The organism is Idiomarina sp. Sol25 (assembly GCF_033052775.1).
Lineage (GTDB): Bacteria > Pseudomonadota > Gammaproteobacteria > Enterobacterales > Alteromonadaceae > Idiomarina.
The window spans coordinates 748,116-833,116 of the sequence record NZ_JAUPEW010000001.1 but is presented as its reverse complement, the minus strand read 5'-3'; the positions used below and the strand labels follow the sequence as shown (position 1 = coordinate 833,116).

Here is an 85,001-nt window from a genome sequence, read left to right as displayed (position 1 = left end):
GGCGGCTGGTTCGACTGGCTGACACCCTTTACTCTTTTCTGCGGTGTGGCGGTGGTTATCGGCTACATGATGCTGGGCGCGACCTGGCTGGTGATGAAAACCCGCGGCGACCTGCAGCGCCAAAGCTACCGAGCCGGCTGGTACACCACGATATTGCTGGTGGCCTGTATTGCCTTTGTGAGCCTTTACTTACCTTATGTCGACCCATTTATTGCCGAGCGCTGGTTCACTTACCCGGCCTCCGTTGGCCTGTGGGCTTTGCCAATATTGCTGGCGGTGATGACCATTGGTTTACTGCGCTCGCTGCATAGAAAACAGGAAGGACGCCCCTACCTATGGGGCCTGGGCATGTTCCTGCTGGCTTACACCGGCTTCGCGGTCAGCATATTCCCGTATCTGGTACCCCGCAGCATTACCCTGTGGGAAGCCGCAGCACCGGACAACAGCCTGAAGTTTCTGTTGGTCGGTGCAATGTTCCTGCTCCCCACGATCTTCGCTTACACAGGTTATACTTATTGGGTCTTCCGGGGTAAGGTCGACCCGGACAGTGGATATCACGATTAGCAGATATAAGTTCTTTCAGGAAAACTCTTCTTAAACTCATGGGCGGCCGGAAAGCCGTCCATTATTTTAATTGCTGCCAGGGAGAGTCAAGATTGCTCATTTTTCGCTTTCTCTTTGCGCGCTTCCCACCAGTGATAAAGCAATGAAATAAGTAGTGCTATGAGAAAATCTTTAAACTCTGTACTGTGTAGAGTGAACTCACCCACTTGAAATGACTTAATGATGGTTCCACCAACAAGGCCTGCGCCAATAATAACCAGCGCCAAGTATATGGTCGAAAGTATTTTATTATCTGTTTTCATATCTGCAACTCATAGCATTCTCAGTGTTTCTTAAACCATCCTCGCATGACAGCCAGTACGGAGTCATCAATACTGTCGCCATTTTCTTTTCGTAGGCCGTGGTCAAGTTCTTCAAAGTACTGATATTTTACATTCTCCGAACTGCTTAGATTTTCTATCATTATATGGGTTCTCTCTGGGTCTACTGAAGCGTCCTGTCCCGATTGAACAATGAGCAGAGGTGTTTTTCCGCGTTCGATGATGTTGATTTGCTTAAGGGTAAGCATTTCTTTCCACCACTTGTAGCCATGCTGGCTTGAATTAACGGTAAAGGGCTCATTTGATGTTTTTATTTGCTCTGCAAACTCGCGAAACTCGGCAAGTACCGATGCTGTAACCTCTGCGGGTGTCGATGCTTTTATATTGTGCTCAATATCGTCCTGAAACGAATTACCGCCACCATTAAATGCGATAGTGGCGGTAATGCCGGGGAACGCTTCGCGCAGCATGACGGCAATAACGGCTCCCTCGCTGCCACCCAGAACGTAAATCGATTGATAACCTTTGTTTAGGTGTTCCAGCACCTGTTTAGCGTCACTGACTCGTTGCGAAGGTGAATCATTGTCGATGTAGGTTTGCGGGCATTCGCTGGTTTCTGGTCTCAGCCCCCATTTTTCAATGAGCAGAACATCGGCGTCCGGTCGCACTTTGGGTAAAACTTCATTAACAGAATTGTTTGTTAATGCGCTCCGGCAATCAGAACCTTGCAATATAAGCAGTAGGTTATTTGCTGGCTTTGTTCTTGAACCAAGGTGATAGGTGATTTTAGAGTCAGCTGGTGACGGGCGTTGCAGTGCCTGTGTTTCAAACGTCAATTCTGATGCAGCTATTGAATAGCCGCTGAAAATTAAAGATATAAGAGTGAGAAATAGATTAAAGCTGCGCATGAATTAAATACCGGTTAATTTTCCATTACAAAGGAGATTATCCGCTAAACGACAACTTTTGGTAACATGCTTTCAAAGTATTTTAGTAACCATAAGCATTGGAATAAACCAACATGACCATAAAGCCGGGTATTTACGAACACTACAAAGGCGGACGTTACCGCGTCATTGATACCGCCCGTCATAGCGAAACTGAAGAGTGGATGGTGCTTTATCAGCCCCTGTATGGGGAACAGGAACTTTGGGTTCGCCCCTTTGACATGTTCGTGGAAGAGGTCAACATAGACGGGAATAACGTGCCCCGATTCTGTTTTATTGGCAATGAGTAAGGGAAGACAATGAACGAAACCGATAACAAACTCTTTTTAGTTTATGTGGGCGGCACGGCGCCTGGAGCGAACATTGAGTTGCATGACATTCGCTTTGTAGTAGGGCAGAGCATGGAAGAGACTTATCCGGCTATTCGAAAAGGGTGGTTCGGCACGCAAAAAGGACTGCACCTGGACAGCTTTGTCCATTTGCACCATGTGGATGGCTACCGTATTCATCTGACCTCTGAAGCGCCTGAAAAACCTGCGCAAAAACGCTTGTACTTCGTTAACTTCGGTGGTTATTTTCCGAATAAGCTGGCCGAGTATCATGACTTTACTGTGGTGGTCGCTGACTCGCCACAATCCGCAAAACAACTGGCTCGCGCACAAGTTTCCAAAGCCGGCTTAGCGGACGCTGAGCAGATTCATAAAGACGACTTACTGGCGGTGGACGACTGCTTGTGCGTTGATTTGGTAGATAACCACTATGTGACGCTTGAGTTTGACGGTGAACAACAGCCGTTGGTACCGGACTGGAAAGGGTATCAGCCACTGCCATAAATTGTCGATATAAGAAGTGAAATGATGTCCTGGTTCAGAACGCACTGGGAATAATATGTTGCGGTAGAAGGACTATTTGCGGGTTGTGTGTATTACTAACGCACAACCGGTACATAAAGCCTGTTTGTCACTACGCTGTCACCGTTAACAACAACCTGAAATAAGTCACCGTAGTCATCTTCTTCAAGTGTTTTGGGGGTTCCGCCTGCGGCTTTTATTAACTCCGAGACCGTGTTGCTGTTGAACCGCTAATAGCGCGGAAATAAGCAGTGAGGCGAAAGTCAGAATACCAAACCAGACCAGTATTCCGTCTACAGGGTTTGGCATTAAGCTTGTGCCGGCCAGTGCAAGACCGAGCAACATAAAGCCTACAATTTTATAGATCCGCTCAGCACGCTGGCTTAACGTCTTTAAATTAAATAGCTTGCGGTGGCGCGCTGTAACAATGCATAGGAGCCAAAAGCCCGCTAAACTAAGCAACCAAATAACAGCTGATATCATGATGTTACCTCAGTTTCCGCTGGTTTCTCTGCGTTATGAGACTGCAGCTGGATAAAACTAAAAGACAGGGCAACTCCGCATAACAACAGTATGAGACTTGTTTTCAGTAACTTGCGAGTAGCAATAATCCACATAACCAGACCGCAGTAGACGCCAAAGCTCAGTAGCATCATCCACATTAAGCTTGTGGCTTTATTCCAGCCAAAAGCCCATAAAAACAGTTCAGGCGTGAAGACTGTAACAATAAGTGTAAAGATAAACCCACCGACTGTTGCTAGCAGAACTCGATAACTTACGGACAGTTTAGACGGCGCATTTGCTATTTTATCTTTCAACATTATTTTGCGTCTCCTTTGAATTCCATTTGCGAACCAGATACCAGGTAAGCCCCAGAAATGCGGCTGCCGTTAAAATGAAACTGGTATCCATGCCAAATAAAGGCCAGTCGCGAGGGTACTGATAATTCAGAAGGTGCCGGTCGACAGTAATAAAGCTGATAAAGGGCAAGCTTAGGTAGGCAAGACCATTAAGCAGTGCGCCGTCTCGCCAGGTTTTTTTGGCGCCGCGAAGCAGCGGATAGCAGACCATTAACAACCAGCCAAAGAAGAACCAGGCAATTTCAAGTTCAGCCCGGTTATCGGCCGCTACTGGCAGTAACCGATTACTCAGAAAGTAGGTGGCAACGGCAAGGGGAAGGCCCATAATAAAACCTGCATTTAACCCGCTTACTAAGTAATGACCGAATGACAGGTTGCCACTGGCTTGCAGTTTCTTTTTGCGTTTTTCAAACCATAAAACTAAGCCTGTGGCTATCATTAAGGTGCCCATAATTCCTGAGAAGAAATACAGCCAACGCAGCTGAGTATCGGCAAAGCGACCGGCGTGTAGGCCTATCATGGTACGCCGTGTCAGCTCCGCACTATTCTCAACGCGCTGGACATGCAATTGCTCACCCGTTACGGCTGAATAAGTCAGCCTCGTATAGTCTGACATAAGCGATTGGGTACGCGCTTCGTAAAAAGTGACGGTGGCATTCGTATCTCCGGGATAATTCACTCGAACTAAACGAATGGGGTTACCCTTTATATCTTCCCGCGCTTTAAAATAAAGCTCCTGCAAGTTATTCAAATCTGCGCTTTCGCCACTAGCCTGTAGCTTAGAAGGCTGAGACTGTAAGGCGTCAAAAAACTCACTTCTGTCGCTATAGCTTAATGACACGGCCGAGGACATATACATCAGCATTAATGTCACTAAGCCGGTGTAGGTGATCATAATATGAAAAGGTAAAGCGAATACCGACGTAATAGTATGCCCGTCGAGCCAGCTGCGCGGACCTTTAGCTGGCTTAAAGGTGAAAAAGTTTTTGAAGATCTTTTTATGTATGACTACGCCGGTAATTATAGCTATCAGCATAAGCATGGCGCATAGGCCGACCAGCCAACGGGCAATATATACCGGCATATAGTGAAGATCGAAGTGAAAACGATAAAGGAAGTTGCCGCCGCGGGTTTCACGTTGCTCAATTTTTTTACCATCACCGTCGAGAACGGCGAACTCAAAACCACGGCCATTACTGGAGTTCGGGTCACGCCAGAATACTTTCGTGGTGGTGGAGCGCTCGTCGGGCAAAGTAATAGACCAGCCCGGCGAGTCAGCGGCTTGCTCTTCAAGGTAGTCTTGTGCTTGTGCAACTGCTTTTTCGGGCGTTGCATGTTGCTTTACATCGGGAAGCATCCATTGTGTAATCTCGAACTGAAAATAGGCTAATGTTCCGGTCAGAAAAACCGCAAACAGTATCCAGCCTACAACTAATCCAGCCCACGTATGGAGCCAGGTCATACTGTCTCTGAATCGTGCTTTCATGATGGTAAAAGTGTTTTTTTAGTTTTTGTCAGAGCAGTATTAAATCACAAAATACATATTAATGAAAATTATTATCATTTGTATTGTTACTGGTTGGCTTAACTTTGTCGCCAGATTCAGTCTTTTGCTCTCAAATTTTCACCGCGAGCGCTTTCTGTAAGGTAAACTGCGAAAAATTTTGAGAAGGGATAATTCCGTCAATGAAGACTTTCAAGCTCGCGTTTCTTTCTGTGGTTGTTTCAGGTGCTTTGTTTAACTCCGCGCAGGTAGCTGCGCACGATGGTATTGAACGAATATTAGTTTCAGGGCATCAGGCGAATTTGCTGGGGCAGGCCATGTCGGCTTCTGAAGGTGTGCTGGGGCAACCTGAAATAGAAATTCGGCCTATGTTGCGCACCGGCGAGTTAATGGAACTGATTCCGGGAATGAGTGCAACTCAGCACAGTGGCAGCGGCAAAGCGAACCAGTACTTTTTACGTGGCTTCAACCTCGACCACGGCACTGATTTCGCCACTTATATTGATGGTATGCCAGTTAATATGCCAACTCATGGACACGGTCACGGCTATACCGATATTAACTTTCTGATTCCTGAGCTGATTGAACAGGTGACCTATCAGAAAGGTTCTTATCACGGCGACGTGGGCGATTTTTCCAGTGCCGGCAGCGTGGGTTTTAGCACCCAGATGAAGCGGAAAAAAGGCCTTGCAAAAGTGAGCCTGGGTGAAGACGCTTACCAGCGAGTTTTGCTGGCTGACAGCGTTGCTCAGAACAGTACTAGTACAACTTTATACGGGCTTGAGTATCAGACTTATGATGGCCCCTGGACGGATATTGACGAGGACGTTGATAAAATTAATGCGGTCGTACGTCACAGCATCCGTACTTCTGAGGGCGTGCTTACCTTTGGAGCTATGGGTTACGAGAATGAGTGGAACAGTGCTGACCAAATTCCTTCCCGGGCGGTTAGTCAGGGCATTATTGATGAGCTGGGTTCTATTGATGACACTCTAGGCGGCAAAACTCACCGCTACAGCGTCAATGCCATTTACACAACGGCTGACTACGCGCTAACCGCCTATGTTATCGACTACGAGTTATCGTTATTCTCAAACTTTACGTATTACCTTGATGATCCTGTGCTGGGCGACCAGTTTGAGCAAGTTGATGACAGAAAAATTTACGGGGCATCAGGTAGTTGGCATCCGGACAATAATCTTACTCTGGGTTTTTCAACCCGCTACGACGATATTGGCGAAGTCGGTTTGCACAAGTCGCAACAACGGGAGCGACTGGGTACGGTAAGAAGCGACAGGGTAAAAGAATGGAGCACCGGCGTTTATGCCAGCTACGACTATCAGTGGACCAGCAGGCTGAGAACGAACCTGTCATTGCGCTATGACTACTTTGATTTTGACGTTAACTCCTTAGTTGATACCAATATCTATAACGTAGCTCTTACTCCGAACAACGGTGAAACTTCGGATGACCTCTGGTCTTTTAAAGGAAGTGCCAACTATTTATTAACTGACGACGCGGAGCTGTATTTGTCAGCGGGGCAGGGCTTTCATTCCAACGATGCACGAGGCACGGTGACAAGTGTTGACCCGAATAATGGCGACGCCGTTGATGCGGTTGATCCATTGGTCAGAACCTTTGGTTATGAAGTTGGTGTGCGCTGGCGACCTAGTGCGAAATTTAACAGTTCACTGGCACTGTGGTCATTAGAACAAGACAGCGAATTATTGTTTGTGGGAGACGCTGGTAATACAGAAGCCAGCCGTTCATCAAAACGGCAGGGCATCGAATTGGCTGCCTATTACAATTACAGTGACCAGCTAAGCTTTGATCTTGAATACGCTTATACCGATGCTGAATTTGATGACAGCAAGGTACTTGAACAGGAAATACCCGGTGCGATGGAAGACATTCTTCAACTGGGCGTTACAAAACGCTTTGATGATAACTGGTTTGCAACGGTTCGTCTGCGCTATTTGGGAGAGCGCCCCTTGGTTGAAGATAACTCAGAGCGTTCCGACAGCTCGACGGTTGTAAACTTTATGCTGGGTAAAAAGTGGAACGCATGGGCGATGAACTTACAGGTTCTTAATGTGTTTGACAGCAATGATCATGATATAGACTACTTTTATGCATCCCGGTTGCCGGGCGAGCCAGCAACCGGTGTGGAAGACTTGCATTATCACGTAATGGAGCCAAGAACCGTTCGCTTTGAACTGTCGTACGAGTTTTAAACCTTATTTTATATTTTCAATCAGCTGCGAAAGCGAGCTTACGGTAATGGTAGGCTCGATTCCCCAAGGGTCAAACTGAGCCTCTTTAGTCCGCTTTACCCAGGCGGTTTTCCAGCCAGCGGCGTTAGCCCCGATAATGTCAAAACTGTTACTGGAGATAAGCCAGGTGCTCTCGGCCTGACTGCCCGTTTTATCAAGAAAATGTTGATAGACTTCCGGGTCAGGCTTGAAGCTTTTAATGTCTTTGCAGCTTATAACGTCTTTAAAATAGCTGCTCAATTCGGCTTTCTCCAGTAACCCGGAAACGGCCTCCTGGCTGCCATTGGAAAAAGCAAAGCAACCCATACCCGATAAGCTCAACTTGCTAAGCGCCGTCCTGGCATCATCAAATGCAGGCAGACGCGTATAGGTATCAAGCAAGTCTTCTTTTTGCTCTTCATTTAAAGGCGAGCCGTATTCGTTGTTGGTAAATTCGAGGGCTTCTTTAGTGCAAACGGCAAAATCCTGATATTGCCGCATAAGTCCGCGACGAAACGAATATTCTAATTGCTTATCACGCCAACGACTGGAAAAACTCTCTGCTTTGTCTGTGCCAAGGTATGAACTTAAAGTTGAAACCACACCTTGCGCGTCGATAAGCGTGCCATAAACGTCAAAAGCCAAATTCGTCAAAACTACACTCCAGCTACTTAAAATACAGGTTCTTCTTCTACGAAAAAAACGATGATTTAGCTCGCTACTGGTTTTGCTAATACGAATTATTGTTATTTGTATTTACATTTGTAAACAGCATGGGTAGCATACGCAACCGCTTAACTCACAAAATTAAGGATAAACAGAAATGGACAAACTTGTACCCAGTTCACTGGCAATACTTATTGCATCGGCTCTAGGAAGTAGTGTCTTAGCAGACGAATACACGGTTCCTGACGATATTGAGCGTATTGTCGTAACAGCCGCTGGATTTGAGCAGAAAATTACCGAAGCACCTGCAAGTATTTCTGTTATCTCAAATGAAGAAATACGCTCGCGCTCGTTCACTTCATTGCTCGATGCGGTGAAGTATCAGGAAGGTATCGACATAGGAACCAGCCGCGACAAAACCGGCCAGGGCAGTATCAGCATGCGCGGTTTAACCGGCGACTACACCTTAATTCTGGTGGACGGTATACGACAAAACAATCATGGTGATATTTATCCGAATAATTTCGGTGGCAATGCCTTTAACCATATTCCTCCACTGGAAACCATTGACCGAATTGAAGTTATCCGTGGTCCGGCTTCCACCTTATATGGCGCCGATGCGCTTGGTGGTGTCATTAACGTCATTACTAAAAAACACACGGAAGACTGGTCAGGTGCTGTAACCTTCGGGCGTAGCATGCAAACTAACGACAACTTTGGTGATGATTTTACAACGGATTTCAGTGCCACAGGTCCGTTAATTAAGAATGTTTTAAGTCTGGGAGTCCGTGGAAGCCTGTATGACCAGCAAGCGTCTTCGCCAGAATTTGAGCCGGCAGTTGACCCAAATGGCACGGTACATGTTCGTCAGCTGGGTTTTGGCAGTGGCGGGCGTACTGTTGACAACAAAGACGAGCACTATGGGTTTTCATTGTCATACACGCCAGCAAAGAACCATCACATAAAGTTCGATTACGATGACTCACATCAGTCTTACGACAACACGCCTTCTTATGATGTAGAAAACGACACCATTACCTACCCCTTGGGCACAAAAGACAGTATTGAGTCTCTTTGGCAGACGCGTGGGGGAAATGTAAACCCTCGTGCAGGCTACGCGGCGGATCAGACTTTTGATCGAACCTGGTGGTCATTAGCACATGATGCTGACTGGTCGTTTGGTACCAGCATGATTTCTTTATCCTATGTAGACACACAAAATAATGGCAGAACCTTGCCGTTAAGCGTGGATGAGCGTTTATTGCTGCAGGAAATGTACGATGGCACGGGTGAATATGCTGGCTTGGACGAAGATGAGCGACGCTCAATTGCGGAGGAAACTTTTTTACCAAGACCTGCTCGCCAACTAGACAGCAGTCAATATACCGTTGATGCACGACTGGACATTCCTGTTTCAGGCTTTGCGGGGCATCATAACCTGGTTATTGGTGGTCAGCTTATTGATGGCGAACTGGAAGACGGTGTATTTGGTTTAGAGGAGGGAAATGCTGGCGCCATTCAAGAACAGAAAATGTACTCCCTGTTTGTAGAAGACAACTGGATGCCAATTGCTGATTTTACCCTGACCGGTGGTGTTCGTTACGACGACCATGATGTTTTTGGCAGCCAGGTATCGCCGCGTCTATACGCAGTTTATAACCTGAGCCCTGCATGGACGCTCAAAGGTGGCGTTAGCACCGGTTATAAAACGCCAAAAACTACCGACTTGTATGATGGTATCGTTGGGTTCGGTGGACAGGGAACTATGCCTTTTGCCGGTAACCCGGAGCTGGAGCCTGAAACCAGCATAAATTCTGAAATTGCACTTTACTGGAACTCAGACAACGGTGACCATAACTTTAACATCACTTACTTTAATACGCGCTTCGAGGATAAAATTGCTTATGGTGATGCAGTCGTTAGTTGTGAAAAAACTGGTGGTGAGCGTCCCTGCGTCAACTTAGGTGAATATAACAAACTGGGCTATGACACCTGGTATCAGCGTATCAATATTGACGAAGTGGATGTACAGGGCGTTGAAGTGGCTGGTCACTATACTATTAATGAGACGTGGTCAGTACGAGGTAACTACACTTGGACCGACAGCGAGCAGAAAAGCGGTAGCCAGATTGGTCAGCCTTTAACGAATACAGCTGAGCACATGGCCAATGTATGGCTGAACTGGAGCGCTTCAGATAACCTTGCCATCTATTTACAGGGGGAGTTCCGCTCAGATCGTTACCGCGGTTATGACAGTGTTACCGATAAACAACTGTACTTCGAAAACTACAGCTTGTTTAACCTGGGTGCTAACTACAAGTTAACCGAGTCGGTAGATTTGAATCTGCGCATCAATAATTTATTTGACCGAGATTTCACAACCTACTCAACAACTTATACGGACCTTAACGGTGATGGTGAATTTGAGTATGTCACCGGACGAGGCGCCGTTAGCGAAGTTGTTTTCACGGATGATTACAATGTGAAAGATAAAGCCAGAAACTTCTGGTTTGGTGTTACCGTTAGCTTCTAAGTTACCAACAGGTAAGGCCTTATTACTCAGAGCCTTACCTGTTTTTCTGCGGCTTTCACCGGCATTCATGTCGATAATCACGTTCTGGTACCCGCTGGAAGCATCACATCGTTTAAATTGAAAGCCACAGTCAGGAAAATTCTGTTACGTGCGATATTGAGTTATCAGTGTAAAGAACTTGTTAAGGTGCAAGGGCTGTGTTGAGCCAGGATTTAATACTGCTTATCATATGACTTTATTCATATTTGTTTATAAATTTTAAGGAAGCTTATGTTAGGGCGCCTATCATTCGTGGCTTTTTCGGCTCTGCTCGTTGTCGCTTGTTCAGAAAGTGGTCCTCCAACGACCTTATCCTTTAAACCGGAGGACGGTGAACAGCGGCGTTACCAACTGTACTCAGATACCAATATCAAAGTTGAGAGCAGTTACGGTAAACGTTCAGAAAGACTCAAAACTATGATGTTACTGGACTATGAAGTGTCCGATAAACCCGATGTCTACAGCATAAGCATGAAGCCTCAGTTTATGCGAATGGAATTTCCGCAAGGAGATTTTACGAGCTTTGAAGATGATAATCGCGGAAGTTCTGGTGATAGCATTCGGAAAATGATGGATGCCGGATTCACGGTTGATATTGATAAAGACACTAGCGCAATGGTGGATTTTATCATTCATGAGGAGCCGGAAAACTTTGGTAAGCAGGGGTTGGATCCTTTACAAGAAATATTAAACGACGAGTTCGGACGTCCGGGGTTTATTACTGGCTTAAAAGTTGAAAAAGGCGCGACGCAGTTAGTTGAATTAAAAAGTCCTTTACCTGAAATGACCTTTAAGGTTGAAGATTTTACCAACAGCACTGTGACACTGTCTGCTACTGGTGAGAATAATGAAGCGCGTGTTTTTGGTTATGTCATTTTAGATCGCGCGACCGGCTGGACTGAGCGCTTAACCATGATTATGGATATGCCGCTTCCCGAAGAATTGCCTGTATCCAACGGCTCAATGCGAATGGTAACTTCGATGTTTCCGGAAGACTGGTTGTACGGCCAGGATCTCGAGCACCTGCGTTACTTAGAACCTTTTGAAATAGACAATACAGATTTTAGTGAATTGAACCCAAATGATAGAGCCAGTGATGCTGAGGTGTTTGCGAATAATGCCGGGCAGTTAGAGTTATATAGCGGCCGGGTTTCTATGAGATATATTCACCCGGGGGTGAGTTTTGAACAAATGGGGTCAATGTCGATTAAAGTGAAAGAGCTTACAGCCAAGGATCATGACGGTAATCCGCTGGATATTGACTTGTACGAAAGCGCTATTTTCACCTACGCGGATATCAATAATGAGAAAACAGAGACGACAATACACGCGCTTCCTCTGGGGTGGACAGATGTCGTTGACAACCTTGGGCAAATGACATCAATAGAAGCGACTCTGGAACGCTACGAGACAAGTTATGAAATTGTTGACTTCCCGATAGGAAAAGAAGGCTCGAGCATTAATATGGAGGGGGCTGAAGCTATATTGGTACCGACCGAAGACGATAACGTTTTCGAATTAACATTAACGTCAACTAACGATGCTTACTTCGATAGTCAGGTAAATGGCGTTAGTGGTGCTGTATTGTCAACTTTTTCAAAAGATGAAAGCTCTCCGCAGTGGGTTTCCGATGCTGAAAGCCGGGCTTTGGCTATTACGAGAAGCGGCAGTTACTCAGTGAAGATGCAACTGACCTTTGAGAATGAGCTGCCTGAAACAATTGAGCTTAAATTTAACCATGTTACAGACAATAAAATTTCTGAGAAGAAAGTTATTTTTTATGATGAAGAAACGCTCAGAAGTGATACGACGATAGCGCCGGTTGATACCGTTCCTTTGTTCAAATCCGATGAGATGGAATTTTCGATTAACGATCAGGAGCTTAAATTCTCTACGTCTGCGCTGGATGAATTAGAGCCCACCAGTTTTGACCGCCCCCAGTTGTATTTAACTTTAAGTCCAGAACAGGCGGCTGTTTGTAAACTGAACGCAAAAGCCCGGAGTGAGGGCAATAAAAGTGAGTTGGTGATGAGAGAAAACGCTGATCCCAACAGACGTAATGTTGTTTCGCATTTAAAAATGCCGAAAAAAGTGGTCTATCAATTAATGACAGACGACGGTGTACAGCGTTTTTTCTATGATACTGACATTGCCTTAAAACTTCGTTGTGACGGCCAGCCGGAATGGCAGTCAGTCGATATCGCTTTAGGTGAAAAAAGCTGGATGATTCCGGTTGAATCTCTGCTGGGTGAAGATTGGGAAGAACAGCATCCAGAAGTGGCTATGAGTGAATTCTTAAGAAAGTATCGTTTTTTGAACGTCAACGGGAAGGCGTTAGCCGTCCTGCCACAGAACGATGAAGGCTATTCTGTCGACTACTTGAATACAGAGTTTAGCGACTTTGTGTCCGATGATGGTTTTTTACGTATTGGTGGGCGAGTAGAGAAAGTTGAGCAACTTATTGCTAAAGGTGCTCCGGTAAAAAAAGAATGGATTCACCAACTGCCCCCTATGCCCGATTTTGAATCTTTGCAGGAGGCTAACTAATGACTTTCAGTAAAGTACTTTTTGCCATAGCTTCCAGTTTCATCGTGTCTAATGCCTTTGCATTTTCTGCTGAGCAAAGTGGTCGGGATAACGAAGCGCCAAAAACAGTGGCTGAAGCCGAGAGACAAATAAAATGGCTGGACGATGAATTACAACCTACCGATGACAGAAGTGAAGCCAGGTATTTATTAGATAAAGTCGAAAAGACAGACGATGGTTTTCGTCTTTTTATTAACTACGTTGATGGCGGCCCCTATTATGAATCCGGTGCTGATTCCCTTAATTTTGCTGAGGCGATAGCGATCGGACCGTATAAAACCTACTTTGAATCTGGTGGTTTAAGGTCAGAAGGTTATCGGGATACGAGCGGTGAGCAGCAAGGTAAAGCCACTGTTTATGCGGAAAACGGCAGTAAAATACGAGAGATGACCTATAAAGACGGTGAGCTCAATGGACCTTATAGAAATTATGCATCGACTGGTTATTTGCTGACCGAGCAAACCATGAAAGATGGTGAACGTAATGGTTTAAAACGCCATTATTATGAAAATGGTCAGGTTAAGTATGAAGCGGAATACAAAGATGATGTGCAACAGGGAATAGGGAAACGCTGGGATTCCGACGGCAACCTGGTCAAGAAGTCGTCTTATGTCGATGATGTGCTTAATGGTTTATCGACTGACTACTTTGAAAATGGCTCAGTTAAACGAACACAAGAATATAAAAACCGTAAACGGATAGGTGAAACTAAGCTGTATTACGAAAATGGTGAATTAAGGCACTATGAAGAGCGCAACGACGATGGAAAACTGCTTACGTCCCGCAGTTATGATGAAAATGGTCAGTTAACCCGCTCACGGGAACATATTGAAACCTCAGAGCACGGTCTTGTTGATGAGCGTAAGCGGTACAATGATTCTGGACAATTAACCCGGTTAAGCCGCCAGGCGGTTGATAACAGCTGGCGGTTAAATGAGAGTTATGACGAAGATGGAAACGTGAGAGACCGTCGGGAGTTTAAAGGATACGATTTGCATGGCCTTTATATTTCCAGATATGGAAATGGTCTGGAAAAAGTCCGTTTCGTTGAAGGTAAGCGACATGGGCCCTATACAATAACCGATAAAGAGGGAAAGGTTACGACCTCCGGTGAATACGACCACGGTAAGAAAGTTGGTGAGTGGGTTTCAGAAGATAGTTACGGTGTGATAAACGAGCATTACGACGACGAGGGTAAGCTTGATGGTGTCCGTGAAGTTTATGGTGAAAATGGTGATTTGCGTTTACGCGAGCATTATAAAGATGACTTGTTAGATGGGACTTACCAGGAATACGCCGACGGTGAAATCGTTGTTGAAGGCGAGTATGTCGAGGGTAAACGCGAAGGAGAGTGGCAAGTTGCCCTCGGCTATGCGCCTTATGAAATATCCCGGGGAAGCTATGAAAACGGCGTTAAAGTAGGGGAGTGGCGTACTTATTCTCCACAAGGCTACTTGCGTGGTATTGAGTCATTCGACAATGAGGGCTACCTGGACGGTATTGTTGTCAATTTCACTGACCAAGGCGCATTATACAATATCAGCGAGTATAAAAGAGACCGGCGACATGGAAAAAGCTGGTCTTATACAGAATCGGGGCAGCCGTTTTCAATCTCGGTTTACGACGATGGAAGGTTGAAAGAACAACGCTTTGAGGATGAATTTGAACTGAGTGAATTCCCTTAATCGGACACTCATTAACCCCGATTAATGCGTGTTGGCAGAGTGAAAGCGGCTGCCAACACGTTAATATTTAAAAGTTAAACCTAATGTTAGTTATTTCCCTGAACACTCTGAATATTCTCGGCAGTAAGCTTCACAATACGCTGCCGCGCTTCAGGTGATGTCCAGGCGTTGTGAGGCGTGACAATCAGGTTTAATCCCTCGTCCATCGCATCCAGCAAGGGGTTGCCATCTTTTGGTGGTTCCTGAGGCAGAACATCAGCGGCAACACCACCAATTTCTCCCATTCGTAGCGCCTCGGTAACATCCTGCTCATTGATAACACCACCTCGGGCATTATTAATTATGAGAGCGTCTTTTTTACAAAGCTTGAGGTTATCTGCGTTAAGTGAGTTTTTGGTGTCATCTGTTAACGGACAATGAAAAGAGATAACGTCAGCCGAAGGTAGTAGCTCATTTAGCGTTGGACGCGGGTCATCTTTCTTTCCGGGGCGTGCTGAGAACTCAACCTTCATACCCAAAGCTTCCGCCTGAGTTTTCACTTCCTGGCCGAGCTCGCCAGAACCGACAATAACTAATTTTTTGCCGGCCAGTTGAATAATGGATGGGTCTAACAGGCAAAACATGGACGAATGCTGCCAGTCGCCGGCTGCAACACGTTTTTGCATAACGGGTTGCTTAGTGGCCAGCGAAAGCATCATCATCAAAGTGTGTTGAACCACGCTCTCTGTACCGTAAGCTTCAACATTTTTAACCGGAATACTCAGTTTTTTTGCTGCAGCCAAGTCAATATTGTTCATTCCGGTGGCTAACACGCAAATTAGCTTTAATTGCCCAGCCGACTCAATGGTCTGTTCATTAATGACGACTTTATTCGTTATAACAATTTCAGCATCGCTAATCCGCTCATTAACCTGCTCGGCCGTTGTTGAATCATATAAAACCAGCTCTTCGACGGACGTTTCAATGGCGGAAAGATCAATACCCTTGCCCAGGGTTTCTGCATCGAGTATGACAGCTTTCATTAATTACCCCTTAATGGCGTCTTTATTTGCACAGGAGTAAGCATCTTACCAGAAATTATAAAAACACATTTAGTTAGGATGAACTTCGTCTTTTAGTACCATTTAGAGTCATAAAATCAGTTCGTTATGGGAATAGTTTTACAAATATTGACTGGTATCGAAAAGACCGAAGCATTAAACTGACTACTTATTTTTAACTAATTTTTATGTTGATTGCAGTGTTCTATCAGAAAAACAACAAAGCCCTTATTGAATTGCTAAAGCACACTGAAACGCAGGCGCTTAACAGTCGCACCAGAGAAAATCTCGACGCGGTTATTGATGACTTGAAAGCTTTTTCCGGAAGTTATCAGTTTAATATGAAAGCTTACTGGATAGCTTTTGCCGTGTTCTTGTTGGCAACCGCCGCATTAACTTACTGGGACTGGTCTCAGTGGCAACGTTTTCAGCAAAGTACCTGGATTATTCTGGCTGTAGGTAGTGTTTTAACTTTGGTTGCCGGAATTACCGCTTTTTACCCGGGCAGGCTTATGGCCAAAGCGTCGCATGCTTTACTGCAACGTGATGGTTTACTGGATAATGACTTGTCGCCTGCTGTATTCGAGAGCAGAACCGCGTCAAATGAATTCCAGCAGCGCTTCAGTGACTTTAATCGGGGGAATTACAAACGTGAAATTCACGCGCTTTACGATGGAAGCTACAGCGGCAGTGAGTACTCTTTTAAGTACCAGTATTACCACTTTCATTATGTTGACGAACGTATCGTTACAGAGACATACACTGACAGTAGAGGCAATGTAAAAACCCGCAAAAAGAAAGTGTACGATCATTATGATCGTTACGGGCTTATTTTGCCTTTCGGCTTGTTACGCAATGTTGCTGTTGTAGGTTTTGGCCTTCCTGGGGCAAGAAAAGCAACCTATAAGCCAGCCTCCAACCGGTTTAACAAAGAGTTTAAAGTGGTAGCCGCCAGTGAATTAGAAGCTGCAAAAGCGATGAAACCAACCGTGGTTATCGCTTTTGAAGAGTTTTCTGAAGTACTATCGCAAATGAACTTCGAGGTGAATGACGCCGGCGATTTGTGTCTTTCGTTTTCAGACAAAGACCTTATTGCAACAACTAAAGACGCCAAGATATGCGACTATGAAACCTTTATTGAGGCCTTAGAAGGCGAACAGGAATTTGCAAAGTTAAAGGCATCGCTTGATTTTATCCACTATGTAATGACCAAACTGGACAGTAACTTTTAGGAGTAAAACAATGACAGGAACATGGATAGCTATTGGTATAGCCGCTGTTTTAGTAATAGCCGTTATTGCTATTTATAACGCTATTATTAGCCGTGCAAACGCAGTTGAAAGAGCATGGGCTAACGTTATTACACAAGAGCGTCAGAAAAATAAAATTATTCCGCACTTAGAAGATGTCGTGAAAGACTATAAAGAGTTTGAGCAGGGCACTTTAACCAAAGTGACCGAACTGCGTAGCGCTCTGCAGGGGCTGGATAGTGGTAAGGTCGATACGGCAAAACTTGAGCAGGCGGAAGCCAGAACTGGTGAGCTGCTTAAAAGCCTGAACGTTACTGTCGAGAACTACCCGGAACTGAAGGCTTCAGAAACTTATCAGAAATTGATGAGAGAAATTACCGACCAGCAGGAAAACATTGGTGCGGCAATTCGCATCTTTAATCAGAACGTAGAAGACTTTAACAACGGTATTGAAGTGTTTCCAAATTCATTGGTTAACGCCATGCTGAACCATAAAGAGAAAATAAAAACCTTCTCTGACTCTGAGGCTGAGGAAGGTTTTGAGTATAAGCCGAATATTTAATACTCTTGCTTCCCCCAAAGCCCGTTTAATGGCATAACGGGCGCTTAGCTCGAAAGAATAACCGTCGCTGGTTCACGCCAGTACGTCCTTTATAGAGCAGTTCAGTTTTAGTGTTGCCAGGTCATCGGCGCGTGTTTTTCCCAGAGTTAACAGCGCGACAGGTTGATTACTTTGGTAAGCCTGGCGGGCAAAGCGATAACCGGAAAAGACCATAAGTGAGGTACCAATAGCCAGCAGGGCGTTGCTGTCTTTTATAGCCTTTTGAGCTTCCTCAACCCTTGGGCGAGGCACGTTATCACCAAAGTAGACGACATCGGGTTTTAGAATACCACCACAGCTTTGGCAGGCGGCGACTTTGAATTGTTCAAAGTCAGCCTCAAGGTCAGCATCACCGTCCGGTGCGGCGGTTGCCTCTAAAGCGGCAAAGTCCGGGTTCAATTTAAGGCTGCGTTCATGCATCTCCAACCGTGGGGTTATTTCCCGACAGCTCATGCAGACCATATCGTTAGCGTATCCATGTAAATTAATGACACGAGTGGCTCCGGCTTTTTGGTGCAGGCCGTCGACATTCTGTGTAATAACGCAGTCAATAAGTCCCTGCTGCTGCAATTCGGCTATTGCGTAATGCGCTGAGTTAGGCTTCGCGTGATAAAGCACTGGCCAGCCAAATAAGCTCCGCGCCCAGTATCTTTTTCGTACCGCTTCGCTGCGCATGTAATCCTGATGCTGAACCGGAGGCGTTCGCTTCCATTCGCCTTTATTATCACGATAGTCGGGGATTCCCGAGTCTGTACTTATGCCAGCGCCGGTAATGACGGTTACGGGAGCATTGTCCCGTAAGAATGTCATTAGAGCCTTACGAGCCTCGGTAGGGTCAGTTATTATCATATTGATGGAAACGCGTATATCAGCTATTACTTTTTATAAGGTACCACTGTTGGGTATTAAGAAAAAAGAGTCATGTAAAAAATCCGAAAATCTCATCAGTGACTACACTAAAGCATGCTAGTTTTCAGGGCATTCGTTGTTTTGATGGAGTTAGAGTATGAAAAAGCTAGTTTTGAGTATGATGTTTTCTTCGTTAGCACTTGTTGGTTGTGAAAATATGACTAACACCCAGAAAGGCGCGTCTATTGGTGCTGTCACCGGTGCTTTGCTGGGTAAAGGCACGGGCGATCATGATAAAAGCCGTTATGTCTGGGGTGCGGCGGTAGGCGCGTTGGCCGGAGGTGCCATTGGTAACTACATGGATAAGCAGGAAGAAGCGTTTCGCGAAGAGCTGGCTGACAGTGGTGTGAAGGTAATACGTGACGGCGATAACCTTCGTTTGCAGTTACCTAGTAACATTACGTTTGCTACCGGCAGTGCAAATATTTCTCAAAGCTTCAATCCAGTACTCGATGATGTTGCGCGAGTACTGAAAAAGTATGAAAAAACTACCATGCTGATAGAAGGCCACACCGACAGTACAGGTTCTGCTGAATACAACCAGCAACTGTCATTAAATCGTGCTAAGGCCGTACGTAATAATTTAGTGGGTAACGGCGTGGACTCACGCAGGATCACAACCGAAGGCTATGGAGAAAGTATGCCTGTTGCTGATAACGATACCGAAAGCGGACGTCAGTTAAACCGTCGGGTAGAGTTACGTATTGTTCCTAATACTCAATAACGGGTTTTCGTCTTCGTTAGCCCTTGATTAATAAAGGGCTAACGTTGAAACTCCAGCAACTGGTTATTGGCTGGCAAAGTGTGCATCTTTTTCAGCTCAAAGCCTTGCTGATTGGCCAGCTCTGCAACCCATTGCCAATCACGTATTCCCATGTCGCTGTTACGCGATTGCAGCGACTGGTGAAAGCGGCGATTACTGTCGCTGGTAAAATGACCGTTATCGTTAAAAGGTCCGTAAATACATACATGCTCCACACTGCTAAGGTCGCCTCCCAAATGCTCAAAAAGCCTTTCAACCCCTTCTTCGGGCATAATATGGCAGGTGTTTGCGGTGAAAAGAGCGTTGAAAACTCCATTCGGCGCGTCTGCGAATACATTAAACTCAACCGGTAATGGCTGGTTAGTTACACCTTCCCGTTTTATCCGGGCCGTTACTCCCGGTAGGTACTCTGCTTGATCACTGGCTTGCCAATGAATATTAGGGAGTTGGCTGGCAAAGTACACGGCATGTTGTCCTGTACCACTACCTACTTCCAGAACACGAGTACAGTCTGAAAACGCCATTTTAAGAACCCGAAGTATCGGGTCTTTGTTGTTTTCACAGGCTTGCGAGAAAGGTAATTCCATATCACATCCAGGATTTTTTTAATGCTTCCACCTGATAAAGGCAGGAGTCTATGAGCTCTTCACCAATTCGAGCGTTAATAAAAGGTAGCGTTTGCACGCCTGAAGCCAGTACAAACTTTACTGAACATAACTGAAAACGGCGCATAAACCAGCTTTGCGAGAAGGTTGTTTGTTGAACTTTATGAATAGGGAAGCAGCGATAACTCACTCCAATAAGGCCCATTCTGAGATAAATAAAGTTATTGTCAATTGCATAGCCGCGGCGTTTCCAAGCCAGAATGATAAAGGCCGTAGACAGCACTAAAGCAGCAATTGAAGCTGTTGCCAGTTCTGTTTTTTCAAAATAAGTGAGCACGGAGGCAAGAGGGACAAACAGCCAAAAGGCGATGAGCGTGTTTCTAATAGCGAGTCGCTTGCTGACCGGGTTATAGCTTATTGTACTTAACTGATTATTGGGCCAGGTTTCCGTTGCCAAGTTATGTGCCTCTTCGAGAGTAACCGACGGCACAATAATTTTTCCACCCGAAGTTCCGGCCGACTGGCGTTCAAAGTTGGCATTGAGTTGCTCGAATTTCAAGTTAACTCTTTGTAGCAAACGGTCAAGCCAGTTTTGCTGTAAAGCAATCATTTGCAACCGCGACAACTTCATAACGACTTCGTGGCGGGTAAAAAATCCATTGCGACGAATATAACGATCGTCGCTGCGAGTTAACTTAAAGTCGTAGAAGGTAATTACAGAGCCTAAGACGGAAATTAATGCTATTAGAGCAATAATTACAAAAGCGATAGAAAAGAAAAATAGTATGTACTGCCAGAATGCGTATTGTGAAGAGGCCATAAGCGCATCAACATCCACCCCAAAGCTTTCTATGCGCTCGATAAACTGTTCTGAAAGTGAGTTAAAGAAAGGGGCTAAAGCACCTAGCACAATCCAAATACGGTTGCTGGCAAGACCATGAATAACTAAGTCTTGTAAGGAGCGTGAATTTAGAAGCTGTTCCTGATGAGTTTGAGGTTCGTGGTCATTTTCTGTCTGGGTGCCCTCGGTTTTATAAGCAAGTATTTTTTGCTTTAGAGATTCAGCTATGTTTTTGGGTAAAGCAATAATTTTTGCTTCGAGTTTATTGGAACCAGCGGTGTCCAGAAGCATACAGACATGATTTGCCGGGCGGTAAAAAATAGGCTGTTCAAAACGGACATTCTGTATGCGCTCGAAGGGAAGGTCGATATGCGTTTTCTGAAACACGCCGGAATGGATCTGAACTCGACCTTCACTCAACCGGTATTGATAGAAATAAAATTTGAGCAAAGCGGAGATGCCAACAAGGACTAACAGAGCGCCAAGTCCCGATACTATTATTATGGCATTTTCAGAAAACTGGTTGTAGCCAACAAAAATAGCCGGCAGTAAATAAAATAAATTGTTACCAATGGTTTTGATGAACTGAACAGCGAAATAAATAATCGCCACGGGTGATAGCTTCAGCCATTGGTTCTGGGAACTAGTCATTTGCTGCGACATCGCTATGGGTTAGTACGTAGGAACGGATTTCGCGAGCTTTTTCTTCTGGTAATCCCGGTATTGCGAAAGTGTGCATGGCACCGCCGGCGCTAAAAATCTCCAAACTGGCCAATCCAAAGTGGCGGTCAATGGGGCCATGTTTTAATTCAACATGCTGAATACGTAAAATGGGCTGACTGACTACTGACTGGAATATAACACCACTGCGATAGCTAAAGTCGTGCTCACGTATTGCATAACCTTTGTTTTTGTCAGCTAAGATGCCATAAGCCGAACTTAATAAGCCAAGCCCTCCGGCTGCTAACTGTATCTGAGGCAAATAAAGCTCGAGCAGCGTGGGAAGGTCAACCCAAGGTTGCCAATAAAGAATTAATAAGGCACTCACCACCATCAACCAAAAAACTAAGCGACACATTAAATTGACCTTAATATAGGTGTTACTTAGTGGTGTAAAGGACTGAGAATTGACTTGAGGAAGGTTTTCAGGTGTTACGACGTTATTGCTAAATGCATTTTCTGACATAGTTAGGATTCTTATTTTTGTTCTGCCGTAAAGTTATCAGTAATCTACTTTGCGTTCTAGTTTTAAGAGCATAAAAAAAGCGGCTGAAAAGCCGCTTTTTATCAGGGAATATTGAAAAAATATCAATCTTCTTCGCGAACCTGAATATCGTTTTCGATGTCTTTAACACCTTTCACTGTAGCCGCCAAGTTTTCTGCGGTATCGATATCGGCATCGTTTTCAACGAAACCTGACAATTGAACAATTCCGTTGTTCGTTTCAACATTGATATCCATGCTGTTCAGGTTATCGTCTTCGAAGATAACCGCTTTGACTTTAGTGGTGATGACCGCATCATCAACATATTCACCGGCATCTTCAGCTTTTTCCTCAGTGTAGCTTTTGGCTTCCTGAGCTTTGTCTTCAGTCTCTTGCATCGCCTTTTCAGCTTTTGATTCCGCTTTTTCGGTTTCAGCGTCACTGCAGCCCGAAAGAGTCAGCATTGAAATTGCGATTAAACTTGCTGGTAGTGCCATTTTAAAGTTTTTCATGGGTAACCTCCTGTTATTAAAAAATCATTACCACACCCACTATATCTGTAACTGTGAGACTTTACGGTCATCTTTACAGATGTTTTGCAAAACTGCTGGCACTTTGTACGCCAGCGATAAGTCTCAATACTTTAATGACCGTATTTGTGGCAGATTTTTTCTCGCCGGAAGACTCTGTCTGCTCTTTCGGTCTATCCGACATTTCTCCGATTAAAAAGCCTGCACCAACGGCAACACAAAGCGCCGTGGGAGAGGCCAATTTGTCATGAGTTGTTGAAATAACGTCCTGTGAACGAACCTTAACAGCTAATTTCCGAAGCTGAAGTTCTTTTTTCGTTTGCGCTATTTGATAATCAAGGCTTGATGCCATAAGCCCTCCACTTAGAGACTGCTACTGGTTTCTGAAAAAAGCAGATCGCGACTTCTGCGTTTTATATGTCTAATAATATAAAAAGTCGCTACCAGATGAGCGGCGGCAACAAAAACTAGTGCAGTTGTCAAAGACACTACACTACTGTTTACGACCGCTATTACAGCAGCTGTAACTAAAGCAGCCCAGGCTGTGAAAACTAAGCATGCTGCCAGCACCGCAAAGGCGACCATACGTACAAAGCTTTCCCCAGCTCTGCGGGTTTCCATACCCGCAAGCTGGAGCTGAGCTTTAACCACACCACGAACTTCGCTTTCCAGAGCCTGAACTTGTTTTAGCAGACTCTCCGTCTCGTTCGCATCAGCTTGCTTATGAACGGCCACTGAATAACCTACTTAATAAGTAACCGCTTGCAGCGGCGATGCCCAAAGATTTAATTGGGTTTTCCTTAACGTAGTCAGTTGCACTTGAGAGCCATTTTTCCTGAGTGGCTTTAATATCCTGCCCTTTTTCACCTAAGTTGTCCGAAGCGTCTTTTGCTGCATCTGCTACTTTATCGATGGTTTCGTGAGCTTTATTTGCCGACTTGTTTACTGCGTCTTCTGCTTTCGTTTGATTGTTACTCATAATACCCTCGGTTTTTAGTGAATTTCCCTATTAAGGAAAGACAAAAATTTGGACTAATGCAAGTTTTTTATACACCTTTACTAACTGTAAAGATGAACATTTTCTGACACTTAATAGTAAAAAACTAAAAAGCCCTTAAAAAAATCAGTGTTATTCCTGTTGTTGATTGGGATCAATAACGTCACTGTCAAGTTTGAATAAACTGTCAGCAAGAATTCAAACAGGGGAATAACCATGAGTTTATGGCAAGAATTTTTTAAAGATCCGGTCATCTTTTTTTCTTTTACAGGCTTAGCTATTGTTATTGGTATGTGTGTTTTTTACGCTATTTTCTTTTACTTAAAAATGGTTAAATCAGAGAACAAACGGAAATAGTGCCAGAAGAGGGTCTATGAAGTATATTTTCCAAGTTCGTATTAAAGAAGGTCATACGGCAGAGGAATACGCAGAAGCCTGGGTAAAAGCCAGTAAAATTATTCAGCAAGCGCCAGGAGCCCGAGGTACGGAGCTGCACCGCAAAGTCGGTGATGACAAAACGTTAATAGCCATAGCGTCGTGGGATAGCAAAGAAAAACGCGACGCTATGGAAGGGCAACATAACTCCGAGGTGGCTAATATTATTCGCAGTGCTGCCCCATTCTGTGAAATAACACCTTTAGGCGAATTTGAAGACCCTGAATGGGTGGTATTGCCGCCTAAAGGTTAGATTTTAGTTAGCCAGCCGTGTTTATCTTCCGCTTTGCCCCACTGAATATCGTTCAGTGCTTTACGTAATTTCAGGGTGGTAGCACCTGAGTTGCCGTTACCGACGGGGAACTCTTTTCCGTTATGAATCAATGTACCAACTGGGGCAAGTACCGCTGCGGTGCCGGATAATGCCGCTTCGCTATCGGGTTTTGAGGCACGTTCCAGCAATTCATCTACGCTAAGTTCGCGTTCAGACACCGTCATTCCCATATCGCGCGCAATGGTGAGAATAGAGTCTCGGGTTACGCCATGCAGAAAGCTAGTGTCCAATGCTTTGGTGATAATTTCATTGCCGTCAATAAGCAAGAAGTTGGCGGCACCAGTTTCCTGTACATCGCCATTAGGGCAGAACAACACTTGATCTGCATTCACGGATTCCCGCGCCTGAAGAATGGGCTGTAACGCACTGGCGTAATTGCCGCCACTTTTAACCATACCCATGTGAGCTGCGCAACGCGAACCGTCTTCTTCGAGCAACAAGCGTAGGGTTTTATCGTCGCCCGAAAAATAATCACCGACAGGCGATAACAATACATAAAGCATTGAGGAGCTGGTTGGCGAAGCGGCCTTGCCTATTGCCGCTTCAGTGCCAATGTGAGTAGGGCGTATGTACATTGACCCCGGTGGTTTTGGGACCTCGTCACTGAAGTGCTTCACAACATCTGTAATCATTTTTTGCAGCAAGCTGACATCAAATGCCGGTAATGAAAGCAGACGGCTGCTTTGTTGCATGCGCTTAATGTTGCTATCCATACGAAACAGATTGATAGAGCCATTGTCATGTCGAAACGCCTTTAACCCCTCAAAACACGTGCTGGCGTAATGCAGAACATGGGCTCCGGGGTGTAACTGTATTGCGTCAGAAGAGACTAATTCAGGCTTACTCCAACCTGAATTTTCGAAAGTTGCCATTGTCATTTGTGGCATGAATACGGTGCCAAAGGCTGCCATAGGGTTGTCCTGATCTAGAAAATAATGCGCAGTAATATAGCATAATTTTTAACATTCGTATGACTCTGCGGGATGTGCTGAAAGCTCTATAAAAATCCCCTCAGGATGAGCCGAACAGTGTTAGACTGTTACCACCATACGGACGTATACAGAGACTTTATTATGAATGAAGAACAGCAAGTAACTCAAAGCAAACATACCCAACAGTACAGTAATGACGGTAAAAATGTAGAAATCGATATTTATCGTACCGAAGACAGTGGCTGGATTCTGGAAATTGTTGATGAGAATAATAATTCAACACTTTGGGAAGACGCGTTTGAGAACGAAGATGATGCGCTTGCTGAAGCCCTCGATGCCCTGAAAGAAGAAGGTATAGATAACTTTATCCAGCCTGCTGAGTGATGTGGGTAACATTGTTTAATTCTGTCGGTTATAAAGAGAAAGATGATTCAGATTTCCCAACGAGTCGAGTTAGCAGATAGCGAAATTGAATGGCAATTTATCCGTTCCAGTGGAGCGGGTGGGCAGAACGTCAATAAAGTAGCAACTGCGGCTCAACTTATTTTTGATATCCAGGCCTCTTCGCTTCCCGACTTTTATAAATATCGATTACTGAAAAAATCTGATCATCGCATTACTCAAAGCGGGAAAGTGATTATAAAGTCTCAGGAAACTCGCAGTCAGGCACGTAATCGAGAATTGGCGCTTGAGCAACTGATTGATTTAATTCGCAGCGTATCGCAGATTCAGAAAAAACGTATTCCGACGAAACCCAGCCGCTCGGCTAAAGAAAGACGATTAACCACTAAAAAGCAGCAGGGACAGAAAAAAGCGCTTCGAAAAAAAGACTTCTAACCGTCGAAGTTCTGCAAAGAGCCAGAACAGTTTATTCTGGCACATTCAAGTATTAACTGTTTAAGCTCGCACTGACTGCAGTAATCACTACAACGAATGTCACTGGCTACTAACTTTTGCTCAAGCAGCAGCTTTTTAAGCTGCTCTTTACTCATTGAGAGTTGCAAGCGTTCAGGTTTGTTCATGCGCATAACCGGATTCCTCTAATTGTTGCATACAGTGCCCCAGGCAGCGAGAATGCTGACAACCAGTAATTAAGAGTTGATAGCAGTACCGACAAAGCTCTTGCAGTGGCTGAGTTGCAGCCTGACTAAGCCATGACGTCAGTTGCTCACCACTCTCTTGTTGAAACTCATATGCCTGTAGCTTTTGCTGGCGGCGAATATGGGTCGCAATTAACAAAATAGAACAGGTTGTGAAGCTTTGAATGGCATTACCCGACAGTACAGGTTCATTGAAGGCCTGTTTTGCGGATTCGCGTGCCTGGCTAAGGAATGTCGTTGCAGCGCGATAATCTTTTTGGTTGAGCAGTGAACTCGCTATTTTTAGCTTTTCCTGAGAGTTAAAGTACTCTTGATAGGCGTTCGTCATTATGCATCCTTTATTCTGGCTTTGATTAAATAAGCTAACGCAAATGATAATAGTTCGCAATAAGTTATTTGTAAACGATCGTATTTGCAAAATAAAACGTATCGGTAGCCGACAAAAATAAACTGGAGCTTTAATGAAAACCTACAAACAGCAAGATTTAGCAAAAATGAATGACCGCGACCGTGCGCGTTTTGTAAATTGTTTATCGGGGTTTAAAAGTGCCAATGTTATTGGCACCCGAGACCGGCATCAGCAAAATAATTTAGCCATGATAAGTTCTGTTGTTCACCTGGGTAGTAACCCGCCTCTGTTGGGTTTTGTTATGCGTCCGCAGTCGGTTACCCGGCATACCTGGGAAAACATTGAAGAGAGTGGTGTTTATACTATTAACCAAGTTAACGAAAGTTTTTTTCGTCAAGCGCATCAGACCTCGGCGCGGTACCCCAGAGAAACTTCAGAGTTCGAAGCCTGTGGTTTGACGCCCGAATTTGTCGATGGTTTTCATGCTCCTTATGTAGCAGAGAGTTCGCTCAGAATTGGTATGCAGCAGGTTGAAATTATTCCGATACAACATAACGACACGGCGCTAATTGTTGGGGAAGTTCGCTGGGTTGAAGTGAAAGAAGAGGCGGTGAAAAACGATGGTTTTATCGATATAGAATCGCTTGGAGCAATGACTATTTCGGGGCTTGATGGGTATCATAGCACTCAGCGGGCTGCGCGTTTGTCTTACGCGAAACCGGATGAGGAGCTTAATGAGTTAGATGCAGAAGGTAAGCCTAAAGACTAACAATGTTGGGTGTTCTGCGGCTGTGTTTTTTAGTGATCCAAAATAATAGCAGGCCGGCCAGCGACAGCGCGCACCCAACCCAACCGGTTCCTTGCCAGCCAAGCGGTGAAATAATAGCAAGCCCCCCCAGCCAGGCACCTAAAGCATTTGCCGCATTAAAAGCGGAATGGTTTAACGATGCAGCTAAAGTCTGGGCTTCTCCTGCAACATCCATTAAACGTACCTGCAGAGCCGGAACCAGCGCGGCAGAGCTACCGAGTAATAACACCATAGGCATCACGGTCCAGAGACTTTGAAGTGTTAAGGGAAAAATGGCCAGTACAATTGCCGACCAGAACAGGGAACCGCCAATGGTTAATTTCAAGTTTCTGTCGGCGGCCCAGCCGCCGACCAAACTACCGGCCAACGAACCCAGTCCGTAGATAAATAAAGCAACGGGTATCCAGTGAGAATCTAATCCGGTGGCATTTATTAGTGTTGGAGCTATGTAGCTTAATACCGCAAACATTCCGCCGAAACCAATGGCTCCTATGGCCAATGTCAGCCAGACCTGAGGGTTTTGTAATGCCTGCATTTCGCCACGGGCTGAAGTTTTCTTTTCATTCGGATGCTTGGGGACCACAATGAAAATCATAACAAAAGCCAGTAACCCTAAAGCAGCTACCGTGTGGTATACGGTGCGCCAGTCGATAAGTTGACCTAACCAGGTAGCTAACGGATTTCCGACCAGGATAGCCACGGTTAGCCCCATCATTACCATAGTTACTGCCATACCGCGTTGATTTTTACGTACCATATCGGCCGCAACCAGACAGGCAATCCCGAAGTAAGCACCGTGAGGCAGGCCAGTTAAAAACCGTAATACCTGAAGTAATGTGTAACTTTCAGCTGAAGCACTGGCGAAGTTGCCCAGAGAAAATACCAGTATCAGTGCCAGTAACATAGGTTTACGCGGTAGCCTGGCAAACAAAATGGTAATAAGCGGAGCTCCGATAACGACACCGAGCGCATAAAGACTGATTAAGTGACCTGTTTCCCGAGTGTCGGTATTAAAGTCTGCGGCGACGTCTGGCAGCAGTCCCATAATGACAAACTCACCAATGCCAATGGCAAAGCTTCCAATTGCCATTGCAAAAATGGCCAGTAGAACTTGTATTTTTGAGAACTGCATAGGGCGGATTTACTTCCAGTTGTAACGAAGGCCTGTTCGGAGTGCGCAGTTTAGCGAATGCTACAACTATTGCAATCTATCTCACTTTACTGTACAAATAAACAGTATATTTACACATCAGCAAAGGACCACACCATGGCTGTAGTAACCCAATATGTAGTTATTCGCGACGGAGCCGAGAAAATGACCTTCACTTCAAAAGCCGAAGCCGATGCGCACGATAAAATTCTGGATATGGCGGAAGCCCTGAATCCATTAATTAAAAGTAGCGAACTGTTCACTGATGAGCAACAGCTTGAGGATATGGCTCTGTTTTTAGCGAAAGAGCGTGAGAATGTACTCATTGCATTAGGGGCTAAAAAGCCCAAAAAACCTCGGCAGAAAAAGCAGAAGCGGCTAAGCCTACGGATAAAGAATCGACAAAAGCGGCTTAGTTATCGGTATTTCATTTGGTGCCGGTAAAGACTTTGCTAATATAGCCTCATTGTTTAAAGAGAATAGGATTAGAGTATGACGCAACAAACGATTTACCATATTGGAACACCGGGCACGCCCTGGGGAGCGACAGAAAAGGCTCAGTGGCTGGCCGAGCAAACCAAAAAACGCTCTTACTTCGATGATGTAGTTAGTAAGATTGAAACCTTTAAAAGCGATTTCGATGTAGACCAATACGGTGAACTTGCGTACGACAGCGCTACTTATCCTTTATTCGTGGTCAAAACAAAAAACTGGGATGATTCGAAGCCAACGGTTTTGGTTACCGGCGGAGTACATGGTTATGAAACCAGTGGTGTCCATGGTGCGCTGCGGTTTATTGAAACCAAAGCGAAAGATTACCAGCCACACTTCAACGTGGTGGTAGCGCCATGTTTGAGTCCCTGGGGCTATGAAACCATCAACCGCTGGAATCCGGCGGCCATTGATCCTAACCGCTCTTTTGTCGCTGATTCACCAGCCGGGGAATGTGCGCACATTATGAATTATGTTGCTGGCTTAGGCGTAGATATTCTGGCCCACATAGATTTACACGAAACAACGGATACTGATAACAGCGAGTTTCGTCCGGCCAAAGCGGCGATGGATGGAAAAGTGAATACGAACTGGAATATTCCGGATGGGTTCTATTTGGTTGGGAATTCTGAAAAGCCTTATCCTGATTTTCAGAAGGCGGTGCTAGATTCGGTGGAAGAGGTCACTCATATTGCCGATGCCGACGACGAAAATAAGCTGATAGGCGAGGATATTGCTCAGCGTGGCGTTATTTTATTGCCAACAGCAGAAATGGGATTGTGCATTAGCTTTAGCAAAGCAGAGTATGCGACGACTACAGAAGTGTACCCCGACAGCCCGAAAGCAACGCCAGAACAGTGTATTAACGCTCAGGTTGCTGCGGTAACCGGAGGACTGGACTTCTTAAAGTAAAGTCCGGTCCTACTGGTCTGCGGTAGAATTAACGTCGTGTGTCCGGGCGCTTCTGGCGAGGCGCACGACGAGAGTTTTGAGGACGCCCCGTACGAGGCTTCTGAATCGGCTCCGGCTTTATGCTGGGGTCTGGTTCAAAACCCGGAATAACTTCCTTAGGTATCTCATTTTTAGTCAGTTTTTCTATATCGCGCAGCAATTTATGCTCATCAACACAGACTAAAGACGCCGCTTCACCTTCACTTCCTGCACGGCCGGTACGGCCAATACGGTGTACGTAGTCTTCAGCAACCTGAGGCAGTTCAAAGTTGATAACGTGCGGTAATTCATCAATATCAATGCCTCGTGCAGCGATATCCGTTGCTACCAGAACCCGCAACTTACCGGCTTTAAATTGTGATAAAGCTTTCGTTCTTGCGCCCTGGCTTTTATTGCCGTGAATGGCCATAGCCGGTAAACCATCATCACTTAACTGTGTAGCCAATCTGTTGGCGCCGTGTTTTGTACGGGTGAAAATCAATACCTGTCGCCAGTTGCGGCTGCCGATTAAATAGCTTATTAACTCTCTTTTACGTTTTTTATCAACCGGGTAAACCCGCTGTTGTATAGTATCTGCTGCTGCATTCTGACGCGCAACTTCAACCAGTTTTGGCTGTTGCATAAATTGTTGCGCTAATGCTTTTATCTCGCTTGAGAAGGTTGCAGAAAACAACAGCGTCTGGCGCTTTTCAGGAATGAGCTTCATGACTTTTTTAATGTCATGAATAAAGCCCATATCCAGCATGCGGTCAGCTTCGTCCAGAATCAGTACGTCAATTTTACTTAAATCAACGGTTCCCTGACGGCTGTGATCCAGCAAACGCCCGGGTGTCGCAACAAGAATATCGACACCACGGCGCAAGGCATCAATTTGTGGATTAATACCCACGCCACCAAAAATCACCAGGGACTTAAGACCGGTATATTTTGCGTAGGTATTCAAATTGTCTTCAACCTGTGCCGCCAGCTCTCTGGTTGGCGTAAGGATCAAGGCCTTAATAACAGGCTTTCCGTCAGCTTTTGTTTGCGACAACCTGTGCAGCAAAGGGAGCGTAAAACCCGCCGTTTTACCGGTTCCCGTTTGTGCTGCGGCTAACAAGTCGTGGCCGGCCATAACGGTCGGAATGGCTTGCTGTTGAATTGGTGTTGGGGTGGTGTAACCGCATTCACTAACGGCTCGTAAAATATCGTCGCTCAATCCGAGTGACTGGAATGAGGATGGGTTTTGTTCTGTGGACATGAAGCTCCGGGAATTATGATAGTAGATGCCGCTCTAATGTGCGGCTTTTTCGCATTATATCACAAACGAGACTAAACCTTTATTTAGAAAAGAGCGTAGTAGTGTAAGTTTTTCTTGATTTGATGAAAAAGTGAGCGCATTATTCTCGCCGTTTTAGCCCTCATTCAGCTTCTTTAGAGGAAATTTCATGTTTTACCGTCCCTGGGTTAACTCGGCCAACCGAGTTTTCATTGGCGTCCTGATTGTTCAGTTCTTAATTACGCTCTTGATTGCCTTCACTACCAATGACTGGTTTTTACCCGTATTGCTTTCGTTACTTATTGTTGCTTTGCCTTTATTCTTAATTCGTATAGCCGGCCAAAGAAAGCTAACGCATCATGTTATTGCCGCGGCAGTTCAGCTAATAACGGCGGTTCATATCGATCAGACCATGGGTTTGGTCGAAATGCATTTTGAAATTTTTGTGGTGATGGCTTTTCTAATTTATTATCGCGATTGGACTATTGTGGTCACCAGCGTTGCTGTAGTTGCAGTGCACCATATCCTCTTCTTTATTCTACAATCTAGCGGTGCAGACGTTTATATTTTTGCTGAAGGCTACGTCACTCTCGGTATTTTAGCTATCCATGCGGGATTTGCCATAGCCGAAGGCGCCGTGCTTTGTGTGATCGCTAAACAGAGTGACTCTGAAGCTAACAGTGCTCAGGTTTTGCGTGACAGTATTGATAATATTGTTAAAGAGTCGGACACGTTAGATTTATCTGTAGAAATTCAGGGTGAAACGAGTGAAATTGTGGCTTTTCGAAAGCTTATCCAGCAATTTCGAAAAAATATCAGAAGCACCCGGAGTCTGGCGGAAGAAGTTCAGGGCGTTACAGGTAAACTTTCTCATCAAACGACAGAGTTAGTTGGTAGTCGAAAGCATACATCCCGCGAAGTGGATCGTATTGCGAGTGCCATTGAACAAATGACCGTAACGATAAGCCATATAGCCTCACAGACAGCGGAGGTGAAAACTTCAGCCGAAGAGTCTATAGGCGGTTCCGAGCATGCTGACAGCGTAGCTAGGACAGCAGCCGACGCTATTGGCTCATTGAAATCTAATGTTTTGGAAACCAATAAAAAGCTGAGCGCTTTGGACAGCCAGTGTCATCAAATTTCAGATGTTGTTGAGGCAATAAATAATATTGCTAAGCAGACGAACTTACTGGCGCTTAATGCCGCAATTGAAGCTGCCAGAGCCGGGGAAGAAGGCCGCGGGTTTGCCGTGGTTGCCGACGAAGTCAGGTCGTTGGCAGCTACAACGGCAAAAAACGCAGAGGAGATTAGTCTCATAAGTCAAAGCATAATAGCCGAGGTTGCCGAGGCGGTAAATTCAATGGAAGCTTGTGTTAAGCAAATTGATGATGCGGTGCGATATTCTGATGAGTCGGGAGAATCGATGAGAGAAGTTGCCGAGCGTATAAAAGAGGTTTCTCGACAGGTTATTGCAATTGCCTCTGCAACTGAACAACAGCGAAGCGCAAGTGAAGATATTTCGAAGTCTGCGCAAACAATGCGAGAATTGTCACAAGCAGAAACTCAATTGTTGCATAGCGGCCAGGAAAACTCCGATTCGTTAAAAGCGGCTTCAGCGGAATTAGACTTGGAAGTAGGGCGCTTCATTGTCACTCATGAATTCAGGTAAGGCTCGTTCCCGTTGGCTTATTGCCGTTGTTGTGGCCTGGTTTGGGCTTGTGCTTCTGGGGATCAGTTATTTACTTGAGCAGCGGTTGGTCTGGTTTGATGAAAAAGGTCAGTTACTGGAGCTTAGCAATAGCGAAAAGCTGGAACCGCAGCTAGTGGCTGAGCTCACGCGTCTGGGGTATTCCTTTTCCGGCAGCGTTTTTCACATTACCTCAGGGGATTGCTCTTGTAACTGGCGCTCGTCCGGGCATATGGCCAGCGTAAAAAGAAAGGTTGCGGAATCTGAAGGACAAAACTTGATTGTTGATATCGATCAATATCCAACCTTAAAGCGCTTCGTTCCGGCGACTCCAGCGATTATCATGTTCAATAAATCATCAAAGCTGATTTACATTGGTCCATACGCCGATGGTGCTTTTTGTACTACTGATAGTAGCTTTGTAGAAGAGCTGATACCTTCCGTTTCGGGCGAATCAGCGGCTCCTAAATGGGTTAATACCGTTGCAAAAGGGTGTTATTGCAAAGTTTAATGCTGCAGAACAGTGGAGCCACATAACAATGAAAGTAAAACAAACCGTTATTGAGTTCCTTGAAGTCATACCGGACGGCGCAATAGTTATTAGCTCTCAAGGGCTCATTGTTGGTGTTAACCAGGCTGCCGCGACAATGTTTCGCTATTCCTCGTCATCTATGCTTGAACTGCATCTTAATGAACTGTTACCTGAAGGGATGCGTGAAAAGCATGACCAGCACTTAAAAACGTTTTTTAAGTACCCGGGCAGGCGCTCTATGGGGGATGGTTTGATTTTCCCCGCAATTCGCCGGGATGGTTCAACTTTTTATGTCGATATCATGCTGAATCAACTGGATATCGAGAGCCAGTTGTATGGTATCGCCGTAGTGCGGGATTACACTCTGCAAAAAAAAGCAGAAGATAAAATTCGTCTCGAACTGGAGTTTGAAAAGCGTCAGGCTCTTACCGATCACTTAACCGGAATAATGAACCGGCGAGCGTTTACTGCGCAATTACAAGATGAGATAAACCAGTTGGAAACTCATGGTACGCCCTTTGCTGTGAGTTTTATCGATTTGGACGACTTTAAAGAAATAAACGATGAACATGGACATCACTTTGGTGACATCGTATTGCAAAAAATTGCCGAGTTAACTCGTTTACACAGTCGGCATACCGATTATGTTGCTCGTATTGGAGGTGACGAGTTCGCTACTATTCACCCTATGATTTCCGCTGAAGACGCCAGACTCATGATGCACCGTTTACGTTGCCAGTTAGTGAGTGGAATAGGGCATGCCGAGTTACCTGTCACGCTGTCTATCGGCCTTTGTCAATGCGATAAACCTTCAGAGCATTACACCATTGAAGGCATTATGGCCCGGGCAGACAAAGCCATGTATCAGGCAAAGAGCGAAGGTAAAAACGCGGTAGTGCTGACAAGTTAAGTGTAATGAAGACTAATTCACTTTGATTGTCGCCTAAGGTCTGCTCTAAAGAAGTTTAGGTGTAGCTTGCGAGTTTATTGTGCGTCTGCTGGTGAGGCCCTTTCGACAATTGCAGCACAATTAAGCCCTGTGGGTAATGTGCCGTAGTTAAGTCCGGTATTTGCTGCTAAACGGCTGGCACAAAACGCATCGGCAACGTCGGTGCTGGCATGTTGAACTAATAAAGCGGCTTGTAACCCAACGGCCATATTATCCGTTATAGAGCGTGCACGATACTGGAGCATATTCCTGTCCGTAAACTCACTTTTCAACCGCATAATAAACTGATCGAGTCGTTTATCTGCACCTTGTGCCCGCTGTAGTTCGGCAAAATAAACATCGAGAACTTCTGGTTGTTTTTCTATTGCTCTAAGAACATCCAGACATTGAATATTACCGCTGCCTTCCCATATGGCGTTGACCGGAGACTCCCGGAACAGTCTCGGCATAATGTGGTTTTCCATAACGCCACTACCGCCAATCACTTCCATAGCCTCATAAGCATGATTCGGTGTGCGTTTACAAATCCAGTATTTGCCTATAGGCGTGGCAATACGGGATAACAGCTTTTCATGCTCGTCGTCCTGGTTATCCATTGCTCGCGCTATGCGCATCATGTAAGTCATGGCGGCTTCGCTTTCAATGGCTAAGTCCGCCAGCAAATTTTGCATTAGCGGTTGTTCACTTAATTTAGTGCCAAAAGCTTCGCGGTGGCTGGCGTGGTGAATGGCCTGAACCACGGCTTGTCGCATGCCGGAGGAGGAACCAATCATGCAGTCATAGCGGGTAGTTGCCACCATTTCTATAATAGTACGAACGCCTTTGCCTTCTTGACCTACCATCCAGCCCAGCGCACCTCTTAACTCAGTTTCGCTGGAGGCATTGGCCGCGTTCCCCATTTTTTGTTTCAGCTGTTGAATCTGAATTGGATTCTTTGAGCCGTCTGGCCGCCAGCGCGGCACCAGAAAGCAGGATAACCCGCTGGTTGTTTGAGCAAGCACCAGAAAAGCATCGCACATTGGTGCTGACACAAACCATTTGTGACCAACCAATTCGTAAGCCTGGCCTGAACCTTTTTTGTCTATTGGGTAAGCGCGGGTGCTATTCAGCCGGACATCAGAACCCCCTTGTTTTTCGGTCATAGCCATACCAATGGTCACAGCACTTTTTTCGGTATGAGGAATGTTCCTGGGGTCGTAATGTCTGGCGGTAATTTTGGGTCCCCACTCTTTGAACAAATCGGGTTGGTGCCTTAGTGCGGGTATAGAGGCAAAGGTCATGGTAATAGGGCAGCCATGAGACGCTTCTACCTGAGTGTGCAGATAATATTTTGCTGCACGTGCAACATGAGCCCCTAATTTGGGTTCGCTCCAAGGGCTTGCATGTAGGCCATGCTCAATGGCTGTCGACATAAGCTGGTGATAGCTTGGGTGAAAATCGATGAGATCGATACGGTGCCCGTAACGATCGTGAGTTCTCAGTTCAGGCTGGTATTTGTTTGCCTGAAACCCCTGTTCGATACTGTTGGCTTTACCAGCCAGTTCTCCAAAGGCAATAAGATCGGAATAAGCCCAACTGGCACCTTCGCGCTCAACGGCTTTGCGTAATGCTTTATCAGCCAGGTAAAGATTATAGTTTTCCAGCGCCGGTGGCTGATTCTCAACCTGGTGGGTGCTGGCCATAAACTGATCGGCTCGGGGGTATTTCTGAGTCATGTTCTTGCTCCTTGTCTCAATTGAGTGAAGCAAGATTATTCATGATCGTCAATGTACCAATAGTTGTCTTTCGTCTATTTTTCTACGACAGTGAAGTGAGATACTTTGTTGTCGGTTTAAATAAGGACACGCAATGAGAGTCGTATTTTTAGGTGGTGCGGAAACGGTTACCGGTTCCAAATATTTAGTTGAAACAGAATCAACCCGAATTCTAATAGACTGCGGTCTTTTTCAAGGCTATAAGTGGTTGCGGCGGCGTAATTGGCAGCCTTTGCCAATGGGGATTAATCAGGTCGACGGTGTCGTATTGACTCATGCTCATCTTGATCATTCGGGGTTTGTTCCGGTGCTCTATAAAGAAGGGTTCCGGGGGCCTGTTTTCGCACATCATGCAACATCTGGTTTGTGCGATATCCTGTGGGCAGATAGCGGAAGAATTCAGGAAGAAGATGCGAAATACCTTGGCAAACATAAGTTAAGCCGCCATGAAAAACCAGAACCTTTGTATGATGAAGCAATGGCAAAATCAGCCATACGGCTGCTTCAGGGCGTTGAGTTTCATCAGCAATTTGAGATTGGCGATATTAAAGTGACTTTGCAGCCAGTTGGTCATATTCTGGGGGCTTCAAGCGTCGTTATTGAAGCCGAAGGTAAGCGTGTTGGCTTTTCCGGTGATATCGGACGTCCGCAGGATATTATGATGTATCCACCTGAACCTCTACCGGATTTGGACTTGCTACTGCTTGAGTCAACTTATGGCAATCGGCTTCATGCTAAAACCGAAAATGCGGAAGAGCAGTTGGCAGAAGTGGTTAACGAGACGGCTCAGTCCGGCGGTGTCTTGTTAATTCCGAGCTTTTCAGTCGGCAGAGCACAACTGCTGCAATATCTGTTAGTTAAATTGATGGATGAGGGGCGGGTACCTAAGCAACCTATTTATTTAGATTCTCCTATGGCTATTAACGTTTCAGGGCTTTACCAGCGTTTCCATAGTATTCACAAACTGACGGACTCAGATTGTTCCCGAACCTTTTCAAGAGTCGAGTACACACGTTCTGTCGATGAATCAAAAGCTATTGCGTCTCAGTCGGGGCCTCACATTATTATCGCAGGCAGCGGTATGGCGACAGGCGGAAGAATTCTGCACCACTTTAAACGCTGGTTGAGTGATCATCGTGCGACGGTTTTATTCAGCGGACACCAGGCCGGAGGGACTCGTGGTGCTAAAATGCTGCAGGGGGTGGAGTCGATAAAGCTGCATGGCCAATGGTTACCGGTAAAAGCTCGGGTCCGTTCTTTAGAAGGATTGTCAGGACATGCAGATTATCAAGAAATTGCTGGCTGGCTAGAACAATCCAGTTTAAAACCAAGTACTCCAATTCAATTGGTACATGGCGAGTTAGATGCACTGGAAACCTTCCGTGACTATTTAATGCAGAACACCACTTACAATGTCGATGTTGCTGATTACCAAGGGGTATATCACCTGTAACAGAGTCTGCTAAACTACCTTCACTCAGGATTATCAGATTAATAAGGAAGTCGCATGAAGTTTTTGAACGCTGTTTTATGTGGTAGTACGCTTTTATTTTTCAGTGTGTTTGCCCAGGCGCAGGACAGCGGCTATTACGGCGCTGCATCTCTAGCTCAGCTGAATGTTGATACCGAGCTTGAGGGCGCTCCGTCATTTACCCCTCATGTGATTAACCTGATGTTAGGCTACCGGTACAGCAACAGCCTTTCTGCAGAAGCACGCTACGGTTTCGGCGTACACAGCAGCAGTGATAACGGCATCAAATTTGAAACCGATTACACGGCCAGTATTTTGGCTAAACCTCGTTTATATTTGTCTCCTGATGTCGCTTTGTATCTTACCGGTGGCTTTTCGCGCGGGAAGTTTACGGTAGGGGGTGAAGATACAACGCTCAATAGTATCAGCTACGGCGGCGGGGTTCAGTACGATCATAACCCCAGAACAACTTACTTTATTGACTGGATAAAGTTGATTGATAAAGACGAATACACAATTAATGCATTAAACATAGGCGTAACCTACAGGTTTTGATGTAAATATCTGTTGTAACAGGCTGTCATTATCGGAACAGATTCGGTACATTACAAAAAAGTAACATTTAATTTGTTGACGTTGACTGAGCGGGCATTGATGCGTAATCCATTTTTATTAAAGCAGTATATAAATACGTTAGAGTCTGCTGCAATATGTGCACGCTTGTCGCCGGACGGTAATATTCGCTGGATGAGTGAATCTCTGCATAAATTGTTAGGGGTTCACTACCTAAAGCGCACAACCGCATTTTCTGAGTTTCTCCACATTGATAGCCGCAACGATGTAACTGGTGAGATAAACGAAGCTGCCGCTAATGGTGAAGTCTGGAATGGACGACTTTGCCTGACAAGTACCAATCGCAGGCGCTGGTGTCGCTGTATTGCAATTCCTTTATACGAAACGGATGGCCTTTTAGCTGAGCAAATATTGTTGTTTCAGGATATCTCACGAGAGATTCATCTGGATGAACTATTACAGGAAGCCCGCTTTGATCAGGTAACTGCTCTTCCTACCCGAATAGACTTGCTCAACGACCTTAAACAGGTAGGGGCTCAATGCCTGGCTGTACTGGATATCCGTAAGTTTCGAAGTTACGCCGACTTCTGCGGTTTAGAATTTGGTGATGCGTTACTGCGTGAATTTAGTGACTGGGCTTCGGCATTTTTGAAAACTAAACACATCAATATTTACCGTTTGCATGGCGATAAATTTGCGCTAATTCCAGATTTCAGAATGATCCCCAGTTTATTCGAGAGGCAATTACTTGGCTTTTACAAGGCTTTGTCATTACACAAGCTAAAAGTAGAAAATGGTGATGTCACTTTGGATGTTGCAATAGGCATGGGAGTGGGGCGTAAAAAACAGTTACAGCTTGCGGAAAGTGCTTTATCTAAAGCAAAAGCCATTTATTCCGGCTACAAGGTAGAAGTGGTTTATGAACGTGAGTTGCTGGACGAGAATAAAGTGAACTGGCTTCCAAAAATTCAGTCAGCGCTAGTTGATCATCGTTTTGTCAATTATTACCAGCCTATCCAAAGTACGAACAAAAGTCAGTCCAGCTACTACGAAGCGTTAGTCCGGTTAAGGGACGAAAATAAGGATTTAGCGCCGGGGCTTTTTTTAGACGAGGCAAAAACAACACGTTATTACTGTGAAATTACCCGATCTGTGATTGAACAGGCGGTGCTAACATCAGAGAGATACCAAGTCGCAATATCCGTGAATGTCTCCATTGAAGATATTTTGAATGAAGAGACGGTCAGTTTTATTCATTATGTGCTCTCAGAACATAAAAAAGCGCAGCTTATTTTCGAAATTACGGAAACCGAATCCACAGAAGATTTTACCAAGGTTCAGGCTTTTGCCCGAGATGTCAGACGTTTAGGCGGGCAAATCGCGATAGATGATTTTGGTGTCGGTTATTCAAACTTCTCGCGGCTGATAAGTCTTCGTCCGGATTATTTGAAGATTGATGGCAGCATAGTGCAAAACGTATTACATGACCCGACAAGCGCCAGTATTCTGAATGGCTTAATCAGTATTTGTAAAGAATTACATATTCCTATCGTGGCTGAATTTGTTGAGAACGAAGAGGTGAATACTTATCTTTGCGATCAGCAAATTGAGTATCTGCAGGGATACTATATTGGTAAACCATCCCCAGAATTAAATCGCGTATTAAATTAACCTCTCCGTTGATTTTTAAAAGACATAAGGCCATAAAGTCACTGTTATGAATGATTTCATTGAAACTTATGATAATGCGCTATCGAACGAACTATGCCAGCAACTCATTGATGTTTTTGAACAGTCTCCACACACGTTCGATGGCCGCACGGGTAGCGGGGTGGATACCACGAAAAAGGTTAGTACCGATTTATCGCTCAATGCTCATCCTGAATATCAGGAATTGTTGCTAAAAATCCAGCAGACAACAGCACGCCAGGCTCTGGAGTACTTTAAGAAATACCGGTTTGCTTTAATTGGGCCTGTCGCACTGACACTCCAGCACCCTAAAACGAAACAACCAGTTGCTTTGACTAATGATAACTTTGATGAAGTCGCAAAAGGCAACGAAATGGCAATTATGCAAAAGCTGTTTCGGGTTGGTGCAATACAAATGCAGCGTTATCGAAAAGGCAAAGGTAATTACAATTACTGGCATTGCGAAGCTTATCCACAAAAAGGCTCTACTGAACCACTGCACAGAGCTCTATTGTTTATGTATTACCTGAATGATGTGGATGATGGCGGAGAAACGGACTTTTATTATCAGGAGCGTTCGCTAAAGCCTAAAGCGGGTCAAATGGTGATAGCACCAGCGTATTTTACTCATACTCACAGGGGAAGAACGCCAGTTTCTAATGACAAATACATTCTTACCAGTTGGATCCTGCACAGTCGCGCAGAGCAATTATTTGGTGCATAAAAAAAGCCCCCAGCCTTTTCGGCCGGGGGCAGACATTATTATTTAATGTCGTCTTCACTTAGGATAGTTACTTCCCCAAGGTTAAGTTCACGGATCTTATCTTCAATCTCAGCTAAGTCGCCAACAATAACCCAGGTCATAGCGTCAGGTTTTAGAACCTTATCGGCACTTTCCTGGATATCGTCAAGGGTAATAGCGTTGATGCGCTGTCCATAAGCTTCCAGGTATTCAACGTCTTTGCCTTTATTGAAGGTACTGACCAAACCGCTAAGCAGGCTACCTTTAGTTTCATACGCACCAGGTAATTTAGCGGTTTTATTAGCCTTCACTTTGGCGAGTTCGTCTTCTGTAGCAGGCTTGTTGCCTTCGTATTGAGTAAACTCTTTTATGATTTCCTCAACCGACTCTTTGGTTTTGTCAGTTTGCACTGGTGCCAAAGCCATTAACAAGCCCGGACCTTCGTTATCCAGCCAAATTGAACGAGCACCGTAAGACCAGCCTTTATCTTCACGTAAGTTCATGTTCAGACGGCTGGTAAAGCTACCACCAAGAATAGTATTCATAACATCGATGGTGTCGGCGTTATCAAGTTGACCAGATGGTGCCAGCTGTCCGGCTATAATTAAAGACTGTGGATTCCCTGGTTTATCGATAAGGAAAACACGGTTGGTTTCAGAGGCCATTGAAGCATCAAGTGACTTCTCTGGCTTATCAGAAGCCGGAGCCTGCCAACTAGAGAACTGCTCTTCTAATAGTGACTGAGCTTGCTCAACGGTTGTATCACCGACGATAACCAATTTGGCGTTGTCGGGACGTAACCAGGTTTGCGCATGCTCGACCAAGTCTTCACGAGTTAAAGACTTTATAGACTCAACGGTACCTGAACCTGTTAACGGCTGACTATAAGCGTGCCCGTCACCGAACATCAAGCCAGGAAGAACACGTAGAGCCTGAGTTTGAGGGCGTGCTTCTTCTTTGCGAATGCCTTCTACCCAGTTTGAACGCTTGCGCTCAATTTCGTCTTCAGAGAAGGCTGGATTTTGCAGAACGTCATTCATTAACGCCAGACTTTCAGCGAAGTTAACGCTGAGTGTGTCCATGCTAATGCGTGAACTATCTAGGCTGGCCGACGCATTTAAGTTGGTTCCTAAAGACTCTAAACGCTTATTCAACTCCAGCGCACTCAGGTTTTCAGTACCTTCTTTTAGCATCGACATGGTGTAGCTTGCAGTACCGAGTTTACCGCCAGCATCTGAGGCATAACCACTATCAAACACCATGCTCATTTCAATGGTTGGGGTATCGCTACGTTGTGCCAAGTAAACTTCTAAGCCATTGGATAAAGTAAACTGTTCAACTTCTGGCAGCTCTAATTGTGGTAAGTCGCCGACATTGGGTAATTGTGAACGGTCTGCGTCGGTCTCTTGCGCAGTGTAGTTAGGTTGCGGAACGACATTAAGAACGAAGTCACCATGACTTAACCACTGTTCTGCAGCGTTTTGCAGATCGTTGGTTGAAGCTTGTTTGGTCCACTCCATTTCTTTTTCGTAAAAGCCCGGGTCATTATGATAGACCGCGCCAGAGGCGAGTATGTCAGATTTACCACCGAAACCACCGACTTTTTCAGCGCGACGAACAAAATCTGCCGTGGTGCTGAATTTAGTGCGTTGTAATTCTGCTGCTGTCGGGCCTTCTTGTATCAGGCGGGCAAGTTCTTCATCGATAATTTCTTCAATCTGTTCAAGTTCAACACCGGGCTTGGCGTCGGCCGTGATCATAAATTGACCGGCCAGTTTGCGACCGTACTGGAATGCACCCACAGAGCTAGCGATTTGTTCGTTATAAACTAGGCGCTCATAAAGTCGTGAGTTTTTGCCGTTAGCCAAAATATCGGCCAGAAGGTTGAGGTACTCAGAATCGGCAGTTCCCATCTGTGCGGTATTCCACACTTTATAAACTCGAGGAGCTGGAACGCGATCTTCCATCGTTGCACGTTTTTGCTCGTCGCGTTTGGCAACCCAGGCTTCCTGCTTCTGAAGAGGCTTGCCAGGTGCAATATCGGCAAAGTGTTTAGTGACCTTTTCTTTCGCGGTTTCAACATCTATATCGCCAGCCAAAACCAAGACTGCGTTGGCTGCGCCGTAGTAGTCCTCAAACCATTGGTGTACGTCGTCAAGAGAAGCGGCGTTTAAGTCTTCCATGGAGCCAATAATGGACCATGAGTAGGGATGTCCTTCTGGGAAGGTTTGTTCGGCGATATAACTCCAGGCTTTACCATAAGGCTGAGCTTCACCCTGACGTTTTTCGTTTTGTACAACGCCACGCTGTTCATCAAGTTTATCCTGAGTTACGGCACCTAAAAGATGACCCATACGGTCAGATTCCATCCAAAGTGCCATATCAAGTGCTGGCGTAGGGACGTTCTCAAAGTAATTAGTACGGTCATTGTTAGTGGTACCGTTCATTTCTGTAGCGCCTGCACGCTCAAAAGGACCGAAGTATTCGTCATCGTAGTTTTCAGTGCCATTGAACATTAAGTGCTCAAATAAGTGAGCAAAGCCCGTTTGCCCGGTTTTTTCGTCTTTAGAGCCAACGGCATACCAAACGTTTACCGCAACAATAGGCGCTTTGCGGTCTTCATGAACAACGACAGTTAAGCCGTTATCTAAGGTAAATGTCTCGTAGTTGACCTTTACTTCTGGAAATTGTGACTGGCTTACAGCCTCTTGGTTACTAGCCGACTGGGTTGACTGGCAGCCACCTAGAAGGGCTGTCGCAACCGCAACAGCGGTGATAGTTTTCATCATTTTCATAGTGGTTCCTGGATTATTTTTTTACTATAAGCAGGCTTACTATACGAGAGGGCAGACTGACACGCATGTTTAAGTTCAGGCTAAATTGTAACGAAGTTAAACAGATGAAAGATTATCGGTGAAAGTTATGACAATAAAGGTATCAGTCAAGTCTTTTAATTACACAGACAATCAAGGATAATTGCGCCGGTTTTCAGCAAATAGAAACGGAAGCTTGTGAGTAAAATAACAGTGATAGCGATAGCTGGCGCGTCAGCGTCGGGAAAAAGCCTGTTTGCCTCCACGGTGTATCAGGAGTTAGTGGCTGAATTAGGAACTGACGGCATTGCTATTCTGGCCGAAGACGCTTATTACCGTGACCAGAGTCATATGACCATGGAGCAACGGGTGCTAACTAACTATGATCAGCCTGCTGCTTTCGAACACGATTTGCTGATGCAACATTTGCGGCAGTTAAAAGCCGGTGAAGCGGTTGATATGCCGCAGTACAGCCATACTACACATACCCGCCTGGAAGAATCGATACGGGTTGCTCCGGCGAAAGTTGTAATGGTTGAAGGTATTTTGCTATTAACTGATGAAAAGTTACGTGAGCAGTTTGATATCTCGGTATTTATGGACACGCCTTTGGATATATGTCTGCTGCGCCGTATTAAGCGCGATATTGAAGAGCGTGGACGTACGTTGCAGTCGGTTACTGAGCAATATGAGCAGTATGTTCGTCCCGCATTCTTTGACTTTATATTCCCGTCTAAGCAGTTTGCCGATCTCGTTGTCACTCGCGGTGGTCAAAACGAAATCGCCATTGATATTATAAAAACAAAAATACGTCAGTTGCTGGCGGAATAAAATTGGTTCTTTTATGAATAGTATTCTCGGCGTTGCCGTCATCTTTCTCGTTGCCTATTTAGCGTCAACGGATCGTAAAGCCATACGCTGGCGAACGGTTCTCGGAGCATTCGGCATTCAAGTAGGGTTAGCATGTATTGTACTCTATACCACTATAGGGAAAGAGCTGCTACTGAGTTTTGCGGCCGGGATTTCCGAGGTCATTGGGTACACTCAGGCAGGCATCAACTTTTTATTTGGTGGATTGGCATCAGAAGAGTTTGGTCTTGTTTTTGCCATTCATGTTTTGTCGGTCATTGTTTTCTTCTCTTCTCTTATTTCCGTTTTGTACTATTTAGGCATTATGAAATGGATTATTCGCATTTTAGGCGGGGGGCTGCAAAAGCTGTTGGGTACGAGTCGGCCGGAATCGATGTCAGCAGCTGCCAATATTTTCGTGGGACAAACCGAGGCACCTATGATGGTCAGGCCATTTATCGGCACGATGACGCGCTCTGAGCTGTTTGCGGTTATGGTGGGCGGTATGGCCTCAGTATCTGGCTCTGTGCTTGCGGGGTTAGCCGAAGTTGGAATCGAGCTGAAGTATCTTATTGCGGCTAGCTTTATGGCTGCGCCCGGTGGATTCTTAATGGCTAAAATGATGATTCCTGAATCAGAAAAGCCACGTAACGATCTCAACGAAATTGAAGTAGAAGATAACTCTGCAAATGTCATTGACGCAGCAGCTCAAGGGGCTTCTAGTGGCCTGCAGTTAGCAATGAATGTTGGCGCCATGCTATTAGCCTTTGTTGCTTTGATCGCTTTAATTAATGGCGTTTTTGGCTGGGTCGGTGGTTGGTTTGGGTATTCTGAACTCACCTTACAGCAAATTTTTGGTTATGTATTTCAGCCGGTTGCCTACGTGCTAGGCGTAAGCTGGGATGAAGCGAATCTGGCGGGAAGCTTTATTGGCCAGAAGTTGGTTATTAACGAATTCGTTGCGTTCCTCGATTTTGTCAATTACAAAGATCAGCTAAGTGAAAACTCTCAGGTAATTATTACTTTCGTGCTTTGCGGATTTGCGAACTTTTCATCTATTGCCATTTTGCTTGGCGGGTTAGGCGGTATGGCGCCAAGTCGGCGCCATGACATTGCTCGTTTAGGCATGCGTGCTTTATTAGCAGCGACTTTAGCAAATATGATGAGTGCTGCAATTGCCGGTTTCTTTGTCTCTCTGACCTAATCAGTATACCTCAACACGCCCTGATACCGGGATCGCGTTTAACTGCGGTCCCGTATTACACCTTCCTGAATAGTTGACGCAACCAATACACCGTCACGTGTAAATATTTGCCCACGAACTAAACCACGCTGACCACTGGCGGAAGGACTGTCTATTGCGTAGAGCAGCCAGTCATCCATACGGAAATCGCGATGGAACCACATAGCATGATCAACAGTCGCAACCTGCATATGGGGTTGGGCAAAGCTGACGCCATGAGGTTGCAGTGCTGTTGGCAAAAAGTTGAAGTCTGACGCGTAAGCCAGCAAATATTTGTGCACGCGCTGATCGTCCGGCATGTTGCCGTTTGCTCTGAACCAGACATAACGGCGCGGTTCGTCTTTTTCAGGTTTGAATGGGTTATAAGGGGTAACAAAGCGCATCTCTATAGGCTTGTCGCAAATGAACTTTTTGCGCAGTGGAGCCGGTATCAGCTCTTCGTGTTCGCGATAAATATCCAAATCTGAAACTAAACCTTCAGGGCCAGGCACTTCAGGCATGGTGTCCTGATGCTCAAAGCCTTCTTCCTGTTGCTGGAAAGACGCCGTCATGTAGAAAATGGGTTTACCATATTGTATGGCTTTGACTCTGCGTGCTGAAAAGCTTTTACCGTCACGTATGGTTTCAACGTCATAAACAATGGGCTTTTTGGCGTCCCCCGGGCGTAAAAAGTAACTGTGAAACGAATGGCACACTCGTTCCTGAGGTAATGTTTCTTTAGCGGCCGAGAGTGCCTGTCCAATAACCTGACCACCAAAAACTGCGCCAAAGCCTAAATCTTGACTTTGCCCACGGTAAAGACCGTCCTCAATGCTTTCCAGGGTTAGCAGGTCGAGTAAATCATCGAGTACCTGACTCATCCAATATATCCTTATTTAATTCGCTAAGACTGATGTCTGATTGATCTTAAACACTTTTTACAGACTATGTAATATAAACACAATTTATAATAAAAATAGTTGCTTAACTGCGCACTTAATCAGCAGTTAATTGGAACAAACTTTTGATTTATGTTTTCATCAAAGCACATATTTGATGGCTGAAACGGTTCTGTTTGTCTATATTTACAAGACCGTTTAGTTCACAATGACGCTTTGGAAGCGAATGGGAGAGAATCGTATGTCAGGCAAAGACAGTCTGAAAACCTTAAGTTCGTTAGATGTTAAAGGGAAAACCTTTCATTATTTTAGCCTGCCTAAAGCAGAGGAAGCCTTAGGAGACATTTCTAAACTTCCTGCTTCAATGAAGGTTTTACTCGAAAACTTATTGCGTAATGAAGATGGCGAAACCGTCACGAAAGACGATTTGCAAGCCATGGTCGACTGGTCGAAAAAGAAGAAAATTGACCGCGAGATTCAGTACCGTCCTGCGCGGGTTCTGATGCAGGACTTCACCGGTGTTCCGGGCATTGTCGATTTAGCCGCAATGCGAGACGCTGTGGCGAAGGCCGGGCATGACCCTGAAGTCATTAACCCATTGTCCCCTGTCGATCTGGTTATTGACCACTCGGTAATGGTAGACAAATACGCAACCGAAGGTGCTTTTAAAGAGAACGTCCGCTTCGAGATGGAACGTAACAAAGAGCGTTACGAGTTCCTGAAGTGGGGGCAGGGTGCCTTTGAAAACTTCCGCGTAGTACCACCGGGTACCGGTATTTGTCACCAGGTGAACCTGGAGTACTTAGGTAAGAGTGTCTGGACGAAAGAAGAAGACGGCAAAACCTTTGCTTACCCTGACACTTTGGTTGGTACCGACTCGCACACCACTATGATCAACGGTATCGGCGTATTAGGCTGGGGCGTTGGCGGTATTGAAGCTGAAGCGGCAATGCTGGGGCAGCCGGTTTCCATGTTAATACCAGAAGTTGTCGGCTTCCGTATGACCGGCGCGCTGAAAGAAGGTGTAACCGCGACAGACTTAGTCTTAACCGTGACCCAAATGCTGCGCGAAAAAGGCGTAGTCGGTAAATTTGTTGAGTTTTACGGTCCGGGACTGGACAACTTACCCTTAGCTGACCGCGCAACGATTTCGAACATGTCGCCTGAATACGGCGCGACCTGTGGTTTCTTCCCGGTCGATGACGAAACCTTGCGTTATTTCCGTCTGTCAGGTCGTGATGAAGAAACCATTGAGTTGGTTGAGAAATACTCTAAAGCACAGGGTTTGTGGCGCGACAATGACAATGAACCGGAGTTCACTGACACGCTGGAGCTGGATTTAAGTACTGTAACGGCTTCATTGGCTGGTCCGAAACGTCCTCAGGACCGGGTGGATATGGAGCAGCTTGGCAGTAATTTCGACCTGATACTGGAAACTAACGGTAAATCGGGTGAGAAAGACAAAGAAGTCCAAGTGAAAGGTAAGGATTATTCCTTATCGCACGGTGATGTTGTTATTGCGGCTATTACGTCTTGTACGAATACATCAAACCCGAGTGTCATGATGGCGGCTGGTTTGGTTGCTAAGAAAGCCGTAGAGAAAGGTCTGACGCGTAAACCCTGGGTTAAATCCTCGCTGGCACCGGGCTCTAAAGTGGTTACTGACTACTTCGAAAAAGCCGGTTTAGATGAATACTTAGATAAGCTTGGTTTTAACTTAGTGGGCTACGGGTGTACCACTTGTATTGGTAATTCCGGTCCGCTGGATGATGAAATAACACAGGCCATTAATGAAGGTGGCTTGACGGTATCTTCTGTGTTGTCAGGCAACCGGAACTTTGAAGGCAGAGTGCATCCGGAAGTCCAGGCTAACTGGCTGGCGTCACCACCGCTAGTGGTTGCCTATGCGCTGTCAGGTACAACACGTACCGATTTGAGTAAAGATCCTTTAGGTAAAGATTCAGACGGTAATGATGTGTTCTTGAAGGACATCTGGCCTAGCAGTTCAGAAATTGCTGAAGCTGTGAAAATGGTTGATAACGAGATGTTCGGCAAAGAATATGGCGAAGTCTTCGAAGGTGATGAAGAATGGCAGTCAATTAGTGTTGCTGAAGGCAATACCTATAACTGGCAGGACGACTCTACCTACGTTAAAAATCCGCCGTTCTTTGAAGGTATTGATAAGCCATTGCAAGCACCGAGCGACATTAAAGACGCTAACGTGCTGGCGGTATTTGCTGACTCAATTACTACGGATCACATTTCACCGGCAGGCTCTATCAAACCGGATTCACCGGCAGGTAAGTATCTGCAGGAAAATGGCGTCGAAATTAAAGACTTTAACTCTTATGGTTCGCGTCGTGGTAACCACGAAGTCATGATGCGCGGTACTTTTGCCAATATTCGTATTAAAAACCAGATGCTGGATGATGTTGAAGGTGGTTACACCAAGTACATTCCAACGGGCGAGCAAATGGCCATTTACGATGCCGCCATGAAGTACATGGAAAATGACACGCCGTTGGTTGTATTAGCTGGTAAAGAGTACGGGACCGGTTCAAGCCGTGACTGGGCAGCCAAAGGTACAACGCTGTTAGGTGTTAAGGCCGTACTGGCTGAGAGCTATGAACGTATTCACCGTTCTAATCTGGTGGGTATGGGCGTTCTGCCGCTACAATTTGCTGAAGGTGAAGGTGTTAAAGAACACAAGCTGACCGGCGAAGAGCAGATATCGATTTTAGGTCTTGATGATAATCTCAAGCCTGGACAGATGCTGAAAGTTGTTGCTAAACGCAAAGACGGAAGCGAAGTTGAGTTTGAGGTTAAGTGCCGTATCGATACCGGCAATGAAATGAGCTACTACAAAAGTGGTGGTATCTTACATTACGTATTGCGCGGAATGCTTAAATAAGAGTCGCTACAGTGAATTGAAACCCGGCCATTGCGCCGGGTTTTTTTATATCATCAAGCCACGACCGCCGTCGACTTTAATGGATTCGCCCGTAATAAATGGGTTGTCACGTAAAAAGCGAACGGTTTCTATCATGGGCTCTAAACCACCTTCGACCCTCAATGGTGTCTCATCCATAACCTGCATCCGATGTTCTTTATCGTGCTCTGGTAAAAACAGAATAGGACCTGGCTGAATGGCGTTGACTCTTACTGACGGCGCTAAGCTTTTAGCAAAAGCCTGGGTCATGTTAGCGAGTCCGGCTTTCGCTGCGCAATAAGCGATGTAATCGGTAGACGGGCGGTCAGCGTATATGTCCGTAATATTAACGATCAGACCATTCTCTGAATGGCTTAATTGCCGTTGCAAGCCGCTTATGAGCAGGTATGGCGCCATCCCGTGTACCTGGAATACCGCAGCTAATGCGTTATTGTCGTTATCAACTGTCTCGTTGTCGAAAAAACAGGAAGCGTTGTTAACCAATAGATCGACAGAGTCCGTAGCGCTGCTAATAGTACGCACCATGGCCTGAATACTGTCTATGTTGGTGAAGTCGGCTTGTACGCCCTGAGCGCCTAGTGCTTCCAGTTCGTCAATACCGTCACGCGAGCTGTTGTAGTGAGCAAATAACTGGTACCCCTCAGTTAGCAGTGCTTTGGCCAGTTCAAAACCAAAGCGTCGTCCGGCGCCTGTAATAACTGCTGTTTTTTTCATGAGTTGAGTCCTAAGTCTGGTAATACAGAGGTTAAATATTCCGGTACCTGAGGGTTTTCTTCAAGCCTGCCCAGGATATCTATATCTATAGTGCGATCTTTAAAGCTTTTTTGAGGGTCAGAACGGTCGCGGCCCATAGCCTCTTCGATAGCATTAAACTCTTGCTTGAGTTCATTAGCAGACATAGGCGTGCGAATAATAAATAAAGCGTTCAAAAAGTCGTTATTCGTGTCCATATCGACTGGTGAAGTCGGTATGTTTCGTGAAAAACGTATATCGTCGGATAAAGCTTTAAGGGCCTTTTGTGCCTGAGGAAAATGTGTTTCAGGCTCTATGTTTGAACCAAGACTGCATAAATACTCTTGCATTGGATAACTGACCACTAAACGTAAATGATATGTTGTACTGACTACGGGCAAAAACAGTAAACAGATGACTATGTTAAACAGTTGAAATTAAAAAATTCTGCTGCTAGCCTGAGATTTCAACTAATGCTACTGAGCAGAAGTTTTAATGACAGCGCAGAAACACGGCTTTAACTATTGCTATATTTTGTTTGCTTTATGTTTGTTGGTAATGTTGCCAACAACTGCACATGCGAGCTCGTTAAAGCTGAGCGGTCCGGACTCCGTTGTAAAAGAAGGTTACTTCACTGTTTCTGTCAGCGGCCCGAACTTTGACGAGCTTAACAGAGTTACTATTGAAGTTGCCAGCAATTCAGAGTTTGCCAAGAGCACTCGTCAGTTTCCCACGTTAGGTGATTTCCAGGATATTTCACTTACCGGTTTTAGCAACGGAACTTATTATTTGCGCGCTCGAGCCGAAGGTCCTGATAACGAAATTCATACCAGCAATACTATTGAGATAACAGTACAACATTATCCGCTCTGGCAATCTCTGACTTTATTCTTCGTCGGCCTGGTTATTTTCATTACTCTGGTAGCAACCTTATTACTGCTTCATCGGCAATGGATTCACTCCAGACAAGAGCGCCATGACTGAGTTCGCACTGGATACGGGTACCGGCATCACGATTATCCTCCTGTTTGGGGTGTTTTGGGTAGCCTTTGGTTATTGGCTGGGACGGAAGAACCGCAGTCACGAGGACTTTGCTCTGGCAGGTCGGAATGTTGGTTTTGCTTTTGCCGCGGCAACAGCTATGGCAACCTGGGTGACCAGTAACACCACGCTGGTTGCACCTCAGCTAACCTATCAATTCGGCATTTGGGGCATGGTAGGGTATTCCTTTGCCGCTCTGGGCTTAGTGCTGTTTGCACCTATGGCTAAACGCATTAAGGAACTTCTGCCTAATGGTTATACATCGGGCGACTTTGTGCGGTTGCGTTACGGCAACCTGGCTTGGCTTGTCTTTATCATCATTTCTGTGGTTTATGCTTTTGGCTGGTTAATTAGCCTCGGAATGGCCGGTGGTATTTTGCTTGAGTCACTCAGTGGCCTTGATTATCACATTGGCATGACCACCATACTGGTAATTTGTGTCGGCTATACGCTCTTTGGCGGAATGCGGGCGGTTATTGCTACCGACTTTATTCAGGCTTTAATTATCATTGTTGGTGTCAGTTTTATCGCTTACTGGATAATTGATAATGTTGGCCTGGAAAGCATTCACAGCAACCTGACAAGCGAACACCCGCAACTGCTGGATTTACTGTTTCCTGCAGCTGTTATGTTTTTGTTCAATAATATTTTCTTTGGGCTTGGCGAGATTTTCCACTCCAATGTCTGGTGGTCACGGGCTCTGTCTTTTAAAAAGAATGTGGCCTACAAGGCGTATTTAACCGGTGGCTTATTATGGTTGCCTATTCCTATTGTTACCGGGTTCATCGCCTTAGCAGCACCGCAGCTGGGAATTTTCCCGGCAAGCCCCGATATGATTGGCCCTACCGTTGCCGCGGCTGTACTTGGTAAAGCCGGAGCCATTATTGTTTTTATTGTTATTTTTTCTGCGTTGGCGTCCAGCCTGGACTCGTTACTCGCAGCTACCTCAGACTTAGTCACACAGGATATTTTCCATAAAAAACTAAAACCTAAAGCCAGCGACAAAACATTAATGCGCTTTAATCGCAGCTGTATTCTGGGCTTAGGAGTCGTTACCTGGTTATTGTGTTTGCCGCGTATTGCGACTTTAGGCGCTTTATTGAATTTTGCCGGAGCTTTTGTTGCCAGCACCATCTGGCCAATAGTACTGGGGCTGTATCATCGTCGGCTGACGGGAACCTACGCGGCGTGCGCTATGGCGTTCGGTACGGCGTTTGGTATGCTGAGTTACTTTGTTGTCGGCTTCTATGTCGCCGCTTTAGTGTCATGTGCAGTTTCCGGTCTAATATGTTTAGTGGGTATTTTACGTAGTAGCGAAAAGTTTGACTGGGACACACTAAATGAGAAGGAGCCGTCAAATGCTAATCAGTGAACTGGCTTTTGAGTGGTTAATTTCTTTGGCGCTAATAATGACTTGCTTAGCTCCTGTTTTGTTACTGGGGCTTTTTATTAAAGATTTTATTTCTAAAACCATATGGTAATTGTATGACTATAAAGGATGTCTCCTTTGAACGAGAGCGGCCCGATGTTTGCGGCGATGCTCATCCAAAGGCGTTATTAAAAGCAATTCAGGAAGATGGTGATTACTTGCTGAATTTGTCGAATCAGCATGTTGTGTCTGCTGATCAATTTTCGCAGTTAGGGATGCTGCAATTGTTCCGACTTGCGGCCAAGTACGAAGCTAACCCTCGTCGTTTTAGTACCTCATTACAGGGAAAAATTTTAATCAGCGCGTTTTATGAACCAAGCACTCGTACTCGTTTGTCATTTGAAAGTGCCTGGCACCGCCTGGGCGGTGATATCATGTCAATTACTGACCGTTCTACTACCGGCATAGCCAAAGGTGAGCGTTTAGCCGATGTGGCTGAAATGTTTAATAACTATGGCGACTGTGTCGTGTTGAGGGATAATAATGAAACCTCACTGGAAGAGATGATCGATTCACTGCGAATTCCCATTATTAATGCGGGTAATGGTTCAGATGAACACCCAACTCAGGCGCTTACGGATATGTACGCACTGTTTAAATGGCGCCCCGATTTAGTGACGGAAGAAGCCGATAAAGCACCAATAAAAATTGGCATTATTGGTGTGCCAAATAAAATGCGTACCGTGCGTAGCTTTATTAAATGCTTAGTAAAGTTTCCAAAAGCAATTGATGAAATTGTCATTATTCATGACGAGGAATCGTCGACTCAGCTGTTCGGAAGTGAGCAACGAGAACAAATTGAACAAGCCGGAATAAAGATTCGTACGACCCGGAATTTAGAGCAGGTACTACCAGAGCTTGACGTGGTTTATATCAACGCTATTTCGTGGGAAGGTGATACCTTTAGTACTTATGGCAGTGAGTTTCACTTAACGGCTCAGTCACCGCTAAAAGACAGCGCTATTATTTTACATCCATTAGCGCGCGGTGAAGAATTATCCGCCGATCTCGACCATACGCCTCATAACTGGTATTTCAGCCAGGCACGGGGCGCGGTGTTTTTACGTATGGCGCTACTGACCTGTATGGTGCAGCGAGCTGAACGCGTCATTGATGTCGTCTGATACGAGGAAAAGCAAAGAATGTGTGGAATTGCTGGCGTTTTTCATCATCAAACGGAAAGAGCGATTGAACCCCAAACTTTAGTGAATATGGCTGCGATAATTCATCATCGTGGCCCTGACGGGTTCGGCTATGAAGTACAACACGACTATGGCGTGGGATTTAGTCACGCCCGTTTATCCATTATCGACCTGGACGAAAAGCGAGGTCGGCAACCTTTTATATCAGCCGATAAACGACTGATGCTGACCCATAACGGTGAGTTTTACGATTTTAAACGCATACGTGCGGACTTAACCGCTCGTGGCGCACGCTTTAACAGTAAAAGCGATTCTGAAATTGTTCTTCACCTGTTTGAGCGTTACGGACTGGAGAGCACCCTAAAGGAGCTTCGTGGAGAGTTTGCTTTCGGCCTGTTCGATGCCAAAGACGAAAGTCTTTACCTGGTGCGCGATCGGTTTGGAATTAAGCCTTTATACTGGACGGAAACGGAGCACGGTGTGGTGTTTGGCTCTGAGCTGAAAGTGTTGTTTGCTCACCCGGACGTTAAACGAGAGTTTTCGGCTGAGGGCTTATACCACCAACTGATTCAAGTAATGGTTCCGGGCTCTACTGCTTTTGAAGGGATTAACCAGGTTCAGCCGGGGTATGTGGTTAAGTTACAGCGCAAAAATGGCAAAGTGGTTGCAACGGAACATAAATACTGGGATGTCGATTTTCCACCGGAGGAGAGCTATCCAGGAGCGGATGTCGACGAGGAATCCTATATTGAAGGGGTTCGCGCTAAGTTACTGGAAGCCGTCCAGCACCGAATGACAGCCGACGTTCCTGTCGGTTGCTACTTGTCGGGTGGTATTGATTCATGTGCCATTCTTGGGCTTGCGTCTGCCTCAACCCAAACCTCGGTAAAAGCTTTTACCATAGGTTTCGATTCTGCTGACTATGACGAAACACCTATTGCAGAAGAAATGGCTGAAGCGACTCAGGCTGATCACCATATTATGCGGCTTAAAGCCGATGATCTCTATGACCATTTTGTGAAAACCTTGTGGCATACCGAGAGAACAATATACAACACATTGGGTGTGGCCAAGTACCTGATGAGTAAAGAGGTACACGAAGCCGGTTATAAAGTGGTAATGACCGGAGAGGGCTCCGATGAACTCTTTGCCGGCTACCCGGCTTTTAGAAAGGACATGTTCCTGCATGGACTCGACCACTTGCCGGAAGTGGAACGGGTTGAATGGCAGGAACTGTTAGAAAAAAACAATAAACTCTTTAAGGGCGCAATGTTGGCCCGCGAAGAGTTTGTCAGCGAAGCTTTTAACCAGAAAATGGGTTTTACTCCAAGTTGTGTGCAGCCTTGGCTGTCGTGCTCATCGGTTGCCTTGCCTCTTATGTCAGAGAACAAGCGGCAACAGGTTGAAGGCTACGATCCTAGCCAGGCTATTGCTAACACGCTTGATAAAGACATGCTGGACGGCCGGCACCCGCTGGACAGGGCTCAATATGTCTGGATTAAAACCATGCTGGAGGGGCAAATTCTGACCTGGGGCGGCGACCGTGTAGATATGGCGAATTCAATGGAGGCGCGCCCGGCATTTTTAGATCATCACTTAGCGGAATATGCTTTCACTGTGCCGCCACATCTGCGCATTAAAGGCAATAAAGAAAAATATGTGTTGCGCGAAGCGATGAAAGGCTTGTTGCCGGAAACGCTTTATAAACGTGAAAAGTTCGCTTTTATGGCGCCGCCGGCGCACACCGATCCGGAAAAGTGGAAGGCCGTTGAGAAGCTGGCAGAACAGTTTCTGAATGCCGATGCAGTTAAGTCAGCGGGTTTGCTGGACTACGACGAAGTGGTGCGGACTTTTGAACGGCATCAGGATGAGAATGTTCCGAACGAAGAACGTGTACAGCTTGATGCTGTCATCAACCACATGTTAGGTGTTCAGGTACTGCATCATCACTTTGTGGCTACTGATGTGCCCGCGCAGGCTCAGCAGCGCGCTACTGAGCTGGGCTGGACAGCCTGATTGTATTGGTTAGTTAGTCACCGGTGACTGCAGGAATGTAGTCACCGTAACCTTCTTCCTCCATTTTTTCTAAAGGAATAAAGCGCAACGCCGCGGAATTCATGCAATACCTTAAACCGGTAGGCTGAGGGCCATCCTTAAAGACATGGCCGAGATGTGAGTCTGCTTTGCGGCTGCGAATTTCAGTTCGAGTGTAGAACCAGCTGCTGTCATCTTTTTCTACTACCGCGTCAGGGCTTATGGGTTTGGTAAAGCTTGGCCAACCGGTACCCGATTCGTATTTATCTGCTGAAGAAAAAAGCGGTTCACCACTTACCACATCCACATAGATGCCGTCACGTTCATTGTCCCAGTAGCGGTTATCAAAGGCCGGTTCCGTTTTATCTTCCTGAGTCACCGCATACTGAATATCTGTTAGGCGCTCCTTTAGTTCACTGTCACTAGGTTTAACGAAGCTTTGCTGCTTAGATGTGCCTGTGGGGTTGTCATTCGTAAATTGCTGATAGTCAACGTCCGAGGTGTCGCCCCAATGCTTCTCGACGAAGTCATAACGGCCCGAGTTGTAGGTATAAATACGGTAGCGAACGGGGTTCTTGTCGTAATAGTCCTGGTGGTATTCTTCAGCTTTGTAGAAGCTCTTAAAGGGTGTTATTTCAATAACCACCGGATCAGGAAAGGGGCCGTTTTTATCCAGCCACTCACGCGACTCCATAGCTATGCGTTTTTGTTCATTATTATGATAAAAAACAGCGGGGCGATACTGTTTGCCGCGGTCAACAAACTGGCCGTCGTTGTCTGTCGGATCACTGATACGCCATAACTTCTGAAGTAATGCTGCATAGCTTACGACATCCGGGTTGTAGTATATCTGGGCTGCTTCCGTGTGCCCGGTTTTACCTGCTGAAACCTGCTCATAGGTTGGGTTAGCTTCATCGCCTCCGCTGTATCCCGAGATGACTTCCCGGACGCCAGGCATTTTCTCGAAAGCTTCTTCAACACACCAGAAACAGCCGCCGGCAAAAGTCGCAACTTTTTCATTTTTTTGCTTTGTTGGCTCGCTATTCTGTGCCATGCTGAAACAAGATACTAACAAACTGACAATAAGAATTATAAGGCGAAACGACATCGTGTTCTCCAACCAAAGGTGGTGTTTAGTTATAGACCGTTCGATATGAAAAAGATTACTTGGTTAGCTTTTATTTTTAGTCTTGGCTGCCAGTCAGCTACAGCAGATCAACAGGCTGATGAAGAAGATGATATGTGGCTGGACGGTTTCCGTAACGGGCTTGGAACCTCGGTAGACGTGACCGCACGCTGGTTTGACGGCTTATTCGGCGATGAAAGCATTAATCAATATGAACGCTCTTATGGGCGGCTTTCGGTTGCGCCGCAATGGGATCAGTACGATGGCTTTGAAGTTAAGTCGCGATTTAGAGCCCGGGTATCCTTGCCTAAGCTAAAAGAAAACGTTTCAGCTTTCATTGGCCGGGTTGATGAAAATGAGTTTTTAGATGATGGCTCAACCGGTCGCCCTTCGGTTATTCGTTCCCCAAAGTCAGACGAAGAGTGGCTAGTAGGCTTAGGCTTTGATCCCGACATTAATGAAGCGCACCGGGTATCCTACAGTATAGGTATCCGTGGTGGGTTACGGTTTGACATCTATGCCAGAGCCCGCTATATGACCGGTTATGTTTTTTCCGATAATCAGCAAGTTCGTATGCAGTCTTCGGCTTTTTGGCGCGACAGTGACGGCTTTGGTGTTGCACAGAGAGTGGATTATGAAGCCACATTAACGGATACATGGTTATTAAGGTGGGCTTCTAAAGGCACTTTTGCGGAAGAAACAGACGGTGTTCGCTGGAACAGTACTGCGCGTTTATATCATTTGTATGCACAGGAAAAAGCCTGGGCGACAGAAACCTGGATAGAGGGGAATACTGACCACGAGGTGCCTGTTCAGGACTATGGATTACGCTTTCTTAACCGTCAGCGATACTTACGGGACTGGTTTTTTGTGGAAACTTGGGTTGGGTACCACTGGCCTCGCAACCTTAAAACGGAACAGCGTAGCGGCCAGTGGTTAATTGGTGTTGAGTTCGAGGTTCACTTTGGAACTGATAATGCCTACATGCCAGAGCCGGAAAAAACGAAGTCCAGTACTAGTGGGTCATGGTCAGAAGAGCGGAAAGGGCCTTCTGCAAAATACGCCTCGTCGCGGTAATCATATACCTGGGGCTCGTCAGCATTAAAGGGCAGGTGATAGACCCCCTGAATCTTTTCCTTAAGTGAATCTGCAACAAAAACATGATCTAAAGCCCCGGCCTGACTGTCGTATACGTAAGAATAGTCTTTTGCGCCTGAAGGGTTATAAAAGCCATTGTCAGCAAAATAACGTACCGGGTCTTCCTGATAATAAGCGTTAAAATCACCCAGCAATACCGGGTTTGCTAGAGACTCACTGTGGATCCACTGCGTTAACTCTTGTGATGACTTAAGTCTTAAATCATTCCAGCAGGCCTGCCCGTCATTTTGGTTACTGTTTGGGCTTTCAGAGTCTTCCGGACAACTGCCTTTCGACTTGAAGTGGTTTACCACAACACTGAATTGTTTATCCGTTTTGGCGTCGATAAAACTTTGCGCAAGAGGAGGGCGGCTTCCCCAGGAAAAAGGCCCCTGGCGTGTGAATATCGCGTGAGAACTTGGTTTTACGCGCTGCGGTTGATAAATAATACCGACAGTAATTTGGTCTGTTCCAATTTTTTCGGCATGCGGCTCAGCTATTGCGTAATCCTTTCCTGATGTCTTTTCCAGCGCCTCAACCAGTTGCGTTATTGCGCTGCGCTCACCAAATCCGTCGTTCTCAATTTCCATTAAGCCAATAACATCAGCATCAATAGCCGTTAGTGCGGCAACAATTTTTTTCTGCTGTCGTTGCATTTGCTCATGCGTGTCGGCTCCTCTGGGAGTCGGAAATCCTTTTCCGGCACCGTTTCCGTTAAAGAAGTTCAGCACATTAAAACTGGCGACGCGCACAGCATTATCTGATTTCTCCGACAGTTGCGGTTGCACCGACGGTGTTTCTAATTCTAAGTCGTCAGTTGGCTGAATTCTATAACGGTTATTGAATTGGCTGATAATACCGGAGAAACTTTTCAGGGTAGCCCCCGAGCGCAGGCTACTTTGTTCACCATGCTGAAGTTCGTTAAATGGCAGCGGGCGGGGTTTGACAATATTGCTGTTGTCATCAACCTGCAAGCGATTCAATCCGTTTTCCTGTGCCTGGCGCTTTGCGTCTTTTCCCGGCATAACGATTTGAGTCGGTGTCCATAAGCGGCCTGCGGAAATATCGAAAAAGCCGTAGCGTGGGTAATTGTAATTTCCGGAGACCGTCAGGCTCTCACCTCCGGCAGCGGATAAAATGACAGGCATACCTTCTAAAGCTTCAAACCGGTCAAGTGATTCAACCGGGAGCTTCAATTCAGTTGTCGCAGGAAGAGCTTTTGCATCACCACAGGTTGTTATATTGGACACTTCTATTAACGAGGTTAATTTGGACTGCTCTTCAACTTGTCCCGTCACTCTTACCCATTCACCGTTATTAACTTGTGAATGTTGCTTCCGGGTGACGATAAATAAGCCCTCTGAAGTCGCAGGGTTGTCATCCATGTCTTCAGGTAAACTGTGAATGAAAAAACCACCAAGTTGTTCAGACGACTGCCAGCTTGCGGTAACAATACCGCTCACGGTTACTTGCTTACCAACCTTTGGAGACTGTTCATTGTCTCCCTGCACCTGTGAAATAGGAATAATCTCTTTGTCACTTCCACAGGTTTCTGCAATTGCAGCACCCGATATAAGTAGAGCGGGTAATAAGCTAAGTAGTCGTTTGTGCATGTTATTGGTCCAGTTTGTGGTAGCTTCCAACTTCAAGTACGGGCGCGGCGTCGAGACGTTCCGCATCCATCATATTGGCAATTCTTTGCATTGAGGAGAGCAGCAGGGACTGCTCCCATTCAGCCAGTGCCTGGAACTTTTCTATGAAATCCTCCTGCAACGGCTGTGGTGCCTTTTCCAGAAGATTAAGACCCTGTTCAGTCAAATAAAGAGACACACGGCGTTTATCCTGCTCACTACGGTGTCTGTGAATGAATTGCCGGTGCTCAAGGCGTTCGATGACATTAGAAACCGTTGCCGGGCTTAGATTGATATTTTGTGCCACTTTACTGGCGGTTATACCATTCGCTGCATTTATTTCACGCAAAATTAATAACTGAGGCGCGGTTAACCCAGAGTACTTATTTAATTGTTTAGAGTATAAGTCGATAGCGCGAATAACTTTTCTTAAGGCCAGCAGGAGCTCTTCGTACTTTTCCATAATTGCCTCGTAACTTATTAGTATCGTGGAGCCGATAAGTCAGTACGGCGAATTTGAACGACAACCCCGAGTTCAGGGTGATCGAAGTAATGTGTTTCGTGACTGATAACGCGCCGTAACTGAGAGAAATAATAGCTACGTAAATAAGGTGTTTGTTTAGTCGCGTCATTAAGAGCATATGCCGCCTGAGTTTCTAAGTCGTTAGCAATACGTCTGACTTCATCTGGTTCGCGTAAGTTGAACTCACCGTCAATATGCAGATAGTTACCGACCAGAAAAATATGCATTAAGCCGTCAAATTCCCAGGTAAGCTGAGGGTTTTCGGCAGCTGTTAGAGGCGGGCGAGCTGGGAGGTTATCGTCCGAGCTGATAAAGGGTTCGGTGCCCGACTCAATAACGCTTAGCAGGCGTTGGATATTATCCATGCGCTGCTCCTGGCCAGCACTGGACAGTGGTGTATCGAGTTGTTCCTGTTCTTTGGGGAAACCATTATAGAAGAAGTCGTTGGCATAATTTTTGCCACCAAATAGACGCATTTTGCGACCGACACCGCGGGTAAATACCGGTTGTCTCCAGGCTAGATGCAACAGAGATTTAGCTTGGCCTTTGCGTTCGAGTTCGGTTCGAATAGGGGAGAGTTCGAGAGCGTCTGCAGGCATCAGAAAAGGTTGTGAGGCCTGCTCTATATCGCCACCGGGGCCATCAATAACAACCTCAGTAGAGGTCATTTCCGATAACTTATGTTCCGGGGCGAATGGGTTTCCGGCAATGGGTATCCATTGGTCTTCGTTGTCATATTGGCAGGCAATGTCAATTTGCCAGTTTTGCTCAGAAAGCGCTTTGCATACAGGAAGGACACTACGAAGAGATCTGTTTCGCTGGCTGTGGTGGGGCGTCAATAAATCCCGGCTTTCGTCGACCGCAATAGGCTGCATGTTTAAAGAAAAGTTTTCACCGGACTGGTCAGTGGCGTTTTGTTTGAAGACCAGAACTTCAACTTCAAACCAGCGCCAATAATCTTTATCAGCCTGGGCCGATGCATTTACAGACACTAAAGCCGCTAATGCGGTTGCTAAACCCAGTACTGATTTTACACCCCGATGTACCAGCGCCATTTATTCACTCCTGTGTTACGCCGCCTGAGATTGCTCTGCAAACTCATCTAACAGAGACTCTACCAGTTTTAAGCGGCTTTGAGTATCTTCCAGTGGTTGAGTCAAGCGTAAACGGTTTGGCCCGTCCAGCTTATAATAGCTGGGCGCTTTTTGAATTAACCCAATAATTATCTCGGGGTTAATTTTTGTGTCGTCGGTAAACTCAATAATACCGCCCTGATTACCAATATCAATTTTGCGTATGCCTAACTGTTCAGCATTATTGCGAAGTTGTGTCTGTCGAATCAGGTTTTTCGCGGCGTCCGGTAACAAGCCAAAACGATCAATCAATTCGACTTGCAGATCATCAAGCTCTTTACTGGTTTCGCAATTGGCTATTCGTTTATACAAACTTAAACGATTATTGACGTCTGGTATGTAAGCTTCAGGTAAAAGTGCGGGCAGTTTTAAGTCAATTTCAGCACGCTCGTGCAATAGCTGCGCAAGCGCTGGCTCTTTGCCTTCTTTTAAGGCTTTAACCGCTTGCTCTAACATGTCCATGTACAAAGTAAAGCCAATGCTTTCAATCTGACCACTCTGATCGTCGCCCAGCAGCTCGCCAGCACCACGAATTTCCAGATCGTGAGTTGCAAGCATAAAGCCGGCACCCAGGTCTTCCAGCTGAGAGATAGCTTCAAGTCGTTTGTGTGCGTCTTTGGTCATGCGTTTGGGGTGCGGCGTTAATAAATAGGCATAAGCCTGGTGATGCGAACGTCCAACCCGGCCTCGCAGCTGGTGCATTTGCGCCAAACCCAGGTGATCGGCGCGATCCATAATAATGGTGTTGGCGCTGGGTATGTCGATACCGGTTTCAATAATAGTGGTACAGACCAGTACATTAAAGCGCTGATGGTAAAAGTCCGACATAATGCGTTCAAGATCACGTTCACGCATTTGCCCGTGAGCAACCACAACACGAGCTTCCGGAACCAGAGCTTCAATCTCAGCTGCCGTTTTCTCAATGGTGTCGACATTATTGTGTAAGAAATAAACCTGACCACCGCGCAGAATCTCCCGCAATATGGCCTCACGAACCGTAGGCTCGTCGTATTCGCGGACAAAGGTTTTCACTGCCAGTCGTTTTGCAGGTGGCGTGGCGATAATTGACAGGTCACGAATGTTATTCATGGCCATATTCAAGGTTCGCGGAATCGGGGTTGCTGTTAGCGTCAAAATATCTACGTCAGCGCGCAGGCGTTTTATGGTGTCTTTTTGCCGTACGCCAAAGCGGTGTTCTTCGTCAACAATGAGCAGGCCTAAATCATGACACTTCACATTGTCTTGCAGCAACTTGTGGGTACCGATAACAATGTCGACTTTGCCGTTGGATAAGTCTTCAAGAATGCCTTTTGATTGTTTCGCGGTTTTAAAGCGTGACAGCACTTCAACCCGAATGGCCTGTTCAGCAAAACGGTCACTGAAGTTTTCGTAGTGTTGCTGAGCCAGCAGAGTGGTCGGAACTAAGACCATAACTTGCTTGCCTTCATTAACCGCGATAAAGGCTGCGCGCATAGCCACTTCGGTTTTACCAAAGCCCACGTCGCCGCAGACTAGCCTGTCCATAGCGCGGGGCTGTTGCATGTCTTGCTTAACCGCATCAATTGCAGTCTGCTGATCAATGGTTTCTTCAAACGGAAATCCGGCGGCAAAACGCTGGTAATCTTCTTTGTTAATACTAAATTCATACCCGGGCTTCGCTTCGCGGCGGGCGTAAATATCGAGCAGTTCAGCCGCAACATCACGAACTTTTTCTGCAGCTCGTTTTTTGGCCTTGTCCCAGCTGTCGTTACCCAGTTTATTCAATGGAGCATGGCTTTCTTCCCCCCCACTGTAGCGACTTAAAACGTTCAGGTTGGCGACCGGAACGTAGAGCTTTGCCCCGCCTGAGTATTCAATGGTGACAAATTCGGTGGTGACATTTCCGGCATCCAATGTCGTCAGTCCCTGATAACGACCAACACCGTGATCCAGGTGAACAACGGGCTGACCGGCTTGCAGTTCTGCTAAATTGCGAATCAGTGTATCAGCGCTGACAGTCGCTTTTTGCTGACGTCGGCGGCTTTGTACCACGCGGTTACCAAACAGTTCGGTCTCGGTAATAAACCAGAGTTTGGCGTCGGGTAAATAAAACGAGTTAATAATAGGACTGATAATTAAGCCGATTTGTTGGGTCGGACATTCATCCAGCCCAGAGCAAAGTCTCACCTGAAAGCCAAGTTTGCTGACAATTTCCCGCAAGGCTTCGCGGCGGCCTGCGCTTTCGGCTGACAGCAGAACTTTTTCATTTTTTGCCAAAGCCTGTTCCAGTTTCGCCTTTAACTTGGCAAAGGGCTGTTTTTGCTGATGGTCAGCTGCTATTTCTGTTACTGTCTCTGTCAAAAACGGCATCGGACCGGGTTGGGCCATTTCTGCCGGTACATTAGCGCGCACCCGGCGGTATTGTTTGAAACCGGCGTGAATATTATCGACCGGAAGAAACAACTCATTGGGGTGCAGTAACGGCCGTAAGGGGTCAAACTGACGCTGATCGTAGCGGTGATTAATATCCTGCCACAATCGTTCCAGGCTTGCCTGAATGTTGCCGAAAGTAACCAGTACCGTGTCGTCCGGAAGGTAATCAAACAAGCTGGCAGTTTCTTCAAAAAATAACGGCAGATAGTACTCTATACCACCAGGTAACTGGCCTTTACTGACTTGCTGATACACCGATTCGCGCTCAGTGCTCGCCTCAAAGTGCTCACGATAATTTGCGCGAAAGCGTTCAATCGCCGTTTTTGTCAGTGGAAACTCGTGTGCGGGCAGTAAGTTAATGCCGTCTATTGGAGCTTTTGATAGCTGAGTCTCAGGGTCAAACGGCCGAATGGTATCGACTTCGTCGTCAAAAAAGTCGAGCCGGTAGGGTGTCTGACTGCCCATAGGGTATAAGTCTAAGATTGAACCACGGGCGCTGAACTCGCCATGTTCCATTACCTGATTAACATGACGGTAACCGGCATTCTCAAGTTGCTGGCGCAGCTTCAGGCTGTCGAGCTGCTGGCCTTTTTCAATTTGTAACGCTTGCCCCTGCACAAACGAGGTTGGAGCAATTCTGTGCAGCAGGGTATTAATGCTGACAATCAGTGCCCCACGTTTGGCATCGGGAAGGCGTGCCAGCACGCTGAGTCGGTCAGAAATAATGTCCTGGTGCGGTGAAAAGCTGTCGTAGGGCAAAGTTTCCCAGTCGGGAAAAAGCGTTATATCGTCATGGTATTCGGTGTGTTCACCAGCAAAGTATTTCACTTCTTGTTCTAACCGGTGTGCCTGGTTAGCATCTGCGGTAACAATTAATACTCGCCCTGGCGTGGCGTCAATTAGTCTGGCTATTGCCATTGCCGGCGAGCTGCCATGCAACTCCTGCCAGGTAAGGTCTTTGTTTGCTGCCGGAGGAAAAGGGGGTCTTAATACAGATGCCTTAGTCATGACTACTCAACTGGTTTGGAAAAACGTCGGTATTATACCGAAATCAATCAGGATTTGGATGACAGGTTGTCGTTTTGTTTTTCTTCACGGCGTTGTTTGGAACGCTCTTTTAGCTGGCGACTCTGGGCATGGAGGCTGGCCCGAATCAATAACTCCTGATCTTCCTCGCGAATTTGAACAAAACTCAGCGTGCAAAGGTAAGCCTCACTGTCTTCCTCTGGTTCTGAGTTTTCAGCGGTCAGGTAACAATAAATTGCCAGAGCCTCTTCTTTAAAAAACAGTTTTGCCTGAAATGTCAGACCTTCGGTTAGTGGCGAGTCATTTATTATGCGAATACCACCGCCACCGTATTCAACGCCTTCAAAACGGTTAGCCGGGTCATCTTCATTACGGAGCATGTAGCCCAGCAATATGTTCATACGTTTGTGTTGCTGCTCTAGAAAAGCGACCAGAGCGCTGCCTGACGACTGTTCAACTTTAATACTCTGCAGTTGCTGCTGATCACTTTCAGCCATACTGGACGCAATAGTGAACAACTCCGGAATTTCAGCGATAAATGCGTCTTCTTCAGGGATACTGTCAGCCGACTCCAGCGCAATTAAATTGACCGGAAAGCGATCTCTTACGGTGAAGAAATCTCCGATTGGTGATGTCATTGATGTCTGCGATTGCGTCATTGTGTCGGCTTTTAGTTGTCAGGCTCAATACAACTCATTATCCTTGCTCGTTATGAATTAGCAACCATCAAATAATTGAGGGTATATGTTTCAGCCGGTCGTGCTGTTTATTGGCCTGCGTTATAGTCGGGCAAGGCAGGGGTCTGCGTTTACCGCCTTTATTAACCGCTTTGCCTTTGCCGGTATTGCCCTTGGGGTTATGGCTCTGGTGGTTGTCATGTCGGTTATGAATGGTTTTGAAGGCCAATTGAAAGAACGAATCCTGGGCGCCGTTCCTCATGTGACCCTGACCGATGCTGACAGCACGACGGAATTGACTAACTGGCGAAAAACACAGCAGCAATTGCCTGAATTAGAAGCCATTAAAGGGTCAATGCCGTATGTGCAAACGCAGGGCATATTGCAATTTTCAGAAAAGATGTCAGTAGCCAATATACAGGGTATTTACCCAGATGTGGGCGAGGTACCTCTTTCGCTTAAAGACAAAATGGTTGCAGGCGACTGGCTCAGTCTTACGCCGGGCAATTACCATTTGGTGATAGGGCAGCGGCTGGCGCAGAAACAAGGAATAACCGTTGGCGATAATATTCGAATTATCGCCGCGCAAGGCGGGGTTTATACACCTTTTGGGCTGGTTCCTTCGCAGCGCCGCTTTGTGGTCACAGGGCTCTTTTCTATGGGCTCTGAGGTGGATGAGTCGGTTGTTTTTGCCCACGGCAGTGACCTGGCTCGTTTAATTCGGTTACCTGAAGGCAAAGTGAGTGGGCTACAGTTATTTTTAGATGACGCTTTTAAAGCTCCCCAAGTGGCAGAAAGTCTGCGCAATAACACGCAATTAACGATCAGCGACTGGCGACAAAATTATGGCCAGTTATTTGAAGCTGTAGGCATGGAAAAACGCATGATGTGGTTAATGCTGGCGCTAATCATTGCGGTTGCGGCGTTTAATACTTTATCGGCTCTTATTATGGTGATAAACGACAAACGTCACGACATCGCCATATTACAAACGTTGGGTTTATCTAACGGACGTATACGCACGGTATTTTTATTGCAAGGGCTATATAACGGTGTGCTGGGAGCATTAATTGGCGTTATTCTGGGGCTGGTGTTGAGTTGGTATCTGAATGATATTCTGACGTTATTCGGTGCACAGATCTTTGCCGGATCAGATGAAGGCCTGCCAATTATCATTAATGTGTCTCAGGTTACTATTACTGCTGTTGCTGCAATTGCCTTAACTTTGGTGGCAACGTTATATCCCGCATCACAAGCCGCACATGTTCAACCCTCGGAGGCATTACGCTATGACTGACGCGCTGTTGCGTTGCAAAGAATTGAGTAAATCCTATCAGGACGGGGGCGACCAGGTTACCGTTTTAAAAGACATTGATTTTGCGCTGCAAGCCGGAGAGATGGTTGCGGTGGTCGGAGCGTCAGGCTCGGGTAAAAGCACCTTGCTGCATTTGTTGGGTGGACTGGATAAACCCTCATCGGGTCAGTTGTTTTATAAAGATCAGGAAATGACGCCCTGGAAAGCCGACAAGTTAGCGCAGTGGCGTAACCAGAACCTTGGATTTGTGTACCAGTTTCATCATTTATTACCGGAATTTTCAGCGTTAGAAAACGTAGCCATGCCGAAAATGATAGCGGGTGAAAGCCCGGCAGAAGCTAAACAGCAGGCTGAGCAGCTCTTAGTCCGCGTGGGGCTAGAGCATCGGTTGTCGCATCGTCCGGCACAGCTTTCCGGCGGCGAACGTCAACGGGTTGCCATAGCTCGTGCTTTTGTGAATAAACCAAAGGTGGTACTGGCTGATGAGCCAACCGGTAACCTCGATGGTGAAGCGGCTGAGAGTATTTATCAGTTAATGCTGGAGCTTAACCAGGAAATGGGCACGGCTTTTATTGTAGTCACTCACGACTTACAGCTGGCTGAACAACTGCAGCGCGTAGAGGTTTTAAAAAATGGAATTCTGCACAAGGAGCAAGCGTAATGCAGCTTGCCTGGTTAATTGCCCGACGTTTTCGTAAAGGTACCGCGAAACAGGGCTTTTTGTCGTTTATATCGGCCTCTTCAACTATTGGTATAGCGCTCGGGTGTGCCGTTTTAATTGCGGCGCTGTCGATGATGAACGGCTTCAACCAAGTGTTACAGGAGCGGCTACTGGCAGTTGTTCCACAGGTTGAATACAGTGCAGTAGAAGGCGCCCTGGATGACTGGCAGAAAATAGCCGAAATCGCCCGGGAACACCCTGAAGTGATAGCTGCGGCTCCCGCAATTAATTCCACCGTTATGGTGCAAACCCAGTCAACTTTTCATGGCATTCAGGTTCGGGGAATATCTGCAGAGCAGGAAAAAAACGTATCGGCCTTATCTGATTATGTAAGCAACGAAGACTGGCAGCGGTGGCAGCAGAAAGGTGGTTTGCTGTTAGGGGCTGGGCTGGCCGAGAAGTTGAATTTAGCTGTTGGCGATTCCGTTTCCTTACTCACCCCGGAAAAGTCTGAACGAGGGTTTCGCTCGCCAGAGCGGGTGCGGCTGCAAGTCACCGGATTGTTTAAATTTGGCGGGCAAATTGATTATCAAAATGCCTATGTTTCTCTGGAAACGGCTAAGAACGAACTGGGGTTTGCTAGTGATGTGAGCTCGGTACGTTTGCGGTTAAAGGATGTTTTTTCGGCTCCTGCGGTTGCCCGGGAAATAGGTAACCAACTTCCGGAATTGGTCTACCTGGATGACTGGACCCGAAGTCACGGCCATTTATATCGTGATATTGAGCTGGTGCGCTGGGTCGTGTATCTGGTTTTGATTCTGGTTATGGCCGTAGCTTGCTTTAATATTGTTTCAACGCTCATTATGACGGTAGCGAAAAAGCGCAGCCAAATTGCCATGTTGAAAACCCTGGGAATGAAAGACAAGTCGTTACTGCAATCCTTTGTGTTTCAGGGACTAATGAATGGTTTTTATGGGGTGATTATTGGTTGTGCGTGCGGGATACTTTTGGCGCAGTTTCTACCTGATATTATGCTGACACTGGAATCCTGGTTTCACTTTAAAGTGCTTTCCAATGATATCTACTTCGTTAGTGAAGTACCTTCTGAGTGGGTTTGGGGCGACGTTATTTTAGTGGCTAGTGTGGCACTGCTAATGAGTTTGCTCGCTACTATTTACCCTGCCTGGCGGGCGGTCAAAGTTGAACCTGCCAAGGCCTTGCACGAAAGTACTTAATTGCCTTCGGGATTGCGACGGCGCCAGGCTTTGACCACAGACTGGCGCCAAAGTAAGCGAATACCGATATAACCAACAAAGCTGGATACCGTGCCCAGCACCAGGCAGCCAAGCAAAAATGCAGGGCCAATAGTTGAAATGCTGTGCATTAACCATTCCCAGCTGGCTTCAAAGGCGAAGGGTTGCGGAGGTTCAGCCAATATGGCGTTACCGACTAAATAGCAAAGGTAAAACATTGGCGGCATAGTAATGGGGTTTGAGACCCAGACAAGCCCGATTGAAAGTGGCAGGTTAACGCGAAAAGGAATTGCTGACGCTGCTGCTAACAACATTTGAAAAGGAACCGGTATAAAAGCGCAGAATAGACCGACTGCAAATGCGCCTGAAGCTGACCGTCGGTTTAAATGCCACAGGTTTGCATCGTGCAGAAGGCTGCCGAATAAACGAATCGCTTTGGATTCGCGCACTTTTTGATGATCAGGCATTAAGCGTTTAATGAAGCGTCTGGCCATAATGTGACGTTTATTACCTATTCGATTACTGCCCCAGGGAAGGAGCAACGATGGAACGTTGGTTACTGATCTTTATTAGCGGAATATTGTCCGCTTCGCTACACTCTGACATTAACTTTTGGCTAATTGTTTCAACTATCGTTCTGCTGCTTTTGGCGATAGTTTATGCTTTTTTTTATTTTAGACAGAGGGAAGTAAAACAGCGAACCATCGTACTGCTACTGATGGTGTTATTTTGCGGTATTTTATGGGCTAATGCCAACCTTTATTGGCAAAATTTACGCGCTGTACCAAACGAATTGATGGGTAACGAAGTTCAATTGACGCTTGTCGTGGATGAAATATCACGCCGTTATCCTTTTCATTTGCGTATGACGGGCAGGGTAGAAGTTCTGGCGGGTAACGTTTTGCCATTCTGGCAGCAATCCCGGGTTCAACTGAATTGGTATAACAGCCACCATAAACAGGTGCCGAAAGCTGGCGAGCGTTGGCAACTGGAAGTGAAGCTGAAACACGCAACGGATTACCGCAACCAGGGGAGTTTTCGATACCGGCAATACTTACTGCGCAATAATATCTATGCCTTAGGAACAGTTAAAGACGGCGAAAAACTTACCAGCTTAATCAGTTTTCGACAGAAAATTTTTGATGGCATAAAACAAGCGAATTTATCTGAACCAGGTATATTGGCCGCATTAACGATTGGCGAACGCAGCCTGTTAACCTCAGCTACTCGTGAAATCTGGAAAAGAACGGGGTTAGCCCATAGCTTAGCCATTTCTGGTTTGCATCTGGGGATGGTCGCCGGCGCTGCCATTTTGTTCTTTCGTTTTTGTTTTCACTGTTTTCCCATCAGCTTACAAACCAGAGAGCGGCTAAACATCCGGCTGTGGTCGCTAGTTTTCGCGGCAGTTGTGGTGAGTGGTTATGCGGGCCTGGCAGATTTCTCAATATCGACTGTTAGAGCTTTAACCATGTTTCTGGTGGTTCTTCTGCATATTGTGTTAAATCTCAAATTAAATCCGCTAAGCTTATTGCTACGAGTGGTTGCTGCTGTACTAGCGGTTGATGTTTTCGCCTGGCAGGAACCCGGTTTTTGGTTATCCGTTACTGCCGTTGCCGCACTTTTTTTAGCCAGTTGGCGCTGGGGCAAAAGTCGTGGTCGTTTCTCCTCGGTAAAAAGCTTATGGTCCATTCAATGGCTGCTGTTGGTGGTAATGTCTCCGTTATCATTCCTATTGTTTGGCGGCTTTTCGCTTTTTGCGCCCGTCGTGAATTTGTTGGTGTTGCCTGTTATCAGCTTTTGGTTATTGCCGCTGGCTTTAATAGGAACGGTTTTGGCGCTGTTTGAGTCTAATTTTGCTGTTTTTTTCTGGCAGCTGGCCGAACTCCCCGTTACCTATTTGAACCCTTTATTGGAAGCTATAGCGGGGTACAAGGCTAATTGGCTGGAACTTAATCAATGGCCAATAACTCGTGCAGCGCGGTTTGCTGTTTTGTTCGCACTTACTGCGGCCTTGTTGTTGCCGGTAAGTCGCGGTTGGCATCGGTTGGGTTTATTATTGTGTTTGCCAGTTGCTGCTTTTTTATTTTTTAATCAACGGGACGGAAAGTTGCGCCTTCATGTTCTGGATGTGGCGCAAAGTCAGGCTGTGGTGCTAGAGAAAGACGGCAAAGCCATGCTCATTGATACCGGTATTGAGTTTAACTCTGGTTTCAGTGTTGCAGAATCTGTTATTGAACCTTTTCTTAACTACCATGGTTTGCGGCCTGAGTTGGTTTTTATCAGCCATGGCGACAGAGATCATAACGGTGGCAGAGACTTTCTGATGCAAAGATATCCTCAGCTAGAGTGGCGCGGAGATGCCAGTGATAAACCCTGTCGCGCCGGTGATACAGGTGAATGGAACAGCATACAATGGGAGGTTCTGTGGCCAACGACTGCTTATCAGGATGCAAATCGGTTAAGTAAAAATAATCGTTCATGTGTATTACGCGTCAGTTATAAAGACTTCAGTGTCTTTCTGCCCGGTGATATTGAAATGATGGCAGAGCAATTATTGCTGAAGTCTTTACATGAACAGTCTGAAGCTAACTCCGATGTCCTCTTGATTCCTCATCATGGCAGTAAAACGTCGACCAGCTGGCCTTTGTTACAGGCGGTTAGTGCTGATATTTATCTTATTAGCTACGGTAAGCATAGTGGATATGATTTTCCCCATCGTTATACACTGGAAAGGCTCGCTCGTACTAAAAAGCCCTGGTTTGGGACCAGGGATAAAGGGCAATTGACCATTGTTAGTGACGGCGACACATGGAGTTTGGAGTTACCCTTTGAAAACAGGTAGAATACAAAAAGTGTTAATGACTTATTTGAGACTACATGGATTCTCAGCTTAAAAAAAAGACGACCTTTAAACGCTTATTAGGTTATATCAAACCTTATAAGGCAGCTTTTATCGCTGCTATCCTGTGTATGATTGGTTACTCTGCCATTGATACATTGTTCTTATCTCAAATTGAAACGTTAATTGATGACGGCTTAGCAGAGCAAGACTCTAATATATTGCTTTATGGTGCCCTTTTTGTTCCTTTTATTTTCATCCTTCGCGGTTCTTTGAATGTTGCTTCCAGCTATTTTTTGCATTGGGTGGGTTTTAAAGTCGTTACTAAAATGCGGCAGCAGCTTTTTGACCATATGATGAAATTGCCGGTGGGTTTCCATGACCAGCATTCAACCGGTGATTTGATTTCAAAAATAACCTATGACACTCAACAGGTGGCAGAAGCGAGTAGCCGTGCTGTTCTGGTTTTGGTGAAAGAGGGCGCATTTGTCGCTGGTTTGTTGGGGTTGATGTTTTATCAAAGTTGGCAACTGTCATTGGTCTTTTTAGTGATAGGCCCCCTGGTTGCAAAAGTTGTCGGGGTTGTTTCTCGTCGCTTCCGTAAAGTAAGCAGTCGTATTCAAACTGCTATGGGTAATGTAACCACGACTGCAGAGCAGATGATCAACGGCCACAAGGTTGTGATCATGCATCAGGGGCAAAAAGGTGAGTCGACACGTTTTTCGGAAATAAACAACATTACTCGCAATCAGAATATGAAGCTGGTGAACACCCGGGCTATAAGCACTTCGGTTATTCAGTTTATTGCTTCGTTAAGTCTTTCTATGGTCCTGGTTATTGCCAGTTTTCCAGAAATGTTGGGTGAACTTTCGGCCGGTGCTTTTACTACGTTACTTACCGCTATGATCATGCTGCTGCGCCCGTTAAAACAGCTTACTAACGTAAACAGTGATTTCCAGCGTGGTATTGCGGCGGCAACCAGTGTGTTCGCGATTCTTGACGAACCGATTGAAGTTGATAGAGGTTCACGAGTGGTAGAGCGAGCAGCTGGCGACATTGTTTTTGATGACGTGACCTTTTCTTATCAAAAAGATGATGAACCCGCGCTTCAGCACATTAATTTTAAAGTTGATCAGGGCAAAACCGTTGCGCTGGTGGGGCGTTCAGGTAGTGGTAAGTCGACAATATCGAACTTGCTTACGCGCTTCTACGACGTGGAGCAGGGCAACATTCTGCTTGATGGCCACAATATTAACGACTATAAGCTGAAATGCTTAAGGCGCCAGTTTGCGCTGGTATCTCAGCACGTAACCTTATTCAACGACACCATAGCAAATAATATTGCTTACGGTGCCTCGAAAGAGGTCTCGCCTGAAGACATCATTAAAGCCGCCGAGCAAGCCTATGTTACTGAGTTCACCGACAGCATGCCTAAAGGCCTGGATACTATGGTGGGCGAAAATGGGGTTATGTTGTCCGGCGGTCAGCGTCAGCGTATTGCTATAGCTCGTGCGCTATTACAAGACGCGCCTATTCTGATACTGGATGAAGCAACGTCGGCTCTGGATACCGAGTCCGAACGCCATATTCAGGATGCGCTAGGGGCCTTGCGTAAAAACCGTACCGCTATTGTTATTGCTCACCGCTTATCAACTATTGAAAATGCTGATGAAATTCTGGTCATGGACAATGGTGAGATTATTGAGCGCGGTACACACCAGCAATTGCTTGACCAGGAAGGCTCATACTTCCAGCTGCATAACTTGCAGTTTAGTGGGGGCGCCTAATGTGGCTTCAAAAGCAGTGGTATAAAGCCAGGCTGCATCCTTTACTGTTTTTGCTGACACCACTGTCGCTGGTGTTTTGGCTGGTAACGAATTTGCGTCGAAGTTTTTATGCTTTTGGGTTAATGCCTCGCTATAAAGCTGATGTTCCGGTCATAGTGGTGGGAAATATTAGTGTGGGCGGCACAGGCAAAACACCGATGGTTGTGGCCTTAAGCCAATGGCTAAAAGATGAGGGTTGGAATCCGGGCATTATTAGTCGTGGTTACGGTGCGAAGGGTCCTTTTCCCTACGACGTTTTAGCGAGTGACTCGCCGGAGAAAGCTGGCGATGAACCCTTGCTCATGCGTCGCCGTACTGGCTGTCCTGTTGTTATTGCGCCAAAGCGAGCTCAGGCCGCAAAGCTTATGACTGAACAACATCCAAAAGTAGACGTTATTATTTGTGATGACGGGCTGCAGCATTACGGGCTTAAGCGCGACATTGAATTAATTATGATAGATGCTGAACGAGGAACCGGAAATGGATGGCTTTTGCCTGCAGGCCCGTTACGGGAAGGCCCTTGGCGTCTGAAAGGCGCTGACTGGGTTATTTCTAACTATGGTCGCCACATATTCGCCCGGCATGTTGTGGATGTAGAGCCCGGCAACTGGTATCGGGTTGATAACAATGAGCAAGTTGCGTTAAAAACCGAGAGCAAATTTAATGCAGTGGCTGGTATTGGTTATCCGCAGCGCTTTTTTAACTCGCTAATTGAGCAGGGTATTGAACTGGAGAACCGTCAGGGGTTTGCGGATCATCACGCTTTTAGCCAACAGGACTTTTCTAACCTGACCGGTAACCCTATATTAATGACAGAAAAAGATGCCGGTAAATGCCAGCCTTTTGCGCAAGCTGACTGGTATTACCAAACGATTGAAGCAAAGCTGCCCGAAGTGATGAAGACTAACCTATTGGCAGAGCTGGAAAGGAAGAAAAATGGCCATCGATAAAACGACATTAGCAATATTGGCGTGTCCAAAGTGTAAAGGAAAGTTGACCTATTACTCGGATAAAGACGAGTTAGTATGCCGCGGAGAACGTCTTGCATACCCTATAGACGAGAATATTCCTGTGCTTATAGCGGATAAGGCCCGCGAGTTATCTTCAGAAGAGTTAGAAGAGGTCCCCTCATGAGTTTTACCGTTGTCATTCCTGCTCGTTTTGGTTCCAGCCGCTTGCCAGGCAAACCATTAGCCGATATTGCCGGAAAACCGATGATTCAGCATGTGGTTGAGCGCGCTGAAGCTAGTGGCGCTGCCGAAGTCATAGTTGCTACCGATGATATGCGGGTTAAAGAGGGTGTTGATAAATTTGGTGGTCGTGTAATGATGACCTCAAGTGAACATTCCTCGGGTACGGAACGGTTGGCTGAAGTTATCGAACAATTAGCTCTGGCAGAAAACGAAGTAGTGGTTAATGTACAGGGCGATGAACCCTTTATTCCACCTGAAATTATTAGGCAAGTAGCTGATAACTTAGCGAATCAACGACAGGCACCTATGGCGACGTTGGCCGTACCGATTACCAACGCTGAAGATATTTTTAACCCGAACACGGTAAAGGTGGTTACCGATGCTGCAGGTTATGCGCTGTACTTTAGCCGTGCGGCTATTCCCTGGGACAGAGAGCACTTCTCTGCTGAGCGGGCAACCGATGTTGTTACTGAGCATTACCATCGTCACATTGGTATTTATGCTTATCGCGCGGGTTTTGTCAGACGTTATGTTGAGTGGCAACCAAGCCCTATTGAACAGCTTGAGTCGTTAGAGCAATTGCGAGTGCTTTGGCACGGAGAGCGTATTCATGTCGCTGAAGCGATTCTCGCACCGGCTACAGGTATTGATACTGAAGAGGACCTGCAGCAGGCACGAAAACTGGCTGGCGATGGTTAATCCATCGCCGACATTTTTGAATACTCATCTTCGAAAAAGAACTTTTCTTCGCCAAAAGCAGGCTTTAAGTGATGCAGCCAGGTGGCATCCGGGTCGTATTTAGCGAAGAAAGGGCGTTGTACCCAGTCCGGGTTACGGCCCTGAATAAAACGTAAGGCAAAGACTTTCTCACCGGCAATCTCAGTAACCCCCTGAATCTCTACTTTTCCCGGGCCTGCGCTCATTGAAGGGCCTCGTACCGTGCGGGCTATACCGGAAACCTGCTGATACGCTTTCTGGAAAATTTCCCAGGTACGCTCCAGCGGTACTTCAAAGTAACGCTTGGCACCGGTATCCCGCTCGACAAACATGTAATAAGGGATTAAACCAAGTTGCACCTGCTTTTCCCACATAGAGGCCCAGACATCCGGGTCGTCGTTAATGTGTTTGAGCAAAGGAGCCTGACAGCGGATTTGCGCACCTGTAGCGCGCAGGCGGCGAATGGCTTCTTGGCAGACTTCAGTGCGCAACTCATTCGGATGGTTCAAATGCGCCATTATCGATACATGCTTGCCACCAGCAACTAAGCGCTCTAATAAACGCAGTAAATCGTCCGCATCGGGATCGGTGATAAATCGATAAGGCCAGAAAGTTAGTGATTTAGTGCCGATGCGTATGGTTTTAATGTGCTCAAATTCAGGTTGCAGTAGACCTTCCAAGTAATGAGCCAGTTTGCGCGTACGCATGACCATAGGGTCTCCGCCGGTCACCAGCAAGTCAGTAACTTCTTTGTGTTGAGCCAGATAGCGATGCAATTGATCCGCGTCGTTTGAATTAAAGCGGGTAGCTTTCCCAACAAACTGTGCCCAACGGAAGCAGAAAGTGCAGTAAGAATGGCAGTACTGTCCTTGAGCCGGGAAAAAGAGCACCGTTTCGCGATATTTGTGCTGCATACCCGGCAAAGGCTCACCATCAACATGCGGGACATTCATTTGCATTTGTCCGGCAGGGTGAGGGTTCATTTCATCGCGTAGCTGAGTCGCCAAATCAAACACTTCATTGGTGGTGTGCTTGCCGGACATTAGGTCTGCCATGCGCTGGTACGCAGATGGCTCCAGCATATCTTTTTGAGGGAAAGTTAGCTGAAACAGCGGGTCATTGGGTACATTTTCCCAGTCAATCAGTTCGTTAAACACATATTCATTAACTCTGAATGGCAGTACATTAGCGACGACTTTCATTTCAAAGCGCATGTCAGCAGGAACTTTCTGTAATGCCTCAATTTTATCCAGCTGGCGATGCTGATAGACCTTGAATTTACGTGGTGTAATGATGGGTTGTTGTACATTGACTACTTGCTGCATAAGCCTCTCTGTAATTATCTGCAACCTGCTAAAGCATGTTTAAAATGAATCTGTCTGTCAGCTCTCTCTTTGGCGACCAACGAAATGCGACTTAGTATAAAGAATTTAAGGCTTGGTTGCACGTTCTGTAAGGTGTGAAAAGCAATGTACTCAAACTACTAATTGAGAGCAGGCATAAAAAAAGGCGCTCAACCGAGCGCCTTCTTAACTCAAACCAATTTATTTTTTAATTGGTGAAAACTCGCGTTTTGTATAACCAGTATATAACTGACGAGGACGACCAATTTTCTGATTCGCTTCACCCATCATTTCATGCCAGTGAGACACCCAGCCGACAGTACGTGACAACGCAAAGATAACGGTGAACATATTGGTAGGAATACCAATAGCTTTCAGTACGATACCAGAGTAGAAGTCAACGTTAGGGAAGAGTTTTTTCTCAATGAAGTAGTCGTCTTCCAGCGCGATGCGCTCCAGCTCCATTGCTACGTCTAATAATGGATCATCGCGGTCCAATTCTTTCAGCACTTCGTGGCAAGACTCGCGCATTACCGTTGCACGAGGGTCGGTGTTTTTGTAAACACGATGACCAAAGCCCATTAAGCGGAAAGGATCGTCTTTGTCTTTTGCTTTCTCAATGTATTTCGGAATGTTTTCAACCGAACCAATTTCAGCCAGCATACGTAAGCAAGCTTCGTTTGCTCCACCGTGAGCCGGTCCCCATAAAGACGCAACACCAGCCGCAATACAGGCGTAAGGGTTTGCGCCTGAAGAGCCGGCAAGGCGAACTGTTGACGTTGATGCGTTTTGCTCGTGATCAGCATGCAAAGTAAAGATGCGATCCATGGCACGGGCAACTGCCGGGCTAATTTTGTAATCTTCAGCCGGTACAGAGAACATCATGTTCAGGAAGTTTTCTGCATAACCTAAGTCGTTACGTGGATAAACGAACGGTTGGCCGATGCTGAATTTATATGCCATTGCTGCAATCGTTGGGATTTTAGCAATTAAGCGATAAGCACTGCGTAAACGCTGGTTTTCATCGTGAATCTCCAAGTCATCATGATAGAACGATGATAAGGCACCCGTTACGGCACATAACATAGCCATAGGGTGAGCATCGCGACGGAAACCATTAAAGAAATTATGAATTCCCTGATGCACCATGGTGTGTTTAGTAATGGTGTCTTTGAATTCATGGTATTGCTTTTCGGTAGGAGCTTCTCCGTGTAACAACATGTAGCAAACTTCTAAATAGTCTGCTTTAGTTGCTAATTCACCAATAGGGTAACCGCGGTGTAATAAAACGCCGTTTTCACCATCTATGTAGGTAATAGCCGACTCGCAAGAGCCTGTAGCCAGAAACCCAGGGTCAAAGGTAAAATAACCATGTTTTCCCAGAGTTCGGACGTCAACTACATCCTTGCCTGCCTTAGGTGATAGTACCGGCAATTCAATGGATTGGCCGTCAATCTGTAAAGTGGCTTTACGATCAGCCATAAGGAATTCTCCTCGCTATCTACTTTGAAAAAGTGCGCTAATTTAACTCGATCATGCCCTTAAATGTCAATTTTAATCAAGGAACATGAACCAATTATAGCTAAATATACGTAATGAACATGACGAAAAGATTACTCAGATTGAAGAATTATCTTGTTACGTTAGACTTTAGTAGTAAAGCGTATCTAAGTGTGAGTTCAAATCTGAGTTTGTCGTTGTAATTAATAGCTTGGCTAGATATACTTTGCGCCGTATTGGTGGCATGTTTCTGTGTCGCGCAAACGAAAATTGCATTTCTTTTGTGCTTTATTAAAAGGCAATCTATCGTGAAAAAAGAAAGACCTGTTAATTTAGACTTATCAACTATCAAGCTTCCTGCCGCTGCCAAAGCATCCATACTGCATCGTATTTCCGGTGTTGTTATGCTGTTCTCTCTGGCTTTTCTAATTTGGGCTTTTGCTGTGTCACTTAGTGGCCCTGAAGGTTTTGCTCAAATTGAGGGTATCATGACCAGCTTTATCGCTAAATTTATTAGCTGGGGTATTTTGACAGCGCTAGGATTTCACTTAATCATTGGTCTGCGTCACTTAGTAATGGACATGGGCTACTGGGAAGAACTCGATTCCGGAAGAATCAGCGCAATTATTTCAATTGCTCTTTCTGTGATCTTTTCCGTATTAGTAGGAGTTTGGCTATGGTAACAGCAGCAGCTACTTTTGGTCGTAGTGGTTCTCATGACTTTATTTTATTGAGAGCCAGCGCGATTGTAATGGTTCTATATTCACTGTTCATGGCTGGGTTCTTCCTGTCTACGCCAGATGTAACTTATCAAGTGTGGAGTGGGTTGTTTGCCAACATTTGGATGAAAGTATTCACTATGCTGGCCTTGTCCTCTGTGCTAATTCACGGCTGGATTGGCATTTGGCAAGTATCAACAGACTACGTGAAAGCGTCCGGTCTCAGAGCTTTTATCCAACTGCTTTTCAGCGTTGGTCTAATCGCTGTTTGGCTCACTGGCTTATTCGTACTGTGGGGTGTTTAAGTGACTGTTAAAACTTTAGAATATGATGCGGTGGTGATTGGTGCTGGCGGTGCCGGCATGCGAGCAGCGCTGCAAATTTCCCAAGAGGGATTGAGCTGCGCGTTGATGTCCAAAGTGTTTCCAACACGCTCTCACACAGTTTCCGCTCAGGGCGGTATTACCGTAGCATTAGGTAATGCGCATGAAGATAACTGGGAATGGCACATGTTCGATACCGTTAAAGGTTCGGACTATATCGGTGACCAGGACGCTATCGAATACATGTGTAAAGCTGGCCCTGAAGCGATCCTGGAAATGGAAAACTTAGGTTTGCCATTCTCACGTTTCGAAAACGGCAAAGTTTATCAACGTCCATTTGGTGGTCAGTCGAAAGATTTTGGTGGCGAGCAGGCTGCTCGAACGGCAGCTGCAGCTGACCGTACTGGTCACGCGTTGCTGCATTTGCTTTATCAGCAAAACGTGAAGAAAAAAACCACCGTATTCTCTGAATGGTACGCGCTGGATATCGTTAAGAACCAAGACGGTGAGGTTTGTGGTGTAACCACCATGGATATCGAAAGCGGCGAAGTTTACTTTGTTAAAGCTAAGGCTGTCGTTCTTGCTACTGGCGGTGCCGGTCGTATTTATTCTTCAACGACCAATGCTCATATCAACACCGGTGACGGCATTGGTATGGCTCTGCGCGCCGGCGTTCCGGTACAAGATATGGAAATGTGGCAGTTCCACCCAACCGGTATAGCCGGAGCGGGCTCGCTTGTTACAGAAGGGTGTCGTGGTGAAGGCGGTTACCTGCTGAACAAAGACGGCGAACGCTTTATGGAGCGTTATGCGCCAAACGCGAAAGATTTGGCGTCACGAGACGTTGTATCCCGAGCTATGATGACTGAAATTCGTGAAGGACGTGGTTGTGAAGGCCCATGGGGTACTCACCTTAAGTTGAAACTTGATCACCTGGGTAAAGAAACCCTGGAGAGTCGTTTGCCGGGTGTTTGTGACTTATCACGTACATTTGCTCACGTTGATCCAGTGAAAGAGCCTATTCCCGTCATTCCTACCTGTCACTACATGATGGGCGGCATTCCGACGGACGTTAACGGACAAGTGTTGTCTGTAGACGACAATGGTCAGACATCTCACGTTAAAGGCTTATTTGCGTGTGGTGAAATTGCTTGTGTATCTGTACACGGTGCAAACCGCTTAGGTGGCAACTCATTGCTTGACCTAGTAGTGTTCGGCCGTTCAACCGGTATGCACCTGGGCGAAACTCTTGCAGCTAGCGTAGAAACAAGAGAAGCAAGTAGCGACGATATTGACGCTGCACTAGCGCGCTATAATCGTTGGGAAAACACTCAAAAAGGTGAAGATCCGGCACAAATTAAGAAAGATCTACAGCAGTGCATGCAACTTAATTTCTCGGTTTTCCGTGAAGGCGATTCAATGAAAGAAGGGCTTGCTGAGCTGCGCGAAATTCGCGAACGCTTGAAAAACGCTCGTCTTGATGACACCTCTAAAGAGTTTAATACTCAGCGCGTAGAATGTCTTGAGTTAGATAACTTGATGGAAACGGCTTACTCAACTGCTGTTGCTGCTAGCTTCCGTACAGAAAGTCGCGGCGCTCATAGCCGTGCAGACTATCCGGATCGTGATGATGAGAAGTGGTTAGTACACACTGTTTATCGTCCTGAAAAGGAAGATATGGTGACGCGGGAGGTCAATATGGCACCTAAACTGCGTGAAGCTTTCCCTCCGAAAGCTCGTACCTACTAAGTTGGAGGGTATATGAAAAAATACACATTTTCAGTTTATCGTTACAATCCTGATGTCGACAACGCGCCTCATATGAAAGAGTACACGTTGGAAGTAGAAGATAATCAGGATTTGATGGTGCTAGAAGCGCTGATAAAATTGAAAGAACAAGATCCATCGCTGGCGTTTCGTCGCTCGTGCCGGGAAGGTGTTTGTGGCTCCGATGGTATGAATATTAACGGTAAAAATGGTTTGGCTTGTATTACTCACTTGTCTTCTCTGAAATCAGACAAAATTGTGATTCGTCCTTTACCAGGCTTGCCGGTCATTCGTGATTTGATTGTTGATATGAGCCAGTTCTATCAACAGTACGAGAAAATTAAACCGTACCTTATCAATGATGACAAAACGCCACCAGCGCGTGAGCGACTTCAATCGCCGGAAGACCGTGCTAAGCTTGATGGTCTTTACGAATGTATTTTATGTGCATGTTGTTCAACATCATGCCCGTCGTTCTGGTGGAACCCAGATAAATTTGTTGGGCCTGCTGGTCTGCTGCACGCTTATCGTTTCCTAATTGATAGTCGTGATACAGCAACGGACGAGCGTTTGGACGAACTTGACGATGCCTTTAGTGTATTCCGTTGTCACGGAATCATGAACTGCGTTAACGTATGTCCAAAAGGGTTGAATCCAACAAAGGCTATTGGACACATCAAATCGATGCTTTTGAGTCGCGCGGTTTAATTCGTTAAATTGTCGCGCTAATTTGAACGGTTGATGTTGTGGATGGCCATCCCACAAAGGATGGCTATTTTTTTATAAAAACGGTTTATCTATTCAGGTGAAGGAAACGCAATGCAAGATGGTGTAATGCGTGAATGGTTAGAAACATCGCATCTAGCCGGTGGTAACGTTGCCTACATTGAACAAATGTTTGAGGCGTATCTGGATGATCCGACGGCAGTCAGTGATGAATGGCGTCAAATGTTCGATGCGTTGCCGAAGGATAATCACATTGTTGATACCAAACTCAGCGACGTCCGGGAGCAGTTTCGCCAGGCCGCTAAGAATAAGCTCAAGCAATCTCAAACAGGCAGCACGACTGCCGCAGATCAGAAGCAAGTTAAGGTTTTACAGCTCATCAATGCTTACCGATTCCGCGGCCATCAGCACGCCAACCTTGATCCTCTTGGTTTATGGAAACAGGAAACCGTTCCAGACCTTTCATTAAACTTCCACGATTTAAGCAAAGACGACTTAGAACGCGAATTTAATGTCGGCTCTTTAGCTGTTGGCAAAGACACAATGAAGCTGAGTGATATTCACGAAGCGCTGGAAAATATTTATTGTGGCTCTATTGGTGCCGAGTACATGCACATTGTTTCAACCGAAGAAAAGCGCTGGATTCAGCAACGGTTGGAAGGTGTTCTTGGCAAGCCCAAGTTTCAAAAAGAACAGCAAACTAAAATTTTAAAAGAACTGATAGCAGCTGACGGACTGGAAAAGTATTTGGGGTCTAAATTCCCGGGGGCTAAGCGCTTTTCATTAGAAGGCGGCGACAGTCTGGTTCCGTTATTGAAAGAACTCATTTCACGCTCTGGTGAGCAAGGTGCCAAAGAGGTTGTTATTGGTATGGCTCACCGTGGTCGTTTGAACGTTTTAGTCAACGTTCTGGGTAAAAAGCCACAGGACTTATTCGACGAGTTTGCCGGCAAGCATGACAGCAGTAAAGGCTCGGGCGATGTTAAGTATCACATGGGCTTCTCTTCCGACTATGCAACGCCGGGCGGCGACGTCCACCTTGCATTGGCATTTAACCCGTCGCACCTGGAAATTGTAAACCCGGTTGTTATGGGCTCAGTTCGTGCACGCATGGATCGCCTTAAAGATCCGGAAGGCAAAAAAGTTCTGCCGATTACGATTCACGGCGACGCAGCTGTTGCTGGCCAGGGTGTGGTACAAGAAACGTTCAATATGTCGCAAACACGTGCTTACCGTGTTGGCGGTTCTATCCGCATAGTGGTGAATAACCAGGTTGGTTTCACTACATCTAAACAGGAAGACGCGCGTTCTACTCAGTATTGTACTGACATTGCCAAAATGGTGCAGGCGCCAATTTTCCACGTTAATGCGGATGACCCTGAAGCCGTTGTTTTTGTCACTCAGTTGGCACTCGATTACCGTAATGCATTCCAGCGCGACGTGGTTATTGATTTGGTTTGTTATCGCCGTCATGGACATAACGAAGCCGATGAACCAAGTGCAACACAGCCGCTGATGTACGCAAAAGTTAAAAAGCAACCCGTTGCTCGTGAGCTCTATGGCAAGCGTCTTATAGAGAAATCGATAGTTGATGAAGACACCGCTAAGCAGTGGATGTCTGACTATCGTGATGCGTTAGATAAAGGCGAAGTGGTGGTTGATGAACACCGGCCCATGCGTCAGCACTCTGTTGACTGGTCTCCCTACATAGGAAATGATTGGGACGTTGAGTACGATTACAAAGTACCAGAAGATAAACTCAAAGACCTGGGTGAAAAAATCACTCAGTATCCGGAAGAAGACAAGCTGAATTCCCGTGTTGAAAAAGTTTATCAAGAACGTCTGAAAATGGCGAAAGGCGACAAACCAATGGACTGGGGGTTTGCAGAAACCTTAGCCTATGCCACCTTAGTTAATGAAGGCACTCATATTCGTTTGACTGGTCAGGATAGCGGCCGTGGTACCTTCTTTCACCGCCACGCAGTTTTGCACAACCAGAAAGACGGCTCAACTTACATGCCACTGAACAACTTAGGTTCAGATCAGGGGCAAATTGAAATTTATGACTCGGTTTTATCAGAAGCTGCGGTTGTGGCCTTTGAATACGGTTACGCTACAGCTGAACCGCAGTCTCTGGTGATGTGGGAAGCGCAATTTGGCGATTTTGTTAACGGCGCCCAGGTTGTTATTGACCAGTTCTTAAGTTCTGGCGAGCAGAAATGGGGACGTTTATGTGGTTTAACACTGTTATTGCCACACGGTTACGAAGGGCAGGGGCCTGAACACAGTTCAGCCCGTCTTGAGCGTTTTCTGCAATTATCAGCCGATCACAACTGGTCAGTTTGTGTACCGACAACACCAGCACAAGTTTTTCACATGATCCGTCGTCAGCAACTGCGTCCTGTTCGTCGCCCGTTAGTTGTGATGACACCAAAATCATTGTTACGTCATCCGTTAGCGGTCTCAGAAATGGGTGATTTAGCGGATCATGGATTCCAGAACGCGATTGGTGAAATCGATGATCTGAATCCTAAAAAAGTAAAACGCGTGGTATTTTGCTCAGGTAAAGTCTACTACGATTTACTGAAAGAACGCCGCGAGCGTGAACAAGAAAACGTTGCCATTATTCGTATCGAACAGCTGTATCCGTTCCCTGCGGAAGAAGTGGCAGAAATTATGAAAGATTATCAGCACGTTAAAGATTTTGTCTGGTGTCAGGAAGAGCCTCAGAACCAAGGTGCATGGTATAGCAGCCAGCATCATTTCTGGGCAGCAATTCCGAAAGGAGCTCAGTTGTCTTACCGTGGTCGTAGTGCGTCAGCCGCACCGGCGGTCGGATACATTTCAGAGCACAACAAGCAGCAGCAAAACCTTGTTGACGAAGCGCTAACCATTAAATAGGTGAAGATGAACCATGGCGATTGATATAAAAGTTCCTCAATTACCCGAGTCTGTTGCAGATGCAACAATTGCAACATGGCACGTAAAACCTGGCGATAAAGTGTCTCGCGACCAGAATCTGGTAGACATCGAAACCGACAAGGTAGTGCTTGAAGTTGTTGCGGAAGCAGATGGTGTTTTGGGTGAAATTACTGCCGAAGAAGGCACTACCGTAACGGCTGACGAAGTGATCGGAAAAATTGAAGAAGGTGACGGCGAGTCAGCTTCTGATGATAAATCAGAAGATAAAGACTCGGATGACAAAAAAGACCAAGACGATAAAAAAGAGAAGTCAGAGAAAAAGGAATCTGATTCTTCAGAGGATAAAGGCTCTGACAAGAAAGGCTCTG

Annotated in this window: 81 protein-coding genes (1 of these 81 only partly in view); 47 read left to right on the top strand and 34 right to left on the bottom strand. The window is 46.0% G+C overall.

Features of this window, described 5'->3' with window-relative positions:
- A partial coding sequence (locus Q5L94_RS04045; RefSeq protein WP_317497186.1) for a cytochrome d ubiquinol oxidase subunit II occupies positions 1 to 564 on the top strand: 564 nt, incomplete at its 5' end.
- A gap of 86 nt (positions 565 to 650) precedes the next feature.
- Here the strand turns inward: Q5L94_RS04045 and Q5L94_RS04040 are convergent.
- Together Q5L94_RS04040 and Q5L94_RS04035 are read right to left on the bottom strand one after the other, a co-directional pair.
- Positions 651 to 866, bottom strand: coding sequence for a hypothetical protein (locus Q5L94_RS04040; protein WP_317497185.1), 216 nt, complete (start codon positions 864 to 866; stop codon positions 651 to 653).
- A 20-nt stretch (positions 867 to 886) separates the two neighbouring features.
- Positions 887 to 1,792 carry an acyl-CoA thioester hydrolase/BAAT C-terminal domain-containing protein gene (locus tag Q5L94_RS04035; RefSeq protein WP_317497184.1) on the bottom strand — a complete coding sequence of 302 codons (906 nt, stop codon included), beginning with the start codon at positions 1,790 to 1,792 and terminating at the stop codon, positions 887 to 889.
- A 113-nt stretch (positions 1,793 to 1,905) separates the two neighbouring features.
- Between Q5L94_RS04035 and Q5L94_RS04030 the strand changes: the two genes are divergently transcribed.
- Entirely contained in the window at positions 1,906 to 2,121 is a 216-nt protein-coding gene (locus tag Q5L94_RS04030) for a DUF1653 domain-containing protein (protein ID WP_317497183.1), read from the top strand.
- 9 nt (positions 2,122 to 2,130) lie between these two features.
- Entirely contained in the window at positions 2,131 to 2,664 is a 534-nt protein-coding gene (locus Q5L94_RS04025; RefSeq protein WP_317497182.1) for a DUF1543 domain-containing protein, read from the top strand.
- Positions 2,665 to 2,847: 183 nt separating this feature from the next.
- On the opposite strand, the gene Q5L94_RS04020 is transcribed toward Q5L94_RS04025, so the two are convergent.
- Genes Q5L94_RS04020 through Q5L94_RS04010 form a run of 3 tightly spaced genes read right to left on the bottom strand, consistent with a single transcriptional unit; the run spans position 2,848 to position 5,004 of the window.
- Positions 2,848 to 3,165, bottom strand: a complete 318-nt coding sequence (locus Q5L94_RS04020; RefSeq protein WP_317497181.1) for a DUF3325 family protein — start codon at positions 3,163 to 3,165, stop codon at positions 2,848 to 2,850.
- Entirely contained in the window at positions 3,162 to 3,503 is a 342-nt protein-coding gene (locus tag Q5L94_RS04015; protein ID WP_317497180.1) for a hypothetical protein, read from the bottom strand. Before Q5L94_RS04015 ends, Q5L94_RS04020 begins: the two co-directional genes overlap by 4 nt.
- Positions 3,490 to 5,004, bottom strand: a complete 1,515-nt coding sequence (locus tag Q5L94_RS04010; protein ID WP_317497179.1) for a PepSY-associated TM helix domain-containing protein — start codon at positions 5,002 to 5,004, stop codon at positions 3,490 to 3,492. Before Q5L94_RS04010 ends, Q5L94_RS04015 begins: the two co-directional genes overlap by 14 nt.
- A 224-nt stretch (positions 5,005 to 5,228) precedes the next feature.
- Here Q5L94_RS04010 and Q5L94_RS04005 point away from each other — a divergent pair, with 224 nt between their 5' ends.
- On the top strand, positions 5,229 to 7,280 hold the full coding sequence (locus Q5L94_RS04005; RefSeq protein ID WP_317497178.1) for a TonB-dependent receptor: 2,052 nt from the start codon (positions 5,229 to 5,231) through the stop codon (positions 7,278 to 7,280).
- Positions 7,281 to 7,283: 3 nt separating this feature from the next.
- Here Q5L94_RS04005 and Q5L94_RS04000 read toward each other — a convergent pair whose 3' ends face one another.
- A complete protein-coding gene (locus tag Q5L94_RS04000; RefSeq protein WP_317497177.1) occupies positions 7,284 to 7,952 on the bottom strand; it encodes a haloacid dehalogenase type II in 669 nt (222 codons plus the stop codon).
- 169 nt (positions 7,953 to 8,121) lie between these two features.
- Here Q5L94_RS04000 and Q5L94_RS03995 point away from each other — a divergent pair, with 169 nt between their 5' ends.
- From Q5L94_RS03995 to Q5L94_RS03985, 3 genes are all read left to right on the top strand, one after another.
- Positions 8,122 to 10,497 carry a TonB-dependent receptor domain-containing protein gene (locus Q5L94_RS03995; RefSeq protein ID WP_317497176.1) on the top strand — a complete coding sequence of 792 codons (2,376 nt, stop codon included), beginning with the start codon at positions 8,122 to 8,124 and terminating at the stop codon, positions 10,495 to 10,497.
- 270 nt (positions 10,498 to 10,767) lie between these two features.
- Positions 10,768 to 13,083 carry a hypothetical protein gene (locus Q5L94_RS03990; protein WP_317497175.1) on the top strand — a complete coding sequence of 772 codons (2,316 nt, stop codon included), beginning with the start codon at positions 10,768 to 10,770 and terminating at the stop codon, positions 13,081 to 13,083.
- Positions 13,083 to 14,807: a hypothetical protein gene (locus Q5L94_RS03985; RefSeq protein ID WP_317497174.1), complete on the top strand. Its 1,725-nt coding sequence runs from the start codon at positions 13,083 to 13,085 to the stop codon at positions 14,805 to 14,807. The genes Q5L94_RS03990 and Q5L94_RS03985 overlap by 1 nt, the downstream gene beginning before the upstream one ends.
- An 86-nt stretch (positions 14,808 to 14,893) precedes the next feature.
- Here Q5L94_RS03985 and Q5L94_RS03980 read toward each other — a convergent pair whose 3' ends face one another.
- Entirely contained in the window at positions 14,894 to 15,829 is a 936-nt protein-coding gene (locus tag Q5L94_RS03980) for a D-2-hydroxyacid dehydrogenase (RefSeq protein WP_317497173.1), read from the bottom strand.
- A 206-nt stretch (positions 15,830 to 16,035) separates the two neighbouring features.
- On the opposite strand from Q5L94_RS03980, the gene Q5L94_RS03975 reads away from it, so the two are divergent.
- Complete coding sequence (locus Q5L94_RS03975; protein ID WP_317497172.1) at positions 16,036 to 17,079, top strand: hypothetical protein; 1,044 nt, start codon at positions 16,036 to 16,038, stop codon at positions 17,077 to 17,079.
- A gap of 10 nt (positions 17,080 to 17,089) precedes the next feature.
- Positions 17,090 to 17,659 (top strand): LemA family protein, encoded by a 570-nt coding sequence (locus Q5L94_RS03970; RefSeq protein ID WP_317497171.1) that lies wholly within the window; start codon positions 17,090 to 17,092, stop codon positions 17,657 to 17,659.
- Positions 17,660 to 17,731: 72 nt separating this feature from the next.
- Here Q5L94_RS03970 and Q5L94_RS03965 read toward each other — a convergent pair whose 3' ends face one another.
- A complete protein-coding gene (locus Q5L94_RS03965; RefSeq protein WP_317497170.1) occupies positions 17,732 to 18,547 on the bottom strand; it encodes an NAD-dependent protein deacetylase in 816 nt (271 codons plus the stop codon).
- Between the two features lie 157 nt (positions 18,548 to 18,704).
- On the opposite strand from Q5L94_RS03965, the gene Q5L94_RS03960 reads away from it, so the two are divergent.
- Positions 18,705 to 19,331: an OmpA family protein gene (locus tag Q5L94_RS03960; RefSeq protein ID WP_317497169.1), complete on the top strand. Its 627-nt coding sequence runs from the start codon at positions 18,705 to 18,707 to the stop codon at positions 19,329 to 19,331.
- Positions 19,332 to 19,369: 38 nt separating this feature from the next.
- Here the strand turns inward: Q5L94_RS03960 and Q5L94_RS03955 are convergent, their stop codons facing one another.
- The 7 genes from Q5L94_RS03955 to Q5L94_RS03925 all read right to left on the bottom strand — a co-directional run bounded on the left by Q5L94_RS03955 (position 19,370) and on the right by Q5L94_RS03925 (position 23,529).
- The gene (locus tag Q5L94_RS03955; RefSeq protein ID WP_317497168.1) at positions 19,370 to 19,957 is read right to left on the bottom strand and encodes a DUF938 domain-containing protein; all 588 of its coding nucleotides are present in this window, start codon (positions 19,955 to 19,957) and stop codon (positions 19,370 to 19,372) included.
- 1 nt (position 19,958) lies between these two features.
- Positions 19,959 to 21,467, bottom strand: a complete 1,509-nt coding sequence (locus tag Q5L94_RS03950) for a PH domain-containing protein (RefSeq protein ID WP_317497167.1) — start codon at positions 21,465 to 21,467, stop codon at positions 19,959 to 19,961.
- The gene (locus Q5L94_RS03945; RefSeq protein ID WP_317497166.1) at positions 21,460 to 22,002 is read right to left on the bottom strand and encodes a PH domain-containing protein; all 543 of its coding nucleotides are present in this window, start codon (positions 22,000 to 22,002) and stop codon (positions 21,460 to 21,462) included. The genes Q5L94_RS03950 and Q5L94_RS03945 overlap by 8 nt, the downstream gene beginning before the upstream one ends.
- Positions 22,003 to 22,124: 122 nt before the next feature.
- Positions 22,125 to 22,532 (bottom strand): BON domain-containing protein, encoded by a 408-nt coding sequence (locus Q5L94_RS03940; RefSeq protein WP_317497165.1) that lies wholly within the window; start codon positions 22,530 to 22,532, stop codon positions 22,125 to 22,127.
- A gap of 73 nt (positions 22,533 to 22,605) precedes the next feature.
- Entirely contained in the window at positions 22,606 to 22,902 is a 297-nt protein-coding gene (locus Q5L94_RS03935) for a hypothetical protein (protein ID WP_317497164.1), read from the bottom strand.
- Between the two features lie 11 nt (positions 22,903 to 22,913).
- Positions 22,914 to 23,285, bottom strand: coding sequence for a phage holin family protein (locus tag Q5L94_RS03930; protein WP_317497163.1), 372 nt, complete (start codon positions 23,283 to 23,285; stop codon positions 22,914 to 22,916).
- Positions 23,272 to 23,529, bottom strand: a complete 258-nt coding sequence (locus Q5L94_RS03925) for a DUF883 domain-containing protein (RefSeq protein WP_317497162.1) — start codon at positions 23,527 to 23,529, stop codon at positions 23,272 to 23,274. Before Q5L94_RS03925 ends, Q5L94_RS03930 begins: the two co-directional genes overlap by 14 nt.
- A gap of 234 nt (positions 23,530 to 23,763) precedes the next feature.
- Between Q5L94_RS03925 and Q5L94_RS03920 the strand changes: the two genes are divergently transcribed.
- On the top strand, positions 23,764 to 23,904 hold the full coding sequence (locus tag Q5L94_RS03920) for a DUF3149 domain-containing protein (protein ID WP_081423223.1): 141 nt from the start codon (positions 23,764 to 23,766) through the stop codon (positions 23,902 to 23,904).
- Between the two features lie 16 nt (positions 23,905 to 23,920).
- Entirely contained in the window at positions 23,921 to 24,235 is a 315-nt protein-coding gene (locus Q5L94_RS03915) for an antibiotic biosynthesis monooxygenase family protein (protein WP_317497161.1), read from the top strand.
- On the opposite strand, the gene Q5L94_RS03910 is transcribed toward Q5L94_RS03915, so the two are convergent.
- Complete coding sequence (locus tag Q5L94_RS03910; protein ID WP_317497160.1) at positions 24,232 to 25,227, bottom strand: branched-chain amino acid aminotransferase; 996 nt, start codon at positions 25,225 to 25,227, stop codon at positions 24,232 to 24,234. The two genes, Q5L94_RS03915 and Q5L94_RS03910, sit on opposite strands and share 4 nt — an antisense overlap.
- Positions 25,228 to 25,332: 105 nt before the next feature.
- On the opposite strand from Q5L94_RS03910, the gene Q5L94_RS03905 reads away from it, so the two are divergent.
- Positions 25,333 to 25,632: a baseplate wedge protein 53 gene (locus tag Q5L94_RS03905; protein ID WP_317497159.1), complete on the top strand. Its 300-nt coding sequence runs from the start codon at positions 25,333 to 25,335 to the stop codon at positions 25,630 to 25,632.
- Positions 25,633 to 25,674: 42 nt separating this feature from the next.
- Positions 25,675 to 26,085, top strand: a complete 411-nt coding sequence (gene arfB / locus Q5L94_RS03900; RefSeq protein ID WP_317497158.1) for an alternative ribosome rescue aminoacyl-tRNA hydrolase ArfB — start codon at positions 25,675 to 25,677, stop codon at positions 26,083 to 26,085.
- Here arfB and Q5L94_RS03895 read toward each other — a convergent pair.
- Together Q5L94_RS03895 and Q5L94_RS03890 are read right to left on the bottom strand one after the other, a co-directional pair.
- Positions 26,082 to 26,276 carry a hypothetical protein gene (locus Q5L94_RS03895; RefSeq protein WP_011234794.1) on the bottom strand — a complete coding sequence of 65 codons (195 nt, stop codon included), beginning with the start codon at positions 26,274 to 26,276 and terminating at the stop codon, positions 26,082 to 26,084. The two genes, arfB and Q5L94_RS03895, sit on opposite strands and share 4 nt — an antisense overlap.
- Complete coding sequence (locus tag Q5L94_RS03890; RefSeq protein WP_317497157.1) at positions 26,257 to 26,676, bottom strand: hypothetical protein; 420 nt, start codon at positions 26,674 to 26,676, stop codon at positions 26,257 to 26,259. The genes Q5L94_RS03895 and Q5L94_RS03890 overlap by 20 nt, the downstream gene beginning before the upstream one ends.
- Before the next feature lie 133 nt (positions 26,677 to 26,809).
- On the opposite strand from Q5L94_RS03890, the gene Q5L94_RS03885 reads away from it, so the two are divergent.
- Positions 26,810 to 27,466, top strand: a complete 657-nt coding sequence (locus Q5L94_RS03885; RefSeq protein ID WP_317497156.1) for a flavin reductase family protein — start codon at positions 26,810 to 26,812, stop codon at positions 27,464 to 27,466.
- Here Q5L94_RS03885 and Q5L94_RS03880 read toward each other — a convergent pair.
- A complete protein-coding gene (locus tag Q5L94_RS03880) occupies positions 27,456 to 28,637 on the bottom strand; it encodes an MFS transporter (RefSeq protein ID WP_317497155.1) in 1,182 nt (393 codons plus the stop codon). The genes Q5L94_RS03885 and Q5L94_RS03880 overlap by 11 nt on opposite strands.
- A 135-nt stretch (positions 28,638 to 28,772) precedes the next feature.
- Here Q5L94_RS03880 and Q5L94_RS03875 point away from each other — a divergent pair, with 135 nt between their 5' ends.
- Both Q5L94_RS03875 and Q5L94_RS03870 read left to right on the top strand, forming a co-directional pair.
- Positions 28,773 to 29,099, top strand: a complete 327-nt coding sequence (locus Q5L94_RS03875; protein ID WP_317497154.1) for a YebG family protein — start codon at positions 28,773 to 28,775, stop codon at positions 29,097 to 29,099.
- A gap of 48 nt (positions 29,100 to 29,147) precedes the next feature.
- Positions 29,148 to 30,059 (top strand): M14 family metallocarboxypeptidase, encoded by a 912-nt coding sequence (locus Q5L94_RS03870; protein ID WP_317497153.1) that lies wholly within the window; start codon positions 29,148 to 29,150, stop codon positions 30,057 to 30,059.
- Positions 30,060 to 30,087: 28 nt separating this feature from the next.
- On the opposite strand, the gene Q5L94_RS03865 is transcribed toward Q5L94_RS03870, so the two are convergent.
- Positions 30,088 to 31,338 carry a DEAD/DEAH box helicase gene (locus tag Q5L94_RS03865; protein ID WP_317497152.1) on the bottom strand — a complete coding sequence of 417 codons (1,251 nt, stop codon included), beginning with the start codon at positions 31,336 to 31,338 and terminating at the stop codon, positions 30,088 to 30,090.
- 187 nt (positions 31,339 to 31,525) lie between these two features.
- Between Q5L94_RS03865 and Q5L94_RS03860 the strand changes: the two genes are divergently transcribed.
- From Q5L94_RS03860 to Q5L94_RS03850, 3 genes are read left to right on the top strand one after another with little or no spacing between them, the layout of a single operon-like run.
- The gene (locus Q5L94_RS03860) at positions 31,526 to 33,025 is read left to right on the top strand and encodes a methyl-accepting chemotaxis protein (RefSeq protein WP_317497151.1); all 1,500 of its coding nucleotides are present in this window, start codon (positions 31,526 to 31,528) and stop codon (positions 33,023 to 33,025) included.
- Positions 33,012 to 33,554 (top strand): DUF6436 domain-containing protein, encoded by a 543-nt coding sequence (locus Q5L94_RS03855; protein WP_317497150.1) that lies wholly within the window; start codon positions 33,012 to 33,014, stop codon positions 33,552 to 33,554. Before Q5L94_RS03860 ends, Q5L94_RS03855 begins: the two co-directional genes overlap by 14 nt.
- Positions 33,555 to 33,582: 28 nt before the next feature.
- On the top strand, positions 33,583 to 34,485 hold the full coding sequence (locus Q5L94_RS03850) for a sensor domain-containing diguanylate cyclase (protein WP_317497149.1): 903 nt from the start codon (positions 33,583 to 33,585) through the stop codon (positions 34,483 to 34,485).
- Positions 34,486 to 34,559: 74 nt separating this feature from the next.
- Here Q5L94_RS03850 and Q5L94_RS03845 read toward each other — a convergent pair whose 3' ends face one another.
- On the bottom strand, positions 34,560 to 36,239 hold the full coding sequence (locus Q5L94_RS03845) for an isovaleryl-CoA dehydrogenase (protein ID WP_317497148.1): 1,680 nt from the start codon (positions 36,237 to 36,239) through the stop codon (positions 34,560 to 34,562).
- Between the two features lie 133 nt (positions 36,240 to 36,372).
- Here Q5L94_RS03845 and Q5L94_RS03840 point away from each other — a divergent pair, with 133 nt between their 5' ends.
- The 4 genes from Q5L94_RS03840 (at position 36,373) to Q5L94_RS03825 (ending at position 40,735) form a co-directional block, all read left to right on the top strand.
- Entirely contained in the window at positions 36,373 to 37,731 is a 1,359-nt protein-coding gene (locus Q5L94_RS03840) for an MBL fold metallo-hydrolase (RefSeq protein ID WP_317497147.1), read from the top strand.
- Between the two features lie 54 nt (positions 37,732 to 37,785).
- Positions 37,786 to 38,304 carry a porin family protein gene (locus tag Q5L94_RS03835; protein WP_317497146.1) on the top strand — a complete coding sequence of 173 codons (519 nt, stop codon included), beginning with the start codon at positions 37,786 to 37,788 and terminating at the stop codon, positions 38,302 to 38,304.
- A gap of 99 nt (positions 38,305 to 38,403) precedes the next feature.
- Positions 38,404 to 39,993 (top strand): EAL domain-containing protein, encoded by a 1,590-nt coding sequence (locus tag Q5L94_RS03830; RefSeq protein ID WP_317497145.1) that lies wholly within the window; start codon positions 38,404 to 38,406, stop codon positions 39,991 to 39,993.
- Positions 39,994 to 40,039: 46 nt separating this feature from the next.
- Positions 40,040 to 40,735 carry a 2OG-Fe(II) oxygenase gene (locus tag Q5L94_RS03825; protein WP_317497144.1) on the top strand — a complete coding sequence of 232 codons (696 nt, stop codon included), beginning with the start codon at positions 40,040 to 40,042 and terminating at the stop codon, positions 40,733 to 40,735.
- Between the two features lie 38 nt (positions 40,736 to 40,773).
- Here Q5L94_RS03825 and Q5L94_RS03820 read toward each other — a convergent pair whose 3' ends face one another.
- Positions 40,774 to 43,548: a pitrilysin family protein gene (locus Q5L94_RS03820; protein WP_317497143.1), complete on the bottom strand. Its 2,775-nt coding sequence runs from the start codon at positions 43,546 to 43,548 to the stop codon at positions 40,774 to 40,776.
- Between the two features lie 216 nt (positions 43,549 to 43,764).
- Between Q5L94_RS03820 and udk the strand changes: the two genes are divergently transcribed.
- Positions 43,765 to 44,397: a uridine kinase gene (gene udk, locus Q5L94_RS03815; RefSeq protein WP_286822964.1), complete on the top strand. Its 633-nt coding sequence runs from the start codon at positions 43,765 to 43,767 to the stop codon at positions 44,395 to 44,397.
- A 1-nt stretch (position 44,398) separates the two neighbouring features.
- Positions 44,399 to 45,619 carry a NupC/NupG family nucleoside CNT transporter gene (locus Q5L94_RS03810; protein WP_404398994.1) on the top strand — a complete coding sequence of 407 codons (1,221 nt, stop codon included), beginning with the start codon at positions 44,399 to 44,401 and terminating at the stop codon, positions 45,617 to 45,619.
- A gap of 38 nt (positions 45,620 to 45,657) precedes the next feature.
- Here the strand turns inward: Q5L94_RS03810 and tesB are convergent, their stop codons facing one another.
- Complete coding sequence (tesB, locus tag Q5L94_RS03805) at positions 45,658 to 46,518, bottom strand: acyl-CoA thioesterase II (protein ID WP_317497141.1); 861 nt, start codon at positions 46,516 to 46,518, stop codon at positions 45,658 to 45,660.
- Between the two features lie 259 nt (positions 46,519 to 46,777).
- Here tesB and acnA point away from each other — a divergent pair, with 259 nt between their 5' ends.
- The gene (gene acnA, locus Q5L94_RS03800; RefSeq protein WP_317497199.1) at positions 46,778 to 49,447 is read left to right on the top strand and encodes an aconitate hydratase AcnA; all 2,670 of its coding nucleotides are present in this window, start codon (positions 46,778 to 46,780) and stop codon (positions 49,445 to 49,447) included.
- A gap of 45 nt (positions 49,448 to 49,492) precedes the next feature.
- On the opposite strand, the gene Q5L94_RS03795 is transcribed toward acnA, so the two are convergent.
- Together Q5L94_RS03795 and folK are read right to left on the bottom strand one after the other, a co-directional pair.
- Positions 49,493 to 50,200: an SDR family NAD(P)-dependent oxidoreductase gene (locus Q5L94_RS03795; protein WP_317497140.1), complete on the bottom strand. Its 708-nt coding sequence runs from the start codon at positions 50,198 to 50,200 to the stop codon at positions 49,493 to 49,495.
- Positions 50,197 to 50,568 carry a 2-amino-4-hydroxy-6-hydroxymethyldihydropteridine diphosphokinase gene (gene folK, locus Q5L94_RS03790; protein WP_317497139.1) on the bottom strand — a complete coding sequence of 124 codons (372 nt, stop codon included), beginning with the start codon at positions 50,566 to 50,568 and terminating at the stop codon, positions 50,197 to 50,199. The genes Q5L94_RS03795 and folK overlap by 4 nt, the downstream gene beginning before the upstream one ends.
- A gap of 145 nt (positions 50,569 to 50,713) precedes the next feature.
- Between folK and Q5L94_RS03785 the strand changes: the two genes are divergently transcribed.
- Genes Q5L94_RS03785 through asnB form a run of 5 tightly spaced genes read left to right on the top strand, consistent with a single transcriptional unit; the run spans position 50,714 to position 55,846 of the window.
- Positions 50,714 to 51,202 (top strand): hypothetical protein, encoded by a 489-nt coding sequence (locus Q5L94_RS03785; RefSeq protein ID WP_317497138.1) that lies wholly within the window; start codon positions 50,714 to 50,716, stop codon positions 51,200 to 51,202.
- Positions 51,195 to 52,631 (top strand): sodium:solute symporter family protein, encoded by a 1,437-nt coding sequence (locus tag Q5L94_RS03780; RefSeq protein ID WP_317497137.1) that lies wholly within the window; start codon positions 51,195 to 51,197, stop codon positions 52,629 to 52,631. Before Q5L94_RS03785 ends, Q5L94_RS03780 begins: the two co-directional genes overlap by 8 nt.
- Positions 52,618 to 52,740: a hypothetical protein gene (locus Q5L94_RS03775; protein ID WP_255801631.1), complete on the top strand. Its 123-nt coding sequence runs from the start codon at positions 52,618 to 52,620 to the stop codon at positions 52,738 to 52,740. Before Q5L94_RS03780 ends, Q5L94_RS03775 begins: the two co-directional genes overlap by 14 nt.
- 4 nt (positions 52,741 to 52,744) lie before the next feature.
- On the top strand, positions 52,745 to 53,812 hold the full coding sequence (locus tag Q5L94_RS03770; protein WP_317497136.1) for an aspartate carbamoyltransferase: 1,068 nt from the start codon (positions 52,745 to 52,747) through the stop codon (positions 53,810 to 53,812).
- An 18-nt stretch (positions 53,813 to 53,830) separates the two neighbouring features.
- Positions 53,831 to 55,846, top strand: a complete 2,016-nt coding sequence (asnB, locus tag Q5L94_RS03765; protein WP_317497135.1) for an asparagine synthase (glutamine-hydrolyzing) — start codon at positions 53,831 to 53,833, stop codon at positions 55,844 to 55,846.
- Positions 55,847 to 55,859: 13 nt separating this feature from the next.
- Here asnB and msrB read toward each other — a convergent pair whose 3' ends face one another.
- Positions 55,860 to 56,918 carry a peptide-methionine (R)-S-oxide reductase MsrB gene (msrB, locus tag Q5L94_RS03760; protein WP_411161930.1) on the bottom strand — a complete coding sequence of 353 codons (1,059 nt, stop codon included), beginning with the start codon at positions 56,916 to 56,918 and terminating at the stop codon, positions 55,860 to 55,862.
- 99 nt (positions 56,919 to 57,017) lie between these two features.
- Between msrB and Q5L94_RS03755 the strand changes: the two genes are divergently transcribed.
- Entirely contained in the window at positions 57,018 to 58,067 is a 1,050-nt protein-coding gene (locus tag Q5L94_RS03755) for a hypothetical protein (protein WP_317497133.1), read from the top strand.
- Here the strand turns inward: Q5L94_RS03755 and Q5L94_RS03750 are convergent.
- The 5 genes from Q5L94_RS03750 to Q5L94_RS03730 are packed head-to-tail and all read right to left on the bottom strand — an operon-like array spanning position 57,971 to position 65,511.
- On the bottom strand, positions 57,971 to 59,740 hold the full coding sequence (locus Q5L94_RS03750; RefSeq protein WP_317497132.1) for an ExeM/NucH family extracellular endonuclease: 1,770 nt from the start codon (positions 59,738 to 59,740) through the stop codon (positions 57,971 to 57,973). The two genes, Q5L94_RS03755 and Q5L94_RS03750, sit on opposite strands and share 97 nt — an antisense overlap.
- 1 nt (position 59,741) lies before the next feature.
- The gene (locus tag Q5L94_RS03745; RefSeq protein WP_317497131.1) at positions 59,742 to 60,221 is read right to left on the bottom strand and encodes a MarR family winged helix-turn-helix transcriptional regulator; all 480 of its coding nucleotides are present in this window, start codon (positions 60,219 to 60,221) and stop codon (positions 59,742 to 59,744) included.
- A 17-nt stretch (positions 60,222 to 60,238) separates the two neighbouring features.
- Positions 60,239 to 61,336, bottom strand: coding sequence for a peptidoglycan binding protein CsiV (locus Q5L94_RS03740; RefSeq protein WP_317497130.1), 1,098 nt, complete (start codon positions 61,334 to 61,336; stop codon positions 60,239 to 60,241).
- A 15-nt stretch (positions 61,337 to 61,351) separates the two neighbouring features.
- Positions 61,352 to 64,834 (bottom strand): transcription-repair coupling factor, encoded by a 3,483-nt coding sequence (mfd, locus tag Q5L94_RS03735; protein WP_317497129.1) that lies wholly within the window; start codon positions 64,832 to 64,834, stop codon positions 61,352 to 61,354.
- Between the two features lie 47 nt (positions 64,835 to 64,881).
- Positions 64,882 to 65,511, bottom strand: coding sequence for a PilZ domain-containing protein (locus tag Q5L94_RS03730; protein WP_317497128.1), 630 nt, complete (start codon positions 65,509 to 65,511; stop codon positions 64,882 to 64,884).
- An 85-nt stretch (positions 65,512 to 65,596) separates the two neighbouring features.
- Between Q5L94_RS03730 and Q5L94_RS03725 the strand changes: the two genes are divergently transcribed.
- From Q5L94_RS03725 to Q5L94_RS03715, 3 genes are read left to right on the top strand one after another with little or no spacing between them, the layout of a single operon-like run.
- Positions 65,597 to 66,826 (top strand): lipoprotein-releasing ABC transporter permease subunit, encoded by a 1,230-nt coding sequence (locus Q5L94_RS03725; RefSeq protein WP_317497127.1) that lies wholly within the window; start codon positions 65,597 to 65,599, stop codon positions 66,824 to 66,826.
- Positions 66,819 to 67,505: a lipoprotein-releasing ABC transporter ATP-binding protein LolD gene (lolD, locus tag Q5L94_RS03720; protein ID WP_317497126.1), complete on the top strand. Its 687-nt coding sequence runs from the start codon at positions 66,819 to 66,821 to the stop codon at positions 67,503 to 67,505. The genes Q5L94_RS03725 and lolD overlap by 8 nt, the downstream gene beginning before the upstream one ends.
- Complete coding sequence (locus Q5L94_RS03715) at positions 67,505 to 68,740, top strand: lipoprotein-releasing ABC transporter permease subunit (RefSeq protein ID WP_317497125.1); 1,236 nt, start codon at positions 67,505 to 67,507, stop codon at positions 68,738 to 68,740. The genes lolD and Q5L94_RS03715 overlap by 1 nt, the downstream gene beginning before the upstream one ends.
- Here the strand turns inward: Q5L94_RS03715 and Q5L94_RS03710 are convergent.
- A complete protein-coding gene (locus tag Q5L94_RS03710; protein WP_317497124.1) occupies positions 68,737 to 69,252 on the bottom strand; it encodes a DUF2062 domain-containing protein in 516 nt (171 codons plus the stop codon). The genes Q5L94_RS03715 and Q5L94_RS03710 overlap by 4 nt on opposite strands.
- A gap of 50 nt (positions 69,253 to 69,302) precedes the next feature.
- On the opposite strand from Q5L94_RS03710, the gene Q5L94_RS03705 reads away from it, so the two are divergent.
- Genes Q5L94_RS03705 through kdsB form a run of 5 tightly spaced genes read left to right on the top strand, consistent with a single transcriptional unit; the run spans position 69,303 to position 75,315 of the window.
- The gene (locus Q5L94_RS03705) at positions 69,303 to 71,600 is read left to right on the top strand and encodes a DNA internalization-related competence protein ComEC/Rec2 (RefSeq protein ID WP_317497123.1); all 2,298 of its coding nucleotides are present in this window, start codon (positions 69,303 to 69,305) and stop codon (positions 71,598 to 71,600) included.
- Between the two features lie 35 nt (positions 71,601 to 71,635).
- Positions 71,636 to 73,384 (top strand): lipid A export permease/ATP-binding protein MsbA, encoded by a 1,749-nt coding sequence (msbA, locus tag Q5L94_RS03700; RefSeq protein ID WP_317497122.1) that lies wholly within the window; start codon positions 71,636 to 71,638, stop codon positions 73,382 to 73,384.
- A complete protein-coding gene (gene lpxK / locus Q5L94_RS03695) occupies positions 73,384 to 74,373 on the top strand; it encodes a tetraacyldisaccharide 4'-kinase (protein WP_317497121.1) in 990 nt (329 codons plus the stop codon). Before msbA ends, lpxK begins: the two co-directional genes overlap by 1 nt.
- The gene (locus Q5L94_RS03690; protein WP_317497120.1) at positions 74,360 to 74,557 is read left to right on the top strand and encodes a Trm112 family protein; all 198 of its coding nucleotides are present in this window, start codon (positions 74,360 to 74,362) and stop codon (positions 74,555 to 74,557) included. Before lpxK ends, Q5L94_RS03690 begins: the two co-directional genes overlap by 14 nt.
- On the top strand, positions 74,554 to 75,315 hold the full coding sequence (gene kdsB / locus Q5L94_RS03685) for a 3-deoxy-manno-octulosonate cytidylyltransferase (protein WP_317497119.1): 762 nt from the start codon (positions 74,554 to 74,556) through the stop codon (positions 75,313 to 75,315). Before Q5L94_RS03690 ends, kdsB begins: the two co-directional genes overlap by 4 nt.
- Here the strand turns inward: kdsB and Q5L94_RS03680 are convergent.
- On the bottom strand, positions 75,312 to 76,658 hold the full coding sequence (locus tag Q5L94_RS03680) for a lysine 2,3-aminomutase (protein ID WP_317497118.1): 1,347 nt from the start codon (positions 76,656 to 76,658) through the stop codon (positions 75,312 to 75,314). The genes kdsB and Q5L94_RS03680 overlap by 4 nt on opposite strands.
- A gap of 219 nt (positions 76,659 to 76,877) precedes the next feature.
- Positions 76,878 to 78,158, bottom strand: coding sequence for a citrate synthase (gltA, locus tag Q5L94_RS03675; RefSeq protein WP_317497117.1), 1,281 nt, complete (start codon positions 78,156 to 78,158; stop codon positions 76,878 to 76,880).
- A gap of 326 nt (positions 78,159 to 78,484) precedes the next feature.
- On the opposite strand from gltA, the gene sdhC reads away from it, so the two are divergent.
- From sdhC to odhB, 6 genes are all read left to right on the top strand, one after another.
- Positions 78,485 to 78,859, top strand: coding sequence for a succinate dehydrogenase, cytochrome b556 subunit (gene sdhC / locus Q5L94_RS03670; protein WP_317497116.1), 375 nt, complete (start codon positions 78,485 to 78,487; stop codon positions 78,857 to 78,859).
- Entirely contained in the window at positions 78,853 to 79,200 is a 348-nt protein-coding gene (gene sdhD, locus Q5L94_RS03665) for a succinate dehydrogenase, hydrophobic membrane anchor protein (protein WP_317497115.1), read from the top strand. The genes sdhC and sdhD overlap by 7 nt, the downstream gene beginning before the upstream one ends.
- On the top strand, positions 79,201 to 80,967 hold the full coding sequence (sdhA, locus tag Q5L94_RS03660; RefSeq protein WP_317497114.1) for a succinate dehydrogenase flavoprotein subunit: 1,767 nt from the start codon (positions 79,201 to 79,203) through the stop codon (positions 80,965 to 80,967).
- A gap of 12 nt (positions 80,968 to 80,979) precedes the next feature.
- On the top strand, positions 80,980 to 81,693 hold the full coding sequence (locus Q5L94_RS03655; RefSeq protein ID WP_034821292.1) for a succinate dehydrogenase iron-sulfur subunit: 714 nt from the start codon (positions 80,980 to 80,982) through the stop codon (positions 81,691 to 81,693).
- Positions 81,694 to 81,804: 111 nt separating this feature from the next.
- Complete coding sequence (locus Q5L94_RS03650) at positions 81,805 to 84,612, top strand: 2-oxoglutarate dehydrogenase E1 component (protein ID WP_317497113.1); 2,808 nt, start codon at positions 81,805 to 81,807, stop codon at positions 84,610 to 84,612.
- A 13-nt stretch (positions 84,613 to 84,625) separates the two neighbouring features.
- Positions 84,626 to 85,001, top strand: partial view of a 2-oxoglutarate dehydrogenase complex dihydrolipoyllysine-residue succinyltransferase gene (gene odhB / locus Q5L94_RS03645; RefSeq protein WP_317497112.1) — the 5' portion only. 1,223 nt of this gene lie beyond the right edge of the window; only the first 376 of its 1,599 coding nucleotides appear in the window; the start codon lies at positions 84,626 to 84,628; its stop codon lies off the right edge, out of view.

What these genes read in the sequence shown, in the direction of transcription:
- Q5L94_RS03840 (WP_317497147.1), top strand. Translation starts at nt 36,373, where the DNA reads ATGAGAGTCGTATTTTTAGGTGGTGCGGAAACGGTTACCGGTTCCAAA.
- Q5L94_RS03715 (WP_317497125.1), top strand. Translation starts at nt 67,505, where the DNA reads ATGCAGCTTGCCTGGTTAATTGCCCGACGTTTTCGTAAAGGTACCGCG.
- Q5L94_RS03825 (WP_317497144.1), top strand. Translation starts at nt 40,040, where the DNA reads ATGAATGATTTCATTGAAACTTATGATAATGCGCTATCGAACGAACTA.
- Q5L94_RS03980 (WP_317497173.1), bottom strand. Translation starts at nt 15,829, where the DNA reads ATGAAAGCTGTCATACTCGATGCAGAAACCCTGGGCAAGGGTATTGAT.
- gltA (WP_317497117.1), bottom strand. Translation starts at nt 78,158, where the DNA reads ATGGCTGATCGTAAAGCCACTTTACAGATTGACGGCCAATCCATTGAA.
- Q5L94_RS03945 (WP_317497166.1), bottom strand. Translation starts at nt 22,002, where the DNA reads ATGTCAGAAAATGCATTTAGCAATAACGTCGTAACACCTGAAAACCTT.
- Q5L94_RS03780 (WP_317497137.1), top strand. Translation starts at nt 51,195, where the DNA reads ATGACTGAGTTCGCACTGGATACGGGTACCGGCATCACGATTATCCTC.
- Q5L94_RS03650 (WP_317497113.1), top strand. Translation starts at nt 81,805, where the DNA reads ATGCAAGATGGTGTAATGCGTGAATGGTTAGAAACATCGCATCTAGCC.
- lolD (WP_317497126.1), top strand. Translation starts at nt 66,819, where the DNA reads ATGACTGACGCGCTGTTGCGTTGCAAAGAATTGAGTAAATCCTATCAG.
- Q5L94_RS03955 (WP_317497168.1), bottom strand. Translation starts at nt 19,957, where the DNA reads ATGGAATTACCTTTCTCGCAAGCCTGTGAAAACAACAAAGACCCGATA.
- Q5L94_RS03950 (WP_317497167.1), bottom strand. Translation starts at nt 21,467, where the DNA reads ATGACTAGTTCCCAGAACCAATGGCTGAAGCTATCACCCGTGGCGATT.
- Q5L94_RS03925 (WP_317497162.1), bottom strand. Translation starts at nt 23,529, where the DNA reads ATGAGTAACAATCAAACGAAAGCAGAAGACGCAGTAAACAAGTCGGCA.
- Q5L94_RS03910 (WP_317497160.1), bottom strand. Translation starts at nt 25,227, where the DNA reads ATGGCAGCCTTTGGCACCGTATTCATGCCACAAATGACAATGGCAACT.
- Q5L94_RS04025 (WP_317497182.1), top strand. Translation starts at nt 2,131, where the DNA reads ATGAACGAAACCGATAACAAACTCTTTTTAGTTTATGTGGGCGGCACG.
- Q5L94_RS03865 (WP_317497152.1), bottom strand. Translation starts at nt 31,338, where the DNA reads ATGTCCACAGAACAAAACCCATCCTCATTCCAGTCACTCGGATTGAGC.
- Q5L94_RS03920 (WP_081423223.1), top strand. Translation starts at nt 23,764, where the DNA reads ATGAGTTTATGGCAAGAATTTTTTAAAGATCCGGTCATCTTTTTTTCT.
- kdsB (WP_317497119.1), top strand. Translation starts at nt 74,554, where the DNA reads ATGAGTTTTACCGTTGTCATTCCTGCTCGTTTTGGTTCCAGCCGCTTG.
- Q5L94_RS03710 (WP_317497124.1), bottom strand. Translation starts at nt 69,252, where the DNA reads ATGGCCAGACGCTTCATTAAACGCTTAATGCCTGATCATCAAAAAGTG.
- Q5L94_RS03820 (WP_317497143.1), bottom strand. Translation starts at nt 43,548, where the DNA reads ATGAAAATGATGAAAACTATCACCGCTGTTGCGGTTGCGACAGCCCTT.
- Q5L94_RS03975 (WP_317497172.1), top strand. Translation starts at nt 16,036, where the DNA reads ATGTTGATTGCAGTGTTCTATCAGAAAAACAACAAAGCCCTTATTGAA.
- Q5L94_RS04030 (WP_317497183.1), top strand. Translation starts at nt 1,906, where the DNA reads ATGACCATAAAGCCGGGTATTTACGAACACTACAAAGGCGGACGTTAC.
- Q5L94_RS03830 (WP_317497145.1), top strand. Translation starts at nt 38,404, where the DNA reads ATGCGTAATCCATTTTTATTAAAGCAGTATATAAATACGTTAGAGTCT.
- Q5L94_RS03860 (WP_317497151.1), top strand. Translation starts at nt 31,526, where the DNA reads ATGTTTTACCGTCCCTGGGTTAACTCGGCCAACCGAGTTTTCATTGGC.
- Q5L94_RS03960 (WP_317497169.1), top strand. Translation starts at nt 18,705, where the DNA reads ATGAAAAAGCTAGTTTTGAGTATGATGTTTTCTTCGTTAGCACTTGTT.
- acnA (WP_317497199.1), top strand. Translation starts at nt 46,778, where the DNA reads ATGTCAGGCAAAGACAGTCTGAAAACCTTAAGTTCGTTAGATGTTAAA.
- Q5L94_RS03725 (WP_317497127.1), top strand. Translation starts at nt 65,597, where the DNA reads ATGTTTCAGCCGGTCGTGCTGTTTATTGGCCTGCGTTATAGTCGGGCA.
- Q5L94_RS03875 (WP_317497154.1), top strand. Translation starts at nt 28,773, where the DNA reads ATGGCTGTAGTAACCCAATATGTAGTTATTCGCGACGGAGCCGAGAAA.
- Q5L94_RS03850 (WP_317497149.1), top strand. Translation starts at nt 33,583, where the DNA reads ATGAAAGTAAAACAAACCGTTATTGAGTTCCTTGAAGTCATACCGGAC.
- Q5L94_RS04035 (WP_317497184.1), bottom strand. Translation starts at nt 1,792, where the DNA reads ATGCGCAGCTTTAATCTATTTCTCACTCTTATATCTTTAATTTTCAGC.
- Q5L94_RS03885 (WP_317497156.1), top strand. Translation starts at nt 26,810, where the DNA reads ATGAAAACCTACAAACAGCAAGATTTAGCAAAAATGAATGACCGCGAC.
- msrB (WP_411161930.1), bottom strand. Translation starts at nt 56,918, where the DNA reads ATGGCACAGAATAGCGAGCCAACAAAGCAAAAAAATGAAAAAGTTGCG.
- Q5L94_RS03870 (WP_317497153.1), top strand. Translation starts at nt 29,148, where the DNA reads ATGACGCAACAAACGATTTACCATATTGGAACACCGGGCACGCCCTGG.
- asnB (WP_317497135.1), top strand. Translation starts at nt 53,831, where the DNA reads ATGTGTGGAATTGCTGGCGTTTTTCATCATCAAACGGAAAGAGCGATT.
- Q5L94_RS03855 (WP_317497150.1), top strand. Translation starts at nt 33,012, where the DNA reads ATGAATTCAGGTAAGGCTCGTTCCCGTTGGCTTATTGCCGTTGTTGTG.
- Q5L94_RS03745 (WP_317497131.1), bottom strand. Translation starts at nt 60,221, where the DNA reads ATGGAAAAGTACGAAGAGCTCCTGCTGGCCTTAAGAAAAGTTATTCGC.
- Q5L94_RS03890 (WP_317497157.1), bottom strand. Translation starts at nt 26,676, where the DNA reads ATGACGAACGCCTATCAAGAGTACTTTAACTCTCAGGAAAAGCTAAAA.
- Q5L94_RS03915 (WP_317497161.1), top strand. Translation starts at nt 23,921, where the DNA reads ATGAAGTATATTTTCCAAGTTCGTATTAAAGAAGGTCATACGGCAGAG.
- tesB (WP_317497141.1), bottom strand. Translation starts at nt 46,518, where the DNA reads ATGAGTCAGGTACTCGATGATTTACTCGACCTGCTAACCCTGGAAAGC.
- Q5L94_RS03795 (WP_317497140.1), bottom strand. Translation starts at nt 50,200, where the DNA reads ATGAAAAAAACAGCAGTTATTACAGGCGCCGGACGACGCTTTGGTTTT.
- Q5L94_RS03770 (WP_317497136.1), top strand. Translation starts at nt 52,745, where the DNA reads ATGACTATAAAGGATGTCTCCTTTGAACGAGAGCGGCCCGATGTTTGC.
- Q5L94_RS03995 (WP_317497176.1), top strand. Translation starts at nt 8,122, where the DNA reads ATGGACAAACTTGTACCCAGTTCACTGGCAATACTTATTGCATCGGCT.
- Q5L94_RS03775 (WP_255801631.1), top strand. Translation starts at nt 52,618, where the DNA reads ATGCTAATCAGTGAACTGGCTTTTGAGTGGTTAATTTCTTTGGCGCTA.
- mfd (WP_317497129.1), bottom strand. Translation starts at nt 64,834, where the DNA reads ATGACTAAGGCATCTGTATTAAGACCCCCTTTTCCTCCGGCAGCAAAC.
- Q5L94_RS04015 (WP_317497180.1), bottom strand. Translation starts at nt 3,503, where the DNA reads ATGTTGAAAGATAAAATAGCAAATGCGCCGTCTAAACTGTCCGTAAGT.
- Q5L94_RS03940 (WP_317497165.1), bottom strand. Translation starts at nt 22,532, where the DNA reads ATGAAAAACTTTAAAATGGCACTACCAGCAAGTTTAATCGCAATTTCA.
- Q5L94_RS03755 (WP_317497133.1), top strand. Translation starts at nt 57,018, where the DNA reads ATGAAAAAGATTACTTGGTTAGCTTTTATTTTTAGTCTTGGCTGCCAG.
- Q5L94_RS03655 (WP_034821292.1), top strand. Translation starts at nt 80,980, where the DNA reads ATGAAAAAATACACATTTTCAGTTTATCGTTACAATCCTGATGTCGAC.
- Q5L94_RS03965 (WP_317497170.1), bottom strand. Translation starts at nt 18,547, where the DNA reads ATGATAATAACTGACCCTACCGAGGCTCGTAAGGCTCTAATGACATTC.
- Q5L94_RS04010 (WP_317497179.1), bottom strand. Translation starts at nt 5,004, where the DNA reads ATGACCTGGCTCCATACGTGGGCTGGATTAGTTGTAGGCTGGATACTG.
- lpxK (WP_317497121.1), top strand. Translation starts at nt 73,384, where the DNA reads ATGTGGCTTCAAAAGCAGTGGTATAAAGCCAGGCTGCATCCTTTACTG.
- Q5L94_RS03785 (WP_317497138.1), top strand. Translation starts at nt 50,714, where the DNA reads ATGACAGCGCAGAAACACGGCTTTAACTATTGCTATATTTTGTTTGCT.
- Q5L94_RS04040 (WP_317497185.1), bottom strand. Translation starts at nt 866, where the DNA reads ATGAAAACAGATAATAAAATACTTTCGACCATATACTTGGCGCTGGTT.
- Q5L94_RS03990 (WP_317497175.1), top strand. Translation starts at nt 10,768, where the DNA reads ATGTTAGGGCGCCTATCATTCGTGGCTTTTTCGGCTCTGCTCGTTGTC.
- Q5L94_RS03935 (WP_317497164.1), bottom strand. Translation starts at nt 22,902, where the DNA reads ATGGCATCAAGCCTTGATTATCAAATAGCGCAAACGAAAAAAGAACTT.
- Q5L94_RS03905 (WP_317497159.1), top strand. Translation starts at nt 25,333, where the DNA reads ATGAGCCGAACAGTGTTAGACTGTTACCACCATACGGACGTATACAGA.
- Q5L94_RS03680 (WP_317497118.1), bottom strand. Translation starts at nt 76,658, where the DNA reads ATGCAGCAAGTAGTCAATGTACAACAACCCATCATTACACCACGTAAA.
- Q5L94_RS03740 (WP_317497130.1), bottom strand. Translation starts at nt 61,336, where the DNA reads ATGGCGCTGGTACATCGGGGTGTAAAATCAGTACTGGGTTTAGCAACC.
- folK (WP_317497139.1), bottom strand. Translation starts at nt 50,568, where the DNA reads ATGCAAGAGTATTTATGCAGTCTTGGTTCAAACATAGAGCCTGAAACA.
- msbA (WP_317497122.1), top strand. Translation starts at nt 71,636, where the DNA reads ATGGATTCTCAGCTTAAAAAAAAGACGACCTTTAAACGCTTATTAGGT.
- Q5L94_RS03750 (WP_317497132.1), bottom strand. Translation starts at nt 59,740, where the DNA reads ATGCACAAACGACTACTTAGCTTATTACCCGCTCTACTTATATCGGGT.
- Q5L94_RS04020 (WP_317497181.1), bottom strand. Translation starts at nt 3,165, where the DNA reads ATGATATCAGCTGTTATTTGGTTGCTTAGTTTAGCGGGCTTTTGGCTC.
- Q5L94_RS03705 (WP_317497123.1), top strand. Translation starts at nt 69,303, where the DNA reads ATGGAACGTTGGTTACTGATCTTTATTAGCGGAATATTGTCCGCTTCG.
- Q5L94_RS03845 (WP_317497148.1), bottom strand. Translation starts at nt 36,239, where the DNA reads ATGACTCAGAAATACCCCCGAGCCGATCAGTTTATGGCCAGCACCCAC.
- Q5L94_RS03690 (WP_317497120.1), top strand. Translation starts at nt 74,360, where the DNA reads ATGGCCATCGATAAAACGACATTAGCAATATTGGCGTGTCCAAAGTGT.
- sdhD (WP_317497115.1), top strand. Translation starts at nt 78,853, where the DNA reads ATGGTAACAGCAGCAGCTACTTTTGGTCGTAGTGGTTCTCATGACTTT.
- Q5L94_RS03970 (WP_317497171.1), top strand. Translation starts at nt 17,090, where the DNA reads ATGACAGGAACATGGATAGCTATTGGTATAGCCGCTGTTTTAGTAATA.
- Q5L94_RS03730 (WP_317497128.1), bottom strand. Translation starts at nt 65,511, where the DNA reads ATGACGCAATCGCAGACATCAATGACATCACCAATCGGAGATTTCTTC.
- Q5L94_RS03895 (WP_011234794.1), bottom strand. Translation starts at nt 26,276, where the DNA reads ATGCGCATGAACAAACCTGAACGCTTGCAACTCTCAATGAGTAAAGAG.
- Q5L94_RS03880 (WP_317497155.1), bottom strand. Translation starts at nt 28,637, where the DNA reads ATGCAGTTCTCAAAAATACAAGTTCTACTGGCCATTTTTGCAATGGCA.
- Q5L94_RS03835 (WP_317497146.1), top strand. Translation starts at nt 37,786, where the DNA reads ATGAAGTTTTTGAACGCTGTTTTATGTGGTAGTACGCTTTTATTTTTC.
- arfB (WP_317497158.1), top strand. Translation starts at nt 25,675, where the DNA reads ATGATTCAGATTTCCCAACGAGTCGAGTTAGCAGATAGCGAAATTGAA.
- Q5L94_RS04005 (WP_317497178.1), top strand. Translation starts at nt 5,229, where the DNA reads ATGAAGACTTTCAAGCTCGCGTTTCTTTCTGTGGTTGTTTCAGGTGCT.
- Q5L94_RS03985 (WP_317497174.1), top strand. Translation starts at nt 13,083, where the DNA reads ATGACTTTCAGTAAAGTACTTTTTGCCATAGCTTCCAGTTTCATCGTG.